113 protein-coding genes, 6 tRNA genes and 1 pseudogene (2 of these 120 cut by a window edge) are annotated in these 111,670 nt (G+C 64.7%); 67 read left to right on the plus strand and 53 right to left on the minus strand.

All coding sequences use genetic code 11. The features are described from left to right. From ABT375_RS02595 to ABT375_RS02610, 4 genes are all read left to right on the plus strand, one after another. Positions 1-203, plus strand: partial view of a sensor histidine kinase gene (locus tag ABT375_RS02595; protein WP_416464037.1) — the end only. 1,522 nt of this gene lie to the left of the window's left edge; only the last 203 of its 1,725 coding nucleotides appear in the window; the start codon falls outside the window, past its left edge; the stop codon is at positions 201-203. A 61-nt stretch (positions 204-264) separates the two neighbouring features. Next, the gene (locus ABT375_RS02600; protein ID WP_416464038.1) at positions 265-1,302 is read left to right on the plus strand and encodes a polysaccharide deacetylase family protein; all 1,038 of its coding nucleotides are present in this window, start codon (positions 265-267) and stop codon (positions 1,300-1,302) included. Positions 1,303-1,327: 25 nt separating this feature from the next. Beyond that, positions 1,328-1,403, plus strand: a tRNA-Ile gene (locus ABT375_RS02605). Between the two features lie 158 nt (positions 1,404-1,561). Then, on the plus strand, positions 1,562-1,765 hold the full coding sequence (locus ABT375_RS02610) for a hypothetical protein (protein ID WP_416464039.1): 204 nt from the start codon (positions 1,562-1,564) through the stop codon (positions 1,763-1,765). Positions 1,766-1,772: 7 nt separating this feature from the next. Here ABT375_RS02610 and ABT375_RS02615 read toward each other — a convergent pair whose 3' ends face one another. The 4 genes from ABT375_RS02615 to ABT375_RS02630 form a co-directional block, all read right to left on the minus strand. After that, positions 1,773-2,426, minus strand: a complete 654-nt coding sequence (locus ABT375_RS02615; RefSeq protein WP_416464040.1) for a YjbE family putative metal transport protein — start codon at positions 2,424-2,426, stop codon at positions 1,773-1,775. A gap of 530 nt (positions 2,427-2,956) precedes the next feature. Further along, positions 2,957-3,031: transfer RNA gene (locus ABT375_RS02620), tRNA-Glu, on the minus strand. 334 nt (positions 3,032-3,365) lie between these two features. Continuing rightward, positions 3,366-4,169, minus strand: a complete 804-nt coding sequence (locus ABT375_RS02625; RefSeq protein ID WP_261934826.1) for a SapC family protein — start codon at positions 4,167-4,169, stop codon at positions 3,366-3,368. A 134-nt stretch (positions 4,170-4,303) separates the two neighbouring features. Further along, entirely contained in the window at positions 4,304-5,743 is a 1,440-nt protein-coding gene (locus ABT375_RS02630) for an FAD-binding oxidoreductase (protein WP_416464041.1), read from the minus strand. A 79-nt stretch (positions 5,744-5,822) separates the two neighbouring features. Here ABT375_RS02630 and ABT375_RS02635 point away from each other — a divergent pair, with 79 nt between their 5' ends. Both ABT375_RS02635 and ABT375_RS02640 read left to right on the plus strand, forming a co-directional pair. Further along, the gene (locus tag ABT375_RS02635) at positions 5,823-6,257 is read left to right on the plus strand and encodes a hypothetical protein (RefSeq protein WP_224549770.1); all 435 of its coding nucleotides are present in this window, start codon (positions 5,823-5,825) and stop codon (positions 6,255-6,257) included. Between the two features lie 125 nt (positions 6,258-6,382). Next, positions 6,383-7,825, plus strand: coding sequence for a DEAD/DEAH box helicase (locus ABT375_RS02640; RefSeq protein ID WP_224549772.1), 1,443 nt, complete (start codon positions 6,383-6,385; stop codon positions 7,823-7,825). 211 nt (positions 7,826-8,036) lie between these two features. On the opposite strand, the gene radC is transcribed toward ABT375_RS02640, so the two are convergent. Beyond that, positions 8,037-8,732 carry a RadC family protein gene (radC, locus tag ABT375_RS02645; protein WP_416464042.1) on the minus strand — a complete coding sequence of 232 codons (696 nt, stop codon included), beginning with the start codon at positions 8,730-8,732 and terminating at the stop codon, positions 8,037-8,039. Between the two features lie 134 nt (positions 8,733-8,866). Here radC and ABT375_RS02650 point away from each other — a divergent pair, with 134 nt between their 5' ends. From ABT375_RS02650 to ABT375_RS02660, 3 genes are read left to right on the plus strand one after another with little or no spacing between them, the layout of a single operon-like run. Continuing rightward, the gene (locus ABT375_RS02650; RefSeq protein WP_416464043.1) at positions 8,867-12,097 is read left to right on the plus strand and encodes an intermembrane phospholipid transport protein YdbH family protein; all 3,231 of its coding nucleotides are present in this window, start codon (positions 8,867-8,869) and stop codon (positions 12,095-12,097) included. Next, positions 12,094-12,282: a YnbE family lipoprotein gene (locus ABT375_RS02655; protein WP_066601632.1), complete on the plus strand. Its 189-nt coding sequence runs from the start codon at positions 12,094-12,096 to the stop codon at positions 12,280-12,282. The genes ABT375_RS02650 and ABT375_RS02655 overlap by 4 nt, the downstream gene beginning before the upstream one ends. After that, positions 12,279-12,680 (plus strand): YdbL family protein, encoded by a 402-nt coding sequence (locus tag ABT375_RS02660; protein ID WP_416464044.1) that lies wholly within the window; start codon positions 12,279-12,281, stop codon positions 12,678-12,680. The genes ABT375_RS02655 and ABT375_RS02660 overlap by 4 nt, the downstream gene beginning before the upstream one ends. Positions 12,681-12,758: 78 nt before the next feature. On the opposite strand, the gene ABT375_RS02665 is transcribed toward ABT375_RS02660, so the two are convergent. Continuing rightward, positions 12,759-13,064, minus strand: a complete 306-nt coding sequence (locus tag ABT375_RS02665; RefSeq protein ID WP_416464045.1) for a metalloregulator ArsR/SmtB family transcription factor — start codon at positions 13,062-13,064, stop codon at positions 12,759-12,761. A 193-nt stretch (positions 13,065-13,257) separates the two neighbouring features. Here ABT375_RS02665 and ABT375_RS02670 point away from each other — a divergent pair, with 193 nt between their 5' ends. From ABT375_RS02670 to ABT375_RS02690, 5 genes are all read left to right on the plus strand, one after another. Then, a complete protein-coding gene (locus ABT375_RS02670; RefSeq protein ID WP_416464046.1) occupies positions 13,258-13,581 on the plus strand; it encodes an AtpZ/AtpI family protein in 324 nt (107 codons plus the stop codon). A 47-nt stretch (positions 13,582-13,628) separates the two neighbouring features. Further along, positions 13,629-14,414: a F0F1 ATP synthase subunit A gene (locus ABT375_RS02675; RefSeq protein WP_416464047.1), complete on the plus strand. Its 786-nt coding sequence runs from the start codon at positions 13,629-13,631 to the stop codon at positions 14,412-14,414. A 55-nt stretch (positions 14,415-14,469) separates the two neighbouring features. Further along, entirely contained in the window at positions 14,470-14,697 is a 228-nt protein-coding gene (locus ABT375_RS02680) for a F0F1 ATP synthase subunit C (RefSeq protein WP_006961951.1), read from the plus strand. Between the two features lie 89 nt (positions 14,698-14,786). Further along, positions 14,787-15,281, plus strand: a complete 495-nt coding sequence (locus ABT375_RS02685; RefSeq protein ID WP_224549788.1) for an ATPase — start codon at positions 14,787-14,789, stop codon at positions 15,279-15,281. After that, complete coding sequence (locus ABT375_RS02690) at positions 15,274-15,885, plus strand: F0F1 ATP synthase subunit B (RefSeq protein WP_416464048.1); 612 nt, start codon at positions 15,274-15,276, stop codon at positions 15,883-15,885. Before ABT375_RS02685 ends, ABT375_RS02690 begins: the two co-directional genes overlap by 8 nt. Before the next feature lie 200 nt (positions 15,886-16,085). On the opposite strand, the gene ABT375_RS02695 is transcribed toward ABT375_RS02690, so the two are convergent. Beyond that, positions 16,086-17,138 carry an NAD(P)-dependent alcohol dehydrogenase gene (locus ABT375_RS02695; RefSeq protein ID WP_416464049.1) on the minus strand — a complete coding sequence of 351 codons (1,053 nt, stop codon included), beginning with the start codon at positions 17,136-17,138 and terminating at the stop codon, positions 16,086-16,088. Positions 17,139-17,278: 140 nt separating this feature from the next. Between ABT375_RS02695 and uvrC the strand changes: the two genes are divergently transcribed. From uvrC to ABT375_RS02745, 10 genes are all read left to right on the plus strand, one after another. Beyond that, a complete protein-coding gene (uvrC, locus tag ABT375_RS02700) occupies positions 17,279-19,192 on the plus strand; it encodes an excinuclease ABC subunit UvrC (RefSeq protein WP_416464050.1) in 1,914 nt (637 codons plus the stop codon). A gap of 573 nt (positions 19,193-19,765) precedes the next feature. Beyond that, entirely contained in the window at positions 19,766-21,130 is a 1,365-nt protein-coding gene (locus ABT375_RS02705) for an NAD-dependent succinate-semialdehyde dehydrogenase (protein ID WP_416464831.1), read from the plus strand. 49 nt (positions 21,131-21,179) lie between these two features. Further along, positions 21,180-21,914 carry a DNA repair protein RecO gene (gene recO, locus ABT375_RS02710; RefSeq protein ID WP_416464051.1) on the plus strand — a complete coding sequence of 245 codons (735 nt, stop codon included), beginning with the start codon at positions 21,180-21,182 and terminating at the stop codon, positions 21,912-21,914. 49 nt (positions 21,915-21,963) lie between these two features. Continuing rightward, a complete protein-coding gene (gene leuB / locus ABT375_RS02715; RefSeq protein ID WP_416464052.1) occupies positions 21,964-23,007 on the plus strand; it encodes a 3-isopropylmalate dehydrogenase in 1,044 nt (347 codons plus the stop codon). An 82-nt stretch (positions 23,008-23,089) separates the two neighbouring features. After that, positions 23,090-23,509 (plus strand): hypothetical protein, encoded by a 420-nt coding sequence (locus ABT375_RS02720; protein WP_416464053.1) that lies wholly within the window; start codon positions 23,090-23,092, stop codon positions 23,507-23,509. Between the two features lie 87 nt (positions 23,510-23,596). Then, positions 23,597-24,595 (plus strand): threonine dehydratase, encoded by a 999-nt coding sequence (locus ABT375_RS02725; protein WP_416464054.1) that lies wholly within the window; start codon positions 23,597-23,599, stop codon positions 24,593-24,595. Continuing rightward, the gene (locus ABT375_RS02730; RefSeq protein ID WP_224549803.1) at positions 24,592-25,800 is read left to right on the plus strand and encodes a trans-sulfuration enzyme family protein; all 1,209 of its coding nucleotides are present in this window, start codon (positions 24,592-24,594) and stop codon (positions 25,798-25,800) included. Before ABT375_RS02725 ends, ABT375_RS02730 begins: the two co-directional genes overlap by 4 nt. 32 nt (positions 25,801-25,832) lie before the next feature. Next, positions 25,833-26,231 carry a Co2+/Mg2+ efflux protein ApaG gene (gene apaG / locus ABT375_RS02735; RefSeq protein WP_416464055.1) on the plus strand — a complete coding sequence of 133 codons (399 nt, stop codon included), beginning with the start codon at positions 25,833-25,835 and terminating at the stop codon, positions 26,229-26,231. Continuing rightward, the gene (locus ABT375_RS02740; RefSeq protein WP_416464056.1) at positions 26,228-27,019 is read left to right on the plus strand and encodes a LysR family transcriptional regulator; all 792 of its coding nucleotides are present in this window, start codon (positions 26,228-26,230) and stop codon (positions 27,017-27,019) included. The genes apaG and ABT375_RS02740 overlap by 4 nt, the downstream gene beginning before the upstream one ends. Before the next feature lie 104 nt (positions 27,020-27,123). Then, positions 27,124-27,534: a hypothetical protein gene (locus ABT375_RS02745; RefSeq protein WP_261934806.1), complete on the plus strand. Its 411-nt coding sequence runs from the start codon at positions 27,124-27,126 to the stop codon at positions 27,532-27,534. Here ABT375_RS02745 and ABT375_RS02750 read toward each other — a convergent pair. Both ABT375_RS02750 and parE read right to left on the minus strand, forming a co-directional pair. Continuing rightward, a complete protein-coding gene (locus tag ABT375_RS02750; RefSeq protein WP_416464057.1) occupies positions 27,515-28,759 on the minus strand; it encodes a serine hydrolase in 1,245 nt (414 codons plus the stop codon). The two genes, ABT375_RS02745 and ABT375_RS02750, sit on opposite strands and share 20 nt — an antisense overlap. 71 nt (positions 28,760-28,830) lie before the next feature. Continuing rightward, on the minus strand, positions 28,831-30,807 hold the full coding sequence (gene parE, locus ABT375_RS02755) for a DNA topoisomerase IV subunit B (RefSeq protein ID WP_416464058.1): 1,977 nt from the start codon (positions 30,805-30,807) through the stop codon (positions 28,831-28,833). Between the two features lie 157 nt (positions 30,808-30,964). Here parE and ABT375_RS02760 point away from each other — a divergent pair, with 157 nt between their 5' ends. Continuing rightward, positions 30,965-31,804 (plus strand): outer membrane protein, encoded by an 840-nt coding sequence (locus ABT375_RS02760; RefSeq protein ID WP_416464059.1) that lies wholly within the window; start codon positions 30,965-30,967, stop codon positions 31,802-31,804. Between the two features lie 69 nt (positions 31,805-31,873). On the opposite strand, the gene ABT375_RS02765 is transcribed toward ABT375_RS02760, so the two are convergent. Continuing rightward, on the minus strand, positions 31,874-32,569 hold the full coding sequence (locus tag ABT375_RS02765; protein WP_416464060.1) for a GcrA family cell cycle regulator: 696 nt from the start codon (positions 32,567-32,569) through the stop codon (positions 31,874-31,876). Positions 32,570-32,686: 117 nt separating this feature from the next. Here ABT375_RS02765 and ABT375_RS02770 point away from each other — a divergent pair, with 117 nt between their 5' ends. Beyond that, positions 32,687-33,547 (plus strand): ABC transporter permease, encoded by an 861-nt coding sequence (locus ABT375_RS02770; RefSeq protein WP_224549816.1) that lies wholly within the window; start codon positions 32,687-32,689, stop codon positions 33,545-33,547. Between the two features lie 15 nt (positions 33,548-33,562). Here the strand turns inward: ABT375_RS02770 and ABT375_RS02775 are convergent, their stop codons facing one another. Next, complete coding sequence (locus ABT375_RS02775) at positions 33,563-33,703, minus strand: hypothetical protein (RefSeq protein WP_224549817.1); 141 nt, start codon at positions 33,701-33,703, stop codon at positions 33,563-33,565. After that, complete coding sequence (locus ABT375_RS02780; protein ID WP_224549818.1) at positions 33,696-35,000, minus strand: UDP-glucose dehydrogenase family protein; 1,305 nt, start codon at positions 34,998-35,000, stop codon at positions 33,696-33,698. The genes ABT375_RS02775 and ABT375_RS02780 overlap by 8 nt, the downstream gene beginning before the upstream one ends. A gap of 163 nt (positions 35,001-35,163) precedes the next feature. Here ABT375_RS02780 and wecB point away from each other — a divergent pair, with 163 nt between their 5' ends. The 5 genes from wecB (at position 35,164) to ABT375_RS02805 (ending at position 41,031) form a co-directional block, all read left to right on the plus strand. After that, the gene (gene wecB, locus ABT375_RS02785) at positions 35,164-36,291 is read left to right on the plus strand and encodes a non-hydrolyzing UDP-N-acetylglucosamine 2-epimerase (RefSeq protein WP_416464061.1); all 1,128 of its coding nucleotides are present in this window, start codon (positions 35,164-35,166) and stop codon (positions 36,289-36,291) included. 175 nt (positions 36,292-36,466) lie between these two features. After that, positions 36,467-36,703 (plus strand): hypothetical protein, encoded by a 237-nt coding sequence (locus tag ABT375_RS02790; RefSeq protein ID WP_129926133.1) that lies wholly within the window; start codon positions 36,467-36,469, stop codon positions 36,701-36,703. 105 nt (positions 36,704-36,808) lie between these two features. Beyond that, positions 36,809-38,104, plus strand: a complete 1,296-nt coding sequence (wecC, locus tag ABT375_RS02795) for a UDP-N-acetyl-D-mannosamine dehydrogenase (protein ID WP_261934800.1) — start codon at positions 36,809-36,811, stop codon at positions 38,102-38,104. Positions 38,105-38,206: 102 nt separating this feature from the next. Continuing rightward, complete coding sequence (locus ABT375_RS02800; protein ID WP_416464062.1) at positions 38,207-38,914, plus strand: polysaccharide biosynthesis/export family protein; 708 nt, start codon at positions 38,207-38,209, stop codon at positions 38,912-38,914. Then, positions 38,914-41,031 (plus strand): GumC family protein, encoded by a 2,118-nt coding sequence (locus ABT375_RS02805; RefSeq protein WP_416464063.1) that lies wholly within the window; start codon positions 38,914-38,916, stop codon positions 41,029-41,031. The genes ABT375_RS02800 and ABT375_RS02805 overlap by 1 nt, the downstream gene beginning before the upstream one ends. Positions 41,032-41,136: 105 nt before the next feature. On the opposite strand, the gene purQ is transcribed toward ABT375_RS02805, so the two are convergent. Further along, the gene (gene purQ / locus ABT375_RS02810; RefSeq protein WP_416464064.1) at positions 41,137-41,811 is read right to left on the minus strand and encodes a phosphoribosylformylglycinamidine synthase subunit PurQ; all 675 of its coding nucleotides are present in this window, start codon (positions 41,809-41,811) and stop codon (positions 41,137-41,139) included. A gap of 3 nt (positions 41,812-41,814) precedes the next feature. After that, positions 41,815-42,048 (minus strand): phosphoribosylformylglycinamidine synthase subunit PurS, encoded by a 234-nt coding sequence (gene purS, locus ABT375_RS02815; protein ID WP_088182756.1) that lies wholly within the window; start codon positions 42,046-42,048, stop codon positions 41,815-41,817. A 161-nt stretch (positions 42,049-42,209) separates the two neighbouring features. Between purS and ABT375_RS02820 the strand changes: the two genes are divergently transcribed. Continuing rightward, on the plus strand, positions 42,210-42,359 hold the full coding sequence (locus ABT375_RS02820; RefSeq protein ID WP_224549824.1) for a hypothetical protein: 150 nt from the start codon (positions 42,210-42,212) through the stop codon (positions 42,357-42,359). 358 nt (positions 42,360-42,717) lie between these two features. Here the strand turns inward: ABT375_RS02820 and ABT375_RS02825 are convergent. After that, positions 42,718-42,801 (minus strand) — tRNA-Pro (locus ABT375_RS02825). A gap of 120 nt (positions 42,802-42,921) precedes the next feature. On the opposite strand from ABT375_RS02825, the gene ABT375_RS02830 reads away from it, so the two are divergent. Then, positions 42,922-43,671: a sulfite exporter TauE/SafE family protein gene (locus ABT375_RS02830; protein ID WP_416464065.1), complete on the plus strand. Its 750-nt coding sequence runs from the start codon at positions 42,922-42,924 to the stop codon at positions 43,669-43,671. A 72-nt stretch (positions 43,672-43,743) separates the two neighbouring features. On the opposite strand, the gene purC is transcribed toward ABT375_RS02830, so the two are convergent. The 7 genes from purC to ABT375_RS02865 all read right to left on the minus strand — a co-directional run bounded on the left by purC (position 43,744) and on the right by ABT375_RS02865 (position 49,602). Further along, positions 43,744-44,526, minus strand: coding sequence for a phosphoribosylaminoimidazolesuccinocarboxamide synthase (gene purC, locus ABT375_RS02835; RefSeq protein ID WP_416464066.1), 783 nt, complete (start codon positions 44,524-44,526; stop codon positions 43,744-43,746). A gap of 231 nt (positions 44,527-44,757) precedes the next feature. Then, positions 44,758-44,892: a hypothetical protein gene (locus ABT375_RS02840; RefSeq protein WP_261934795.1), complete on the minus strand. Its 135-nt coding sequence runs from the start codon at positions 44,890-44,892 to the stop codon at positions 44,758-44,760. A gap of 32 nt (positions 44,893-44,924) precedes the next feature. Further along, the gene (locus ABT375_RS02845) at positions 44,925-45,332 is read right to left on the minus strand and encodes an SRPBCC family protein (RefSeq protein WP_416464067.1); all 408 of its coding nucleotides are present in this window, start codon (positions 45,330-45,332) and stop codon (positions 44,925-44,927) included. Continuing rightward, the gene (otsA, locus tag ABT375_RS02850; protein ID WP_416464068.1) at positions 45,329-46,735 is read right to left on the minus strand and encodes an alpha,alpha-trehalose-phosphate synthase (UDP-forming); all 1,407 of its coding nucleotides are present in this window, start codon (positions 46,733-46,735) and stop codon (positions 45,329-45,331) included. Before otsA ends, ABT375_RS02845 begins: the two co-directional genes overlap by 4 nt. Then, positions 46,732-48,501, minus strand: a complete 1,770-nt coding sequence (locus ABT375_RS02855) for a glycoside hydrolase family 15 protein (RefSeq protein WP_416464832.1) — start codon at positions 48,499-48,501, stop codon at positions 46,732-46,734. The genes otsA and ABT375_RS02855 overlap by 4 nt, the downstream gene beginning before the upstream one ends. A 104-nt stretch (positions 48,502-48,605) precedes the next feature. After that, positions 48,606-49,364, minus strand: a complete 759-nt coding sequence (otsB, locus tag ABT375_RS02860) for a trehalose-phosphatase (RefSeq protein ID WP_224549835.1) — start codon at positions 49,362-49,364, stop codon at positions 48,606-48,608. Positions 49,365-49,440: 76 nt separating this feature from the next. Further along, positions 49,441-49,602 (minus strand): hypothetical protein, encoded by a 162-nt coding sequence (locus tag ABT375_RS02865; RefSeq protein WP_416464069.1) that lies wholly within the window; start codon positions 49,600-49,602, stop codon positions 49,441-49,443. A 130-nt stretch (positions 49,603-49,732) separates the two neighbouring features. Between ABT375_RS02865 and ABT375_RS02870 the strand changes: the two genes are divergently transcribed. The 5 genes from ABT375_RS02870 to ABT375_RS02890 all read left to right on the plus strand — a co-directional run bounded on the left by ABT375_RS02870 (position 49,733) and on the right by ABT375_RS02890 (position 55,415). Continuing rightward, positions 49,733-50,653 carry a LysR substrate-binding domain-containing protein gene (locus tag ABT375_RS02870; protein ID WP_416464070.1) on the plus strand — a complete coding sequence of 307 codons (921 nt, stop codon included), beginning with the start codon at positions 49,733-49,735 and terminating at the stop codon, positions 50,651-50,653. Beyond that, entirely contained in the window at positions 50,604-50,942 is a 339-nt protein-coding gene (locus ABT375_RS02875; RefSeq protein WP_416464071.1) for a type II toxin-antitoxin system CcdA family antitoxin, read from the plus strand. Before ABT375_RS02870 ends, ABT375_RS02875 begins: the two co-directional genes overlap by 50 nt. Then, positions 50,942-51,238, plus strand: coding sequence for a CcdB family protein (locus ABT375_RS02880; RefSeq protein WP_224549843.1), 297 nt, complete (start codon positions 50,942-50,944; stop codon positions 51,236-51,238). The genes ABT375_RS02875 and ABT375_RS02880 overlap by 1 nt, the downstream gene beginning before the upstream one ends. A gap of 45 nt (positions 51,239-51,283) precedes the next feature. Further along, positions 51,284-53,572 (plus strand): DNA topoisomerase IV subunit A, encoded by a 2,289-nt coding sequence (gene parC, locus ABT375_RS02885; RefSeq protein WP_416464072.1) that lies wholly within the window; start codon positions 51,284-51,286, stop codon positions 53,570-53,572. An 88-nt stretch (positions 53,573-53,660) separates the two neighbouring features. Next, positions 53,661-55,415 (plus strand): putative bifunctional diguanylate cyclase/phosphodiesterase, encoded by a 1,755-nt coding sequence (locus ABT375_RS02890; RefSeq protein WP_224549847.1) that lies wholly within the window; start codon positions 53,661-53,663, stop codon positions 55,413-55,415. Here the strand turns inward: ABT375_RS02890 and ABT375_RS02895 are convergent. Genes ABT375_RS02895 through ABT375_RS02910 form a run of 4 tightly spaced genes read right to left on the minus strand, consistent with a single transcriptional unit; the run spans position 55,379 to position 58,321 of the window. After that, positions 55,379-56,590: a CCA tRNA nucleotidyltransferase gene (locus tag ABT375_RS02895; protein ID WP_416464073.1), complete on the minus strand. Its 1,212-nt coding sequence runs from the start codon at positions 56,588-56,590 to the stop codon at positions 55,379-55,381. The genes ABT375_RS02890 and ABT375_RS02895 overlap by 37 nt on opposite strands. Further along, positions 56,571-57,179, minus strand: coding sequence for a CoA pyrophosphatase (locus ABT375_RS02900; RefSeq protein ID WP_416464074.1), 609 nt, complete (start codon positions 57,177-57,179; stop codon positions 56,571-56,573). The genes ABT375_RS02895 and ABT375_RS02900 overlap by 20 nt, the downstream gene beginning before the upstream one ends. Then, the gene (locus ABT375_RS02905) at positions 57,176-57,742 is read right to left on the minus strand and encodes a DUF1285 domain-containing protein (protein WP_416464075.1); all 567 of its coding nucleotides are present in this window, start codon (positions 57,740-57,742) and stop codon (positions 57,176-57,178) included. The genes ABT375_RS02900 and ABT375_RS02905 overlap by 4 nt, the downstream gene beginning before the upstream one ends. Positions 57,743-57,784: 42 nt before the next feature. Beyond that, complete coding sequence (locus ABT375_RS02910) at positions 57,785-58,321, minus strand: GNAT family N-acetyltransferase (protein ID WP_416464076.1); 537 nt, start codon at positions 58,319-58,321, stop codon at positions 57,785-57,787. Positions 58,322-58,431: 110 nt separating this feature from the next. On the opposite strand from ABT375_RS02910, the gene ABT375_RS02915 reads away from it, so the two are divergent. Then, positions 58,432-58,815, plus strand: a complete 384-nt coding sequence (locus ABT375_RS02915; RefSeq protein WP_224549856.1) for a dihydroneopterin aldolase — start codon at positions 58,432-58,434, stop codon at positions 58,813-58,815. Between the two features lie 87 nt (positions 58,816-58,902). Here the strand turns inward: ABT375_RS02915 and ABT375_RS02920 are convergent, their stop codons facing one another. Next, on the minus strand, positions 58,903-59,850 hold the full coding sequence (locus ABT375_RS02920) for an isopenicillin N synthase family dioxygenase (RefSeq protein ID WP_416464077.1): 948 nt from the start codon (positions 59,848-59,850) through the stop codon (positions 58,903-58,905). 105 nt (positions 59,851-59,955) lie between these two features. Here ABT375_RS02920 and ABT375_RS02925 point away from each other — a divergent pair, with 105 nt between their 5' ends. Further along, positions 59,956-60,363 (plus strand): EVE domain-containing protein, encoded by a 408-nt coding sequence (locus tag ABT375_RS02925; RefSeq protein ID WP_261934783.1) that lies wholly within the window; start codon positions 59,956-59,958, stop codon positions 60,361-60,363. 153 nt (positions 60,364-60,516) lie between these two features. After that, positions 60,517-60,798, plus strand: a complete 282-nt coding sequence (locus ABT375_RS02930) for a hypothetical protein (RefSeq protein ID WP_224549930.1) — start codon at positions 60,517-60,519, stop codon at positions 60,796-60,798. 112 nt (positions 60,799-60,910) lie between these two features. Here the strand turns inward: ABT375_RS02930 and ABT375_RS02935 are convergent, their stop codons facing one another. Beyond that, the gene (locus tag ABT375_RS02935; protein WP_224549862.1) at positions 60,911-61,213 is read right to left on the minus strand and encodes a glycine zipper 2TM domain-containing protein; all 303 of its coding nucleotides are present in this window, start codon (positions 61,211-61,213) and stop codon (positions 60,911-60,913) included. A gap of 121 nt (positions 61,214-61,334) precedes the next feature. On the opposite strand from ABT375_RS02935, the gene ABT375_RS02940 reads away from it, so the two are divergent. Further along, positions 61,335-61,775 carry a cupin domain-containing protein gene (locus tag ABT375_RS02940; RefSeq protein ID WP_224549863.1) on the plus strand — a complete coding sequence of 147 codons (441 nt, stop codon included), beginning with the start codon at positions 61,335-61,337 and terminating at the stop codon, positions 61,773-61,775. 497 nt (positions 61,776-62,272) lie between these two features. Here the strand turns inward: ABT375_RS02940 and ABT375_RS02945 are convergent. From ABT375_RS02945 to ABT375_RS02960, 4 genes are all read right to left on the minus strand, one after another. Then, positions 62,273-62,348: transfer RNA gene (locus tag ABT375_RS02945), tRNA-Thr, on the minus strand. A 27-nt stretch (positions 62,349-62,375) separates the two neighbouring features. Then, positions 62,376-63,230, minus strand: coding sequence for a hypothetical protein (locus ABT375_RS02950; protein WP_416464078.1), 855 nt, complete (start codon positions 63,228-63,230; stop codon positions 62,376-62,378). Then, positions 63,227-64,543 (minus strand): replication-associated recombination protein A, encoded by a 1,317-nt coding sequence (locus tag ABT375_RS02955; RefSeq protein ID WP_416464079.1) that lies wholly within the window; start codon positions 64,541-64,543, stop codon positions 63,227-63,229. Before ABT375_RS02955 ends, ABT375_RS02950 begins: the two co-directional genes overlap by 4 nt. 28 nt (positions 64,544-64,571) lie before the next feature. Then, on the minus strand, positions 64,572-65,750 hold the full coding sequence (locus ABT375_RS02960; protein ID WP_224549866.1) for a glycosyltransferase family 4 protein: 1,179 nt from the start codon (positions 65,748-65,750) through the stop codon (positions 64,572-64,574). 123 nt (positions 65,751-65,873) lie between these two features. Between ABT375_RS02960 and ABT375_RS02965 the strand changes: the two genes are divergently transcribed. The 3 genes from ABT375_RS02965 to rnr all read left to right on the plus strand — a co-directional run bounded on the left by ABT375_RS02965 (position 65,874) and on the right by rnr (position 69,663). Beyond that, on the plus strand, positions 65,874-66,092 hold the full coding sequence (locus tag ABT375_RS02965; RefSeq protein WP_224549867.1) for a DUF2945 domain-containing protein: 219 nt from the start codon (positions 65,874-65,876) through the stop codon (positions 66,090-66,092). Positions 66,093-66,150: 58 nt separating this feature from the next. Next, positions 66,151-66,804, plus strand: a complete 654-nt coding sequence (locus tag ABT375_RS02970; RefSeq protein WP_416464080.1) for an MOSC domain-containing protein — start codon at positions 66,151-66,153, stop codon at positions 66,802-66,804. A gap of 513 nt (positions 66,805-67,317) precedes the next feature. Next, positions 67,318-69,663, plus strand: coding sequence for a ribonuclease R (rnr, locus tag ABT375_RS02975; RefSeq protein WP_416464833.1), 2,346 nt, complete (start codon positions 67,318-67,320; stop codon positions 69,661-69,663). A gap of 9 nt (positions 69,664-69,672) precedes the next feature. Here the strand turns inward: rnr and ABT375_RS02980 are convergent, their stop codons facing one another. After that, positions 69,673-70,128: a universal stress protein gene (locus ABT375_RS02980; protein ID WP_224549869.1), complete on the minus strand. Its 456-nt coding sequence runs from the start codon at positions 70,126-70,128 to the stop codon at positions 69,673-69,675. A gap of 183 nt (positions 70,129-70,311) precedes the next feature. On the opposite strand from ABT375_RS02980, the gene ABT375_RS02985 reads away from it, so the two are divergent. The 4 genes and pseudogenes from ABT375_RS02985 to ABT375_RS03000 all read left to right on the plus strand — a co-directional run. Then, complete coding sequence (locus ABT375_RS02985; protein WP_416464081.1) at positions 70,312-71,616, plus strand: pyruvate dehydrogenase complex dihydrolipoamide acetyltransferase; 1,305 nt, start codon at positions 70,312-70,314, stop codon at positions 71,614-71,616. Next, positions 71,616-72,017 carry an acyl-CoA thioesterase gene (locus ABT375_RS02990; protein WP_224549871.1) on the plus strand — a complete coding sequence of 134 codons (402 nt, stop codon included), beginning with the start codon at positions 71,616-71,618 and terminating at the stop codon, positions 72,015-72,017. Before ABT375_RS02985 ends, ABT375_RS02990 begins: the two co-directional genes overlap by 1 nt. Before the next feature lie 29 nt (positions 72,018-72,046). Next, positions 72,047-73,441, plus strand: coding sequence for a dihydrolipoyl dehydrogenase (gene lpdA / locus ABT375_RS02995; RefSeq protein WP_416464082.1), 1,395 nt, complete (start codon positions 72,047-72,049; stop codon positions 73,439-73,441). A gap of 289 nt (positions 73,442-73,730) precedes the next feature. Continuing rightward, positions 73,731-73,985, plus strand: a pseudogene (locus tag ABT375_RS03000) (phosphatase PAP2 family protein); the annotation flags it as partial. A gap of 48 nt (positions 73,986-74,033) precedes the next feature. Here the strand turns inward: ABT375_RS03000 and ABT375_RS03005 are convergent. The 11 genes from ABT375_RS03005 to ABT375_RS03055 all read right to left on the minus strand — a co-directional run bounded on the left by ABT375_RS03005 (position 74,034) and on the right by ABT375_RS03055 (position 83,311). Beyond that, positions 74,034-75,521 carry a DUF2142 domain-containing protein gene (locus ABT375_RS03005; protein WP_416464083.1) on the minus strand — a complete coding sequence of 496 codons (1,488 nt, stop codon included), beginning with the start codon at positions 75,519-75,521 and terminating at the stop codon, positions 74,034-74,036. Positions 75,522-75,604: 83 nt separating this feature from the next. Further along, on the minus strand, positions 75,605-76,546 hold the full coding sequence (locus ABT375_RS03010; protein ID WP_224549876.1) for a hemolysin family protein: 942 nt from the start codon (positions 76,544-76,546) through the stop codon (positions 75,605-75,607). An 8-nt stretch (positions 76,547-76,554) separates the two neighbouring features. Further along, positions 76,555-77,067, minus strand: coding sequence for an rRNA maturation RNase YbeY (ybeY, locus tag ABT375_RS03015; RefSeq protein WP_416464084.1), 513 nt, complete (start codon positions 77,065-77,067; stop codon positions 76,555-76,557). Between the two features lie 88 nt (positions 77,068-77,155). Further along, positions 77,156-78,160: a PhoH family protein gene (locus ABT375_RS03020; protein WP_224549932.1), complete on the minus strand. Its 1,005-nt coding sequence runs from the start codon at positions 78,158-78,160 to the stop codon at positions 77,156-77,158. A 121-nt stretch (positions 78,161-78,281) separates the two neighbouring features. Next, complete coding sequence (gene miaB, locus ABT375_RS03025; RefSeq protein WP_416464085.1) at positions 78,282-79,646, minus strand: tRNA (N6-isopentenyl adenosine(37)-C2)-methylthiotransferase MiaB; 1,365 nt, start codon at positions 79,644-79,646, stop codon at positions 78,282-78,284. An 8-nt stretch (positions 79,647-79,654) separates the two neighbouring features. Beyond that, complete coding sequence (locus ABT375_RS03030) at positions 79,655-80,425, minus strand: lysophospholipid acyltransferase family protein (protein WP_224549881.1); 771 nt, start codon at positions 80,423-80,425, stop codon at positions 79,655-79,657. Between the two features lie 4 nt (positions 80,426-80,429). After that, positions 80,430-80,852 carry a Fur family transcriptional regulator gene (locus ABT375_RS03035; RefSeq protein ID WP_169572327.1) on the minus strand — a complete coding sequence of 141 codons (423 nt, stop codon included), beginning with the start codon at positions 80,850-80,852 and terminating at the stop codon, positions 80,430-80,432. Between the two features lie 137 nt (positions 80,853-80,989). After that, positions 80,990-81,421, minus strand: coding sequence for a MucR family transcriptional regulator (locus tag ABT375_RS03040; RefSeq protein ID WP_224549882.1), 432 nt, complete (start codon positions 81,419-81,421; stop codon positions 80,990-80,992). Positions 81,422-81,533: 112 nt separating this feature from the next. Continuing rightward, positions 81,534-82,013, minus strand: a complete 480-nt coding sequence (gene rimI / locus ABT375_RS03045) for a ribosomal protein S18-alanine N-acetyltransferase (RefSeq protein WP_416464086.1) — start codon at positions 82,011-82,013, stop codon at positions 81,534-81,536. Next, positions 82,010-82,636, minus strand: a complete 627-nt coding sequence (tsaB, locus tag ABT375_RS03050; RefSeq protein WP_224549884.1) for a tRNA (adenosine(37)-N6)-threonylcarbamoyltransferase complex dimerization subunit type 1 TsaB — start codon at positions 82,634-82,636, stop codon at positions 82,010-82,012. The genes rimI and tsaB overlap by 4 nt, the downstream gene beginning before the upstream one ends. A 99-nt stretch (positions 82,637-82,735) precedes the next feature. Next, positions 82,736-83,311 carry a NifU family protein gene (locus ABT375_RS03055; protein WP_416464834.1) on the minus strand — a complete coding sequence of 192 codons (576 nt, stop codon included), beginning with the start codon at positions 83,309-83,311 and terminating at the stop codon, positions 82,736-82,738. Positions 83,312-83,410: 99 nt separating this feature from the next. On the opposite strand from ABT375_RS03055, the gene ABT375_RS03060 reads away from it, so the two are divergent. The 3 genes from ABT375_RS03060 (at position 83,411) to ABT375_RS03070 (ending at position 88,616) form a co-directional block, all read left to right on the plus strand. Next, positions 83,411-83,881, plus strand: coding sequence for a pyridoxamine 5'-phosphate oxidase family protein (locus ABT375_RS03060; protein WP_416464087.1), 471 nt, complete (start codon positions 83,411-83,413; stop codon positions 83,879-83,881). Between the two features lie 311 nt (positions 83,882-84,192). Then, a complete protein-coding gene (locus ABT375_RS03065; protein WP_261934773.1) occupies positions 84,193-85,578 on the plus strand; it encodes a DEAD/DEAH box helicase in 1,386 nt (461 codons plus the stop codon). Between the two features lie 146 nt (positions 85,579-85,724). Further along, entirely contained in the window at positions 85,725-88,616 is a 2,892-nt protein-coding gene (locus ABT375_RS03070) for a M16 family metallopeptidase (protein WP_416464835.1), read from the plus strand. A 28-nt stretch (positions 88,617-88,644) separates the two neighbouring features. On the opposite strand, the gene ABT375_RS03075 is transcribed toward ABT375_RS03070, so the two are convergent. Then, positions 88,645-88,803, minus strand: a complete 159-nt coding sequence (locus ABT375_RS03075; protein ID WP_416464088.1) for a hypothetical protein — start codon at positions 88,801-88,803, stop codon at positions 88,645-88,647. A 147-nt stretch (positions 88,804-88,950) separates the two neighbouring features. Next, positions 88,951-89,538, minus strand: coding sequence for a TetR/AcrR family transcriptional regulator (locus tag ABT375_RS03080; RefSeq protein WP_416464089.1), 588 nt, complete (start codon positions 89,536-89,538; stop codon positions 88,951-88,953). Between the two features lie 123 nt (positions 89,539-89,661). Here ABT375_RS03080 and ABT375_RS03085 point away from each other — a divergent pair, with 123 nt between their 5' ends. The 4 genes from ABT375_RS03085 (at position 89,662) to ABT375_RS03100 (ending at position 96,023) form a co-directional block, all read left to right on the plus strand. Next, entirely contained in the window at positions 89,662-90,855 is a 1,194-nt protein-coding gene (locus tag ABT375_RS03085; RefSeq protein WP_416464090.1) for an efflux RND transporter periplasmic adaptor subunit, read from the plus strand. A 3-nt stretch (positions 90,856-90,858) separates the two neighbouring features. Then, positions 90,859-94,032, plus strand: coding sequence for an efflux RND transporter permease subunit (locus ABT375_RS03090; RefSeq protein WP_416464091.1), 3,174 nt, complete (start codon positions 90,859-90,861; stop codon positions 94,030-94,032). Between the two features lie 5 nt (positions 94,033-94,037). Continuing rightward, complete coding sequence (locus tag ABT375_RS03095; RefSeq protein ID WP_416464092.1) at positions 94,038-95,450, plus strand: efflux transporter outer membrane subunit; 1,413 nt, start codon at positions 94,038-94,040, stop codon at positions 95,448-95,450. A gap of 75 nt (positions 95,451-95,525) precedes the next feature. Then, a complete protein-coding gene (locus ABT375_RS03100; RefSeq protein WP_416464093.1) occupies positions 95,526-96,023 on the plus strand; it encodes a methylated-DNA--[protein]-cysteine S-methyltransferase in 498 nt (165 codons plus the stop codon). Here the strand turns inward: ABT375_RS03100 and ABT375_RS03105 are convergent. The 4 genes from ABT375_RS03105 to dapB all read right to left on the minus strand — a co-directional run bounded on the left by ABT375_RS03105 (position 96,024) and on the right by dapB (position 98,093). Beyond that, a tRNA-Arg gene (locus tag ABT375_RS03105) sits at positions 96,024-96,100 on the minus strand. A 73-nt stretch (positions 96,101-96,173) separates the two neighbouring features. Continuing rightward, positions 96,174-96,560, minus strand: coding sequence for a hypothetical protein (locus ABT375_RS03110; protein ID WP_261934765.1), 387 nt, complete (start codon positions 96,558-96,560; stop codon positions 96,174-96,176). A gap of 101 nt (positions 96,561-96,661) precedes the next feature. Further along, the gene (gene nth / locus ABT375_RS03115) at positions 96,662-97,324 is read right to left on the minus strand and encodes an endonuclease III (protein ID WP_416464094.1); all 663 of its coding nucleotides are present in this window, start codon (positions 97,322-97,324) and stop codon (positions 96,662-96,664) included. Between the two features lie 4 nt (positions 97,325-97,328). Next, complete coding sequence (dapB, locus tag ABT375_RS03120) at positions 97,329-98,093, minus strand: 4-hydroxy-tetrahydrodipicolinate reductase (RefSeq protein WP_416464095.1); 765 nt, start codon at positions 98,091-98,093, stop codon at positions 97,329-97,331. A gap of 106 nt (positions 98,094-98,199) precedes the next feature. Between dapB and ABT375_RS03125 the strand changes: the two genes are divergently transcribed. The 6 genes from ABT375_RS03125 to ABT375_RS03150 all read left to right on the plus strand — a co-directional run bounded on the left by ABT375_RS03125 (position 98,200) and on the right by ABT375_RS03150 (position 104,684). Next, complete coding sequence (locus ABT375_RS03125) at positions 98,200-98,901, plus strand: NAD-dependent deacylase (protein ID WP_416464096.1); 702 nt, start codon at positions 98,200-98,202, stop codon at positions 98,899-98,901. Positions 98,902-98,985: 84 nt separating this feature from the next. Then, positions 98,986-99,738 (plus strand): class I SAM-dependent methyltransferase, encoded by a 753-nt coding sequence (locus ABT375_RS03130; RefSeq protein WP_416464097.1) that lies wholly within the window; start codon positions 98,986-98,988, stop codon positions 99,736-99,738. Beyond that, positions 99,735-101,036 (plus strand): hypothetical protein, encoded by a 1,302-nt coding sequence (locus ABT375_RS03135; protein WP_416464098.1) that lies wholly within the window; start codon positions 99,735-99,737, stop codon positions 101,034-101,036. The genes ABT375_RS03130 and ABT375_RS03135 overlap by 4 nt, the downstream gene beginning before the upstream one ends. Continuing rightward, positions 101,033-102,196 carry a glycosyltransferase family 4 protein gene (locus ABT375_RS03140; RefSeq protein WP_416464099.1) on the plus strand — a complete coding sequence of 388 codons (1,164 nt, stop codon included), beginning with the start codon at positions 101,033-101,035 and terminating at the stop codon, positions 102,194-102,196. The genes ABT375_RS03135 and ABT375_RS03140 overlap by 4 nt, the downstream gene beginning before the upstream one ends. Next, on the plus strand, positions 102,193-102,939 hold the full coding sequence (locus tag ABT375_RS03145) for an FkbM family methyltransferase (protein WP_261934760.1): 747 nt from the start codon (positions 102,193-102,195) through the stop codon (positions 102,937-102,939). The genes ABT375_RS03140 and ABT375_RS03145 overlap by 4 nt, the downstream gene beginning before the upstream one ends. A gap of 2 nt (positions 102,940-102,941) precedes the next feature. Next, positions 102,942-104,684 (plus strand): MFS transporter, encoded by a 1,743-nt coding sequence (locus ABT375_RS03150; protein WP_416464100.1) that lies wholly within the window; start codon positions 102,942-102,944, stop codon positions 104,682-104,684. A 3-nt stretch (positions 104,685-104,687) separates the two neighbouring features. Here ABT375_RS03150 and ABT375_RS03155 read toward each other — a convergent pair whose 3' ends face one another. From ABT375_RS03155 to ABT375_RS03165, 3 genes are all read right to left on the minus strand, one after another. Continuing rightward, entirely contained in the window at positions 104,688-105,716 is a 1,029-nt protein-coding gene (locus ABT375_RS03155) for a FecR family protein (RefSeq protein ID WP_416464101.1), read from the minus strand. Then, positions 105,634-106,239 (minus strand): sigma-70 family RNA polymerase sigma factor, encoded by a 606-nt coding sequence (locus ABT375_RS03160; protein ID WP_224549909.1) that lies wholly within the window; start codon positions 106,237-106,239, stop codon positions 105,634-105,636. Before ABT375_RS03160 ends, ABT375_RS03155 begins: the two co-directional genes overlap by 83 nt. Positions 106,240-106,445: 206 nt before the next feature. Then, positions 106,446-106,643 carry a hypothetical protein gene (locus ABT375_RS03165; RefSeq protein WP_416464102.1) on the minus strand — a complete coding sequence of 66 codons (198 nt, stop codon included), beginning with the start codon at positions 106,641-106,643 and terminating at the stop codon, positions 106,446-106,448. Positions 106,644-106,768: 125 nt separating this feature from the next. On the opposite strand from ABT375_RS03165, the gene ABT375_RS03170 reads away from it, so the two are divergent. From ABT375_RS03170 to clpX, 5 genes are all read left to right on the plus strand, one after another. Next, positions 106,769-106,853 (plus strand) — tRNA-Leu (locus ABT375_RS03170). Between the two features lie 59 nt (positions 106,854-106,912). Next, positions 106,913-108,520 carry a trigger factor gene (gene tig, locus ABT375_RS03175; protein ID WP_416464103.1) on the plus strand — a complete coding sequence of 536 codons (1,608 nt, stop codon included), beginning with the start codon at positions 106,913-106,915 and terminating at the stop codon, positions 108,518-108,520. A 137-nt stretch (positions 108,521-108,657) separates the two neighbouring features. Then, a complete protein-coding gene (locus ABT375_RS03180) occupies positions 108,658-109,647 on the plus strand; it encodes a glycosyltransferase family 2 protein (protein WP_416464836.1) in 990 nt (329 codons plus the stop codon). Between the two features lie 77 nt (positions 109,648-109,724). Then, positions 109,725-110,360, plus strand: a complete 636-nt coding sequence (gene clpP / locus ABT375_RS03185) for an ATP-dependent Clp endopeptidase proteolytic subunit ClpP (protein ID WP_129926099.1) — start codon at positions 109,725-109,727, stop codon at positions 110,358-110,360. Positions 110,361-110,501: 141 nt separating this feature from the next. Next, positions 110,502-111,670, plus strand: partial view of an ATP-dependent Clp protease ATP-binding subunit ClpX gene (clpX, locus tag ABT375_RS03190; RefSeq protein WP_066601934.1) — the 5' portion only. 100 nt of this gene lie beyond the right edge of the window; the window shows 1,169 of its 1,269 coding nt (coding positions 1-1,169); its start codon is at positions 110,502-110,504; its stop codon lies off the right edge, out of view.

Genomic DNA, 111,670 nt, shown 5'->3' on the forward strand with positions numbered 1-111,670 from the left:
TGGACGAAGCGCAACTGCTCGACCCGGGCTACGACGCCAGTGGCGACTGGGTCGATGGACCGTTGCTGGGGTTGGGCTTTTCGTTGCGGCTGATCCGCGGGCTGGCCGGCACATGCGGTGGCGGGCTGGCGATCGAGCCGGCACGGCTGCTGCTGACGATCCCCGCCGTCGCGCTTGCCAGCGATCTGGCAGACCACGCCTGACGGGCCAAGCCCGGAGGGACAGGGAAACCCTATCGCAACCATTGGCCGATAGGGATGTGGCATGATGGCTCAACTTCATGATGGCAATCTGCTCCGGCCGCCACTGGCGCAGGACCTGATCGCGCTCGACCCCGCCTTCGGCACACGCTTCATCCTGTTCGTCGACACCGAGGAGGAGTTTGACTGGGAGGCGCCGTTCAGCCGCGCCAGCAATCGCGTCACGGCGCTGGCTGGCATGGCGCGTGGTCAGGCCTATTTTGCTGCCGCCGGGGTCAAGCCCATCTATGTCACCGATTATCCGGTGATCGACAGCGATGCAGCCGCCGCGATGATGGGGCAATGGGTGAATGATGGCGCGGCCGATATCGGCGCGCATCTCCATCCCTGGGTGAACCCGCCGCATGTCGAGGATGTGAACGCGGCCAACAGCTATGTCGGTTTTCTTCCCGAAGCGGTCGAGCGCGCCAAGCTGGAGGCGCTGTGCCAGCGTATCGAGGAGCGGTTCGGTCGACGCCCCATCGCCTATCGCGCCGGGCGCTACGGCGTCGGCCCCAACAGCGCGCGCCTGCTGGAGGAGGCGGGTTTCCGGCTCGACAGTTCGGTGCGCAGTCGGTTCGACTATAGCCATCAACATGGTCCGGACTTTCACGGCCTGCCGCAAATTCCCTATTGGGCGGGGCCGGGCCGGTCGCTGATCGAACTGCCGTTGTCCACCGCCTTTGCCGGATTGTTGCGCGGGGGCGGCGAGCGTCTGTACCGCGCCGCGCAGGCCATGGGGCCGCTCGCAGGGGCCTTGTCGCGCGCCAGGATGCTGAGCCGCATTCCGCTGACGCCCGAAGGCGTTCCTTTGCATGAGGCGATTGCGGCGATCGACGCGCTGATCGAAGAGGGCGTTCGCGTGCTGAATTTCAGCTTCCATTCGCCGACGCTGGAGCCGGGGCATACGCCTTATGTGCGCGATGAAAGCGATCGGACGGTGTTTTACGGCTGGTGGGACGGCGTACTGGCGCATCTGGCCCGCCGCGGCGTTGCCGCCGCCAGCCTGGATGAACTCATTGCCGCCGTTCCCGTGCGCGGACAGGCTTGCCAAGCGGCGTGATGCTGCCTAATCGGCAGCGGAGGTGGGGCCTGTAGCTCAATGGTTAGAGCTGGCCGCTCATAACGGCTAGGTTGCGGGTTCGAGTCCTGCCGGGCCCACCAAATTTCATAATCACGATTTTAATTTTAGCTCATTACGCACCCGGCTGCGTCCCATTACCTCACGACATATCGTTCTGGTCCACTCACTCTGGGGCGGCGGCGAGGGACCGGCATTGGCAATGGCCGCATAATGGCTATGACCGCCACTCAAGGGCAGAATGCAGCGTCGCGCGGCGGGGACTGAAAGCCTTCCGATTCTGGCGACAGATGACCTGCCGGGCGCTATCGCCGCGCCGACATTGGTGGCCGCGGGCGACCGCAACGGCATCCGCACGCAGGCCGACGCACCGGCCCTGCTGCGCCGGATCGTGAACATCGCCGATCGCGGTCGTCGGGTGGCGCTGGAGCAACCCGCGCAGTGACGCGGCCCTACAAGAGCGTCATCAATCCCGTCGCGGGATCGATGAAGCCTTCATGGATCATCTTGCCGGCTACATAGAGGATGACGAGAAGACCGACATAGGCGATGGCGCGATAGCGTTCGATGACGCGGGCCAGGAAGTTGGCGGCGATGCCCATCAGTGCGACCGACAGGACCAGTCCGATCACCAGAATGCCGGGATGCTCGCGGGCGGCGCCGGCGACGGCCAGCACATTGTCCAGGCTCATGGAGACGTCGGCGATGGCGACAGCCCAGGCGGCCTGCGCGAAGCCTTTGGGCGCGGCCTTGCTGGCGACGTCATCGCCTTCTTCTGCCGCGCCGCCCGAGCGTAGTTCGCGCCACATCTTCCACGCGACCCAGACGAGCAGCAGGCCACCCGCGAAGACGAGGCCGACCAGTTGCATCAACTGGGTGACCAGCAGGGCGAAGGCGATGCGCAGCATCAGTGCAGCGATGACGCCAATCGCGATCACTTTGCGCCGCGATGCGGGCGGAAGGCCGGCTGCCAGCGCGCCGACGACGATGGCGTTGTCGGCCGCGAGCATGATGTCGATCAGCACCACCTGACCGAAGGCGGCGAGCGCGGACGGCGATGCGATATTGGAAAAGTCGGCGACGATATGCTGCCAGATGTCGTTCATGCTGTCTCTTGCCTGTCCAGACGGGCCATTGTCCTGCGCCAGATGAGCACCGGCTTTGTCGGTGCAGTTAGGGACGCAAGCTGTCACCAACCTTTCAACGGCTATGATGGCGGAAGATCGGGAGCTGGATTTTGGCATTGCGCCGGGGCTGGCGGGAGAGGGGGACAGTGGCAAGCGCCGCCGCGCTTCGGATGTCGGCCGGAGGCGGAAAGGCGACTTGCCGCCGTCGCGGACATGATTGGAATGTTATGCCCTGGCCTTCATTCCAAGCCAGCGCTCGCCGTTGCTGATGGGGTGAGCTGGTTAGACGGCGACGCTATGCGCTTATTCGAGCCGAAAAAAGGCCGTTCGGTCAACGATAAGTGGAATGAAGTTCGTGCGATATACGGGATGTTTTATTGTGCATCCTGGACGTAAGATAGGCAGGTTCATATCGCGCGGTGCTATCGGAACGTCCCGATCAGCATGTGGAATGGCCGTGGCAGCGATTTCTGAAAATCAAAGAATATCAAAGCGACAAATCGCTTGATTGGTGACCCCTACGGGAATCGAACCCGTGTTTCAGCCGTGAGAGGGCCGCGTCCTAACCGCTAGACGAAGGGGCCATGGACCGCGTTAGGCGGTCGGCAGGGGGTGGCCTTTAGGCATGGCTGCCGGCTGCGTCAAGCGAAACTGGCGCGTCTGCGCCGGGGCCTGTAAAAACCATTTCATGCAGAACATGGGCCGGTCTCCCACATAAAAAACCACCCCATGCGATGCATGGGGTGGCCAAGGTTCAGGGAGGAGACGCCTCCAAAGGGGGAGGCGCCCATACGACACACCCGAAAGGGGGGCAGGTGCATCGCATGATTGATAGATAGGGCAGGTCGTATCGCCTTACAAGGGGGATGCGATGCCCTTTCCATCAATTTTTCAAACCCTTTCGGGTTAATTTCTCGTTCAGGCGCCGGCCACTTCCGATGCTGGTTCGGCCGCCGCGGCGGGAAGGGCTATCGGACCCTTGCCCTGGCCGACCTGCGCTTCGAAGATGTCGCGCATCAACTGCAGCGAGAAAAGATGCGCGTGGATCAAAGGCAGCATACCGTTCTGGTTGATCTTGCGCAGTTGGTCGCCGCGCAGGTCGCGCAGCTTTTCCTCGTTGATCATGCGGAAGCCGCGATAGACGAAGGGCTGTTCGGCGACCGGGGTCTGGATCGCGACTTCACCGTCCATCAGCAGGTCCATGTCCTGCAGGTCGCGGACGAACTGGCCGGTGCGCGCCGCGGCCTGCTCGAAATCCTCGCAGAACTTCATCACCCCCTGCGTCAGTTCGCTGGGCTTGCCGTCTTCGAACAGCGGCTGGCCGTCGTCGAACGCGCCGATCGCCGGGCTGGTGGGGTCGAAGCAGAGCGACAGATCCTCGCTGTCGGGGCGCAGCTTGGCCAGCATCCAGGGATAGCGGCGGACATAGGCCGGGACATAGGCCGGGCCGCGCAGCTTGCCTTCGTCATCGACGAAGGTGTTGACGCCTTCGTTGAGGCCCATCAGCAGCAGCGGCACGGGATCGCCACCGGCCGAAAAGATGATCGGGGCGAAGCGCTGGGCCGGGACGAATTCGTCGATCGTCAGCGGAATGGCGTGCTGCGTCGTCAGGAACGGCGCCGATTCGACCTGACGGGTGCGATAATCGACATGGTCCACGCTGCTCAGCGGAAGGAGATCATTGTAGAAGATCGGCAGGTTGTTGGCGGGCGCGCTGGCCATGGTCCGGGTCCATTCTGTCAATTTGCGGCCGCCTTTACCTGCGCACCGCGGGCTGAATATTGGGGCAGGGCGATAATGGCCTTGTCGGTCGGAGGCAATCGGTTTGTCGGCGGGCGGTCTTCAGCCTGAAGTCCTCAACCTTCGTCGGGCAGCGGAATGAGCTTGCCCGGATTGAAAAGCCCGCGGGGATCGAACGCCGCCTTGATCGCGCGCAACGCGCCGATCCGCGCCGGGCTGGCGAGGCGCCCCAGTTCAGCGCGCTTCATCTGGCCGATGCCATGTTCGGCGGAGATGGAGCCGCCCGCGGCGACCACCGCATCATGGACGAAGGCGTTGATCGCCTGGCCCTGCGCGGCAATCCAGGCCGGCCCGTCGCTGGTCCCCTTGGGCGCGCGCACATGGAAATGGACGTTGCCGTCGCCCAGATGACCGAAGGAAGAGGCCGTGGTGCCGGGGAAGCGCGCTTCGGCCGCCGCCGCCGCGTCGATCATGAAGGCGGGCATCTTCGCCACCGGCACGCTGATGTCATATTGCAGCGCCGGACCCTGCGCCTTTTCCGATTCCGACAGCGACTCGCGGATGCGCCAGAAGGCGTCGGCCTGTGCTTCGTTGGTGGCGAGCGCCGCGTCGATCGCAATGCCCCGCTCGAACGCCTCGGCCAGCGCAGCCTCAAGCCGCTCGGACGGTCCCGGTTCGGACAGGTCGGCATGGTCGACCTCGATCAGCACATGCCAGGGCGTGCGCGTCTCGATCGGCGATCGGGTGCCGGGGATATGCCCCAGCACGAAGCCCAGCGTCTCGTCGGCGATCACCTCGAACCCCTCCACGCTGTCGCCCAGCATGGTTTCGGCCAGCCGCAGCAGCGCCAGCGCGTCCGCGGGCGTCTGCACCCCGACCCAGCCCACCGCCCGCGCGGCAATGGCGGGCGCCAGCCGCAGCGCTGCGGCGGTGACGACGCCCAGCGTCCCCTCCGCGCCGATCAGCAACTGTTTGATGTCGTAGCCGCGATTGTCCTTCTTGAGCGCGTCGAGTCCGTCGAATATGCTGCCGTCGGGCAGCACCGCCTCGATCCCTTCGACCAGCGCGCGCATCGTCCCATGGCGCAAGACCTGCGTGCCGCCGGCATTGGTGGACACCAGCCCGCCGATTGTGGCCGACCCCTTCGCGCCCAAACTCAGCGGAAAACGCCTGCCCTGTTCCTCGGCCGCGTCGTGCAACACGCTCAAGATTACGCCCGCCTCGCATACCGCCAGATTGTCGTCCGGCGCCAGGATGCGAATGTGGTTCATCCGCCGCAGCGACAGGATCAGCGCCGACCCGTCCGCCGGTGGCGTCGCACCGCCCACCATCGACGTATTGCCGCCCTGCGGCACCAGCGCGACGTCCAGTTCCGCCGCCAGCGCCACGGTCGCGGCGACCTCCTGCGTCGATGCGGGCGATAGAATGGCGGCCGCCATGCCATGATAGCGCCCGCGCCAGTCGTTCACCCAGGGGGCGATGTCGTCGGGATCGGTGACGACCCCCTTGGGGCCGAGCAGGGCGATGAAGCGGTCGATGCTATCTTGTCCAATCATGGGACGGGCTTATGCCCCGGAATTCATCGACGGTTCAACCATCGCTCGATAGCATCCGCATCCCATAAAGGGGTCCGTCTTGGTTCATTCCATTTTGCTGCTGCTTTCCGCATCGACCGGCGATCCGGTCCAATGGGCGCAATTGTCTATCCAGCAGCGCGTCATCATTCGCGTGCCGATGGTGCGCAAGGGGCGCGCGCCCGCCCGGATCGCGCCCGATGGGCGCGATGCCTGGCAGGAAAAGAAGGGGCCGCGCTGTGTCGCCTTGCGTTCGATACGGGGCGCCAACATCGTTGTGGACAATGGCGTGGACCTGATTCTCGCCGACAATCATCGCTATCGGGCGCGGCTGGAAAAGGGCTGCGACTCAATCGGCTTCTATTCCGGCTTCTATGTCGAACCGGACGAGGATGGATCGCTGTGTTCGGGCCGCGACGAATTGCAGGCGCGCAGCGGCCTGAGCTGCGCAATCGACAGTTTTCGTCGCCTGATCCCGGTCGAAGAGGAAGATTGATCGGTCGCCACAGCCCGGCAACCGCGCGATTTTCTTGACAAGAGGCCGATATTTCCGCAATGCGCGGCCGATTTCCGTCTCGCATCCGCGCAGGACGGATAAGCCTCCTGTTCCCGGACCATTGAATGACTTTTGCCGATCTCGGCCTTTCCGACGAATTGCTCAGGGCCGTAACCGAATCCGGTTACGACACGCCTACCCCCATTCAGGCGCAGGCGATTCCCTCCGTCCTGATGATGCGCGACATTATCGGCATCGCCCAGACGGGGACGGGAAAGACCGCCAGCTTCGTGCTGCCGATGATCGACATCCTCGCCCATGGTCGCAGCCGCGCGCGGATGCCGCGTTCGCTGATCCTGGAGCCGACGCGCGAACTTGCCGCGCAGGTCGCGGAAAATTTCGAGAAATACGGCAAATATCACAAGCTTTCGATGGCGCTGCTGATCGGCGGCGTGTCGATGGGGGACCAGTTGGCTGCGCTCGAAAAGGGCGTCGACGTGCTGATCGCGACGCCGGGCCGCCTGATGGACCTGTTCGGTCGCGGCAAGATCATGCTCAACGGCTGTTCGCTGCTGGTGATCGATGAGGCCGACCGGATGCTCGACATGGGCTTCATCCCGGATATCGAGGAAATCTGCACCAAGCTGCCCGCGCAGCGCCAGACTTTGCTCTTTTCCGCAACCATGCCGCCGGTCATCAAGAAGCTGGCCGACAAATTCCTGTCCAATCCCAAGTCGATCGAAGTGGCGCGCCCAGCCACCGCATCGACCAACATCACCCAGCGGCTGGTGAAGGTCGATTCGCGCAAGAAGCGCGATGCGCTGCGCGACATGCTGGAAGCCGAGGACGTGACCAGCGCGGTCATCTTCTGCAATCGCAAGACGACCGTGCGCGACCTGAACAAGAGCCTGCAGCGCGCGGGCTTCAAGTCGGGCGAGATTCATGGCGATATCGACCAGGGTTCGCGCATCGCTGAACTGGAGCGGTTCCGCGACGGCACCGTGAACATCCTCGTCGCGTCGGATGTCGCCGCGCGCGGACTGGACATCAAGGGCGTCAGTCACGTCTTCAACTATGACGCCCCCTGGCACCCGGACGATTATGTGCATCGCATCGGCCGCACCGGCCGTGCGGGCGCGACCGGCACCGCCTATACCTTCGTCACGGCGGAGGATGCCGAGGCGATCGACAATATCCAGAAGCTGATCGGCACGAAGATCGAATATATCAACGCGCCGACCGTCGAAGAGCGCCCCGAACCTGCGCGCGAAGAGAAGCGCAGCGAAGGCCGCGGCGCCCGTTCGGAGCGCAAACCGCGCGAAGACAGGCAGCGCGAAGATAGGCCAAACGAAAAAAGGCCCCTGCAGGATCGCGCCGGCGAAGAGCGCCCCCGCGACGAAGCGCCGCGGGAGGAAAGGCCTCGTGATGATCGTTCGCGCGGTGCGCGGCCCGATCGCACCGCATCCGCCCCGCCGCCGCGCCGCCGCAACGAACAGGCCGATGACGGCCCGGACGACGGCTGGAACGGCCCGGTCCCGGAATTCCTCAATTTTGGCTTCGACGGCTGAGGTCGTCTGGAATGGGACGGACATCAAAGTCTGTCCTATTCTCCCGCGTCATGGCATGATGTGCCTGTCATTCTCTGGGCGCATGGCTTTCCGATAGGATCGCGATCGCGCAACGAAATGACAAGATGAGCGGGAAATGTGCGAAGTTAAGCAGCGGAAATCCTATTTCCGCTGCCGCCTGCTTGGTCGCGCCGCGTGGCTATTACGCGCTCTATAACAAGCCTTGCGCCCGTAGACTGGCGTGACCGCTCGCCGCCATGATGATATGGTCGTGCACGCTGATGCCCAGCCGCTTGCCCGCCTCCACGATCTGCCGCGTGATGTCGATATCCTGCCGACTGGGCGACGGATCGCCCGACGGGTGGTTATGCACCAGGATCAGCGCTGCCGATCCCAGTTCCATCGCCCGCTTGATGACCTCGCGCACATAAATGGCCGCCTGGTCGATCGATCCGTCGCCCATATGATCGTCGCGGATCAGCATGTTGCGGCTGTTGAGGTGCAATACCCGTACCCGCTCGACACGCAGATGCGCCATGTCGGCGCGCAGATAGTCGAGCAGCGCCTGCCAGCTTGCCAGCACCGGCCGCGCCGCCACGTCGTTGCGCAGCATTCGCAGCGCGCTCGCCTGCACGATCTTGATTGCGGCGACGCTGGTGTCGCCCATGCCGGGCACGCGGGCGATCGCCTGCCAATCGGCGCTCATGAGCCCGCCGATGCCGCCAAATTCGCGCAACAGCGCCTTGGCCAACGGTTTGGTGTCGCGCCGGGGAATCGCCAGCGCGAGGAGATATTCGATCAGTTCATGGTCGTGTAGCGCCTCGCCGCCGCTCTCCGCCAGCTTCTGCCGCAACCGGGCGCGATGGCCGGCGCCGTCATGCGGGGCTTTTTCGTCCTGTTCCGACAAACATTCGTCCCCTTCACCGGCTTTGCGACGCTATGCGTTGCGGAATCGTGGAGCAAGGATATTTAAGAGGCTGAAGACGTTATGGTCCCGTTACGGACCATCAGTGTCGCAGCAAGCCGGGGTTGGCCATAAGCATGGAAGAACAGAACGGCGAAGAGACGGTTCGCCGGGCATGGCTGCGCTGGCTCGGCGTCGGCACCGGGTCGCTGGCGCTGGTGCTGGTGGCGCTGTGGACGCAGCGCGCGCCGATTGCGGAGAATTTCGTCAGTCGCGAACTCAACCGGCGCGGGGTGCAGGCCAATTATGATCTGGTCGACGTGGGCCTGCGCACCCAGCGGATCGAGAATATCGTGCTGGGCAATCCGGCCAGGCCGGATCTGACGGCACGCTGGGTGGAGGTCGACATCGCCTTTGTCGGCCTGACGCCGCAGGTCGCGGCGGTGCGGGCAGGGGGCGTGCGGATGCGCGGCTCCCTGCATGACGGTGTCCTGCGTCTGGGCGAACTCGACAAGTTCCGCGACCCCGATTCGACTGCGCCCTTCAGTCTGCCCGACATCATCGTGGCGCTCGCCGACGCGCGCCTGACACTGGATACCGACGCTGGGCGCGTGGGTATGCAGATTGACGGCAACGGCAATCTCCAGTCGGGTTTCCGCGGCAAGCTGGCCGCGGCGATGCCCCGCGCGTCGCTGGCGGGCTGCGGCCTGACGCAGGCGACGGCCATGCTCGATGTCGCGATGCGGCAGGGGCAGCCCCGTCTGTCCGGTCCGCTGCGCGCCGACGCCGTTGCGTGTCGAGGCGCGGGGGCGGCGATCGCCCGGCCCGTCGCGGCCATCGACCTCAGCCTTGGGCAGGCGCTCGACCGCTGGAGCGGTCATGTCGACCTTTCGGGCGAAGCGTTCAAGGGCAATGGCCTCGTCCTGGCGTCGCCCGATGGCCGCATCGATTTCAACGGCACCGCCGCACGCACGGGCGGCAAGGTTCGTCTGGGCGCGAAGGCGGTCACGGGACGCGGGACATTGCTGCGCGACGCGTTGTTGACCGGCGATTGGGTCGTCGGCGCGGAAGGGACGAGCCTGAAGGGCGCGCTGTCGGGGCAGGATATCCATCTCGCCGGGCGCGATCCCCTGGCGGGTTTACGCGCCGCTGCCGTCGGAACGCCTTTGGGTCCGCTCGCTGCGCGTCTGGCTGACGCGGTCGAACAGGCCGGCGTCGCCAATCGCCTCCACACCCGTTTTGCGCTGGTGCAGAAACAGGGCAGGGGCAGCGTCGTCATTACCGATGCCGGTTTCGACGCGCGTAACGGCGCGCGCGTCGGCCTCGCATCGGGGGCACTCGCCACTTTGGCCTGGCCGGGCAAGATGGGCGGGCTCGACTGGTCGCTGGACGGCGCGCTGACCACGGACGGCGGCGGCTTGCCCAGAGGCGCGCTGCGCCTGGCGCGGCGACCGGGCGGCGGTTTCGGCGGCGAATTATTCGTCGATCCCTATGCCGCCGGCGACGCCCGCCTGGCGCTCGACCGGGTGCGCTTCACCGCAGACGCCAGTGGCGCGACCCGCTTTTCCACCGCAATCCGGCTCGACGGTCCCTTGCCCGATGGACGCCTGCGCGGCCTCAGCCTGCCGGTCGAAGGGCGCATGGCCGCTAATGGCGCGCTGACCGTCAACTCCGCGTGCGTCCCCGTTTCGCTGGTCGAGGCGCGTTACGGCAACTTCGCGCTGGGCCAGACCCGCCAGACCCTCTGTCCGGTCGGCGGCGGCGCGATGTTCGCGACTGGGTCGGGCGGCGCCAGTGGCGGCGCGGAAATCCGCAACCTCGACTTGAACGGCCGCAGCGGGGACAGCCCGATGCGCCTGACCGCCGATCAGGCGCGGGTCGTGCTGGGCCGCACCGGATTCGCGCTCGCCAATCCGGCCCTCACGATCGGACCGCAGGACGCGCCGGTGCGCCTGTCCGCCGCGGCTCTGGACGGCGCACTGACCAAAGACGGTTTCGGCGGCAAGGTGACGGGTGCAGGCGGCCAGATCGGCAGCGTGCCGTTGATCCTCGAACAGGGTGCGGGCGACTGGAGTTTTGCCAAGGGCGTGCTGGCTTTCAGCGCCGCCATGACCGTGCGCGATTCGCAGGCGCCTGCGCGCTTCACCCCGCTCTCGGTCCCCGACTTCAGGCTCAGCCTCAAGGACGGCCGCATCGCCGCCAACGGCACGCTCCATGCGCCGCGCAATGACGCGACAGTCGCCCGCGCCGATATCGCGCACGACCTGTCGAGCGGGCAGGGCCATGCCGACCTGATCGTCTCCAACCTTGTCTTCGGTCCCGGCTTACAGCCGGAGGATGTGACCCCACTCGCGCTCGGCGTCGTCGCCAATGTGAACGCGACCGTGGCGGGGCAGGGGCGTATCGACTGGACCGGGTCGGCCGTGACATCGACCGGCACCTTCCGCACCGACAATGCCAATCTCGCCGCCGCCTTCGGCCCGGTGGAGGGGTTGTCGGGCGAAATCCATTTCACCGACCTGATCGGCCTGGTCACTGCGCCGGGGCAGGAAGTGCGGATCAAGTCGGTCAATCCGGGCGTCGAAGTGCGCGACGGCGTCGTGCGCTATCGGCTGGAGGCCGGGCAGAAGGTGCGGATAGAGGGCGGCGGCTGGCCCTTCTCCGGCGGCGAACTCACGCTGCTGCCCACCACCATGGATTTTAGCGCCAATGTCGACCGCTACCTGACTTTCCGGGTGGTCGGGCTGGACGCGGGCGCCTTCATCCAGGCGATGGAACTGGACAATATCTCCGCCACCGGCACGTTCGACGGCATCATGCCGCTGATCTTCAACGCGCAGGGCGGGCGCGTGGCCGGCGGCGTGCTGGTCGCCCGGCAACAGGGTATGCCGCCGCTCATCATGCCCGAAGGCGTGCTGCCGACCATCCCCTGCGACCCCACGCGCCAGTCCGGCGTGCTGTCCTATGTCGGCCCGGTGTCCAACGAACAGCTTGGCGTCATGGGCAAGATGGCGTTCGACGCGCTCAAGGATCTCCAGTATAAATGCCTGACGATCCTGATGGACGGCGCATTGGACGGCGAAATGGTCACCAACGTCGTATTCAACGGCGTCAATCGCGGCAAGTTGGGCGATGCGCCGTCGGGCATCAGCCGCAGCTTCATCGGCCTGCCCTTCATCTTCAACGTTCGCGTGTCGGCGCCCTTCCGCGGCTTGCTCGGCACCGCCCAATCCTTCATCGACCCGTCGCAGCTCATTCAGAACAGCATCGGCGACAAGGTGCAGCAGGAGATGAAGGCGAACAGCAACAACGGCCTTGCGGTTCAGCCTGCGGAAAGCGAAACTGTGCCAAACGGGGAGCAGAAATGAAGATACAGGCAATCATGACAGCGGCTTTGACCGCTTCCGCGCTGGGGGGCTGCATTCAGGTGAAGGCGCCCGACAAGCCGATCGAAATCAACCTGAACGTCAAGGTGCAGCAGGAGGTCGTCGTCAAGCTGCAACGCGACGCGCAGGATCTTATCCAGAATAACCCGGAGTTGTTCCCGCAATGACACGCAAGATATTTATGTTCGCCGCCGGCGCTGTGGTTGCGCTGGCCAGCGGCTTCGTCCTGACCGCGCCCGCGCGCGCCCAGTCCGGCCCCGTCGCCGCCGCCATGGCGGCCGGCACGGTGGGCGAGCAGGCGGACGGCTATCTCGGCATCGCCGGGACGGTCGGCGCGGATGTTCGCTCCGAAGTCGAATCGATCAACATCAAGCGCCGCGCCGCCTACACCCAGTTGGCGGGCCAGCGCGGCGTCACGGTGCAGGACGTCGCGGCCGCCACCGGTTGCCAGACGCTCAGCAGCCGGGTGAAGCAGGGCCAGGCCTATCGCATCGGCGCTGGCGCCTGGCAGACCAAGGGCGCAGGCGCGATCGCACTGCCCGGCTATTGCGCGACGGCTGGTTGATTGCAGCGGGTTGGAATGAAGGAAAGGCGCGGTGGCGATGGTCACCGCGCCGTTTCTATTTTGGCCCGCTGCGACCTCTCAATCCCGCCCACGCCGCCGCGGCCTCGCCTTCACGATCCCGCGCGCCTGCTCGCAAAAGGGCGCCAAAAAATCATATAACTGCCCGGTCAGCCGATCCGTCACCAGTGTATAGAGCACATATTGCCCGCGCTTCTGTTCGCGCACCACGCCAGCCTCTTTCAGCACCGCCAGATGCCGCGAAATGGACGGCATCGCCATCTCGAAATTGTCGGCGATCTCGCCCACGGTCATCGGCTCGACCGCCAGATATTCCAGGATGCGGCGGCGCGGTTCGGACGCCAGGGCCTTGAAGATCTTGTCCATTCTTATTTAGCTAAATAGGAAAATGACTAAATGCAAGGCTGTCGCCCGTCATAGTCCGAAAGGCTGATTTCCCGGCTTTTGCGCGGGGTTGACACTCCTGCCAACCCTTTCTAGAGGGGCCTCGCCTTGACGGGTGCAGCCGCAAGCGCCATGCCGAACGCCACGGGCTGACAATGCCTGATGGAGACGATGCATGGCTGCGGAAACACCCGGACAGGACCCGGCGGGCGAGGACTCGCGGATCGCTTTCCTTGAGGAGCGGATCGCGCAGGCCGAGCAGGTCGAAAAGGTCAGGCAAGGAGCCACGGTGCAGGCGGCGGACGATGGTTCGCGGCTGGGCAACAGGGTTCTGGCGGAACTGATCGGCGGTCTTGTCGGTGGTGCGTTGATCGGCTGGGTTCTCGACCGGCTGCTTGGCACGACACCCTGGCTTCTGCTCGTCTTCCTCGGTCTCGGGATCGTGGCGGCGTTCAGGAACATCATCAGATTGACGACGACGAAGCCGCCCAAAGAATAAGGCAGTTTCGTCCTGGTCCGAAGACATTAGGCGTTACAGGGGTCAACGTGGCAGAATCCGGCAAGATCGATCCGATGCACCAATTCGCTATCGAACCCCTGTTCGGTACGGATCATTGGTCGCTGGGCGGCTTCAACATCGCCTTCACCAACAGCGCGCTCTATATGGTGCTCGCCGCTGTGGTGCTGTGGATCTTCGTGATCGGCGGGATGAAGCGTGAACTGGTCCCCGGTCGCTGGCAGATGGCGGTCGAATATATGACCGGCTTCATCAAGAACCTGCTGATCTCCAACGTGGGTGAAGGCGGCAAGAAGTATATCCCTTACGTCTTCTCGCTGTTCATGTTCATCCTGCTGGCGAACCTGCTGGGCCTGCTGCCGCTGGGCCTGATCGGGATGCATCCCTTCACCTTCACCAGCCACTTCACAGCGACCGGCGTGCTCGCGATCATGAGCTTCTCGATCGTGCTGATCGTCGGCTTCTGGAAGCATGGCTTCCACTTCTTCTCGCTGTTCGTGCCGCACGGCACGCCGATCGCGATGGTGGTGCCGCTCTTCTTCATCGAACTCGTCTCCTTCATGGTGCGTCCCTTCAGCCTGGGCCTGCGACTGTTCGTCGCGATGACCGCTGGCCACGTGCTGCTGAAGGTGCTGGCGGGTTTCGTCATCAACAGCGCCAACGCCTCGCCAGCTTTGGGTCTGACCGTCGGTACCGCCAGCTTCATCCTGATGATCGGCATCAGCGCGCTGGAAATGCTCGTCGCGGTCATCCAGGCCTATGTGTTCGCGCTGCTGACCTCGGTCTATCTCAATGACGCCGAGAATCTGCACTAAGTTTCACCTGGAATTTTCCTCAACTTTTTAGTGATTTAACAAGGGAGTTTACGACATGGACGCAGAAGCCGCAAAGCTGCTCGGTGCTGGCCTGGCCGCAATCGGTGCGGGCATCGCCGCCCTCGGTGTGGGCAACGTGTTCAGCGCATTCCTCGAAGGCGCGCTGCGCAATCCGGGCGCTGCTGATGGCCAGCAGGGCCGCCTGTTCATCGGTTTCGCCGCGGCGGAACTTCTGGGTCTGCTGGCGTTCGTTATCGCCATGATCCTGGTGTTCGTGGCCTAACACACGAAATTAGGAGCGGGAAGGGCGGCTTCGTGCCATATCCTGCCCGCTTCCCTTATTGACCGCCCTCTGATCGGACGGACCGTAAAATGCCTCAAATCGCGCAAATTGCCGATACCTACTCCAGCCAGATTTTCTGGTTGCTGCTGACCTTCGGCCTCGTCTTCTTCGTCATTGGCCTCGGCATGGTGCCCAAGGTGCAGGGCACGGCGGACGCGCGCGACGCGAAGATCAGTGGCGACCTGGATGCCGCCAAGGCCGCCTTCGCGCGCGCCGACGAAGCGGAAGCGGACTATCGCGTTCGTGACGCCGGCAACCGCACCGCGGCCCAGGCGACTCTGGCGAAGGCCAAGAGCGAAGCTGCCAAGGCTTCGGAAGTCCGTCTCGCCGCCGCCGATGCGGACGTCGCGACGAAGATCGCCGCCGCCGAAGCCCGGATCAAGGGCGCCAGCGAAGCCGCGATGGCAGAAATAGAAACCGTCGCGGCCGATGCGGCGCGCGACATGGTGGCGCGTATTTCCGGCGTGGAAGCGTCGGACGAAGCGGCCCGCAACGCAGTAAAGGCGGCACTGGCCCATGGCTGAGGCAGCATCCCATAGCGCATCGGAGGTTCCGCACTTGAACCAGGCGATCCACAGCGAAGGCATGGAACCGGTCGGCACCGTCGCCCATGAAGGCGTCGCGCCCCATACCGATCCCAAGGCGGTCGGCATGGATGCCACGGCCTGGGTCAGCCTGGCGATGGCGGCCTTCATCGTCATCCTGCTGGTCAAGAAGGTGCCCGCCCTGATCGGCGGCGCGCTGGACGGTCGGATCGCCCAGATCAAGGAACAACTGGCGGAAGCCTCGCGCCTGCGCGCTGAAGCCGAAGCGCTCAAGGGCGAATATGAAGCCAGGCTGGCCGCCGCGGCTGGCGAAGCCGACGCCATGCGCAAGGCGGCCGAGCATGAGGCCGAAGGGCTGATCGCCGACGCGAAGGTCAGCGCGGAGGATCTGGTCGCCCGTCGTCAGAAGATGGCGGAAGACAAGATCGGCGCAGCCGAACGCGCCGCGATCACCGCCATCCGCGCCAAGGCCGTGAACGCGGCAACCGCCGCCGCCGCGGTGCTGATCGCCCAGGGCCATGACGCCAAGGCGGACAAGGCGCTGGTGGATAGCGCCATCGGCGGGCTCGGCACGATCAACTGATCGGTTCGAACGGACTGAACGAAAAGGGCCGGTGCGGTAACGCGCCGGCCCTTTTCGTTTCCAACTATCCCGTCTTGCGATGTGAATCGCCGACTGGGTGGATTGTTGGGACATGGCGACCGTACCTCGGATGTTGCCAAAGTCCGTCTAAGGTTACCAGGCCTTGAGCAGGCGGCTCAATCGGAACCGCCTGCTGCCCTTCACCTCGCCAGCGTGGCGTTGTCGATCACGAAGCGATATTTGACGTCGCTCTTCTGCATCCGCGCATAAGCCGCTTCGATATCCTGGATCGCGATCATCTCGATCTCGGACGTGATGCCCTTCTCCGCGCAGAAGTCGAGCATCTCCTGCGTTTCGGCGATGCCGCCGATCAGCGATCCCGCGATCGCCCGTCGCCTGAAGATCAGCGCCGCGACATTGGGCGAGGGGTGGGCATGTTCGGGGACGCCGACCAGCGTCAGCGTGCCGTCCCGCTTCAACAGCGCGGTGAAGGCATCCAGATCGTGGCTGGCCGCCACCGTATTCAGGATGAAGTCGAAGCTGCCCGCATGCGCTGCCATCTCGTCCGCGTTGCGCGAGACGATCACTTCGTCCGCGCCCAGCGCAAGCGCGTCCTGCCGCTTGCTCTCTGATGTCGTGAAGGCGAAGACATGCGCGCCCAGCGCATGGGCCAGCTTCACGCCCATATGGCCCAGGCCGCCTATCCCGACGATACCTACCTTCATGCCCGGCCCGACCTTCCAGTGGCGCAGCGGCGACCAGGTGGTGATGCCCGCGCACAGCAGCGGCGCGACCGCCGCCAGTTGCTCCGGCGCATGGCTGATCTTCAGGACGAAATCGTCTTTTACCGTGATGCTCTGCGAATAGCCGCCCAGCGTATGGCCGGGGGCATCGGCGGTCGGGCCGTTATAGGTGCCGGTGAAGCCGGTCTCGCAATATTGCTCCAGCCCTTCGTCGCAGGCGGCGCAACTCTGGCAACTGTCGACCATGCAGCCGACGCCGACCGCGTCGCCGACCTTGAACTTGGCGACATGGTCGCCGACCGCGGTTACATGGCCGACGATTTCATGGCCGGGAACGCAGGGGTACAGCGTGCCGTCCCATTCGGACCGGACCTGATGCAGGTCGGAATGGCACACGCCGCAATAGGCGATGGTGATCTGCACGTCATGCGCGCCGACCGGGCGGCGCTCGATATCGATGGCTTCCAACGGCTTGTCGGCCGCATAAGCGCCATAGGCTTTTACGCTCATTGGGTGGTCCCTCTGATGCTGGTGGTTGTTGATCTGTGGAAAGGCCGCAGTCTTTTGTACGGTGCGGTATAGATAGAATGGTTCGGCCTCCTATCAACCCCGCCATTGCGAAAGACGCGGGGGGCGCTATCTCTGCCCGCATGTCCGGCCCACAATCTCCCGACCGTTTCAACGAAGACAAGGCAAGCTTCACCGTCACCGGCAGCCAGCCGGACATCGACACGGGGGTGGAGGCGATCCGCACCACGCTCAAGACGCTGCCGATCCGGCCAGGCGTCTACCGGATGCATGATGCGCGCGGCGACGTCCTCTATGTGGGCAAGGCCCGCGCGCTCAAGAACCGCGTCGCCAATTACACCCAGGTCGATCGCCTGCCGCGCCGGCTCCAGCGCATGGTCGCTCAGACGCGCAGCATGACCATCGTCACCACCAACAGCGAAGCCGAAGCGCTGCTGCTGGAAGCGCAACTCATCAAGCGCTACCGCCCGCCCTACAACGTCCTGCTGCGCGACGACAAAAGCTTCCCTTTCATCCTGCTGCGCGAGGACCACGCCTTCCCCCGCGTCCAGAAGCATCGCGGCGCACGCAAATATAAGGGTCGCTATTATGGCCCCTTCGCCAGCGCCGGGTCGGTCACGCGCACCATCAACGCGCTGCAAAAGCTGTTCCTGCTCCGATCCTGCACCGACAGCTTCTTCGCCAACCGCTCGCGCCCCTGCCTCCTCTATCAAATCAAGCGCTGCTCGGCCCCCTGCGTCGACCGGATCGATGCCGATGGCTATGCCGAACTGGTCAATGATGCACAGGATTTCCTCGGCGGCAAATCGACCGCGGTGCAAAAGAAGCTCGGCGTCGCGATGGAGCAGGCGGCGGAATCGCTGGATTTCGAGCAGGCGGCGGTCATCCGTGACCGGCTGAAGGCGCTGACCTTCATTCAAGGGTCGCAGGCGATCAATGCCGAAGGGCTGGGCGATGCCGACATCTTCGCGCTGGCGGCAAAGGGCGGGGCGATGTGCATCCAAGCTTTCTTCATCCGAGGCGGCCAGAATTGGGGCCATCGCAGCTTCTTCCCCGTCCACACCGCGGACGTGGCGGAGGATGAGGTGCTGGAAAGCTTCATGGCGCAATTTTACGAGGAAGTACCGCCACCGCGCCTGATACTGGCCGATCGTCAGCCCGCCGAATGCGAACTGATGGCGCTGGCGCTCAGCGAACGAGCCGGGGGCAAGGTTCGCATCGAAGTGCCACAGCGCGGCGACCGCACCCGCCTCATCAAACAGGCGCAGCGCAACGCCGTGGAGGCGCTCGACCGCCGCCTTGCCGAAACGACCAGCCAGGGCAAGATCCTGGACGAACTGGTCGAGGCGTTCGGGCTGGAGGGCGTGCCCGACCGCATCGAAATCTACGATAACAGCCATATTCAGGGCGCGCACGCGCTTGGCGCGATGGTCGTCGCGGGGCCAGAGGGGTTCCGCAAGAACGCCTATCGCAAGTTCAACATGAAGAATCCGGAGACCAGCAACGATGATTTCGCGATGATGCGCGAGATGTTCGAGCGGCGCTTTGGGCGCGCGCAAAAGGAAGACCCGGATCGCGACAGCGGCGAATGGCCCGATCTGGTGCTGATCGACGGCGGCAAGGGCCAGCTATCGGCGGCCCGCACGATGCTGGAGGAAATGGGCATCGAGGATGTCTGCATGATCGGCGTCGCCAAGGGGCCGCATCATGGCCGCGACGGGCGCGAAATCTTCCACATGCTCGACGGCCGGGAAATCAATTTCCCCGTCAACCACCCCGTCCTCTTCTACCTGCAAAGGCTCCGCGACGAAGCGCATCGCTTCGCCATCGGCGCGCACCGGGCCAAGCGCAGCAAAGCGATCACCGTGTCGTCGCTGGACGAAGTGCCCGGCATCGGTCCCGCGCGCAAGAAGGCCCTGCTGATGCATTTCGGCACCGCCCGCGCCGTCCGCGACGCCGCGCTGAACGACCTCGCCAAGGCGCCCGGCGTATCGAAGGCGGTGGCGCAGCAGGTCTATGATTATTTTCATGGATGATGGCGCGGGCGGAGTGGTTAAGGCGGCTTTGGGGGCGGCGAGATTTCCACGGCGTCATGCTGAACTTGTTTCAGCATCCATCAGGCCGAATAAACCATTGCTCCATCCGGAGGAATGGACCCTGAAACAAGTTCAGGGTGACGATGCTTATATATTTGCCTCTGGTCGGTGAAGTCACGCCCTTCCCGTCATGCCGGCCTTGACCCGGCATCCCGTTACATTCCCCCCGCAGACAACCGGCTACACGGGCTAACAATGTAGGATTTTCTCTGATCTAACCTGTCGGATGATCCGCACGCGCCCCTTGGCCCCACTCGCCTACACCGAAAAATTTGTGACCCAATTGACGCGGCACAATCACCCACCCGGCGCGTCATGGGCGCGTACCTATGACCTGACCGGCGCGTAGGCGGCGCGCGCCAGTCGCGCGGCGATCGCGTCGCCGTTACAATTCGCCCCATTTTCTCGCGTTTTCCATATCCAGAACGGTGTGAACTTCGGCACCATGAGCGCGTTGTGACCCTGCAAAGGCGGCCCGCATCGCCTTCCCCCACCCGAATCACCCCGGAGCCGATCATGAAAAGCATCAACCCCGCCACCGGAGAAGAGATCGCCACTCACGAACAATTCACCGAAGCGCAGATCGACGCCGCGCTCGACCAAGCGACCGCGACCTTCGCGACATGGCGGACCACCCCCATCGCCGACCGCGTCGCGCTTCTCACCGCATTGGCCGACGCCTATCACGATAACCGTGATCGCCTCGCCCGCATGGCGACGCTGGAAATGGGCAAGACACTGAAATCCGCGCTGGCGGAGGTCGACAAATGCGTCGCCGCCTTCCGCCATTATGCGAAAGCCGGCCCGGCCATGCTGGATGGCGGCAGCATCCCGCTGGCCGCTGGCGGCAAGGCCGATTATGTCTGGCTGCCGATCGGCCCCGTGCTGGCGGTGATGCCGTGGAACTTCCCCTATTGGCAGGTCGTCCGCTTCCTCGCGCCCTGCATTCTTGCGGGCAATGTCGGCCTGCTCAAGCACGCCAGCAACGTGCAGGGCGTGGCCGCGCTGATGCAGGAGATGATGGGCGTGGCTGGCGCGCCGGAAGGCCTGTTCCAGAACCTGCCGATCCGATCGGACGCGGTGGCGGCGATCATCGCCGACGATCGCGTCGCCGCCGTCACCCTGACCGGCAGCGAAGGCGCGGGCCGCGCCGTGGCGGAACAGGCGGGCAGGGCGCTCAAGAAGGTGGTGCTGGAACTGGGCGGCGCGGACCCGTTCATCGTCATGCCCTCGGCCGATCTCGACGCGGCGGTCAAACAGGCGGTAATGGCGCGGGTTCAGAATAGCGGCCAGTCCTGCATCTGCGGCAAGCGGATGATCGTCCATACCGATATCTATGACGCATTTCTGGACCGCTTCTCGGCCGCGATGGCGGCGGTGAAGGCCGGCGATCCTTTCGACCCGGACAGCGACATGGGTCCACTGTCCAGCGAAGAACAGCGCCGCACCGTGCAGGAGCAGGTCTGGAAGATGCAGGCCGCCGGCGCGACCCTGATCGGTGGCGAAACGCTGCCTGGTCCCGGCGCCTACATGACCGCCGGCATATTGACCGACATGCCCACCGACCCCGCCTTGATGGGGGAAGAGATTTTCGGCCCCATCGCCATGCTCTTCAGGGCAGCCGACATCGACGACGCGATCGCCATCGCCAATGGCATTCCTTTCGGCCTCGGTTCGTCGGTCTGGACCACGGACGCGACGGAAGAGGCGCGCTTAATCCGCGACATCCAGGCCGGCATGACGGCGGTGAACCAGATGCTTGCCTCCGCCCCCGAAGCCCCTTTCGGCGGCGTCAAACGTTCGGGCCATGGCCGCGAACTCGGCCCGTTCGGGCTGCACGAATTCATGAATTTGAAGAGCGTCTATCGGAGCGGATGATCGGCGAACCGCTTTCCTATCGGGATGCTAGAACGTACAGACAGGCGCCATGCCCAGCCTCAGCACCACCGCGATCATTTGCGCCGTGCGCCATCATGGCGAACATGGTGCGATCGTGCGGTTGCTGACGCCCGATCATGGCCTGTTGCCGGGCTATGTCCGTGGCGGTCGGTCGCGGGCTTTGCGCCCGGTGCTGCTGCCCGGCAATATCGTGAAGGCCGATTTCCGCGCCCGCACCGAGGATCAACTGGCTGGCCTGACTGTCGAACTGGCGCAGAGCCGCGCGCGGCTGCTGGCTGAACCGCTGCCGGCCGTGGCGATCGACTGGAGCTGCGCCCTGACTGCCGCGGCGCTGCCGGAAGGTACGCCCTATCCGGCGTTGCATCAGGCGCTCGACGGCGTGCTGGGCGCGGTGGAGGCGGCCCCGGCGGCGCGCGGCTGGGCGGTGGCGCTGGTGCGCTACGAATTGCTGCTGCTGGCCGAACTGGGCTTCGGACTCGACCTGGCGCGCTGCGCTGTCGGGGGCGACGTGCATGACCTGGCCTATGTCAGCCCGCGCAGCGCCGCAGCGGTCAGCCGCGCGGCGGCGGTCGGCTATGAAGCCCGGTTGCTGCCGTTGCCGCCCTTCCTGATCGAAGGCGGCATGGGCGACTGGACGCAGATATTGGACGGGCTGCGCCTCACCGGCTTCTTCCTCGAACGCTCCATCCTGATCGATCGGCGCGCCGACATCCTCGCTGCGCGCGAAAGACTGGTCGACCGGCTGAAAAGGGCGGTTGCGTGAAACCTGCTGTCTCCATAAGGGGCAGCCACGCAATATAAGGAGTCTCGCCATGTTGATCGCCCTGTTCCCCGGAGACGGCATCGGTCCCGAAATCGTCGCACAGGCGACCCGCGTGCTCGATGCGCTGGCGATCGATGGCCTGACCTATGAGGACGGACTGGTCGGTGGCGCGGCCTATAAGGCGGTCGGCCATCCGCTACCCCCCGAAACGCTGGAGATCGCCAGGCGCGCAGACGCCATATTGTTCGGCGCGGTCGGCGATCCCGACTGCGATTCGCTGGAGCGCCACCTGCGCCCCGAACAGGCGATATTGGGCCTGCGCAAGGAATTGGGCCTCTTCTCCAACCTGCGCCCGGCCAAGGTCTTCCCCGAACTGGCCGACGAATCCGCGCTACGCCCCGAAGTCGCCAGCGCCATCGACCTGCTGATCGTCCGCGAAACCAATGGCGACGTCTATTTCGGCGAAAAGGGCTTCCGCACCACCGCCGATGGCCTGCGCGAGGGCTATGACGTCATGTCGTACAATGAAGCCGAAGTGCGCCGTATCGCCATTGCTGGCTTCGAAGCGGCCCGTGCCCGTCGCGGCAAGCTCTGCTCGGTAGACAAGGCCAATGTGCTGGAAACCAGCCAGCTCTGGCGCGACGTGGTGATCGCCGTGTCGGCCGACTATCCCGACGTGGCGCTCAGCCACATGTATGTAGATAATGCGGCGATGCAGCTGGTCCGCAACCCCGGCCAGTTCGACGTCATCGTCACCGGCAATCTGTTCGGCGACATTCTTTCCGATCAGGCGAGCATGTGCGTCGGCTCCATCGGGATGCTGGCCTCGGCGACGCTGAACGGCAGCGGCCAGGGCCTTTACGAGCCGATCCACGGCTCCGCCCCCGACATTGCCGGCACGGGCAAAGCCAATCCGCTCGCGACGATCCTGTCGGCGGCGATGATGCTGCGCTATTCGTTGAACCTGCCCGAACAGGCCGACCGGATCGAAGCCGCTGTGGCCAAGGCGCTGGCCGACGGCGCGCGCTCGCCCGATCTGGGCGGGACCATGTCGACCGTGGAGATGGGCGACGCGGTTCTGGCTGTGCTCTGACCGCTCGGTTCGTCGCATAAGTCTCGGATGTACTTAATCTTTGCGTCCCCGGTCCGATCTAATCGGAAAATGGGGACGCATAATGCCGACGGAATTGAGACAGGATCATGATGCCTTGCGGGGCATGATGCGGGAATTTGCGCATGTCATGCGCACGCAGGGGCCCGAGGCGCTGCCGGACATCACCCGCAGACGCATCGCCTTTTCCCAGCTGTTCCGCGATCATATGGGCCGCGAGGACGCCTTGGTCGTCGCCTTGCGCACCGGGCGGACGGCGGTGCAGTCCGATCCGGTCGCGCGCGACCATAGCCGCGCCATGGTCGCGCTGTTCCTGCGCTACAGCGACCATATCAAGAGCTGGACACCCGCCCGGATCGAACGGGACTGGTCGGGCTATCGTGACTCCGTGCTGGAATTGCAGCAGGGCCTGCTCGACCGCATGGCGTGGGAAGAGCGGCATCTGCACCCGCTGATGACCGAGGCGCCGCGCCGGGCCGCTTAACAGGACTGGTCGGGAAGGGCCAGTTACAGGGCCAATTGCGCAACATCGGTCCTGTCGCTGCGCCTGCGTGGTCGATAGGGCGTGGCGATGAGCGATTTTTCCCTGTCCAGCCTCCGCGCCGCCGCCCAGATGGTACATGCGCAAGTGCCGCCCACCCCGCAATATGCCTGGCCGCTGCTGGGCCAGCGGTCCGGATGCGACCTTTGGGTCAAGCATGAGAATCACACTCCTACCGGCGCGTTCAAGGCGCGGGGTGCGATCACCTATATCGACTGGCTGCGGCGTACCCATCCGGAGGTGAAGGGCATCATCACCGCGACCCGCGGCAATCACGGACAGGCGCAGGTGCGCGCCGCCACCGCCGCCGGTATCTCCGCCACCATCGTCGTGCCGCACGGCAATGCGCTGGAAAAGAACGCGGCGATGCGCGCATTCGGCGCGACATTGATCGAACATGGCCATGATTTCGACAGCGCCAAAGCCGAAGCGATCCGTCTGTCGGCGCAGCAGGGCCTGTTCATGGTCCCGGCCTATCATGACGAACTGGTGCGCGGCGTCGCCAGCTATGGGCTGGAACTGTTCGACGCGGTGCCTGACCTCGACACCGTCTATGTCCCAGTCGGTTGCGGATCGGGCCTGTGCGGCACGATCGCTGCGCGCGACGCATTGGGCCTCAAGACTAGGGTCGTCGGCGTGGTGTCCGCCCATGTCGATGCGGCAAAGCGTAGCTTCGAAGCCGGACGGCTGATCTCCAGCCCAACCGCCTATACCTTTGCCGACGGCGTCGCGGTCTGCACCCCCGTCCAGGCGGCGCTTGACTATTTCGGGTCGCGCGCCGACCGTTTCGTGGGCGTCACCGACGATGAGGTGGCGCAGGCGATCCGTATCTACTGGCAGGATACGCATAACCTCGCCGAAGGGGCGGGCGCCGTCGCTCTGGCCGCGCTCTTGCAGGAAAAGGACCGAATGCGCGGCAAGAAGGTTGCGGTTATCCTCTCGGGCGGTAATGGCGACATGAGCCAGATGGCCGAGATATTGGGCGGCGCCACGCCGCAAGTGAATCAGGACATGCGAAAAGCGATATGAAGCGCAAGAGCGGACAAAATCCCGACATCACCAGGAACTGGAAGCCCGCGACGCTGGCGATCCGCGGCGGCACGGCGCGCAGCGAATATGGCGAAACGTCCGAAGCCCTGTTCCTGACCAGCGGCTACAGCTACGACCGGGCGGAAGACGCCGCCGCGCGGTTCGCCGGCGAACAGGTCGGCATGACCTATAGCCGCCTCCAGAACCCGACCGTGGAGATGCTGGAACAGCGTATCGCCCTGCTCGAAGGGGCAGAAGCCTGCCGCGCCACCGCCACCGGCATGGCAGCGATGACCGCGGCTTTGCTGTGCCAATTGTCCGCGGGCGACCATGTCGTCGGCGCCAAGGCCGCTTTCGGCTCGTGTCGCTGGCTGACCGATACGCTGCTGCCCAAGTTCGGGATTGAAACGACGACGATCGATGGCAGCGACACCGCGGCCTGGGAAGCGGCGATCCGACCCAATACCAAGGTCTTCTTCTTCGAAACCCCGGCCAATCCGACGATGGACGTGGTCGATCTGGCGGCGGTCTGCGCCATCGCCAAGGCGCATGGCATCACCAGTGTTGTGGACAATGCCTTCGCCACGCCCGCGTTGCAGCGGCCGATGGAATTCGGCGCTGACGTCGTCGCCTATAGCGCGACCAAGATGATGGACGGTCAGGGCCGCGTCCTCGCCGGCGCCATTTGCGGCACGCGGGACTGGATCGACAATGTGCTGTTGCCCTTCCACCGCAACACGGGCCCCACGCTGGCCGCGTTCAACGCCTGGGTGGTGCTCAAGGGGTTGGAAACGCTCGACCTGCGCATCCGTCGCCAGAGCGAAAACGCGCTCAAGGTCGCCGCCTTCCTGGAAGGGCGCGTCGCCAAGGTTCTATATCCCGGCCTGCAAAGCCATCCCCAGCACGCGCTCGCGATGAGTCAGATGGCCATGGCCGGCCCGATCTTCTCGCTTTATGTCGGCGGTGGCCGGGCGGAGGCGCATGGCCTGCTCAATGGCCTGGAACTGGTCGATATCAGCAACAATATCGGCGATTCGCGTTCGCTGATGACTCATCCGGCATCGACCACCCATTTCGGCATGGCCGAAGCGGCGCGGCTGGAAGTCGGCATCACCGAAGACATGCTGCGTCTTAATGTCGGGCTGGAGGATGCAGACGACGTCATCGCCGACCTTGATCAGGCGCTGCGGTCGATAGGGCGTTGACGAATGAGGGGGTTAGGGCGCATTTCTGAGACGTGAACGCGCTCTTCCCCTTCCACGCCACCACGCGGGACATCATCGTCCATGTCGCGGTCACCTTCCTGCCCGAACAGTCGGAGCCGGACCGGGGCCGCTGGTTCTGGGCCTATCATATCCGTATCGAAAATCAGGGTGACCAGCCGGTACAGCTCCTGACCCGGCACTGGATCATCACCGACGGGCGCGGCGCGCAGCATATGGTCGATGGCGATGGCGTGGTGGGTGAACAGCCGGTGGTGCAGCCGGGGAAAAGCTATGACTATGTATCGGGTTGTCCTCTGGGCACGCCGACCGGGTCGATGAAGGGCAGCTATCGCATGATAGGCGTCGGCGGCGAGACGTTCGACGTGGCGATCCCCCATTTCGCGCTCATCGCGCCGGCGGTGGCCGAATGAAGCGCACCCATTTGCCGCTCAACGGCCTGCGCGTGCTGGATGCCGCCGCGCGGCACCTGTCCTTCACCCGCGCCGCGGACGAACTGGCGGTAACGCCGGCAGCGGTGGGGCAGCAGATTCGCGCGCTGGAGGACATGCTGGGCGTCGTTCTGTTCCGGCGCACACCTAAGGGACTGGAACTGACGCCGGAGACGGAAGCGGGCCTCGACGCGCTGCGCGCGGGCTTTCTGGAGTTTGAGGAAGCGGTGCGGGCGATGCAGGCGGGCCAGTCCAGCCATGCGCTGACCATCGCCGCGCCGCGCGACATCACCGGAAAATGGCTCCAGCCGCGGCTGGCCGCCTATGCCGCAGGCCAGTCCGACCTGACTTTCCAATTGATCGCGGCGGACGAGGCTCTCGATTTTACCGAGGCCAATCTGGACATCGCGATACGGCTGGCCGACGGTGCAGGCGAGCATGAAGGCGTCAAGATCGGCGAAGCTGCCTATGTCACGGTCGAGGCGGCGGCCGGTGGCCCCGACCATCGTATCGACTGGCCCGGTTGCCCGGCGGGCGACAAGCCCGCGATCATCCGCGTCGCCGATGGCGGGTTGGCGATCGAGGCGGCGGCCAGCGGCTTCGGCCGGGCGCGGGTGCCGATGCTGCTGGCGCAGGCGGACCTGGCGGCCGGCCGGGTGCGGCAGGTCGGCGATACGACGCCGACCTTGCTCGCTTACTGGCTGATCGCGCCGCTGCCGCAGTGGCGGCAGAAGAAGGTGAAGGCGCTGGTCGAGGCGCTGACGAGCTAAGTCGCTCCATTGGGCGATGATGATTGGCAATGTCCGTGAAAAGCGGCCATGGACCAATATGTTACGGCTTTTAAGGTCGTGCCTGGCCACAGACCGAGGCGCCGATGTTTCATGTAGAATATGACCCCCGCGCCAATTGCCTGATGATGAAGGTCGAAGGCTTCTGGAATGCGGACAATGTGGTGGCCCTCGCCAAGGAAGTGGGAGCGAAGGCCAATCAGGCCAAGGCGATCCGTGACGATTTCAACGTCATCGTCGAATCCTTCGAATTCCCGGTGCAGGCGAACGACGTCGCCGATCTGCTCGCCGGCATCATGCGCGGGGGCATGACGCTTACCAGCGGACGCACGGCGGTGGTCGTCGGCAGCCAGTTGAACAGAGCGCAAGCGGAACGCACCCTGGTCCATCCCAGGGTGCGTGTCTTCCTGACCATGGAGGAGGCGCAGGCCTGGGTGGCGGAAGAAGCCGATCTCGCGTCGGCGGAGCAGGTAGGCCCTATTCCGCCAGCAGGTTAAGCGCCCTCGTCATCAGCGCTACCAGCTTTGGTTCGTCCAGCCGCGCGGCGGGGTTGTTCCAACTGGCGCTGGCCGCATACCAGCGGCCGTTGCGCGCCTGCGCCAGCATGTTCATCGCCATCACGCCGGGTTCGCTGCCGCCCTTATAGCCCAGATAGCGCCAGCGTTTCGCATCGGCGGGCGCGATGCCGGGGTTGACGGCCAGGACCGACAGCGCGTCGCCGCCATGCAGGCGCAGCCAGTCGAGCAGGCCGATCATGTCCCTTGATGATGCGAACCATTCGATGCTGTCGATCGCTGCGGGAATTTCAGCCACGCTGCCTACGTCCACCTTGTCGGCAGTCAGACGGGGAGCCGCATCGTGCAGCAGCCCGCGACGGTCAGCGAGCGATCCCGCTTCGTAGCGGCGGCGCAGATCGGCATTGGCCGGCATTTTGAGCGCGAAGGCTTCGGCGGTGCTCAGGATCGGCAGCACCTTGGCCGCATCGGCATGGCCGGTCGTGGCCAGCATGGCGTCTACCCGATCCCGCCCCAGCGCGCGCAGCAGCGTATCGCTCGCGCTATTGTCGCTTTCGGCGATCATCGCTGTGGCGAGGCTGTGCAGCGTCATCGGCGCGCGGTCGGGCCAGTTCATCAGCCGCCCGGAGAAGCTTTTCGGGCCGAGCGGAATGACGTCGCTCCAGCGCCGCTCGCCCGCCGCCGCGCGCGCCAGTTCGGCGAGAATATAGAGTTTGAAGCTGGAGCCTGTCGCCATCTGCGCGTCGGCGCGATGGGTGCGCAGCGACTGCGGACCCATATCGGTCAGTTGCGCGATCGCGAAGGCGGTGGTGCCGGGCAGGGCGGCGATCTCCGCCATCACCTTGTCCAGGCTGTCATTGGGGGTACGGGCACCGACGATATGCAGGCCGACGACCAGATTGGGCGCTTGCGGCGCGACGACCAGGGTGAAGCCCACGGTCGCGCGCTCATAGCGAATTTCGACCTGACCCGCGGTGGCGCTGTCGGTCCGCACCGCGCCCAGCGCCAGCGGTTTGCCATGCTGGGCGCGCAGGTCGGCGGCGATGGCGCGCCAGCGGTCGACCGGCACGGCTTCCAGAAAGAGCGTGGAGAAATAGGCCTCCTCGCCGCCCGGAGCGCCGAGGATGGCGAGCAACTGTTCCGCGCGAGCCTGATAGGCCGGGGAGGGGGCTGCCTGTGCAGGGGACACGAACATGGCGATCAGCATCCATAAGCCAGCGATAAGGCGAGGCAGCATGGCCAGGCGCACCGACTTCAGGGCAGAGGTGCGCCCGTCCTTCAAGCGTCGATCGCTTCCTCGTCCACCGCGGCGGCATTTTCCTGGATGAAGGCGAAGCGATGCGCGGGGTTGGTGCCCATCAGCCGGTCGACCAGATCGCGCACCTGCTGCCGATCCTCGATATCGTCGGGCAGGGTGATGCGGATCAGCATTCGGGTCTTGGGGTCCATGGTGGTTTCGCGCAACTGCATCGGGTTCATTTCGCCCAGCCCCTTGAAGCGGCTGACCTCCACCTTCTTGCCCTTGAACTCCTTGGCCATGAGCAGTTCGCGATGGGCGTCGTCCTTGGCGTAGAGGCTCTTGCCGCCCGCCACCAGCCGATAGAGCGGCGGCTGGGCGAGATAGAGATGGCCGCGCCGTACCAGTTCAGGCATTTCCTGGAAGAAGAAGGTCATCAGGAGCGTCGCGATATGCGCGCCGTCCACGTCAGCGTCGGTCATGATGACGATGCGCTCGTAGCGCAGATTGTCCGGGTTGCAGTCCTTGCGCGTGCCGCAGCCCAGCGCCAGGATCATGTCGGCGATTTCCTGATTGGCCAGGATCTTGGCGTTATTGGCGGACGCGACGTTCAATATCTTGCCACGCAGGGGCAGGATCGCCTGGGTCTTGCGATCGCGCGCCTGCTTGGCGGAACCGCCGGCGCTATCGCCTTCGACCAGAAAGATTTCAGCGCCTTCCGGGTCGTCGTTCGAACAATCCGTCAGCTTGCCGGGCAGGCGGAGCTTGCGGCTGTTGGTCGCGGTCTTGCGCTTGACCTCCTTCTCCTGCTTGCGCTTGAGGCGCTCGTCCATGCGGTCGAGCACATAGGCGAGCAGCGCCTTGCCCCGATCCATATGGTCGGTCAGATAATGGTCGAAATGGTCGCGCACCGCATTTTCTACCAGTCGCGCGGCGTCGGGGCTTGTCAGCCGATCCTTGGTCTGGCTCTGAAATTGCGGATCGCGGATGAAGACGGACAGCATGATTTCCGATGACGTCATGATGTCGTCAGCGGTGATGTCCTTGCCCTTCTTCTGCCCGATCAGTTCGGCAAAGGCGCGGATGCCCTTAACCAGCGCGGCGCGCAGTCCCGCTTCGTGGGTGCCGCCGTCGGGTGTCGGAATGGTGTTGCAATACCAGCTATAGCTGCCGTCCGACCAGAGCGGCCAGGCGACCGCCCATTCGACCCGGCCCGCGGTGCCGGGGAAATCCTGATTGCCCGAAAAGAAGACACTGGTCGCGCAATCGCGGTCGCCCACCTGTTCCTTCAGATGATCGGCCAGGCCGCCGGGAAACTGGAACACCGCTTCGGCCGGCGTATCGTCGCTGATCAGCGACGGATCGCATTTCCAGCGGATTTCGACGCCCGCGAACAGATAGGCCTTGGACCGGGCAAGCCGATGCAGCCGGGCCGGCTTGAACTTCTGTTCGCCGAAAATCTCGGTGTCCGGCACGAAACTGACCAGCGTGCCGCGCCGGTTGGGCGCCGCGCCGACCTTTTCCAGCGTTGTGACGGGCAAGCCTCGCGCAAATTTCTGGCGGAACAATTCCTTGTTGCGCGCCACTTCGACTACCGTATCGGTCGACAGCGCATTGACCACGGAAATGCCCACGCCATGCAGGCCGCCTGAGGTGGCATAGGCCTTGCCCTCGAATTTGCCGCCCGAATGGAGCGTGGTCAGGATCACCTCCAGCGCCGATTTGCCGGGAAATTTGGGATGCGCGTCCACCGGGATGCCGCGGCCATTGTCGGTGATGGTCAGCTTGTTGCCGGCCTCCAGCGTCACCTCGATCCGCGTGGCGTGACCGGCCACCGCTTCGTCCATGCTGTTGTCCAGCACTTCGGACGCCAGATGGTGCAGCGCACGCTCGTCGGTGCCGCCGATATACATGCCGGGGCGGCGACGCACCGGCTCCAGTCCCTCCAGCACCTCGATGGTGGAAGCGTCATATTGCGGCGTGGCGGGAGTGTTGGCGGCGAACAGGTCTTCTGACATGCGACAAGCTATAAGCGGGCGCGCGGCGGGCGCAAGCGTCGAGCCATGCCGGGCAGAAACGATATGTCACAAAGGGAATTGAAACAAAAGGGATGGCGGGTTCGTTAGCGGGGGGAAGACGGGCAGAAAACGGCCGGTCCGGCGAGGAGACTAATATATGAAGATCAACTTTATTGCGCCGCTTGGCGCCACCCTGGCGCTCGTCCTAGCGATGCCTGCGGTTGCCCAAAACAGCGCACCGGTGGACTGGACGGGGCCGTATGTCGGTGGCTCTTTCGGTTATAACTGGCAGAAGAAGGATGGCGCCGAACATCTGCGCTTCGATTCCGATGCTGACGGCGATTATGACGACGTCATCAGAACCGGCACGGGCGCCAACGCCTTCTCGCCCGGCACATGCGGCGGCGCGGCGCGGGGGTCGACTCCGGCCAGCGGTTGCTCCAGCGACAAGGACGCAATCGGCTGGATGGGCCATGTCGGTTATGACCGACAGTTCGGCAGCATCGTTGCGGGCGTCGTTGCCGAAGCCGGCAAGGCTTATATCAGCGACAGCGTGACCGAATATTCGACCACGCCGGCCTTCTACACCATGACCCGCCGGATCGACTATAACGCCAATCTGCGCGCCCGTCTGGGTTACACGACTCCCGGCGGCATCATGCCCTATATCACCGGCGGTCTTGCCTATGCGAAGGTGAAGAACAGCTTCAGCACCAGCAACGGCGCCAACAGCTTCACTGAAGTCGATCGCAAGGAAGATGGCTGGGGCTACACCATGGGTGGTGGTATCGAGGCCAAGGTGTCGAACAACTTCTCCATCGGCGCGCGTTATCTGTGGACCCGCTACAATGTCGGCGACTATCGCGTAGATGTCGGCGCGGGCACGGCCCCAGCTACCAATCCGTTCCGCATCACCCCGTCGGGCGGCGCCAGCATCAATCGTGGCGACAAGTTCGACACGCAGAGCGTGATGGTGACCACCAGCTTCCGCTTCTGAACATAGTCAATAAAGAAAGGCCCGGTTTCCAGATGGAAGCCGGGCCTTTCTTGTGTCTGGCGTGAAAGATCAGCGCACCCGCGGACCGCCGAAGGGCAGGGGTGGAGGCGGGCGGCGCGTGCCGCGCGGCAGTTGCGCCTGATAGGCGCGGCCGCAATGTTCGACGCAATAGGGAAATCCGGGATTCACCTGCTCGCCGCAGAAATGGAAATCGGGTTCACCCGGATGCCCCATCGGCCATTTGCAGATCCGTTCGGTCAGGTCGAGCAGCGTCGTCTTGTCCGCAATCTCGGCGCTCGGCTTGGCCGGCACCAGCCGGCGCGGCGGCGCGGGCGGAATCGGCGCCTGCTGGTCGCCCGGACCCTGGCGCAGGAAGCCGCCGGGCCCGACCGAAATGATGCGGGGCTGCGGCGGCGGGGGCGGCGCGTCCGTGGCGGCCGCCGCCGCGGGGGCCGGTGTCACAGGCGCTGGCGGCGGGGCGACTGGCGCACGCACGGGAGCCGGGGGCGAGGTGACCGGCGCCGCGGCGCGGGGCGCTTCCACGTCCGGGGCGGCGGCGGGCTTGCGCTGGGCAGGGGCGGCCGCTTTCTTGGGCGTCTCGTTCGCCTTCACCGGCGAAGGACGGGATTGCAGGCCCAGGCGATGCGCCTTGCCGATCACCGCATTGCGGCTGACCCCGCCGAGTTCATCGGCGATCTGGCTGGCGGTCAGGCCGCGCTCCCACATCCCCTTGAGCTGGTCGATACGCTCGTCGGTCCAGGACAATGAAAAAACTCCTCACAAATCTTCTATGGCACCCTATATGGGAAGCCACGCCGCAGGTTCAAATCCTTGGACCTTCCCCCTTGCGGCATAACGGACCAGCCGATAGTCGATCCCACCATGAACGACCAGCCCAAAATTCACGCCGCGCCTGCGGCCCAGCCGCCTTTCCCCGAGCCTGGCGTCCCGCAGATCCGCAACATCAACTGGGCGGGCACCTGGGCGCTCTACGCCAAGGAAGTGCGCCGCTTCCTGAAGGTGCAACTCCAGACCGTCTGGGCGCCGGCGATCACGACGCTGATGTTCCTGGTGATCTTCATCGTGGCTTTGGGCGGCAGCGGGCGAACCGTTCTGCTGCGCGGCGAAGCGGTGCCCTTCGCCGATTTCATCGCGCCGGGCCTCATCATCATGGGTATGATCAACGCCTGTTTCGCCAATGCCAGCTTCGCGCTGATGGTGGGCAAGGTGCAGGGCACGCTGGTCGATTATCTGATGCCGCCGATCGCGGTGGGTGAATTGCTGTTCGCGCTGGTCGCATCCTCGGTGACGCGCGCGATGTTCGTCGGCTTCGCCCTGTGGCTGGCCATGGCATTGTGGCCCGGCGTCCATGTCACGCCCGCGCATCTGTGGGCGGTCGCCTGGTTTGGCCTGCTCGGCACCAGCTTCATTGCCTTTCTGGGCGTACTGACATCGATCTGGGCGGAAAAATTCGATCATGGCGCGGCGATCACCAATTTCGTGATCGGCCCGCTCGCCCTGTTGTCGGGCACCTTCTATTCAATCGACCGGTTGCCGCCGGTCTTCCAGGCGATCAGCCACGCCAATCCCTTCTTCTATATCATTTCCGGCTTCCGCTACGGCTTCGTAGCGGCGGCGGACACCAATGTCGTGGTCGGCAGCAGCGTGTTGCTGGCGCTCAATCTGGTGCTGGGCGGACTATGCTACGCGCTGCTCAAGCGCGGCTGGAAGATCAAGGCCTGACCCACCAGCGCCGCTTCAGATGAAGGCGGCGAAGAGTGGTACGGCGATGCCCATCGCGAACAGCATCGCCGTCGCGATCAGCCAGTGATGCAGGCGGGGCCATGGGTGCAGAGAAGGCGGGGCGTCACCGGGACGCCCCGCCTTCTGCTTATCCACCGACGCGGGAGAGCGCGAGTCCCGCAGCAGCGATCTCATTGGCGGGATAGATGTTGCGCAGGTCGATGAGCGCCTTGCCGGTCATGGTGTCGGCGAGGCGCTTCAAATCGAGTGCGCGGAAAATGTCCCATTCGGTGACGAGCACGACGGCGTCGGCGCCATCGGCTGCTTCATAGGCGTCCTTGGCCATGGTCACGGTGGGCATCATCGGCGCGGCGACATCCATGCCTTCGGGATCATAGGCGACGATCTTCGCACCGGCATCCTCCAGAGCCTGGACGATGGCGAGGCTGGGCGCGTCGCGCATGTCGTCGGTATTGGGCTTGAAGGTCAGGCCCAGCAGCGCGACCGTCTTGCCGCGGGCGTCGCCGCCCATCGCCTTGACGATCTTGCGGCCCATCGCCCGCTTGCGCAGGTCGTTGACCTGCACCACCGTTTCGACGATGCGGATCGGGGCGTCATGATCCTGCCCCGTCTTGACCAGCGCCAGCGTGTCCTTGGGGAAGCAGGAGCCGCCATAGCCCGGCCCGGCGTGCAGGAATTTGGAGCCGATACGGTTGTCCAGCCCGATGCCGCGCGACACGTCCTGCACCTCGGCGCCGACCGCTTCGCACAGGTCCGCCATCTCGTTGATGAAGGTGATCTTGGTCGCCAGGAAGGCGTTGGCGGCATATTTGATGAGTTCGGCGGTGCGGCGACCGGTGAACATCAACGGCGCCTGGTTGAGGTTGAGCGGGCGATAGACCTGGCTCATCACCGCGATTGCGCGCTCCGAGCCGGTGGTGCCCACGACGACGCGGTCGGGCCGCTTGAAGTCGCCGATGGCCGCGCCTTCGCGCAGGAATTCGGGGTTGGACACGACCTGAATATCAAGGTCGGGCTTGAGTTCGCGGGCGATCCGCTCGACTTCATCGCCGGTGCCGACCGGTACGGTTGACTTGGTCACGATCACCGCGGGCGCATCGAGCGCCGCCACGATTTCCCGCGCCGCAGCATAGACATAGCTGAGATCCGCATGGCCATCGCCCCGGCGCGACGGCGTGCCCACCGCGATGAAGATCGCGTCCGCGCCCTTGACGCCGGCGGCCAGGTCGGTGGTGAAGGTCAGCCGGCCCGATGCGGCGTTGTCGCCCACGAGCTTGTCCAGCCCCGGTTCGAAAATCGGCATCCGGCCGGACTCGATCGCCGCGATCTTTCCCGCGTCCTTGTCCACGCACACCACGTCATGACCGAAATCCGCAAAACAGGCTCCTGACACAAGTCCAACATAACCCGTGCCGATCATCGTGATTTTCATGGACTATTCAGCTCCGTATGACGTGGTGACTGGGCGCGGCTCTATCATAGTCCGCGTATATTTCAATTCGCTGCGTTGCAGCGGTGAATTTGGCGATGGCGTTCAGCCGCTGGTTACCAATTTCTGCGACAGGCTGAACGGAGCGGCAGGCAAAGGAGTTGATGTGAAGGTAGCGCTGGTGTTCGGGACGCGACCCGAAGCGATCAAGATGTTCCCGGTGATCCATGCGCTGCGCGCGCAGCCGGGCGTGACGACACGCGTTATCGTGACCGCGCAGCATCGCGGCCTGCTGGACCAGGTGCTGGAGATTGCCGGGATCGTACCCGATATCGATCTGGACGTCATGGTGCCAAACCAGACGCTGGACGGCCTGACCGCAAAGCTGATCGTCGAACTGGGCAGGGCCTTCGATGCGGAAAAGCCCGACCGCGTCGTCGTCCATGGCGACACGCTCACTACGATGGTCGCAAGTCTGGCCGCCTATTATCGCAAGATTCCGGTCGCCCATGTGGAGGCCGGGCTGCGCAGTGGCGACATCCACCATCCTTGGCCGGAAGAAGTGAATCGCCGGGTCGTGGCCTGTATCGCCGACATGAATTTCGCGCCGACCCAAGCGGCGGCCGATGCGCTGCTGCGTGAAAGCCGCGACGCTGCCAGCATCCACATTACCGGCAACACCGTGATCGACGCGCTGCTCGCGACCCGCGATCGCCTCTTGGAGGAGCCGGCGCTGGCCAGTGGCCTGGATGGTCTGGCGGCACGCTTCGCGGGCAAGCGGATCGTCGCCGTCACCAGCCATCGGCGCGAGAATTTCGGCGGCGGCATGGAAGCGATCGCTCGCTCGATCGCGGACATCGCTGCGCGACCCGATGTGGCGGTGATCTTTCCTGTCCACCCCAATCCCAATGTCCGGCCGGTGATGGATGCGGTGCTGGGTGGCCTGCCCAATGTCGCGATGATCGAGCCGCTCGACTATCCGCATTTCGTGCGATTGCTCGACCTGTGCCATCTCGTGCTGACGGACAGCGGCGGCGTGCAGGAGGAGGCGCCGTCGCTCGGCAAGCCGGTGCTGGTGATGCGCGAGACGACCGAGCGGCCCGAAGGCGTCGATGCAGGGACGGCCAGGCTGGTCGGCGCGGATCGCGACCGCATCGTGCGCGAGGTGCTGGCGCTGCTGGATGATGAGGACGCCTATCAGGCGATGGCGCGGGCGCACAATCCCTTCGGCGACGGTCGGGCGGCGGCGCGAATCGCCGCGCTGATCGGCGCGGATGCCGCAGCGCCGGAATAAAAGCGGCGACGCTGCGGGCGCTATCTGCTACCGGACGGCATCGCCGCGAAACCTGCCCGCAAGCATTCGCCACGACCGAGAGACAGATCGCGCTCCCGCTTGCCACGCAAGGAGCCTGCCTCATGACCTTATCGATTCATCTCAACCCGACCGTCGGTACGATGGATATGTCCGCATGAGCCGCGCCATCAATCTCAACGCGCCGCTGGACGATGTCACGGCGCTGTGCGCTCGCCATGCCATCGCCATCTCGACCATCGAGCCGCTGACGTCGGGCGGCACGCGCGTGGTCCTGCTCAATCCCGACGGCGCGGATCGTATCCGCACGCTGATGAAGACCAAGATCATCACCACGCCGGTCGTTCGCTCGCCCATGCATATGGCGCGCCAGCCTCTGCCGCGTTATCGCTGAAAGCTGACCAGTACGTTAGCTTGCGAATCGCCAGCGTTACCGAAATCTTCAGCATTTTCGGGCAGAAAAGCGGGCAAATTCACCGTTTGAAGGATTGTCCGCCTCATGCCCGTCGACGCAAAACAGAAGGTTTCCGTCATTGGCCTTGGCTATATCGGCCTGCCGACCGCCGCGTTGATCGCGCGTGGCGGCGCGCAGGTGGTGGGTGTCGACGTCAGCGCCCACGTGGTCGAAACGGTCAATAGCGGCCGCGTCCATATCGAAGAAGTCGACCTGGACGGCCTGGTGCAGGGGGTCGTCGCACGCGGCAAGCTCCGTGCGAGCCTGGAGGTGGAAGAAAGCGACGTCTTCATCATCGCCGTGCCGACCCCGGTGTCGGAAGATCGGGCGCCGGACATCTCCTATGTCCTGAACGCCGCGCGCACGATCGCTCCGGTACTCAAGGCCGGCGACACCGTGATCCTCGAATCCACATCTCCCGTCGGCACGACCGAATCGATGCGCGACGTGATCGGCACCATCCGTCCCGACCTCAAGATGCCCGGCACCGGCGTGGCCGGCGACATCGCCATCGCCTATTGCCCGGAACGCGTGCTGCCTGGCCGCATTCTGGTCGAACTGATCGACAACGACCGCTGCATCGGCGGCATCACGCCGCGTTGCGCGCGCAAGGCGCTGGGCTTCTATCGCCAGTTCGTCCGCGGCGCCTGCATCACCACCACCGCGCGCGCAGCCGAAATGGTCAAACTGGTCGAAAACAGCTTCCGCGACGTCAATATCGCCTTCGCCAATGAATTGTCGGTGATCGCGGAAAATATGGACATCGACGTGTGGGAAGTGATTCGCCTCGCCAACCGCCATCCGCGCGTCAATATCCTCTCGCCCGGTCCTGGCGTCGGCGGTCATTGCATCGCCGTCGATCCCTGGTTCATCGTCCATGGCGACCCGGAAAATGCCCGCATCATCCGTACTGCGCGCGAAGTGAATGACGGCAAGACCGACTATGTCGTGGCGAAGGCGTCCGACATGATCGACGTCTTCGCCGGCGAAGACGTCGCCTGCCTCGGCCTCGCCTTCAAGGCGAATATCGACGATTTCCGCGAAAGCCCTGCGGTGAAGGTCGCGGCGCGGCTGGCGCGTCGCTATGGTCGCCGCGTCAAGCTGGTAGAACCATATGCGCAGGCGCTGCCGATGGAATTTGCCGGGACGGGGGCCGAACTGATCGATCTCGATACGGCACTGGAACAATGTGGCGTTTTCGTCATTCTTGTCGATCATGACATGTTCAAATCTGTCCCCGTCGATGAACGCGCCGGCAAGGCTGTTTATGACACCAGAGGAATCTGGCCCGATCAGCCGCGCCGCCTGGCGGAACCGGCGCCCGACCGTCTCGCCGTCTGACGGTCATCGGGTTCGTTCGACCCGTCCCGTCCGTGGTTGCCATCGCGGTGCCGCGCCGTTAACCCCCGGCCTCATCTGGGTTAAGACGGGGCGGGAGCGCGGATGAAGCGCGGAAACAGCATCAACCGATCGATTGCAGCGCTGATCGCGTGCGGGTTGCTGGGTGCGTGCGCGACCGTAGAGGATGCGCCGCGCGGGGAGGCCGCCTATGCCGTAATTCCGCCGCCGCCGGCGATCGGCATGGATTATCGCATTGCGCCGGACGATGTGCTGCGCATTCAGGTCTATCACGAGCCGGGTCTGTCATTGGAAGACGCGCAGGTTACGGCGGGGGGCATGATCCGCATGCCGCTGATCGGCGACGTGTCGGTCGCAGGACTGACCGCCGGCGAAGCGGGCGACGTCATCGCCGGGCGGCTGGGCGAACGCTATCTGGTCTCGCCGCAGGTCACTTTGTTCGTGAAGAAGGCCGTGGGTCGCCGCATCACGCTGGATGGCGAGGTGCGCGAACCCGGCCTCTATCCGGTCGAAGGGCGGCTGACCCTGTTGCAGGCCGTCGCCCTGGCGAAGGGGCCGACCCGGCTGGCGGGGCTCAACCAGGTCGTCGTCGTGCGCCAGCTGGACGACCAGCGGCAGGCCGCTCTGTTCGATCTGGCCGCCATTCGCAAAGGGCGTGCGCCCGATCCTGAAATCCTGCCGGGCGACATGGTCATCGTCGGCCTGTCGCGCGCCAAGGCGATAGTGGGCGGCGCACTGCTGGCCGTGCCCGCGCTCGCCACCGGCTTCATCGCGCTGGACGGAAATCGCTGATGGGTCTTCCTGCTTTCCCGACGCGTGACGATGCGGATGGCCGCGGCGAGGGTTTCAATGCCCGCCTGTCGGTCGCCGCCGCGCGCTGCTGGCTGGTCTTGCGCCGGCACCGCATCATCCTGTTCGTCACCATGGCGCTCTGCCTGCTGGCCGGCGCGATCTTCATCCTGACATCGACGCCCGACTATCGCGCGACCGCCTCGGTCGAGGTGGAGGATGTGCCGGCCGGCGCGGCCGGTTCCGCCGCCGCCCAGCGCGCCGGCACGGCCAACGACACCGAAACGCTGATGCAGACCGAATTGGAAGTCTTGCGCAGCCGGGCGCTGGCTGAGGAGGTGGCGCGCGATCTGGCGCTGGTCGGCACGCCGACCTTCTTCAAGGGCATGGACGAGGTCCGGCCGGCCGAGGGCGTCGGGACGTTGTCGCAGCGCCAGGTGGAGCAGGACATGGTCGTACGGCTGCTGCTCGACAATCTGGAGGTCGAACTGCCCGGCAAGTCGCGGGTGCTGCGGATCAGCTTCGTCAGCGCCGATCCGGTGCTGTCGGCGCGCGTGGCCAACAGCTATGCCGACAGCCTGATCCGCGCCGACCTGAAGCGCGGCTTCGAATCCGGCGTGCAGGCGCGCCGCTTCCTGCTGGGAGAACTGGACGGTGCGCGCAACGATCTGGCGCGGGCGGAGCGCGACATGGCTGTCTATGCCGCGCGCACGGGCACGCCGGCCCAGCCGGGCGAAGAGAGCAAGCCGGTCAAACCTGCCGCGCCCGACGGATCGGTCGCGACGCGCCTGGCCCAACTTAACGCCTTTCGTGCTCAGGCCGCGGCCGATCGCATCGCGGCGCAGAAACGCTGGGAAAGCGCGCGGCGCGCCAGCGCCGATACGCTGCCTGAAGTGTTGGGCAACGGGGCGATGCAGCAGATCATGGCCGATCGCGCCCAGGCCCGCGCGGCGGTCGCCGAAGAACGGCAGTTCCGCAAGGACGCGCACCCCGAAATGCGGGAAGCGCGGGCGAAGCTGGCGGCGCTGGACGAGCAGGCCGATTCCATGGCCAACACCATCCGCGCGTCGCTGCGCGAACAATATGACGTGGCGGTGCGCGGCGAGGATCAGATCGCCAGGGAAATCGCGCAGCTCGAACAACAGGCGCAGGTTGAGCAGGGCCGCGATGTCCAGATGGGCATCATGGAACGCTCGGTCGATACCTATCGTATGCTGCACGACAGCCTGCTCCAGCGCTATCGCGACATGGCGTCGCAGGCGGGCTTCCAGGCCGGTCGCATCCGGCCGCTCGATCGCGCGGCGGTGCCGGCGCGGCCCTTTTCGCCGCGCATTGGCGTGATCCTTCTGTTGGCATCGCTCGGCGGGCTGGCGCTCGGGCTGCTACTGGTGGCGGCGCGCCACATGTTCGACGACGCCGTGACCTCCGCCGACACGCTGGCGGAACGGGTCGGCCTGCCCTTGCTGGGCGCGGTGCCGGTGACCGGCGACAATCCCCAGCCGGCGGAGATATTCACCCCGATCGCGGCGTCTTTGCTGCTCGCGTCGGCCGATGGCCTGCCGCGATCGATCCTCGTCACCAGCGCACAGGAAGGGGAGGGCAAGTCGCTCACCCTGCACGCGCTGGCGCTGGCGCTGGCAGCCCTCGGCAAGTCGGTGCTGGTAATCGATGGCGACATGCGCCGTCCGGTGCAGCATCGCCTGTTCCGCCTGTCGCCCACGCGCGGCATCAGCGAAGTGCTGACCGGTCAGGCCATGGCGCAGGATGTGATCGTGGACACCGGCGTCGCGGGCGTGGCGCTGCTGCCTTGCGGCACCCTGCCGCCCAATCCGTCGGAACTGCTGTCGACCCCGGCGCTGGACGGCCTGCTCACGGCGGTGCGCGACCGTTATGATACGGTGCTGATCGATGCCCCGCCGATCCTCGGTATCGGCGATGCTCCCTTGCTGGCGGCCAAGGCGCAAGCCAGCCTGCTGGTGGTCGAATGGGGCCGCAACCATCATGGCGGCCTGCGCGCGGCGGTGGAGCGTTTGCGGCGCAGCGGCGGCGCGATCGTCGGCGCCATCCTGACCAAGCAGCAGGGCCGCGCCATGGATTACGACTATCACCGCGGGGGGTGACGGCCATTCTCACCATCCGTTCGGCCTGATCCTGTCGAAGGCTCTTAAAAACAGCGCCATCCCCGAGGAAGGCGCTGTTTCATATCGTCAACAGGGAGGAAGCGCTCAGGCCCGCGCCATCAGCCCTTCGACCAGCCCCTGGAACAGGCGCTTGCCGTCGGTCGCGCCATGCGCCGGCTCGATCACCCGCTCGGGATGCGGCATCATGCCCAGCACATTGCCGGCGTCGTTCAGGATACCGGCAATGTTGCGGGCCGATCCGTTCACGCTCTCCGCATAGCGCAGCGCTACGCGGCCTTCGCCTTCCAGCCGGTCGAGCGTCGCATCGTCGGCGAAATAATTGCCGTCATGATGCGCCACCGGATAGTGGATCGCTTCGCCCGCCGCATAGTGGCTGGTGAAGGCGCTCTGCGCGCTCTCGACCGTCAGGGCGACGTCGCGGCACACGAAATGGCCACCGGCATTGCGCAGCAGCGCACCGGGGAGCAGGCCGCTTTCGGTCAGCACCTGAAAACCGTTGCAGATGCCCAGCACGAAAGCGCCCCGCTCGGCCGCTCTCGCCACCGCCCGCATCACCGGCGAACGCGCGGCCATCGCGCCGGACCGCAGATAATCGCCGTAGGAAAAACCGCCCGGTACGCCGATCAGGTCGATGTCGTCCGGCAGATCGGTGTCGCGATGCCACACCATGGCGGACTTGCTGCCGGTCGCAGCCTCGAACGCCACCGCCAGGTCGCGGTCGCAATTGCTGCCCGGAAAGACGATGACGGCGCTCTTCATGCCTCAGGCCACCTTTTCGATGCGGTAGTTTTCGATCACCGTATTGGCCAGCAGCTTGCGGCACATGGCGTCGATATCCTCGTCGCTGGTGTCGTCGGCCAGGTCCAGTTCGATCAGCTTGCCGGCGCGCACATCGTTGACGCCGCCAAAGCCCAGCCCGTCGAGCGCATGATGGATGGCCCGCCCCTGGGGATCGAGGACGCCGCCCTTGAGAGTGACGAAGATGCGGGCTTTCATGGGACGCGGACTCCTTGGAATCGACTGACGCCGCGCGATTCCGCACGGCCGAACTTTGCCGCACCCCCTAGGCGCGGCGGCGCGCGGAGGCAAGCCATTATGACTTTGTTAGCGACCATTGCGCTAGTGTGACTATGGGATTTTGGGGGACGTGCGGGGCGATGTCCGGACTGGCGCTGGCGATGTTTGTCGGGTTGTTCGCATGGGGACAGCAGATCGTGGGATATGACGATCCGCACGGCAAGGTCCAACTCGCCCTGCTGGCGACCTTCAGCTTCGGCCTGCTGATCGGCTATCGCGCCAATCGGTGAGGCGCGAGGGCTGCTATTGGCCATGGTCGCGGTCATGCCGACGCGACGGCCCGAAGTTCACACCCCCGAAGTTCACACCATCGTCCGCCTTTTTCGAGCATTGCGCCTCCAAAGCGCTCGCGACGCGCCCGCGACGCGTCACGCATGCGCCACCCGCCTGACCGGGGCGCGTCATCATGGTCACGCCTGCGCGCCGCCAGCGCGTCAGGGACATCGGCTTATCTGTTGGGAGTGAGCGGTTGGCCGAGCGGGTTGTCGGAAAACATGTCATCCATAAGGATAAATCAGAGAAAATCCAACATTGGAAGGATCAAATATCGTTGGTGACGATGGTCTGGAAGCGACCATTTGTAGACATAGCCAGAGGTAGGATTCGAACCTACAACCCCGCGTAACGAGCGCCACCCGAAGGCAACGGGATTCTCCATTCTCCCACGCTGACACACCGACATAGCACGATCTAACGGCCAGTCGACATGTGCATTTCTTTGGAAAGCTGCCCGTCCACTTCCCACCCATACAAGCCATTCCCACCCGTCCATCTATCCCCTAAGCGACGGGCATGAACCCCGATACGCTCTATTATATATGCGCCATCATCGCCGTCAGCCTTGCCGGCCTCGCCAAGGGCGGCTTTGCCGGGATCGGCGCACTGGCCATGCCGGTGATGGCGCTGGCCGTCGATCCGGTGCGCGGCGCGGCGATCCTGTTGCCGATCCTGATCCTGCAGGACGTCGTCAGCGTCTGGGTCTATCGCCATAGTTGGGACGGGTCGATCCTCAAGGTCATGCTGCCGGGCGCTGCGGTCGGCATCGGACTTGGCTATCTGTTTGCGGCGCAGGTGTCGGAAACCGCGGTGCTGGGCGTGCTCGGCGCCATTTCGGTACTGTTCGGGCTGCAACGTTTGTGGATCGAACGCGGCAAGGCCGTGGTTCTGCCGTCGGATTCGCCCGGCTGGGTCGGCTTCCTGTTCGGCATCGGCAGCGGCTTCACCAGCCATATCGCCCATGCCGGGTCGCCCCCCTTCCAGATGTGGGTGCTGCCCAAAAAACTGCCGCGTGACATGCTGGTGGGGACCACCGCGCTCGCCTTCGCCGCGATGAACTGGATGAAGCTGCCCGCCTATGCCGCGCTGGGGCAGTTCACCCACGCCAATCTGATGGCGACGGCGATGCTGGCGCCGGTGGCGATCCTATCGACTTTCGCCGGCGTGGCGTTGGTGCGACGGGTCGATCCGGCGCGTTTCTACACGCTCATCTACGCGCTGATGGTGCTGCTGGGCATCAAGCTGATGGCCGACGCGCTGATCTGACTCGGCGCGCACGAAAAAGCCAGCGAAAACAGTATTTTTCCGCCGGCTTTTACAATGTCATGCGATGGACTGTCAGTCCTTTTCGCGCTTCTTGCGATGGGTGTCGAGGTCGAGGACGGTGGTGTCCAGTCCTTCGGGCAGCAGGCCAAGGCGGCGCGCAACCTCCTGATAGGCTTCGACTTCGCCGCCCAGATCGCGGCGGAAGCGATCCTTGTCCAGCTTTTCGTTGGTCACCATGTCCCACAGGCGGCAACCATCCGGGCTGATCTCGTCGGCCAGGATGATGCGGCTATATTCGCCGTCGTAAAGCCGGCCGAATTCCAGCTTGAAATCGACCAGGCGGATGCCAATGCCCGCGAACAGACCGCACATGAAGTCATTGATGCGGATCGCCATGTCGGCGATGTCGTGCATCTCGTCCTGCGTCGCCCAGCCGAAGCAGGCGATATGCTCTTCGGAGATCAGCGGGTCGCCCAGCGCATCGTCCTTGTAGCAATATTCGATCAGCGTGCGGGGGAGTTGCGTGCCTTCCTCGATGCCCAGCTTCTTGCTGAGCGACCCGGCGGCGACGTTGCGCACCACGACCTCGATCGGCACGATCTCGACCTGACGGACCAGTTGTTCGCGCATGTTGAGGCGGCGGATGAAGTGGGTCGGCACGCCGATCTGGCCGAGCAGGGTGAAGATATGCTCGGAAATCCGGTTGTTCAGCACGCCCTTGCCCGAAATCGTGCCCTTTTTCTGGGCATTGAAGGCAGTGGCGTCATCCTTGAAATATTGGATGATCGTGCCGGGCTCGGGGCCTTCGTAAAGGATCTTTGCCTTGCCTTCGTAAATCTGGCGGCGACGGGCCATGCGCGTTCCTGACTTATCTTAGAGCGATTTCTAATCAGATGGACTCATCTGATGGCTCGGAAATCGCGTAAAACCAACACCCCAGATCGGCCGATCCGATGCCATCGGATCGAAAACCGATCTAGAAAAGATTGCGCCCCGGCAAACGCGAATCGGAAAGGATCAGCGGGTGCCGGGGCTGCTAGGCCGGCCCATAGAGCAAAGTGGATGGGCGTGCAATTGGTGCGCCCCTTACAGCACATCCCCGAACATGAACCAGATCATCGCGCACCAGCCGACCAGGCCGATCACGCCCAGGATCAGGCCGGATCGGGCTCGAATGGCGGGCCAGAAGCCGCGGGGTTCGTCTTCATCGTCGCTGTGCATGACACGGGCCTTAGCGAGGGAAGCCGCTCCGCTCAACCGGCAGGCGCCGCTTCCAGCAAGGCTTTGAGCGTGCGCAGGTCCGCCGTCACCGCCTGCGCATCGGCCTCGAACGTCGCATCGTCCATGTCCGGCTGGCGCAGCAAAGTGAAGATTACCTCGGTGCCGGCGCCATGTTCGATCATCCGCAGCGGGATATAGATGTCCGGCCTGCCCGCCAGCCGCACGCGATGGTCGAGGATGCCGAAATCATTGGCCGGTGTGAACAGCACCAGCGCTTCGCCCGCGGGCGTATCCGCGACCCAGCCATCGTCGCTCTCATGCAGGGTCGCGGACAGGCCGGCGGCCCAGCGCGGAAAATTTTCCGGTCGCCGTGCGAAGGCATAGGCCCGCGCCAGAGGCACGGCGATGCCGATGCTGAGGTGGCGGACCTGTGCCGTCATCCCGCCATGTCTTCCGTCAGCGGCGGCGCTTCGGCGCGTTCAACCGCCATCAGCCGGCCGGTGAAACATTGCCGCCACCAGCTGATATCCTGTTGCTCCACGCTGTCCATCATCGCGCGCCAGCGCCGCTTGCGCTCGTCCAGCGGCATGGCCAGCGCCCGCAGGATCGCGTCGGACATCTCTTCCGGGCTGTAGGGATTTATCAACAATGCATCCTTGAGCTGCATCGCCGCCCCGGCGAAGCGGGACAGGATCAGCACGCCCGGATCTTCGGGGTCCTGGGCCGCGACATATTCCTTCGCGACCAGGTTCATGCCGTCGCGCAGCGGTGTCACCAGCCCGATCTTTGCGGCGCGATAGATGCCGGCCAGCTTGTCGCGCGGATAACCCTGGTTGACGTAGCGGATCGGGGTCCAGTCGACGTCGCTATATTCGCCGTTGATCCGTCCTGCGAGGGAATCGAGCGTCGCACGGATCTGCTGGTAGCTTTCCACTTCCCCGCGCGAGGGCGGGGCGATCTGGGTCAGCAGCAGCTTGCGGTGGTGTTCGGGATGATCCTTCAGGAAACGGGCATAGCCGTTGAACCGCTCCTCCAGCCCCTTGCTGTAATCCAGCCGATCGACCCCGACGATCATCGACCGGTCCTGCAACGACGCGCGAACCAGGCTCAACATATCCTGCGCCTCGTCGCTCTCGGCGGCCTCGGCAAATTCCTTCGCGTTGATGCCGATCGGACAGGCGACCGCTTGGATTGTGCGATCGCCGACGGTGACGAAGTCGCCATTGACGCTGCCGCCCATCTCGCGCTCGACATAATGGCGGAAGGATTCGAGCCATTCCTCGGTATGGAAGCCGATGACGTCATAGGCGAACAGCGTGCTGACCAGCTTGCTGTGATGGGGCAGCGACACCAGCAGCCGGGTCGGGGGCCAGGGAATGTGGAGGAAGAAGCCCATGCGGTTCTTCAGCCCCTTGTCGCGCAGCATCTGGCCCAGCGGGATCATATGATAGTCATGGACCCAGATGACGTCTTCGGGTTCGATCAGCGGGCTGGCTGTCTCCGCGAAGCGTTTGTTGACGCGATTATAGCCACCCTCGAAATCGCGGGCATATTCGGCCAGGTCGATGCGGAAATGGAACAGCGGCCACAGCGTCTTGTTGGCGTAGCCATTATAATATTCGTCAACATCCTGTTCTTCCAGGTCGATCGTCGCGGTCTTGACCCCCTCATCCTCTGCAAAGCCGATATGGCCGGTGAAATTGTCGGTGACCTCGCCCGACCAGCCGACCCAGATGCCCCGGCTTTCCCTCAAGGCCTGCGACAATGCGACGGCCAGTCCGCCCTGGTTGCCTGACTTGCTGGGGCGACTGACCCGGTTCGATATAACGATAAGGCGGCTCATCGCATCGCGCTCCACGGTTTGCTCAGCAAGACGGCGCAATTGATGATGCCGACCAATGAGTAGGTCTGGGGATAATTGCCCCATAATTCCCCGGTTGCGGGGTCGATATCTTCGGACAGCAGCCCTGCGGCGGTGCGGCGGGACAGCATCTCTTCGAACAGGGCGCGGGCCTCGTCGGTCCGGCCGGTGCGATGCAGCGCCTCGATCAGCCAGAATGTGCAGACGTTGAACGCCGTCACCGGTTCGCCGAAATCGTCAGGCGCGCTGTAACGCAGCATGTCGTTGCCGCGCCGCAGGTCGGTTTCCAGCGCCGCCAGCGTGCCGATGAACATCGGATCGTCGGCAGTCAGGAAGCGCAGGTCGAGCAGTTGCAGCAGCGACGCATCGCGCGAATCATCCTCGAAATTGGCGGAGATCGCCTTGCTGTCGGTGCGCCAGGCGGCCTCCAGGATACGCGCCTTCATCGTGTCGGCGCGGTTCTGCCAATGACCGGCGCGCACCGGCAGGTCGAGCGCGGTGGCGGCATGGGCCAGCCGATCGCACGCCGCCCAGCACATGACCGCGCTATAGCTGTGGACATGGGCGCGGGTGCGGAGTTCCCACAGGCCGGCGTCGGGCTGGTCGTACACCGCCCAGGCCCGTTCGCCCACCGCCTCCAGTGCTTCGAAATCGGCATGGCCGGCCATGCGCAGCAGCCGCTGGTCGATGAAGCCCTGCACCGACGACAGCACGATCTGGCCATAGGCGTCGTGCTGGACCTGTTCATAGGCGGCATTCCCCACACGCACCGGCCCCATGCCGCGATAGCCGGGCAGTTGCTCGGCTTCCCATTCCGTCAGCGTGGCGTTGCCGCGCACATCGTAGAGCGGCTGAATATGTCCGCCCTTGGCGCCATCGACGATGTTGCGCAGATAGACGAGATAGCTTTCCAGCACGTCGAGCGCGCCCAGCCGGTTCAACGCCTCGACCGTATAATAGGCGTCGCGCACCCAGCAGTAGCGATAGTCCCAGTTACGCCCGCTGTTCGCATGTTCGGGAATGGAGGTGGTGAGCGCGGCTACGATCGCGCCGGTTTCCTCATGCTGGCAGAGCTTGAGCGTAATGGCGGAGCGGATCACCGCCTCCTGCCATTCGGCCGGGATGGCGAGGCCGCGGACCCAGAGCTGCCATTCATGGATGGTGTCGTCCAGCATCCGTTCGATCGCCGGGCGCAGCGCGTCGGAAAAGCCCTCGTCCGGCCCCATGAAGAAATGCGCGTCCTGCTCCAGCCGGAACCAGCTTTCCTGTGCGATCAGGCCGATAGGCGCATTGGTCGATATCCGCATCGCCATGTAGGACAGGACCATGCGGATATGGTTGGATCCATAGCTGACCGGCACCTTTTCCGCGTTCCAGGCGGTAGTGGGGCGCAGCTTGACGCATATGCGGGGGGAACCGGCGACCGGCCGCACGATCCGGATGAAGGCGACCGGGCGGTAGATACGGCCCTTATGCTTGTGCCGCGGGCAGAAATCGATGATTTCGATCGCATTGCCCTGCGCGTCGCTCTGGCGGGTCACCAATATCGGGGTGTTGCGGATATAATGCTGCTCGACCGCGACGCAATTTTCCAGTTCGATCGCCCAAAAGCCGTGCGCCTGCGGATCATCCCATGCCTCATCGTCCAGCAGGGCGGAAAAAACCGGGTCGCCATCGACGCGCGGCACACAGGCCCAAACCATGCGGCCCATGCGGTCGATCAGCGCGGAGGCCTGGCAATTGCCGATGGGCCAGAGGTCGAGCGTTCGCTCGCTGCCAGCCAGGATGGAGTCATTCGGTGCTTGGATCGGTCTGCCCCTTTCGTTGCTCACGACAAGGGACGCCGAAAATATTATCCGGCGACCCCCTCGGCCAGATAATGCCTGACGGCGGCAACCTGTTCCAAAGAGAATGCGGCCAATGTCGCGCGCGGCGCCCCGACCAATATTCCTGCGCCGCCCAATTCGGCGGCGGCGGCGAAGCCTTCTTCATCGGTGACGTCGTCGCCGATGAAGACCGGTACGCCGCCCGCCATCGGCGCGCTCTGCATCAGGGCCAGGAGGGCGCTGCCCTTGTCCGCGCCGCCGGGACGCAATTCATACAGCATCTTGCCATGTTGCAGCGCCAGGCCATGCGCGTCCGCCAGGGCCGTCGCCAGCCGGCCCGCTTCCTCGCCCCATATCGGCGCGCCGCGGAAATGCAGCCCGACGCTGATCGACTTGCGTTCGACCAGCAGGCCGGGCTTGCCCTCGACAAAGGCGTTGAAGGCGGCCTCCACCGCATCGATGGCGGGCAGGCGGGGCGGGGCGTCCACCGCCGCGCCGGGCCGGGCGAACTCCAGCCCATGGGTGCCCGACAGCAGGAAATCGCCAAAGCCCAGTGCGCGCAGGGTCGCGATCGATCGACCGCTGACGATCGCCAGCCGCCCGTCCAGTTGGTCGCGCAACCGGGCCAGCAGCGACAGCAGGTCGTCGCCGACATCCACCGCGTCGGGCGTGTCGGCCAGCGGCGCCAGCGTTCCGTCGAAATCGAGGAACAGCGCCGCGCCGTTCAGCAACGCGGTCGGGGGAGGGGGAAGGGCGGAAAGGGCGGGGGGAGCGGATTCGGACACGGCCGCAAAGTGGCGCTCCTGCCCGAAACCGCAACCCCCGATCTGGTGGCGATGGTCGATTTTGCCGCCGTCCGGCTCAGTTCCGGCATTGGCGTTCAGCGGCCGCCCAGGGCGAGGACCAATGGATCATATGCAGGACACGAAACGCCTGCATGATCCTGGCCAGCAGCCGGTCAATTCCGTTGTTGATCTGTTCGCGGCCGTCATACCGCAGCCGGTCGTCATATTCGTCACGCATGATGCCGTCCTTTCCAAGTGGCGGGGGCGGATCGGAAAGATCGTCCGCGCCTGCGCTTCTGCCCGATCGCCGTGACGGTCGCCAACAAAAGGCTGGACGTTTTAGATAAGCTCAGCTTATTGATGATGGCATGTCGACGCTGCCGCCCCTCTCCGCAATCCGCGTGTTCGAAGCAGCCGCCCGCCTCGAAAATTTCACCGCTGCCGCCTTGGAACTGGGGATGACCCAGGCCGCGGTCAGCTATCAGGTGAAGTTGTTGGAGGAACGGCTGGGGCTGAGCCTGTTCCAGCGCATCGGGCGCAAGGTCGCGTTGACCGACAAGGGGCGGGACATCGCGCCCGTCCTGACCCGCGCCTTCGACCAGATGCGCCAGGGCTTTGCCGCGCTGACGCAGGATCATTCGGCCGTGCTGACGATCAGTTGCACCAACAGCTTCGCCCATCTCTGGCTCGCGCCCAAAATCGGGGCCTTTCAGATGCGTCATCCGCACCTCGCCGTGCGCATCCAGGCGGAGGACAGCGTCGTCGATCTCGCCCGCGACGGCGTGGATCTGGCGATCCGGGGCGGGAAGGGGCAATGGCCGGGGCTGGAGGCGACATTGCTGACCCACAACCGGCTGGTGCCGATGTGCAGCCCGGCCTGGCTGGACCGGCACGGCCCGATCGCCGACGCGCAGGCGCTCCATGCCCTGCCGCGCCTGTCGCCTGATGACATGTGGTGGCATGAATGGTTCGCGGCGATGGCGGTGGAGGCCGATCCCGCCGCCGGCCCGCCCGGCATCGCCCTCGACAGTCAGGTGATGGAGGGGCGCGCCGCGATCGGCGGGCAGGGCGTCGCCATCCTCAACCATTTTCTGTGGAAGATGGAGATCGAGTCGGGCCTGCTGGTCGAAGCCGTGCCCTCCTATGTCCGGGAAATCGCCAGCTATTGGGTGGTCTATCCGCCTCACGCCCGCAACACGCCCAAGGTGAAGGCCTTCCGCGACTGGATCGTGGCGGAATTTGCGGCCGAGATCGCCGCCGATCCCGAAGGGCGATACTTGCCGCATTGACGCGTCATGCGTATATTCATGCGCATATCAGATACAGGAGTCGGTCGTAACCAAACATGAGCGGATCGCCACGCGAAAGGCGACGAACCTGTCACTGGACGTTGATCTGGTAGCCGATGCGAAAGCACTGGGCATCAACCTGTCCCGCACGTGCGAAGATGCTTTGCGCAGCGAGATTGCGGCGGCGCGCGGACGGCGCTGGAAAGAAGACAACGCGGCCGGCATTGCCGCCTCCAACGCCTATGTCGAACAACATGGATTGCCGCTCGAAAAATATCGGCGGTTCTAATGGCGCGTTTTTGTGTCCATCGCCTGCCTGATGGTGCCTATGTTCTGGACTGCCAAACCGACCTGCTGGACCATCTGACGACCCGCTTCGTAGTGCCGCTGGTCCCGCTCGAGGATGTGGGAACGCCGATGGCGCGCCTCAATCCGCAATTTGATGTCGATGGGCATCGATTGGTTATGATGACGCAATTTTCCGGCGCGGTGCCTGCGCGGTCGCTGGGCAACGTTGTGCTGTCGCTCCGGAATCAGGATTATGACATCTCCAAAGCTCTCGATATGCTGATCGCCGGCTTCTGACCAAATCCGTTTCCGTTTCGTGCCCGTCCTGCTATCCGACCTGCGATGACTGATTTTCGCGACCCGTTCGACGCCATCAAGGATCACCCGTTCGACGATGCGCTTTCGCAGCGCTATCTCGTCTATGCGTTGTCGACCATCACCGCCCGGTCGTTGCCGGACCTGCGCGATGGCCTGAAACCGGTGCATCGCCGCCTGCTCTGGGCGATGCGCCTGCTCAAGATGGAGCCGGGCGGCGCGTCCCCGGACGTGCTGGTCGCCAACCCGGCGCGGAACACCACAAGTTACAAGAAATGCGCCCGCGTCGTCGGCGACGTCATCGGCAAATATCACCCCCATGGCGACCAGTCGGTCTATGACGCCATGGTACGGCTGGCGCAGGAATTCTCGCTGCGCACGCCGCTGGTCGACGGGCAGGGCAATTTCGGCAACATCGACGGCGATAACGCTGCGGCGATGCGCTACACCGAAGCGCGCCTGACCCAGGCCGCCGCCGATCTGATGGCGGGACTGGACGAAGGCACGGTCGATTATCGACCCACCTATAATGGCGAGGATGAGGAGCCGGAGGTCTTTCCCGGCCTGTTCCCCAATCTGCTCGCCAATGGCGCGACCGGCATCGCGGTCGGCATGGCGACCAGCATCCCGCCGCATAATGTCACCGAACTGATCGACGCGGCTGGCCTGCTGATCGACGATCCCGACACCGATCATGCCGCCTTGATGGCGGTGGTGAAGGGGCCGGATTTTCCGACCGGCGGTGTCCTGGTGGACAGCCCGTCGATCATCTCCGAAGCCTATGTCACCGGGCGCGGCGCTTTCCGCACGCGGGCGCGCTGGCATAAGGAAGAGGGGGGACGCGGCACGTGGATCGCGGTTGTCACCGAAATTCCCTATCAGGTGCAGAAATCCAAGCTGATCGAACAGATTGCGGCGCTCATCAACGATCGCAAGCTGCCGATCCTGGCGGACGTTCGGGACGAGAGCGACGCGGAAATCCGCATCGTCATCGAACCGCGCGCGCGCACCGTCGATCCGCAGATGCTGATGGACAGCCTGTTCCGGCTGACCGATCTGGAAAATCGTTTCCCGCTGAACCTCAACGTCCTCGACGCCACCCGGACGCCGCGCGTGCTGGGCCTGCGCCCGCTGCTGATAGAATGGCTCAAGCACCAGATCGACGTACTGGTCCGCCGCGCCCAGCATCGGCTGGAAAAGATCGCCGGCAGGCTGGAACTGCTCGACGGCTATATCATCGCCTATCTCAACCTCGACCGGGTGATCGAGATCATCCGCACCGAGGATGAGCCGAAGGCGGTGATGATGGACGAATTCGCCCTCAACGACCGCCAGGTGGAAGCCATCCTCAACATGCGGCTGCGCTCGCTGCGCAAGCTGGAAGAGATGGAGTTGCGGCGCGAACATGCGGAACTGGTCAAGGAGAAGGAGGAGCTGGAGAAGCTGGTCGAAAGCCCGGCCCGGCAGCGCACCCGCCTGAAGCGCGATCTGGCCGCACTGCGCAAGCGCTACGGCCCCGAAACCGATCTCGGCCGCCGCCGCACCCTGGTCGAGGAAGCCGCCCCGGCGCGCGAAATTCCGCTGGAGGCGATGATCGAGCGCGAACCCATCACCGTGATCCTGTCCGAACGCGGCTGGATCAGGGCGATGAGCGGCCATCGTGACCTTGCCGCCGCCGACACGCTCAAATTCAAGGAAGGCGACGGCCCGCATTATGCGTTCCACGCCTACACCACCGACAAGCTGCTGCTGGCGACCTCGACCGGCCGCATCTACACGCTGGCGTCGGACAAGCTGCCGGGTGGTCGCGGCTTTGGCGACCCGGTGCGTTCTCTGGTCGACATGGACAATGAAGGCGCGATCGTCGCCTTCATGCCGGCGCGCAGCGGGACCGAATTGCTGCTCGCTTCGTCGGATGGCCGTGGTTTCGTGGCGGCAACGGCGGACCTGATGGCGGAAACGCGCAAGGGCAAGCAGGTGGTCAACGTCCGGGCCGGCGCGAAGCTCAGCGTCATCCGACCGATTCCGGCCGAGGCGGACAGCATCGCCGTGATCGGCGAAAACCGTAAGCTGCTGGTGTTCCCGATCACCGAAATGCCGAAAATGACGCGTGGGCAGGGCGTGCAGATGCAACGCTATCGCGACGGCGGCCTGTCCGACGCAATCGCTTTCCGCCTGTCCGATGGCCTGAGCTGGACGATGGGCGGCGAGTTGGGGCGTACCCGGACGGAAAGCGACATGATGCCGTGGAAGGTCGCGCGCGGCGCCGCCGGGCGTATGCCGCCGACGGGGTTCCCGCGCGACAATCGCTTCTGATTTCAAGCATTTCGCCTTTGGTCTAAGTTCCTCCCATTCGGCGGTTAGCGTTTCCCGAAAATTTACTCCTTCTCGATACAGCGGGCGTATGGAATCGACGTCGGTGCGCAATTTGCCGGTCAAACAGGCCAGCGGCACCCCCTTGCCGGGGGGCGATGACGCGCATCCTGTGCCGGGCATCAGCGTGCCTGACTGGCTATCGGCCCTGCCACAGCTTGCGGCCATATTTTCCTGCGAAAACAACGAAATAACGTTGGTTCACGGCAATGCGCGCTTCGCCGCCGCCTTTCAGGCGCAGTCCGAACGGGCCGACGCCGCGGCGAAGATGGCGGCGGCATGGCGTGACCGGGTCATGGGCTTCATCCGATCCGGACGCGATTCGGACAGTTTCGAATTGCGCCGCGACGGCAAGCTGGGGCCGGAATATTTCATGTGCACCATCGGCCGCCTGCCCGCAGCCCAAGGACGCCCGGAGCAATATCTCTTCACCGCCACCGACCGCACCGGCGAGCGTACGATCGAAAAGAATCTCCGCCGGGAATTGCTGTCGGACGGCCTGACCGCGCTGCCCAATCGCACGGGATTCGGCGAAGAGATTGACGACCGTCTCGCCAATTCGGCCTGGCCCGACAAGGCCCAGTTCGGCATCATCGCGATCGACCTCAGCCGCTTCAGCCGGGTCAATGAATCGCTCGGTCCCATGGCGGGCGACGAACTGCTCATCACCGTCGCCAAACGCCTGAAGTCCAGTCTGCGCCAGGGCGATGTGCTGGCCCGCATCGGCGGCAATGATTTTGCTATTTTTGCACGTTTGAACAACGGCTTGTCAGACGCTCTTCATATCGTGCAGCGGATCAAGGAGGCGCTCAGTTCGCCGATCCGCTTGAGCGACCTGCAAATCCGCGTCGACTGCGCCATCGGCTGCGCGCTTTCGCTCAACCTGGACGATGATCCCGACGATGTCGTGCGCAAGGCGCAGGCCGCGGTGAAGATCGCCAAGCGCAGCGGCAAGGTCGAAATCTATCGCAATGGCGTGCTCAAGGAAGCGCAGCGGCGCTTCTCGATCGAAAGCCGCCTGCGCGACGCGCTGGCCCAGGGCGGCCTGACGCTCGCTTACCAGCCGCTGATCCATCTCCAGACCGGTGAGATCACCGGGTTCGAGGCCTTGGCTCGCTGGAATGACGAGGAACTGGGCCATGTGCCCCCTGTCGAGTTCATCGCCGTCGCCGAAGAAAGTGGCCTCATCACGCCGCTGGGTCGGTGGGCCGCCTATGAGGCCGCGCAGGCGCTGTCGCGCTGGGATGCGAAATTCGGCCAGCCTCTGCCCGTGGGCGTCAACGTCAACCTCTCGCCGATCCAGATGGCGCGCGACGATGTCGCCTCGATGTTCGAGGAAGCCTTGCGCTATTCGGGCATTGGCGGGCATCGGCTGACGGCGGAATTGACGGAAAGCGCGATCATCGCCGATCCCGACAAGGCGCGGAAACTGCTCGTCGCGCTCAAGGGGTTGCAGATGCCGATCGCGATGGACGATTTCGGCACCGGCTTCTCCAACCTCGCCAGCCTGCACAGCCTGCCGATCGACATATTGAAGATCGATCGCAGCTTCGTGTCCACGATGCTGGAGGATCATGACAAGGCGGTCATCGTCCGCACCATCCTGTCACTCGCCGAATCGCTGAACTTGCGGGTCACCGCCGAAGGGATCGAGACGCAGGCGCTGGCCCTCGCGCTCCAGCAGATGGGCTGCTGGCAGGGGCAGGGCTATCATTTCGCCAAGCCGATGCCCGAAGCGGAAGCGTTCGACTATTGGCGCGCGCGCTGGAATTTCGAGACGATCTGATCCGCGATTACCGCGACGCGTGTCGCGTCGGGGAAATCTTCCGCCACCCATTCATCCTGCACCGCACGCAACGCCTTGGCTACATCCGGGCCGGGCGTCAAACCGCGGGCGATCAACGCCCCGCCGCCGATCGGCAGGGCAGGCGGGGTCCAGTCCCGCAACGGGGTCAACACCGCCAGCGGCCTGTCCAAATCGAGCAGCAGCCTGTCGATCGCGCCTTCCAGCCCGACCCGATAGGCCAGCGCGCGCGGACTTTCCACCGCCGCCGCCGGCTCCAACGCGACGACCAGCCGCTTGCGCGCCTTGTTCGACAGCTTCAGCCGCGCGCCAACCCCATCCGCCAATGTCGCATCGGGCGGCAGCAGGGCAGCCAGCCGCCGCAGCGCCGATGATGCGATCCCGGCCTCCGCCTCGCGCGCGATCAACTGATGGACCCGCCCGATCCCGGCCGCATCCACTTCCGGCAGCACCGGCCGCAATATGCCGCCCTCGACCATCAACTGCAGCGCATGGACCGGCGCCGCAACGCCCAGCAATTTCAGCAGTTCGTCGGCGATCCGCTCGCGCGACAGCGCCATAAGGCTGTTGGCCGCGGCGACGCACGCATCATAGGTGATACTGTCCAACTCATTGTCGCCATAGCGCGCCAGGAAACGGAAATAGCGCAGGATGCGCAGATGATCCTCGGCGATCCGCGCCGACGCATCGCCGATGAAGCGCAGCCGACGCGCCTCAAGATCCGCGATCCCGCCGAAATAATCGCTGATCGCGCCGGTCAGCGGATCGGCATAAAGGGCGTTGATCGTGAAGTCCCGCCGCGCCGCATCCTCGCGCCAGTCGTCCGTATAGGCGATGGTGGCGCGCCGCCCATCCGTGCTGACGTCGCGGCGCAGCGTGGTGATTTCGACCGGCCCGTCTGGCAGGACGGCGGTGATGGTGCCATGGTCGATCCCGGTCGGCACCGCCTTGATCCCCGCGCGCTTCAGCCGATCGACCACGTCCTGCGGGCCCAGCGTCGTGGCGATGTCCAGATCATTGACCGGCAGGCCCAGCAGCCCGTCGCGCACGGCGCCGCCGACGAAACGCGCCTTGCCCTCCGCCGCCTCCAGCGCGGCGAACAGGCCGTCCAGGCCGGAGCGATGGCGCCATTCGGCATCAGGCAGGTATATGGTCATGGCCCAGCCTGCGCGAGAGGTTGGCGAGAATGGCGGCGGTAATCCCCCAGATGCGGCGGCCTTCCCAATATATCTCGTAATAATGACGCTGCCTGCCCTCATATTCCACCGCATGGCGCACCCTGCGCGCGGGATCGAGCGCGTAAGCGAGCGGCAGTTCGAACCAGTCGGCGACCTCGCTTTCCTGCGCGCGCAGCGGCAGGTCGGGCGGAATGACGCCCAGCACCGGGATAATGTCGAAGCCGGTAAAGGTGTGGTAGCGATCGGCCGTCCCGATCACCTGCACCCGGTCGGGCGGCAACGCGATTTCCTCCTGCGCCTCGCGCAGGGCCCCGGCGATCTCGTCGGCGTCGCCCGCATCCACCCGGCCGCCCGGAAAGGCGATCTGGCCCGCATGTTTGCGCAGGCGCGACGATCGCTCCGTCAGGATCAGGCCGGGTTCCGCTCGGTCGGTGATCGCCACCAGCACGGCCGCGGGCGCCAGCGCAATCTCTCCGTCGATCCGCGGATCGCGCATATCGTCGGGCGCCAGATCTTCGCGCCTGTGCCCTTCTTCCAGCGCGGCGCGCAACCGCTGCGCCAGCGTCATGCCGCCCCGTCCAGCGGGAAGAAGGCGCCGTCGCTCCACAGGCCGATGCGCTCGGCGTCTTCTTCCAGCGCCAGGTTCATCAACTCATAATAGACGCTGCGCGCCACCAGCGCCTCCATTCCGCCGCGCACATGCAGATAGGGATGCGGCCCATCCGGCGTCTCGCGCAGGCACAGCTTGTGGTCCGGCCCAGCGGTCACGATGTCGCCATTCTTGATCTGGAAGGCGAGGGTGCGGCCCCGGCCTTCACCTTCGCTCTTCAGTTCGACGGCGACGAAGGGCGCATCCTCCACCGCGATGTCAAGCTTCTCGACCGGCGTCACCAGCACATGGCTGCCGTCCGGCTCGCGCCGCAATATGGAGGAGAAGAGCCGCACCATCGTTTCCCGGCCGATCGGCGATCCCTGGTGAAACCAGGTGCCGTCGCGCGCGATCCGCATCTCGCTGTCGCCGCAATGATCGGGATTCCACTTCTCGACCGGCGGCAGGCGCTTTTCGGCGGCAAGCCGCGCGATATCGGCGAGCGAGAGGGTGGACAGGTCGGGCAGGGGCTCCATCGGCATGGGGCGGAGATAGGAGCCTCTCGCCCGAAGGCAAAGGGTAAATCAGGCCGCGACGGCGATTCTGGGACCGAGCATCCCGCTTCCGCCGACGGCACGACCATCGACCGACAGTGCCAGCAACCGGCGCGGCTCGAACGGGCCGGGCGCGTCCCAGCCTGCCGTGCCGTCCGCGACAAAGCCCCAGAAACGGCCATAATATTCGGGATCGCCGATCATCATCAGCGGCTCGCTGCCCTGCGCGCACGCGGCGGCGACCACCGCGTCCATCATCGCCCGGCCATGGCCGCCAAACTGATGCGCCGGATCGACTGCCACCGGCCCCACCATGATCAGCGGGATTTGCGCGCCATCCTCATCCGTCAGCGCCACGGGCCAGCTTTGCAGCGACCCGATCAGCGCGCCTTGGGCATCGACGGTGGCGAAGGAGAGGGCGGGCAACCAGGGCATCCCGTCACGGATGCGATAGGCCGTGCGTCCGTGCCGGTCGGCGCCGAACGCCGCATCGAGCAGTTGCTCGATTGCCGCTTCGGGCTGGCTGTCCAGGGGAACAATGTGAGACACGTCTTGCCGATCCGCCATCAATGGCGCATGGGGCAGCGCCGGAAGCGGGGCTTTAGCGCCCGCTTTGCAAAATGAAAGATTAAATTGGCCCGCCCGCACGGCACGGCATGGGTCTGAGTTGGCGAGTTATGCAGACTGGATTTGACGATTTTCTGACGCTGGAGGTCAACAACCTCCATGTCGACGTGCTGACCGGCATTTATTCGGAGGAGACGCATCTCCCCCAGCCGCTGCGCATCTCCATCCGCGCCCGCCTGCGAATCGCCGATCATTACGAGCCGGACACGGCGCTTGGCCAATCCAAAAACTATATGGACCTCAAGCACGCCGCCTCGACCGCGCTGCCCCAAGGCGTGCACTTCACCCTGATCGAAGCGGTGGCCGACCATATCATCGACACCATCTTTCTGCAGGACGACAAGGTCAGCCATGTCGAGGTGAAGATCGTGAAGCTCGCTTTGTCCGAACGCGGCGAGGAAATCGGCATCACCCTGGGCCGCGGCCGGAAGTAACGCACCAACCTTCGTTCGTTTCGAGCCTGTCGAGAAACGGGAAGCGCTCCGTTACCTGCTTCTCGACTGGGTTCGAAGCGAACGACGTCAGCCTTTCTTGATCAGCCCGATCTCGATCAGCCGCTCGGTCAGATAATCATGCGCGCTGATCGGCGGATCGCGGCGTGGATTCTCCTCGTTCACGCATTGCGGCAGCGCGTCGATCATGAAATCGGGGCGCAGGTGCAGGAAGAAGGGCATGGAATAGCGCGAATGGCCGCGCCGCTCCGGCGGCGGGTTGACCACGCGGTGGCTGGTCGACGGCAGCAGATGGTTGGTCAGCCGTTGCAGCATGTCGCCGACATTGATCGCCAGCGCGCCGGGCGGCGGCACCACCGGCAGCCAGTTGCCGCCGCGATCCTTTAGCTCCAGCCCGCCTTCTTCCGCGCCCAGCAGCAGGGTGATGAGGTTGATGTCTTCATGCGCGCCCGCGCGAATGCCCGGCGCCTGCGGCGACACTGGCGGATAATGGAGCAGCCGCAGGATCGAATTGCCATTGTCGATCGGTCCGTCGAACCAGCGTTCGGGCAGGCTGAGATAGAGCGCGATCGCCGACAGCAATTCCGCGCCGACCCGATCGAACTCGCGATAGAGCCTGGCGAAGACCGGCTCGAACTCCGGCATTTCCTCCGGCCATATATTGGGCGGCATCGTAGCGGCCAGCGGATCGCCTTCGGGCAGGTCGCGGCCGACATGCCAGAATTCCTTCAGGTCGTTCTCGCTCGCGCCCTTGGCGATCTCGGTGCCGAACGCGGTATAGCCCCGCTGTCCGCCATTGACCCTGGCGTTGTAGCGCTGCTTCACATCCTCCGGCAGCGCGAAGAAGCGCCGGGCCAGCGCCCAGCCGTCATCGACCAGCGCCTGGTCCATGCCATGGTCCTTCACCATGGCGAAGCCGAACTGCTGGAAGGATCGGCCGAACGCCGCGGCGAAATCCGCCTTGCTCATTTCCGCCATGGACAGGACAGGCACCTGATCCAGTACCGCTTGCGACACGTCTTATCTCCAAATATCATTTGTCGGGGTCATGCCCTGCATATGGGGCGGCCCGTGCATGACGCCATCCTTGATCGCGCCGGGACGCTGTTGCAAGGAGGCAAAATGAACTACTGGCTGATGAAATCGGAACCCGATGTCTTTTCCTATGACGATCTCGTCAGGAAAGGGAAGGCCGAATGGGACGGGGTGCGCAACCATGCCGCGCAGGGTCATATGAAGGCGATGCGCAAGGGCGATCTGGCCTTCTTCTACCATAGCAATATCGGACTTGAGGCGGTCGGTATCATGACGATCGTCGAAGAAGCCGCGCCCGACAGCACCGACGACAGCGGGAAGTGGATCGCCGTCCATGTCGCGCCGCATGAAAAACTCGCGCGGCCAGTGTCGCTCAAGGCGATGAAGGCGGATTCAGCCCTGTCCGACATGGTGATGCTGCGCCAATCGCGCCTTTCCGTCGCCCCTCTGACCAAAGAGCAATTCGACCATATCGTCGCAATGTCAAAGGCTTGATCCACGGCGTGTCGCGCGGTTGCACAGGATGCAACTGGCGCGCCGTTTTTTGCGATTGTGGCTCTGCCGCGCTGCAACATAGAAGCGCCCGCAACAGAATAAGAAAAAACAAGAGGTGTTTGATCGGCATTCACAAGGAGTTTACCCATGCGAATGCTGTCCAAGTTCATTGTCACCGGCGCCCTGAGCGCCATCGTCGCCATTGCCTCTCCCGCCCAGGCTGAAGAAGCCGGCAAGCAGCGTTTTACTCACGAAGGCTATACCTACGTGTATCAGGTGAAGGACACCAAGACCGGCAAGGTCATTTCCGGCCGTCGCTTCCCCGATGCCGTCGCGTTCAACCTGGCCGTCAAGAATGGCAAGGTTTCGGGCGTATCGGGTGGTCAGCCGGTCGCCTTCAAGGTTGAAGACGCGCGCGGCGCCGCCGCGGAATAAGCCTTCAGGCTGGCAAAAAGTTAGGGACGGCATCCGACGGGATGCCGTCCCTTTTTTGTCGCGCTACAAAGCTGTTGGAAAGAGACGGCTGTTTCCAGCCGGCTCCGACACCTCAGCGACAGGTGCGCTTGCTGTCGATCGACTTGCCGAGCAGGGCGCCACCAGCAGCGCCGAGAATCGTGCCGGTCGCACGGTCGCCGCGGGTATCGATCGCCCGGCCGACCAGCGCGCCACCCACGCCGCCGACGATCAGGCCGGTGGTGCCGTTCGACTTGCGGCAATAGGTCCGGCCGTCGCGGCCACGCCATTCCTTATAGCGATAATGTTTGCGCGCCTGCGCGCCGTCGGTCGGCACCGCCATGGACATGGGAATGGCCAGCGAAACGGCGGCCAGGGCGAGTAGAGCTTTACGCATGAGTATCTCCTCCGATAGCGTGATTTGTCGCTTCAACCCGCTTACCTTGATCGAGGTTGCATGAACGTCAGGCAACAATCTAAGTAACTGTTTCCAATGGAATAAATTTTGAGGTGAATGGATGCGGGCGGACGACGAACGGGATGGGCGGGCGCTGATCGACCGGCTCGGCCTCGCCCCGCATCCCGAAGGCGGCTGGTATTTGGAGACGTGGCGTGCGGCGGAATCGCCCGGCGAGCGTGCCGCCGGCACGGCGATCCTGTTCCTACTGGAGGCGCATCAGCGTTCCCACTGGCATCGTGTCGATGCCGACGAACATTGGTTCTGGCACGCTGGCGCGCCGCTGGTCCTGTCGATCGCGCCGCCGGGCGCGCCGGCCCGCGATCTACTGCTGGGGCCGGACATTCTGGGCGGTCAGAGGCCGCAAGGCTGGGTGCCGGCGCATCATTGGCAGGCATCGACACCGCAAGGAGGATGGGTGTTGGTCAGTTGCACCGTCACGCCGGGCTTTGATTTTGCTGGCTTTTCCCTGGCGCCGCCGGACTGGTCGCCGCCCGGCTGAAACTTATCCACAGTTATCCACAGCTTTGCGAACCGGTCCGTCACAAATTCGTCCGATTTCGCTTGGAGCGACTCGCCGATGGTGAGACCATCCAGTTATCGAGACAGCGGAAACGGAGTGATCCAGATCCAAAATCCCCGAGAAATCTGGGATTATGCTGTGGAGATAGTTCGCTAGCAGGCAATGTCCGCAAGGACGGCGCCGGGCAGACGGACGGGATGTTTGGGACCATTGCCGGGTACGCGCGAAAGTGAACGTCGGGCATCGGAAGCAAGCAGCCAGCATCGGAAAGGCGGCCCTTGGCCTAGAATCCGAAGCACAGCCTGTATGGCCATCTTCGCCCGAAGATGACGTTCAGGATACGCCGGGCCGATGATCGCATCCTGCGAGGGACGCGGATCGCATGACCCGACGGAAGTGGGGACCGGCAGCAATGCCGGCCCCCATTTTGCGTTTGGGCGGCGGCAGCGGCTTGATGGTCCGCAACGATTTTAAAATGGTGCCGGCTACAGGATTCGAACCCGTGGCCCCCTGATTACAAATCAGGTGCTCTACCAACTGAGCTAAGCCGGCGTGCCTTTCGGACGCACGCCCTTACTATCAGATGACGCCGAACGTCCAGCCCTCAGTGCGCGCAATCTGCGCCGTCAGCATCGCGGGCTTCCACATGGCCGGTTCAGCCGCGGCCCGGCGCATCCAGGCGGCGGTGACGATCGCGTCCGCGCCATGGTCGTCGGGCATCGGGCCGTCATGCGCGGCCGATCCCAACGCCGCCAGGGCCTCGTTCAGCGCGGCCGCATCGCGCATCTTGCTGCGCCCCTTGGGCCGCCCCGCCGCGCGCGCGGCGATGCTGGTATAGATTTCCACCACCACCGACCCGGTATCGGGCAATGGATCGAAGGGCCAAACCGGCAGCCTGCCGCGCACGTGATGCAGCATCCGCATCCCGGCAAAGCTGGCCTTGGCCACCTGCGCCGCGCCGATCGCGTCATAGACGGTCGATGGCTTGCCCCCGCCGCCCGCCTTATACCGCGCCTCGCAGACACGATTATGCATGAAAGCGGCCTTCACCCCGTCCGCCTTGCCGAAATAGAAATGGCGGCGATGCGCGACTTCCAGCAGGCTCGCCGCGCCCAGGTCCGCATCCTCGCAGATCGCATCGACATAGGCCCAGAAACCGGGGCCGTCTTCCGGCACCCGATCGCCCGGCAGATAGCCGCCACGCGCGACAAAGGGCGGCGCGAAGCTGAAATCGAAGCCGAACAGGGTAGGGGCCTGCCGCCCGGCCCCGACCAGCCAGTCGGCCACCGCCTGCCGCGACCAGATACCACCCGGCGCCGCCACCAGCCGCGGCACGGCATCGCCCGCCTCGCACAGCGCCACTGCAATCCCCTTGTGCCGCGCGCCCTTGGCGCCCGACCAGTCGATCGCGGCGAACCGCCCGAACCGCGTCACCCGCCCCCGCGTTCCGCCCGCAACCGGTCCCAATGGGCGATGCGCTCGGCGATCCGTGCCTCGAACCCGCGATCGGTCGGCGCATAGAAAATCTGCGGCGTCATCTCGTCCGGCCAGTAATTGGCCCCGGAAAAGCCCTCCGCCGCGTCATGGTCATATTGATAGCCCTTGCCGTAACCGACCTGCTTCATCAGCTTGGTGGGGGCGTTGACGATGTTCATCGGCGGCATCAGCGACCCGGTGTCGCGCGCCGATTTGAAAGACGCCTTCATCGCCGCATAGGCCGCGTTCGACTTGGGCGCGGTCGCGCAATAGAGGCACGCCTGGACGATCGCCAGCTCGCCCTCGGGCGATCCCAGGAAATCATAGGCGTCCTTGGCGGCCAGGCACTGCACCACCGCCTGCGGATCGGCGAGGCCGATATCCTCCGTCGCGAAGCGCACCAGCCGGCGCAGCACATAAAGCGGCTCTTCCCCCGCCGTCAGCATCCGCGCCAGATAATAGAGCGCCGCCTGCGGGTCCGACCCGCGCAGCGACTTATGCAGCGCGGAGATGAGGTTATAATGCCCCTCCCGGTCCTTGTCATACACCGCGACCCGGCGGTGGAGCAGGGCGGACAGGCCGGCCGGACCGAGCGGCTGCGGCAAATCGATCGCATAGAGCGTCTCGACCTGGTTGAGCAGGAAGCGCCCGTCGCCATCCGCGCTCGCCACCAGCGCCTCGCGCGCGGCGGCGTCGATCGGCACCGGCCGCCCCGTCAGCGCCTCGGCCCGGTCGAGCAACTGCTCCAGCGCGGCCGCGTCCAGCCGCCGCAGGATCAGCACCTGCGCCCGCGACAGCAGGGCCGCGTTCAGCTCGAAACTCGGATTTTCGGTCGTCGCCCCGACCAAAGTCACCGTACCGTCCTCGACGAAGGGCAGGAAACCGTCCTGTTGCGCCCGGTTGAAGCGGTGGATCTCGTCCACGAACAATAATGTCTTCTCGCCGCGCCGGGCATGGTCCCTGGCGCTCGCGAACAGCTTCTTGAGGTCGGCCACGCCCGAAAATACCGCCGATATCGGGGCAAAGCGCATCCCCACCGCATCGGCCAGCAGCCGCGCCGTCGTCGTCTTGCCGGTGCCGGGCGGCCCCCATAATATGATCGACGACAGCCGCCCGGCCGCCACCATCCGGCCGATCGCGCCATCCGGCCCGGTCAGATGTTCCTGTCCCACCACATCGGCCAGCGTGCGCGGGCGCAGCCGGTCGGCGAGGGGCGCGGTGTCCGCCGGTCCGTCGGCAGGAAGATCATCGGAAGCGAAAAGGTCGGCCATCGCTACCGTGTATAGGGTGCGTCGCGCATTATGGAACCGGGCTGGATCGCGGCGCCAGCCCCTGGGCGCGCTGGCGGATGACGCGCAGATAGGTGTCGACCAGCGCCTGGTTGACCTGGTCCCATCCATTGCGCTCCGCCCGTTGCTGCGCCGCCGCGCCCGCCACCTGCCGCGCGCCGTCATCGATGCAATAGGCCTGCAATGCGTCGGCGAAGGCGCCGATCGCGCCGGGGCGGATCAGCCGCCCGGTGACGCCGTCCGTGACCAGGCTCTCGCTGCCGGTGGCCCGCGCCGCGACGGTGGGGAGGCCGCACGCCATCGCCTCCAGCGTGACATTGCCGAACGTCTCGGTCACCGACGGGTTGAACAGCACGTCCATGCTGGCGACTGCACGGCCCAGCTCCGCCCCCTTCTGGAAGCCGGTAAAAACCGCATCTGGCAGCCGGTTCTGGAACCATTCGCGCGCCGGGCCTTCTCCCACCACCAGCACCTTGTGCTGCACCTGCCGGGCGGCGAGCTGGTCGATTGCGTCGGAAAAGACGTCCAGCCCCTTTTCCATCACCAGCCGGCCGATGAAGCCGATGGCGGGCGCGTCGTCGGCGATGCCCAGCGACCGCCGCCAGTCCAGGTCGCGGCGGCCGGGATGGAAAATCTCCCGGTCGATGCCGCGTGTCCAGATGCCGACATCATAGTTCATCCGCTGATCGCGCAGCAGTTGCGCCATCGATTCGGATGGCGCGACGATCGCGTCGCAGCGGCGATAGAAGCGGCGCAGGATGGATTCGATCAGCGGCTCCAGAAAGGCCAGCCCATAATAGCGCGGATAGGTTTCGAACCGCGTATGCACCGACGCCACGGTCGGCAGCCCGCGTGTGCGCGCCCAGCTCAATGCCCGATGCCCCAGCGGATCGGGGCTCGACAGATGCACGACATTGGGCGCGAACGCCTTGAGATCGCGGCGAACCTGCGCCGACATGCGATAGGGGACTCGATATTCCTTGCGCCCCGGCACCGGGAAGGACGGCGTGCTGACCAGATCCCCGGCCGGATCGAAGGCCGGGGTGGGGGTGGTGGGCGAATAGACGCGCACGGCCGCCCCCTGCCGCAGCAAATAGGTCACGAAGCGGTTGAGCGCCTGGTTCGCGCCATCGCGCACATAATTATAATTGCCGCTGAACAGGGCGACGCGCAGGCCGGTAGCATCCATCGCCGCCCCTTAACGCAACCGGCGAAAAAACCCAAGGGAACCAGTCAGCGCGTCGGGAATTTTGCTTTTCGCAGGGGCTTGGAACGGCCGGCGCAGCTTGCGCCCGAATTGGAGAGAATGCCCATGACCGAGACTTTCCGTAAAGGAACGCGGGTCAAATGGAATTGGGGGCAGGGCGTCGGCCGAGGACGTATCGCGGAACGGTTCGATCGCCATGTCGAGCGCACCATCGAAGGATCGCTGATCCGCCGCAACGGCTCGCCGCGCGACCCCGCCTATCTCATTCAGGCAGATAGCGGCGGTGAGGTGCTCAAGCTGCGGTCCGAACTCAGCAGCGGCTGAAGCCTCTGTTCGTCAACCGGCCATCGCGCCGCGCGTGCGATCATGGCATATCGTTCCGATGACGACGCCCTTCATGACCATCGACGCGCTGCTGGTCGGCACGCCCGCCCCCTTTCGCGACGGCGATTATAGCGCCATCGCCAAGCGACCCGTTGATGGCGTCGTGCGCATCACATGGGACGGGTTCGAACAAGATGCGGTAGCCGACCCCATCCATCATGGTGGCTGGGACAAGGCGATCCATCTCTACCCGCAGGATCATTATGGCTGGTGGCGGGGCCGCAAGCCCGACCAGCCCTTGCTCGACGCGCCCGGCGCCTTTGGCGAGAATATCGCCTCGCGCGGGATGACGGAGGCGGACATCTGCCTGGGCGATCGCTTCTCGCTTGGCAGCGCGGTGGTGGAGGTCAGCCACGGCCGCCAGCCCTGCTGGAAGCTCGACCATCGCTTCGGCGCACGCGACGTCATGACGACGATCATCAAGACCGCGCGTAGCGGCCTCTATTTCCGCGTCATCCGGCAGGGCGAGGCGGAATCCGGCACGCGCATGGACCTGCTGGACCGTCCCTTGCCCGACTGGAGCATCGCGCGAATATTCCAGTTGCTGATCGCCGGTGGCCACAAACGCGATCCCGACGCCGTTTGCGCGCTGGCGGACATGCCGCTCCTGGCCGAAGCCTGGCGGGAGAGGGCGCGCAAACTGGCGGCATAGGTCGGCGGGAGATGGGAGCGGATCGCGTTTCCGCGGCAGGGTGAGTGCAATGTCCGAAAGTAGCTATATTTGGTCTCTCATCTTCGTCATCCCAGCCTAGGCTGGAATCTCCCTTCTTCTAACGAAACGCTTGAGAGAAAAGAGAGATGCTTCCGAGAGCCACGCGCCTTTCGATGGCATGACGGTGGAGAAAGCCGACCGTCTGCTTCCCGCCTATCCCGGCCCTCCATCCCGGCGACCCAATTCCCCACAGGCACAAAGCCGTCCTCGCTGTCCTACATCGCCGGATTCCGCTATATCCGCGTCCGGTTCCTTCGCATCGTCAGCCCCGCTTATCCGCCAGTCTCCGGAGGGTGCGGCGCAGTTTGGGATAAAAAATTCACCATGCGGCACATGCATGAAGTTCGGGAAGTTTCGGCCCGTCATCCGCCCGTCGATCCTGCGGCGTTCCCGGGCGCCGAAGTCGCCGCCATATCGCTGGCATCGGACGGGGCGCCTGCCTATAGCTGGTCCATGGCATCGACCCCCAAGAACAAAGCATCCGCCCCCGCGCGCACCAAAGTCCGGCCCGCCGGCTTTCCGACCCGCGACGCGGTGATGGACTTCATCACCAGTTCCGACCAGCCCGCCGGCAAGCGCGAGATCGCCAAGGCGTTCGGCCTCAAGGGGCAGGAAAAGATCGCGCTCAAGGCGTTGCTCAAGGATATGGCGGACGAGGGGCTGATCGATCTCGGCCCCGCCAGCGCCTTCCACAAGATGGGTGGCGTGCCCAAGGTCACGGTGCTGCGCATCGTCGATGTCGACGACACGACCCTGATCGCCACCCCCGAACGGTGGGAAGCCGAAGGCCAGCCTGCGCCCCGCCTGCGCGTGCTGGAACGCGGCAAACGCGGCGCCTTGACCATCGGCGACCGCATCCTCGCCCGCACCGAGGAAGCCGGGCGCGGCTATGTCGCGCACGTCATGAAGAAGCTCGCCAAGGCCAGCGAGGAATTGCTGGGCGTGGTGGAGGTGATGGCCGACGGCAAGCTATGGCTGCGCCCGGTCGACAAGCGCATCCGCAAGGATACGCCGATCAGCGACGTCGGCAACGCCAAGCCCGGTGACCTGGTGCTGGCCGAACCCCATGGCCGCCCGCCGCGCATTGCCGCCCGCGTCACCGACATTCTCGGCGACCCCTTCGCCCCGCGCAGCTTCAGCCTGATCGCGATCCACAAGCATGGCATCCCCCATGTCTTCCCGGAGCGGGTGGAGGAGGAGGCGATCACCGCCTCCGCCCTGCCATTGCATGCGGACAAGCGCGAAGATCTGCGCCACCTGCCGATCGTCGCGATCGATCCGTCCGACGCCCGCGACCATGACGATGCCGTCTGGGCGACCCCGGACGAGGATGAGGGCAATGCCGGCGGCTATAAGGCTATCGTCGCCATCGCCGACGTCAGCTACTATGTCCGGCCCGGCAGCGCGCTGGACAAGGAAGCGCGCAAGCGGGGCAACAGCGTCTATTTCCCCGACCAGGTCGTGCCGATGCTGCCCCATGACCTCTCGTCCGACATGTGTTCGCTCCGCGCCGGGCAGGACCGGGCGGCGATGGCCTGCCACCTCACCATCAACGCCCAGGGCAAGGTGACGGGCTGGCGCTTCACCCGCGCCGTGATCCGCGTCGCGGCGGTCCTGGCCTATGAAGATGCGCAGGCCGCGATCGACGGCGCGGAGGCCGACGCTGCGCCGACAGCGTCGCGCAAGCAGGCAGACGAATTGCTCGACGTCGCCCTCAAGCCCCTCTGGGCCTGCTGGGCGCTGCTGCGCAAGGCGCGGGACGCGCGCGATCCGCTGGCGCTCGACCTGCCAGAACGCCGCGTGGTGCTGGACGAGCATGGCAAGATCGTCAGCGTCGCGGTGCGCGAACGGCTCGACGCCCATATGCTGATCGAGGATTATATGATCGCGGCGAACGTCGCGGCGGCCAAGGCGCTGGAGGCGAAGAAGGCCCCCGTCATGTACCGCGTGCATGAAGCGCCGGGCCGCGAAAAACTGGTCGCGCTCAAGGACTATCTCGCCACCTTCGACATGGATTTCGCGCTCGGCCAGGTGATCCGCCCATCGACCTTCAACGCGCTGATCCGCAAAATCGCGGAGTCGGAGGAGAAGGAGCAGATCATGGTCCAGATCCTGCGCAGCCAGACCCAGGCCTATTACAGCCCGCAAAATATGGGCCATTTCGGCCTCGCGCTGGGCAGCTACGCCCATTTTACCTCGCCCATCCGCCGCTATGCGGACCTGCTGGTGCATCGCGCGCTGGTCGGCGCCTACAGCCTGGAACTGCCCGCGCCCAAGGGCGACGCGATCCCGAGCCGCTCGTCGCTCAGCCAGGACGATTATGAGAATATGGGGCGGGTCGGCGAACTCATCTCCGGCCATGAACGCCGCGCGATGGAGGCGGAGCGCGAGACCGTCGATCGCTATGTCGCGGCCTTCCTGTCCGCCCATGTCGGCGAAATCGTCAAGGCGCGCATCACCGGGGTCCAGAATTTCGGCTTCTTCGCCACGGTCGACGGGCTGGGCGGCGACGGACTGGTGCCGGTGTCCACCATGGGCGCCGAACATTTTTTTTATGACGAAGCGGGCAAGGCCTTGCAGGGCGTCGAAAGCGGCGATCGCTACACGGTCGGCCAGCGGCTGGAACTGCGATTGGCGGAAGCCGATCCGATCAACGGCTCGCTACGCTTTGAACTGCCCGACAATCCCGCGCCCCGCGGCGGCCTGTTGAAGCGCGATCGCACCCGTCCCGGCATCAAGCGCGGCCGACCGACCAATATCCGGCATACGGGGGCGAAGCGCGGCAAGCATAAGCGGTAAAGTCGCAGATCAACTCAGCCGGTCGATCGCCTCGCTATCCAGCCCGCCCGGAATGATCATGAGCGGGCAGGGCAGCTTGCCCGCGTCAGCGCCTGCGAAATGCGTAACGAGCTTGCCCGGATTGCCGCTTGCCGCAGCGCCCAGAACGAGCGCCGCGACATCGTCCATTTCCTCCAGTGTGCCGCGCACGACAGCGACCGCCTCACCCTGTCTCACGGTAATGCTGGGACGGATGCCCGATTCATCGGTCAGCGTCCCCGCTGCGCTGGTCACCAGCGCCTCTGCGCGTTGCAGCGCTTCGTCCTCCATGGTGGCCTGGACGCCGCCCCATTGTACGAACTCGGCCGGCGGGATCAGCGCCAGGATGCGGACCGCGCCCCCGGTTTTGGCTGCGCGCCGCGCGGCGAAGCGTAAAGCGGTTTCCGCTTCCGGCGATTCGTCCACGACAACCAGATATGTCCGCACTTCTTATCGCCCCCGCGTTCAATTAATGGCGTCGGACGTTGGCAAAACGCCTCAACGAACCATAGAGGTGAAATGTGCGGCATAAAAGCGCGTCTGGCAAGCCGTCCCTTGACCGATCCGGCGAATGGGTGAAAACGGGCAGCCAACGGTCAAAGCCGTAAAGCCAAGAAGAGGCCCGAAAGCATGAGCAAGACGATCCAGATGCCCGCTTTGTCCCCGACGATGGAGGAAGGGACGCTGGCCAAATGGCTGGTCAAGGAGGGCGACACGGTATCGTCCGGCGATCTGCTGGCAGAGATCGAGACCGACAAGGCGACGATGGAATTCGAAGCGGTCGATGAAGGCGTGATCGCCAAGATACTGATCGCCGAAGGCGCGGAGGGCGTGAAGGTCGGCACCGTCATCGCCATCATCGCCGAAGAGGGGGAAGATGCCGCGACCGTCGCCGCTGGCGGTGCCAAAGCGGACGCCGCTCCCGCGCCAAAGGCCGATCCCGTCCCCGCCAAGGCCGAAACACCCGCCCCGAAAGCGGACGCCGCGCCCAAGGCTGAGGCCGCTGCGGCCAAGCCTGCGGTGGCTTCGGACGACCGTGTGAAGGCCAGCCCGCTGGCGCGCCGCCTGGCGGAGGCCAAGGGGGTCGATCTGGCCAGCATCACCGGCACCGGCACCAACGGCCGCATCGTCAAGGCTGATATCGAAGGCGCACAGCCCGGCGCCGCCGCGCCGACCGCTGCCCCCGCCAGTGCGCCGGTCGCTGCGACGCCCGCGCCGGTCGCTGCCGCCGCGCAGGATTTCGGCATACCGCACGACGTCGTCAAGCTCAGCGGTATGCGCAAGACGATCGCGCGCCGCCTGACCGAATCCAAACAGCAAGTGCCGCACATCTACCTGACCGTCGACATTCAGCTCGACAAGCTGCTCAAGCTGCGCGGCGAACTCAATGCCGGTCTCGCCAGCCGCAAGGTCAAGCTGTCGGTCAACGACCTGCTCATCAAGGCGCTGGGCGTTGCGCTGATCCAGGTGCCCGAATGCAACGTGCAGTTTGCCGGCGACCAGATGCTGCAGTTCAAGCGCGCCGACATCAGCGTCGCCGTGTCGATCCCCGGCGGTCTCATCACGCCGATCGTCAGCGATGCGGGCAGCAAGGGCGTCGCCGCCATTTCCGAAGCGATGAAGGATCTGGCTGCCCGTGCCAAGGACGGCAAGCTCAAGCCCGAGGAATATCAGGGCGGCACCGCCTCGCTGTCCAACATGGGCATGTTCGGCATCAAGCAGTTCGAAGCGGTCATCAACCCGCCCCAGGCCATGATCATGGCGATCGGCGCGGGCGAGAAGCGGCCCTATATCGTCGATGACTCGGTCCAGATCGCGACCGTCATGTCGGCGACCGGCAGCTTCGACCATCGCGCCATCGATGGAGCCGATGGCGCCCGCCTGATGAAGGCGTTCAAGGAACTGGTCGAAAACCCGATCGGTATGCTGGCCTGATGGCCTATGTAGACGAAACCCCGCCGGATATCAGTCCGGCGGTGCGTGTCATCGCCATGCCGACCGATACCAATCCCTATGGGGATATCTTCGGCGGCTGGTTGATGAGTCTGATGGATTCGGCGGCGGGTTCCGTCGCCGCCCGGCACAGCCATGGTCGCGCCGTGACGATCGCGGTGGAAGGGATGACCTTCCTGCGCCCCGTCGTGGTCGGGGATGAGGTGTCGGTATTCGCCACGCTCAAATCCGTCGGGCGTACGTCGATGAAAATCTATGTCGAAGCCTGGCGGCGCGCCCGGCATGACGACCGGTCCTACCGCGTGACCCACGCGACCTTCAGCTTCGTGGCGATCGGTGAGGATCGCCAGCCCCGTTCCGTGCCGCCCCTGCCGGGCGAGTGAAATGATCAAGACAATAAGCGAGACTGACCATGGCTGAGAATTACGATGTCATCGTTCTGGGCTCCGGCCCCGGCGGCTATGTCGCCGCGATCCGTTCCGCCCAGCTGGGCCTCAAGACCGCGATCGTCGAGCGCGAAAATCTGGGCGGCATCTGTCTCAATTGGGGCTGTATCCCGACCAAGGCGCTGCTGCGCTCTGCCGAAATTTTCCATTATATGCAGCATGCCAAGGATTATGGCCTGGCTGCAGAGAAGATCAGCGCGGACATCGAAGCCATCGTAAAGCGGTCGCGCGGCGTCGCCAAGCAGCTTAATCAGGGCGTCACGCACCTGATGAAGAAGAACAAGATCACCGTCCATATGGGCGACGGCAAGCTGACCGGAAAAGGCAAGCTCAGCGTCACCAAGGACGGGAAGACCGAAGAGCTGACGGCCAGGAACATCATCGTCGCGACCGGTGCGCGCGCCCGCGACCTGCCCTTCGCCAAGGCGGACGGCAAGCGCGTGTGGACCTATCGCCACGCCATGACGCCTTCGGAAATGCCGACCAAGCTGCTAGTCATCGGATCGGGCGCGATCGGCATCGAGTTCGCCAGCTTCTATAACGATATGGGCGCGGACGTGACCGTGGTCGAAATGATGGACCGCGTCGTCCCGGTCGAGGATGCCGATGTGTCCGCCTTCCTCGAAAAGGCGCTCAAGAAGCAGGGCATGACGATCATGACCGGCGCGGGCGTCGAAAAGCTGGAAGTCGGCGCGAACGGGGTGAAGGCCGCGATCAAGGGCAAGGACGGCAAGGTGGTGAATGGCGACTTCAGCCATGTCATCGTCGCTGTCGGCATCGTCCCCAACACCGAAAATATCGGTCTGGAAGAACTCGGCATCAAGTCCGAACGCGGCCATATCGTCACCGACCCGACCTGCAAGACCAATGTCGATGGCATCTGGGCGATCGGTGACGTCACCGCGCCGCCATGGCTGGCGCACAAGGCGAGCCATGAAGGCGTGATCGTGGCCGAAGCGATTGCGGGGAAGCATCCCCACGCCATGGACGTCCGCAACATTCCGGGCTGTACCTACTGCCACCCGCAGATCGCCAGCGTCGGCCTGACCGAAGCCAAGGCGAAGGAAGCCGGTTACGAGGTGAAGGTCGGCATGTTCCCCTTCATCGGCAATGGCAAGGCGATCGCGCTGGGCGAGGCGGAAGGTTTCACCAAGACGGTGTTCGACGCCAAGACCGGCGAACTGCTGGGCGCGCACATGATCGGCGCGGAAGTCACGGAAATGATCCAGGGCTATACCATCGGCAAAACGCTGGAAACGACCGAGGCGGAACTGATGCACACCGTCTTCCCGCATCCGACGATTTCGGAATCGATGCATGAAAGCGTACTCGCGGCATATGGCCGTGCGCTCCATATCTGATTGGCGCATATCGCCGGTGAAAGGCGCGGGAGCTTTGGCTCTCGCGCTTTTTTGCGTATTGGCGATCGCATTGATGCAACGGGCCGGGTGGCTCGACGGCCTGAATGTCCGGCTGATGGAAGGGGCAGGACAGGCACGCGACAGCGCCATCGGCCGCGATGTGACGCTGTTGATGCGATCGGCTTCCGCGGTCGGCGGTACCGCGGGGCGGTTGCTCCTGCTCGCCATGGCTTTCGGCTGGCTGCTCCTGCGCGGACGGCGGCAGGGCGCCTTGTGGCTGGCGCTGACGATGGCGGGCGGCACCTTGCTCAACCTTGGCTTGAAACAGGTTTTTGCCGCGCCGCGCCCGGATCTGCTGCCCCATCTCGACATCGTCCACAGTTACAGCTTCCCCAGCGGCCATGCGGCGGGGAACATGATCTTCTTCGGCGCGCTGGCGCTGCTCGCCGGTCGGCGCGGCGGCTATCATGCGGCGGCGGTTATGATCGCCTTGATCGGCGTCAGCCGGGTCTGGCTCGGCGTCCATTGGCCCAGCGATGTTACCGCGGGCTGGATCGAAGGGCTGGGCTGGCTCGCTTTATGCCGCGTCTGGCTACCAGCGCGGAGAGGGGAGCAGCAGGGCGCGGCCCATGCTGCTGTGCGGCGGCATCCCGTCGCTGGTGATGAAGCCATGCACCCAGAAACTGTCGAAGACCGTTGCCGCGGCGATCAGCAATAGCATGATCGCCGTGACGGCGAATATCCGTTGCGCACCGCGCACGGCGCTATCGGGCGACAGGGCGATCAGCGCCAGCGGCAGCAGCGGCAGGAAATAGCGCCCCTGCGTCCCCTGGATATAATCGGCGCCCAGCGGCGTCCCGGTCAGATACATGGCCGTTTCGATCAGCAGCGCGACGCCCGCGGCCACCGCCAGCCACCAGAGCCGCTGGCCGATGCCGAAGCGCGCGCCGTTGCCGTTGGCCACGCCCGCCCCCAGCATCAGCAGCGCCAGTGGATAGGCGACCAGCGGCAACAGGATCGCGTTCCAGCCGAAACGCCCGACGATCTGCAACGCATAGACCGGCGCACGTTCGACTACGCTGCCGACGAGAATGCGGACATAACCCATTGGATCATGCAGCAGGATGGCAAGCTGGTCGCGCAGCGGCGCGGTCATCATCGTCTCGCCCGTCTTGCGCGACTGGATATGATAGAGCGCCTGACTTCCGCCCGAATAGTGCATCCAGCCGATGAAGGCGATTGCGCCCAGCGCCATCGCCCCCAGGATCAGTCCTGTCCGCAGGTTGCGGCGATCCCGCGGCCAGCGCAGTCCCGCGGCCATGATCGGCAGATAGACGCCCTTGCATAGCGCCAGCAGCGGCCCCGTCACCAGCAAGGCCATCGATCGTGCCGGCGTCACCCCCATGAACCCGGTGCGCAACGCCAGCGCCAGGCCCAGAAAGCCAAGCCCATTGATGACGGCATCGGGCGACAGCGATCCGGTCTGATAGGCTAAGGTCGGCAGCAGGGCGGTCGCCAGCAGCGCATTGCGGCCGAAGGGCAACAGGCGCAGCGCCGCGATCAGCAGCGCCAGTCCGATCAGCGCGTTGACGAGCCGCCCGACATAGAAGGCGTCGATCCACGGCAGGCCCAGCATCCGCCCCAAGGTCAGCCCCACCGCGCCCGGCGCATAAAGGCTGGGCGCATAGCTGGCGACATTGGGAAAATCGGCAAAGGCCATGCCCGGACGGCCCGCGTCGACGGCCGCGCTGCGGGCGATCTGCGCGCGATCGAAACGGCGCAATATGGGCGGCACATCGGTCGGGAAATCCACGCCATGGATAGCCAGCGCCGCTCGCGGCAGTTCCACGCCGATCGCTTCGCCACGCTGTTCCGTCAGCACATGCCCCTGCGCCAGCGCCAGCGCCTTCATATAATGCTGGTTTTCGTCCGGCGCCTGAAAGGGCGGGGTGACGATGGCGAAGAAGAGCGTGGCGACACAGACGGCCGCGAGCAGCAGCCTCTCGATTGGGGTCCATGGCGCAGCAAACAGCATGTCGCCATTGGTCGCGCCGGTAAATCTGCTCCGCTCGTTCCGCATGGCCGCACCCTATCCGGCGCGGCTTAACATTTCGCGACCGTAATCCTTTATTACTGGCAAGATGGCGTTGGAGCGAAAGGCTTTTACGCCTCCGCTTCTTCCCGCTCGACCGGCGGATGCAGTCGCAGGCGGGTCACGCGACGACCGTCGCTCGCGACGATCTCCAGCTTCCAGCCGCTGGGGCCGTGATCCAGTATCTCACCCGGTTCCGGCACGCGTCCGGCAAGGACGAAGGCCAGGCCGCCCAGCGTGTCGACATCTTCCTCGACCTCGCCCAGCTTCTCGTCGATTTCCTCGGCGACATCGTCCAGTTCGGCGCGCGCATCGGCTTCCCACAGGCCGCCGTCGAGCGGGACCAGCATCGCCTCGGGCGCATCGTCATGCTCGTCCTCGACATCGCCGACGATTTCCTCGACCAGATCCTCGAAGGTCAGCAGCCCTTCGGTCCCAGAATATTCGTCCAGCACGATGGCCAGATGGGTCCGCTTGGCCCGCATTTCGGCGAGCAGGTCGAGCGCGCCCATGCTTTCGGGCACATAGAGCGGCTGTCGGATCAGCGGCTCCAGCGTCTCGGGCACAGGCGACTTGCCGGCCAGGATCGCGAAAGCGTCGCGGATATGGATCATGCCGACGATCGTATCGAGCGTGCCGCGATAGACCGGCACACGACTATGCCCCGCCTCGGCGAACAGCGCGGCGAGGTCGGCAAAGCTGGCTTTCTCCTCGATCGCGATGATGTCCGCGCGCGGCACGGCGACATCGTCCACGGTATGTTCGGAAAAATGGAGCAGGTTGCGCACCATCTGGCGTTCGATCGCCGACAGGTCGCCCTTGGCCGGCGGCCCGCCATTCTCGTCCTGCTCGTCCTCGTCATATTCGTCGAGCGCTTCTTCCAGCTCCTTGCGCAGGCTGGTTTCTTCCCCCTCGCCGAACAGGAGCGACTTGATGCCGCTCCATAATCCGCCCTCGTTGCTACTGTCCCCTTCTTTCGAAGCGGTGCCGTCCTTCGGACTGCCGTCAGCCATGATCGTTCTTATTCCCCAGTTGCGCGATCCCCATAGGGATCGGAAAGACCCATGCTCAGCAGCGCTGCAATCTCCAGCGCTTCCATCGCTTCGGCCTCATTGTCGTCCATATGGTCATATCCAAGCAAATGAAAAGTCCCGTGGACGATCAGATGCGTGGCATGATCGGCCACCGATATGCCTTTTTCCGCCGCTTCGGCGACGCAGACGCCTTCCGCCAGCACGATATCGCCCAGCAGCACTTCGCCATCGTCGGTATTGGCGGTCACTTCCAGCAGGTCGTCCTGCACCATCGGAAAGGACAGGACGTTGGTCGGCTTGTCCTTGTCGCGATAGGCGCGGTTGAGCTGATGCACCTCCGCGTCGCTGGTCAGCTTGACCGCGATTTCATACAGCGCCTCGTCGGTCGCGAAGGCGGCATAGGGACTGTGCGCGATGGCGGAGGCCACGGCGCGCTGGGCCAGCAATTCCCAGTCGACACCGGGCCAGCCCTCTTCATGCAGGACGGCGACTTCGATCATTCAACATTCTTTCCGTTCGGTTCGCGCTGGTCGAGAACCGGTTGCACGCGACGCTTCGCCACAAACGCGAAGCGAACGGACGTGGCCGTCAGGCATCCGGCCCCTCATAGGCCTCCACGATCCGGCCGACCACGGGATGCCGGACGACGTCGGCGATGCCGAACGGCACCATCGCGATGCCTTCCACGCCCTGCAATCGCGCGACCGCATCGGCCAGCCCGGATATGCCCGGCTGCGGCAGATCGACCTGCTTGGGGTCGCCACAGATGACCATACGACTGCCCTCGCCAAAGCGGGTCAGAAACATCTTCATCTGCGCGATGGTCGTGTTCTGCGCCTCGTCCAGCACGATAAAGGCGTTGGCCAGCGTACGCCCGCGCATGAAGGCCAGCGGCGCGATCTCGATCTCGCCGCTGGCAATCCGCCGTTCGACCTGTTCGGCCGGCAGCGTATCGTGCAGCGCGTCGTAGATGGGGCGGAGATAGGGATCGACCTTCTCCTTCATATCGCCGGGCAGGAAGCCAAGCTTCTCGCCCGCTTCCACTGCGGGGCGGGACAGGATCAGCCGATCGACGCTGCCGGTGATAAGCTGGCTGACCGCCTGCGCCACCGCCAGATAGGTCTTGCCGGTGCCTGCCGGGCCAAGCGCAAAGATGATGTCGTTACGGTTCAGCGCCTCCATATAGGTAACCTGCGTCGCGGAGCGCGGCACGATCGTCTTCTTGCGCGTGCGGATCATCACCTTGGGCGGTTCGGCGACATCGTGGCGGATGATGCCGTCCAGCATCGGTTCGGACGACATGGCGATCACCGCCTCGACCGCGCCGGCGTCGATCTCCTGTCCCGCGACGATACGGTTGTAGAGGCCGGTCATCACGTCGCGCGCACGGGCGGCGGCCTGCGCCTCGCCCTCGATCTGCAACTTGTTGCCGCGGGCGGCGATATAGACGCCCAGCCGATTTTCGATCGCCACCAGATTGCGGTCATATTGACCGAACAAGGTGCCGAGCAGATGCGGCTTTTCGAAGGTGACTTCCAGTCGCGCCTTTTCGGCGACGGGCTCGCGATGATGTTGGTTCGGTTTCTTGCCCATGCTCAGCCCCTTTTCCCATCCGTCATGCTCGCAAAGGCGAGTATCCATCTTCCGCCGTTCGATCCTGGTGGACACGGTCGGAGAGGGGTTCCTGCATATGCCGGAACGACGGTTTTTTGGTTCAAGCGGCCTGCCTCCTGCTGGGTTCGCCGGCCAGACTATTCGGGCCGGCGCTGATGATATCGACTTCGACCATGTCGCCGATGGAAAGGTCGGGCACGGTGACATGGACGGACTGGAGCCAGGGCGTCTTCCCGATCAACTGGCCGGGATAGCGCCCCTTGCGCTCCAGAAGAATGTCGGTGCTGCGCCCGATCGTGGCGGCGTTGAAATCCACCTGATGCCGGTTGATCGCCGCCTGCAACCGCGCAAGCCGCTCGTCCATGACCGCCGCGGAGATCTGATGATCCATGTCGGCGGCGGGGGTGCCGGGGCGCGGGCTATATTTAAAGCTGTAGCATTGGGCGTAGCGCACCTGCTCCACGATCCTGAGCGTATCTTCGAACTCGGCGTCGGTTTCGCCGGGGAAGCCGACGATGAAGTCGCCCGACACCGCGATATCGGGGCGCACCGCGCGCACGCGATCGATGATGCGCAGATAGCTGTCGACGCTATGGCTGCGGTTCATGACCTTGAGGATGCGGTCATTGCCCGACTGCACCGGCAGATGGAGGAAAGGCATAAGCTTCTCCACCTCGCCATGCGCGGCGATCAGGCCGTCGCTCATGTCGTTGGGATGGCTGGTGGTATAGCGGATGCGCTTGAGGTCGCCAATCTTCGCCAGAGCGCGGACCAGCCCGTCCATGCCCTGCGTTGCGCCCTTGTCGTCCTCGCCGGTCCAGGCGTTCACATTCTGGCCCAGCAGCGTGATCTCGCGCACGCCGCCATCGACCAGCGCCTTCGCCTCGTCCAGGATCGCGCCCCATGACCGGCTGATTTCCGCGCCGCGCGTATAGGGCACCACGCAATAGGTGCAGAATTTGTCGCACCCTTCCATGATCGTCAGGAAGGCGGTCGGCCGCGCCTGCTTGGTGCGGGCGGGCAGGGCGCCGAATTTGGACGCCAGCGGCATGTCTGTGTCGACAGCCTCCTCGCCGCGACCGACCTTGTCGATCAGGTCGGGCAGGCGGTGATAGGCCTGCGGGCCGACGACGATATCGACATTGCGCGCGCGGCGCTGGATTTCGCTCCCTTCCGCCTGCGCGACGCAGCCGGCGACCGCGATCATAGGGCGGCTGCCATCCTCGCGCACCATCCGGCCGATATCGGAATAGACTTTGTCCACCGCCTTTTCGCGAATATGGCAGGTGTTGAGGATGACGAGGTCGGCGTCGGCCCCCTCCGCCGCGGCGGTCATGCCGCGCGTGCCCAGCATTTCTGCCATGCGCTCGCCATCATAGACGTTCATCTGGCAGCCGAAGGATTTGACGTGGAAAGTCGCTGGGGCAGTCTTGGCGAGGGTTTTGGGGGCGTCGTTACGATTCATCGCACCAGCTATACAGGCGGCAGGGGCGAAGCGGAAGGGCGCTGATGCGCCTTGGAACGTTGCTCTATACTAAGTGCGATACGCTCGCGCGCCTTGGCGGCGATGACCTTGCGATCGGCGCATTGCGCCGGGTCGAACGGCTCTAGGAAGCGCAGCGTGACCGGCAGCGTTCCCTTGCGTCCCAATATGCGCATGGCGTTGGTTCCTGCCGGCTCCTCGCCGTGCCAGGCGATCTCCGCCGTCGCCGGCCCATAATCGATATGCACCGGCTGGATCATCACCGCGCGCGGCGGGGGCAGTAACACTGCCAGCAAGGACGGTTTGAACGGCAGCAGCCCGCTGCCGTCGCTCGTCGTGCCTTCGGGAAAGAGCGCCACCGGCTGATGCCCCATCAGCGCCGCGCGCAGGGCGTCGATCTGGCCCGACAGCGCGCCGCGCCGCTCGCGCGCGACGAACAGCGTGTTGTTCTGCGCCGCCAGCCAGCCGATCACCGGCCAGCGGGCGATACCGTCATGCGCGACGAAGGCTGCGCCGGTCGCGCCGGCCAGCGCCAATATGTCGAGCCAGCTAACATGATTGGCGAGCAGGAAGATGTCGCCGTCATGGGGGTGCCCGTCCTTCCGCACGCGCGCGCCGACCGATCGCGCGGCCATCGCCAGGAAGCGTCGCGGCCACGGTGAAGGGCGGCGCGCCATGCGCCAGAGCAGATGCGGGATCAGGCAGACGAGCAGGCTGGCGATCAATGCCGCGATGCGGATCGTCCGGCGCAGCGCGCTCAACCGGTCAGTTCTTCCGTTCCAGCGCGACGCCGTATAATTCCATGCGATGATCTACCAGCCGGAAGCCCAGCTTCTCGGCGATCAGCTTCTGCAACTGTTCCAGTTCCGGGTCGACGAACTCGATGACATTGCCGGTTTCGACGTCGATCAGATGGTCGTGATGCGATTCCGGCGCGGCTTCGTACCGGGCGCGGCCATCGCCGAAATCATGCCGGTCCAATATGCCCGCTTCCTCGAACAGGCGCACCGTGCGGTACACCGTGGCGATGGAAATGCCCGGATCGATCGCCGCGGACCGGCGATGCAGTTCCTCGACATCGGGATGATCGGTGGCATCGCTCAATACCTGGGCGATCACCCGGCGCTGTTCGGTGATCCGCAGTCCCTTCTCGTGGCATAGGGCTTCGACGTCGATTTTGCGGTTCATGCAGGCTCGCTTAATGGCTTGGTGCGACAGGTTGGATCGAACCTAGCGACTTTTCTGAATGCAGGAAAGGGGCGCATCGGCGATGCGCCCCTTTCTTTGACAGCGTCTCGATCGATCTGGCAGATCGATCGCGCGAATTATTTGCCGCGTGTGGCGGGGGTCCGGCGGCGCTTGGTGCCCAGGCCGATCTTCTTCGCCAGGTTACGGCGCTGTTCGGCATAATTGGGGGCGACCATCGGATAATCGGCAGGCAGGCCCCACTTGGCGCGATAATCGTCCGGCGTCATCTGATAATGGGTCATCAGGTGGCGCTTGAGCATCTTCAGCTTCTTGCCGTCTTCCAGGCAGATAATATAGTCGGGCTTGATCGACGAACGGACCGAAACGGCCGGCTCAGGCTTGACTTCAGGCACCGGCGCAGGCTGGCTCAGGCCCGACAGCGCAGCGTGAACATTCTGAATCAGCGTAGATACGTCGGAGACGGCGACACTGTTGTTCGAGACATGGGCAGCCACGATGTCCGACGTCAAAGTAATGAGCAGTTCGCTCTGGGCCGATTCGGTTTCCATTTTCCTGTTTCCTACAAGGCTATATTGTTGTGCGACCCGCCCAAGGAATGCATTTCAGGAGCGGTATATGGTCGCTAGACCTTGGCGGACGATTTCGCAAGACCCTATTGGGTCATGCCAGCATGTCGATGCGAAAGCTCAGTGCATCGTGAAGTTGACCATCATTGCCGCGATAGTAACCGGGGCGACGATGTACATATTCGAAGCCGCTTTTCTCGTATAGTTTGACGGCCTTATTTGTCGAACGCACTTCCAGGTTCATGGACGTGATGCCGCGCTGGCGCGCGGTGCGGAGGCTGTGGCGCAGCAATGTCTCGCCGATGCCGCGTCCGCGCCAGATCGGATCGACCGCCAGCAGCAGCAATTCGCATTCGTCCAGCACCGACCGCACCAGCGCAAAGCCCAGCGGCGCGGCGTCCACGCGCGCTACGGTCAGCCAGGTGCCCGGCATCATCAGCACGCCCGCCAGTTGCGGCATCGTCCAGGCCTCGCCGAACACGGGGTCGAAGGCGCGCGCCATGACCTCCATCGCGTCCGCCAGCGCATTGCGCTCGCCCTCGTCATAAACGCTCAGATGAAGGTCGGGGATCATGATGCGGCGCGCTCCGCCATGGTCATCGCATCCGCGCCACGGCCATAGATCGGACTAGGGGGTAGCGGCGCAAGCCCGGCGATCAGCGGATAGTCGGTCGCATCGGGATAGAGGGTGGCCGCTGCGCCATCACCGCGCGCCGTCACCAGCGCTTCGGCGCCCGTGCCATAGAGGATCGGCGCGTCGAGCAGTCCCGCCAGTTGCGCGATCGGCGTGGAGGCGATCGCGCTCGTCGCGCGCATGCCGTCGGCGGTAAAGCATTGCCAGAACAGCTCGCCATGGCCGCCGGTGATGGTGACGGCGATCGGGCCGCCGGCATGATCCTGCGCCGCCTTCGCCGCGATCAGCGACGGCGCGCTATAGCCATGCAGCGGGATATTCCAGGCCAGGGCCAGTGCGCGGGCGGCGGCAATGCCGATCCGAACGCCGGTGAAGCTGCCCGGTCCCACATCCACCACGATCGCGTCGGCGCGCCCGCCATCGGGCAAGGCGGCGATGGCGGGCAACAGCGCCTCGGCATGGCCGCGCCCGACGACTTCGTGGAAACGGCCGATCGGCGTCCCGTCCTCCAGAAGTGCGACGGACAGGGCCTGGGTGGCGGTGTCGATCACCAGAAGACGCAAGCAAACCCCCTCAAGCATCCGCCCCAAGCATTGATGCTTTGCGGATTCGTCTTGCGGTTAGTCGATCCTTCGGGATTTGCCAAATGTCGCGAACAGGCCTCAGACCGCGCGGACCTCGGTGACTTCGGGCACATAATGTTTCAGCAACTGCTCGATGCCGTTCTTGAGCGTGGCGGTGGAGGACGGGCAACCCGAACAGGCGCCCTGCATCTTCAAATAGACGGTGCCCTTGTCGAAGCCGCGATAGATGATGTCGCCGCCATCATTGGCCACCGCCGGGCGCACCCGCGTATCGATCAGGTCGCGGATCTGCTCGACGATCTCGGCGTCTTCCGGGGCGTCGGCAAAGCTCTCCTCGTCGGCCGGCACGCTGATCCCCGCAGCGGAGCCGGGCGTGAAGAGCGGCATGTTCGCTGAGAAATGCTCCAGCAGCGTTGCCAGAACATCCGGCTTCACGTCGGACCATTCCGATCCCGGCGCAATCGTGACCGAGATGAAATGCCCGCCGAAAAACACGCCGGTCACATCGCCCAGGCGGAACAGCGCATCGGCAAGCGGCGACGCTTCCGCTTCCTCCGGCGTCGCGAAATCGCGCGTGCCGGCGCCCATGACTTCGCGTCCGGGCAGGAATTTGATGGTCGCCGGGTTGGGCGTCAGTTCGGTCTCGATCAGCATGATGCTCATGTGGCGATTGCCGCGGTCAAGATCAAGCGTTTCGGGAACTTCGCTGCATCCCGGCCATTGAAGGAGGCGACGCAACAAGGAGACAGGATCATGGGCGACACCACCGATATTCGAGATCGTTTCTGGACGGAACTGTCGAGCAGCCCCTTTCTGATGCTGGGCTTGCAAAACAGCACGGAGCATAGCGCGCCGATGACCGCGCAACTCGATCCGAACGCCAATCACTGCTTCTGGTTCTACACATCGCGCGACAATCGGCTTGCGCCGGGCGGCCCGGCGATGGCGCAATATGCGGCCAAGGACCATAATCTCTTCGCTTGTATCGAAGGAACGCTGACGCCCGAAACCGATGCGGCGATCATCGATCGCTGTTGGTCGAAAGAGGTCGAGGCCTGGTATCCGGGCGGTCGCAACGATCCCAATCTACTGATGCTGCGCTTCGATCTGGGGAACGCGGAAATCTGGCGGTCGGACATGTCGATCAAGGGCGTCTTCAAGATGCTGTTCGGCGGCGACGTGCGCGACGAAATGAAGGGCAAGCACGCCGAAGTGGCGCTCTGACGTCCTTTCCTTCACCTGAAAATCGGTGGCCGCGGTGCAAATCCGCGGCCGCTTGCTATTTGCCTGCAACTTCGCCATATGCGTTGCAGCGCAGCAGACGGGCCGTTTCCGGTCCCCTAGCGATTGGCAGCGTGATCGTCCGCAATCCCAATTGACCTCCAGGGGTCAGGTGAGGACCACGGACCGGCCAATGAGAGTCTGCGCCAAGCTTGAGGCTTCCCTTTTCACGCGGGTCGTTTCGTAACCCGCCTCGCGCCCTTCCTGCGTCCGCAGAGCAAGTTGGCGTCCTGGCCACTTGTGAGTTTTCTTTAATGCAATTCAACGACCTTGGTCTCGCCGAGCCCATCATGAAGGCGCTCGCCTCCAAAAACTACGTCACCCCGACCCCGATCCAGCAAAAGGCGATTCCCGTCCTGCTGGAAGGCAAGGATTTGTGCGGCATCGCCCAGACCGGCACCGGCAAGACCGCGGCCTTCGCGCTGCCCAGCCTCGATTATTTCGCCCGCAACCCCAGGCCGACGCCGGTCAAGGGCTGCCGGATGCTCGTCCTGGCGCCGACCCGCGAACTCGCGGCGCAGATCGCGCAGAGCTTCCGCGACTATGGCCGCTTCCTCAAGCTGTCGGTCGAAACCGTCTTTGGCGGCGTGCCGATCGGCAAGCAGATCCGTGCGCTCAGCGTCGGCGTGGATGTCGTCGTCGCGACCCCCGGCCGCCTGCTCGACCTGATCGACCAGCGTGCCTTCACCATCAAGGACACGGAAATCTTCGTTCTCGACGAAGCCGACCAGATGATGGACATGGGCTTCATCCACCCCTTGAAGCGCGTCGCCAAGATGCTGCCCGCCGACCGTCAGAATCTTTTCTTCTCGGCCACCATGCCCAAGGAAATCGAGGCGCTCGCCGCGCAGTTCCTCAACAATCCGGTCAAGGTCAGCGTCGCCCCGCAATCGACCACGGCCGAACGCGTCCGCCAGCAGATGTATTTCGTGAACCAGGGTGAGAAGCAGGCGCTCCTCCATCTGGTGCTCAAGAGCGAAGAGATTGACCGCGCGCTGATCTTCACCCGCACCAAACATGGCGCCGATCGCGTCGTGCGCTTCCTGGAAGGCGCGGGCATCGACGCCTTCGCCATCCATGGCAACAAGAGCCAGGGCCAGCGCACCACCGCGCTGCAGGCGTTCCGTCAGGGCAAGGTGAAGCTGCTGGTCGCGACCGACATCGCCGCGCGCGGCATCGACGTGTCGGGCGTCAGCCACGTCATCAACTTCGAAATCCCCAATGTGGCCGAACAATATGTCCACCGCATCGGACGGACGGCGCGCGCGGGAGCCGACGGCATCGCGATCAGCTTCGTGGCGGATGACGAGCGCCCCTATCTGAAGGCGATCGAGAAGGCGACCCGCGTGAAGCTGGAAGTCGTCGCGCTGCCGGAGAATTTCATGGACGCGGTGCGGGCTTTGCCCAAGCCGGCGGCGCCCAAGAAGGGGCCGAGCCAGACCCCGCAGCAGCAGGCGCGCCGCGCCGACGGCCAGCGGAAATATCAGGATGGTCAGCGTCAGCAGCGCGGCGCCCCCGATCGCGCGCATCGCACCGATGCCGAGGGCGGCGAGAAGAAGCCCTTCCGTGGTCGCGGCCGCGGTCGCGGCGGCGTCGGCACGCACAAGGGCGCCGTCCAGCGCACCGGCGCACCGCGCTAAATCCATAGACGCCATTCGTTTCGGGCGAGGTCGGGAAACGCTTCTCCACCCGCTCGAAGCGAACGGTGCGCATATCGGGCTTAAGCCCCATGCACGACCGCTTTGTCAGTGGTCATTCAGGAAAATGGCGCTAGGCTCCCATGCCTATGCGCTTTTCCCCCCGCCGTTCGGCCGCTTCGCTCTCCGTCCTCGCCCTGCTTCTGTCGGGATCGCCCCTGGCGGCCCGAACCGACGCCGTTCCTGCATCCGGCGGGCAGGGGCCGATCAGCGGGCAGGCGCAGGTGCGGCCATGGCTCTATGAAAACAGCGATGTGCCGATCGATCCGGCCTGGCGCTTCGGCACGCTGTCCAACGGCCTGCGCTATGCCATCCGGCGCAATGGCGTTCCGCCGGGGCAGGTGTCCGTCCGCCTGCGGATCGATGCCGGCTCGCTGATGGAGCGGCCCGAGGAACTGGGGTACGCCCATTTCATCGAACATCTCTCGATGCGAGGCTCGCGCCATGTTCCCGATGGTGAATCCAAGCGCATCTGGCAGCGTCTGGGCGTCACTTTCGGCAGCGACAGCAACGCGCAAACGACGCCGACCGGCACCACCTATGCGCTCGACCTGCCGCAGGCGACCCCGGCCAGCCTGACCGAGAGCATGAAGATTCTCGCCGGGATGATGACCGATCCCAATATCGTGGACAGCGCGGTCGACGCCGAACGCGCCGTGGTGCTCGCCGAACGGCGCGAGAGCGACGGACCGCAGATGCGCATGTCCGACGCCAGCCGGCTGCATTTCTTCGCCGGCCAGCCGCTTGCCGACCATGCGCCGATCGGCACCGTGGCGACGCTGACCGCCGCGACCGCGGCCAAGGTGGAGGCCTTCCACCAGCGCTGGTATCGCCCCGAAAACGCCGTCATCGCGATCGCAGGCGATATCGATCCGGCGCAGGCCGAACAACTCATCAAGGATAATTTCGCCAGTTGGACGGTGCCCGGCAAGGGCGCACCCTTGCCCGATTTCGGCGCGCCGGACGCCAAGCGGCCCGCGACCCGAGTGGTGGTGGAGCCGGGCGTGCCGCTCGGCCTGACTTTGGCCTGGCTGCGTCCCTGGACACCCCATGCCGACACCATCGTCTACAACCAGGACAAGCTGACCGACATGCTCGCGCTGCAGATAATCAGCCGCCGGCTGGAGCAGGCGGCGCGCGCTGGCGGCAGCTTCCTGCAAGCGGGCGTGGAGCAACAGGATGTCAGCCGCTCGGTCGACGGCACCTTCATGACCATCATTCCGACGGGCGAGAATTGGGAGAAGGCGCTGGCCGACGTGCGCGCCGTGGTGGAGGATGCGAAGGCCGCGCCACCCAGCCAGGCCGAGATCGAGCGCGAATATGCGCAGATGGATACCGCGCTCAACATCCAGGTCGAGAATGCGGATACGGAACCGGGCGCCAAGCAGGCCAGCGATCTCGTCAGCGCCGTCGACATCCGGGAGACCACCGTCAGTCCGCAGGCCGCTGTCGACATCTTTCGCGCCGGCAAGTCCGCAATGACGCCGGAAAAAATCCTCGATTCCACGCGGCGCCTCTTCTCCGCCGGCGTGTTCCGCGCGCTGATGATGACGGGTAAGGTGCAACCCGGCCTTGACGCGAAACTCGCCGCTGCGCTCGCCGCGCCAGTGAAGGCGGCGACCAACGCCCGCCTCGCCGACAAGGCGGTGACCATGGACGACCTGCCCAAGCTCGGGCCGCCCGGAACGGTGGTGTCGCGCACCCCGGTCGGCCTCCAGGGCATGGAAAGCATCGCTTTCTCCAACGGCGTCAAGCTGACCCTTTTCGCCAATGACGCGGAAACCGAAAAGGTGCGGATCAACGTCCGCTTCGGCCATGGCCAGCAGGCCTTTTCGCCGACCAGGCCGGTCGCAAGCTGGGCCGCCGACTATGCGCTGGTGGCGAGCGGTATTGGCAAGCTCGGCCAGCGCGAACTGGACGACCTGACCAACGGCCGCCGCATGGGCATGGATTTCTCGACCGACGATGATGCTTTCGAAATGCAGGTCGTGACCCGTCCCGCCGATTATCGGGACCAGTTGCGCCTGTTCGCGACCAAGCTGGCGCAACCCGGCTGGGATCCCGCGCCGATCGCGCGGGTGAAGACAGGCGCGATCGTCGCCTATGACGCCATGTCGCGTGCGCCGGACTCGGTGCTGGGCCGCGATCTCAACTGGCTATTGCATGACAAGGACGTCCGCTTCCGCACCCCGTCCCGTGCCGAGATCGAGGCGCTGACGCCGCAGGCATTCCGCGCCACCTGGGAGCCGATCCTCGCCTCCGGCCCGATCGAGGTGCAGATTTTCGGTCAGGTCAAGGCGGATGAGGCGATCCAGGCGGTCGCCGCGACCTTCGGCGCACTGCCGGCCCGCCCGGATGTGCCGGTGCCCGCGATCAACCGGGCGATGCGCTTCCCGGCCCATGTCGATACGCCGGTCATCTTGCGACACAAGGGCGACAAGGAACAGGCGGCGGCGGTCATGGCCTGGCCGACCGCCGGCGGCTTCGAGCTGCAGAAGGAGGCGCGCCAGCTGGAGATATTGACCCAGATCTTCAACGACCGCCTGTTCGACAAGCTGCGCTCGACGGAGGGCGCTGCCTATTCGCCCAGCGTCCAGAATAACTGGCCCTTCTCCTACGAAAGCGGCGGCTATATCCTGGTCACCAGCCAGGTCCGGCCCGACAAGATCGCCTATTTCTACAGCGTGGTGAAGGACACGGCCGCAGACCTCGCCAAGACCCCCGTCAGCGATGACGAGTTGCAGCGCGCGGTTGCGCCGATGCGGCAGTTGCTGATGCGGGCCAGCACCGGCAATGCTTTCTGGATGAACCAGATGGAGGGTGCGACCCATGACGCCCGCTATGTCGAGGCGATGAAGAATATGTCGCAGGACATGCTCTCGGTCACACCGGCGCAGTTGCAGGCGCTTGCGGCCAAATATCTGGTGCCGGGGAAGAGCTGGTCGACGGTCGTCCTGCCCGAAGGGGTGGCGGCGCGCTGATCGCGCCGCCCGGCATCCGGCGCCTGCGTCACGCCGGCTGGGGCTGCTCCATCAATTGTTCGTAGAGGCGGACATATTCCAGATGCAGTTCGCGAATGACCGGATTATGCGACTGGGCCGCCAGTTGGCGGTTCCTTTCCAGTCGCGCGGTAAAATAGGCGCGGTCGAAAGTGGACGTCATATGCATGGAATGCCTCCCGAAAAGTTCGAAAGGTAAAGTCGTGGGGTATCAGTAAGTTGCTGCACCGCGACACGCGCGATGCGCCAATGCGGCAAAACGTGGAGCAGATGCGGCGACCGGCTCTCCCGATTATCGGGCGCGTCGGTCGCGAAATTAACGAACGCCGCCCAGCGCGGTGACGATCATCTCCGCAGTGAGGCGGGCGGCGCTGCTTGCCGACAGGCGGGGGCGTGAGAGGCTACGATGCCCCAGGCCAAACAGGCAGGCCAGGATCATTTCCTCCGCCGCGTCCAGCGCTTCGCCCGACTGCTTGTCATTGGCTGCGCAGGCAAAATAGCGGATATAGGTACGGAACCGCTGGCACATGGTGCCGATCGTGTCGGCGACTGCGGCGTTACGGAAGCTTTCGGCCAATATGTCGAACGAAAGAGCCTCGTCCTTCTCGTCGATCGTATGCAGCAGCAATTGCTCGAATGTTTCGACTATCGTCAGTTCGCCTGCATCCATCCGCATCTGGATTTCTGCCATTTCGCCGCACCATTGATCGGCGTCGTCATGGACCAGCGCCTCAATAATATCTTCCTTGCTCTTGAAAAGGCGATATATCTGTCCGACCGAGACTTGGGCGGCGACCGCCAGTTCGGCCATCGCGGTCTGATGAAATCCATGGCTGTCGAACAATGTCCGTGCTGCCGCCAAAATGCGAACCCGACCATTTTTTTCTTGCTGCACTGCAACCATGTCCACCCCTTAGGCCTTTTTTGCCTCTTGAAATCGCACTGCCATGATCGTACCTGCTCGGCAAGCGGAATGAACGTTCATTCCATCTCTTCGATCCCTATTTCAAAGACGGATATTCAAACGATGCAAAAGGGGACAATCATCGGGCTGCTGGCGTGTGCGTCGGCACTGGCGTTAAGTGGATGCGGCGAAAGCCCCCCGCCTGCGTCGCCGCCGCCCGCCGTCGGCGTAATCACGCTCAAGCGCGAATCGGCGACGCTGGTGAACGAGCTGCCCGGCCGGATCGTGGCCTTTGAAACCGCGGAAGTGCGTCCCCAGATCAGCGGCGTGATCCGCCGCCGCCTGTTCCAGGAGGGTGGCAATGTCCGCGCCGGCCAGCTTCTCTACGAAATTGATGACGCGCCGTATCGCGCCGCCCTGGCGCAGGCGCAGGGTTCGCTTGCCCGCGCCAATGCCGCGATCCGCTCGACCGGGCTGCAGGCCCAGCGCTACAAGGATCTAGTCGGCATCAATGCTGTCAGCCGCCAGGAATATGACGATGCCGACGCCGCCGCGCAGCAGGCGCGTGCCGATGTTGCGGCGCAGCGTGGCGCCATGCAGGCGGCGCAGGTGAATCAGAATTTCACGCGCATCCGCGCGCCCATCTCCGGCCGGATCAGCCGCTCGCTCTTCACCCCCGGCGCACTGGTGCAGGCGGGGCAGGCGGACGCGCTCACCACGATCCAGCGTACCGATACTGTCTATGTCGATGTCTCGCAGTCGGCGGCGCAGATCATCGATCTCAAACAGGCGATGAAGAGCGGGGGTGTCAGCGAAGCCGATGGCGCGCGCATCCAGTTGCTTCTGCCCAATGGCAGCGTCTATCCGATCGAGGGGCGCCTGCAATTTTCCGAAGTCACGGTCGATCCTACATCGGGTGCCGTGACCTTGCGCGCCACCTTCCCCAATCCCGACGGCCTGTTGCTGCCCGGCATGTATGTCCGTGCCAAGCTGGTCGAAGGACAGCGCGCCCAGGCGATCCTGGCGCCGCAGCAAGGCATCAGCCGCGATCCGCGTGGTCGTGCGACCGCCATGGTGGTGGGCAAGGACAACAAGGTCGAGGTGCGCCAGGTCACGGTCGACCGCGCCGTCGGCGACAAGTGGATCGTCACCGATGGGCTCAAGCCCGGCGACAGGCTGATCGTCGAAGGGCTGGTGAATCTGCGCCCCGGCACGGTCGTCAAGCCCGGTGCGCCGCAGCAGGTGACCGCTGCTCAGCCTGGCCCGAAAAATGGCCCGCAAAATGCTGCGTCATCGGTTCAGGGCGGGGCGCACTAAATCATGGCCCGCTATTTTATCGACCGGCCCATCTTCGCATGGGTCATCGCCATCGTCATCATGCTGGCCGGCCTGCTGGCGATCCGTTCTCTGCCGGTCGCGCAGTTTCCTGAGATCGCGCCGCCTGCGGTGACGATCCAGACCAGCTATCCTGGCGCCAATGCCCAGACGCTGGAAAGCACGACCACGCAGATCATCGAACAACAGCTCAAGGGCATCGACAATCTGCGCTATTTCTCCTCGACCAGCGACGGGTCGGGCAATCTCAATATCACCCTGACCTTCGAACAGGGCACCGATCCCGACATCGCGCAGGTCCAGGTGCAGAACAAGCTGTCGCAGGCAACGCCGCTGCTGCCGCAGGAAGTGCAGCAGCAGGGCTTGCGCGTTGGCAAGTCGACCTCCAGCTTCCTGCTCATCATGGCCGCCTATTCGGACGACGGCATTCATGACCAGGAGGATGCCGCCGACTTTATCGCGTCGAGCTTGCAGGATCCGATCAGCCGCGTGACCGGCGTGGGCGATACGCAGTTGTTCGGTTCGCAATATGCGATGCGGATCTGGCTCGATCCCTACAAGATGGCCAATCTCGGCGTCACCACCGGGGACGTCAAATCGGCGATCGTCGCGCAGAACGCGCAGGTGTCCGCCGGGCAGATCGGCGGATCGCCGTCGCCCAAGGGGCAGGCGCTCAACGCGACGGTCACGGCCCAGTCGCGCCTGCGCACCCCCGAAGAGTTCGGCAATATCCGCCTGCGCAGCAACGGCGACGGTTCGGTCGTGCTGATGTCGGATGTCGCCCGGATCGAACTGGGTGCGGAAACCTATGGGTTCGGCGTCAAGTTCAACGGCTATCCGGCCTCGGGCTTCGGCGTCAAGCTGGCGCCGGGCGCGAACGCGCTCGACACGGTGGAGGCGGTCAAGAGCCGCGTCGACCAATTGTCGAAGAACTTCCCAAGCTGGGTGAAATATGACTTCCCGGTCGATAACTCGACCTTCGTCAAGCTGTCGGTCGAACAGGTCATCCATACCCTGTTCGAAGCGGTCCTGCTGGTCTTCGTCGTCATGTTCCTGTTCCTGCAGAACTGGCGCGCGACCCTGATTCCGACCATTGCGGTGCCAGTGGTGCTGCTGGGCGCGTTGGCGATCCTCAGCGCGGCCGGTTTCACCATCAACACGCTGACCCTGTTCGGCATGGTGCTGGCGATCGGCCTGCTGGTCGACGATGCGATCGTCGTGGTCGAAAATGTCGAGCGCCTGATTCAGGATGAGGGCCTCAGTCCCAAGGAAGCGGCCAAGAAGTCGATGGACGAAATCAGCGGCGCGCTGATCGGCATCGGCCTGGTCCTGTCGGCGGTGTTCCTGCCCATGGCTTTCTTCGGCGGGTCCACGGGCGTCATCTTCCGGCAATTCTCCATCACGATCGTCTCTTCGATGATCCTGTCGGTCATGGTCGCTTTGATCCTGACGCCGGCGCTGTGCGCCACCATCCTGAAACCCGCTTCGCATGGTCATAGCTGGAACGGGCCGATCGGCTCGATCTTCGGCCGCTTCTTCGACTGGTTCAATCGCACCTTCGACAAGGGCGTGGCCCGCTATGGCCGGGGCGTGGAGAAGGTGGAGCGTCGTTGGGTTCGCACGATGCTGGTCTATGGCCTCATCGTGATCGGCATGGCCTTCATCTTCCTGCGCCTGCCGAGCGGCTTCCTGCCCGAAGAAGACCAGGGCATCATCATCAACCAGGTTTCGCTTCCCGCCGGCACCACGCTGGAGGAGACCGAACGGGCTCTGACCCGGATGCGCAACCATTATCTGGTGGACGAAAAGAAGAATGTCTCCGCCGTCTTCACCATCGGCGGCTTCGGCTTCGTGGGACAGGGGCAGAATGTGGGCATCGTGTTTGCACGTATGAAGGACTGGAAGGAGCGGAAGGGCGCCGACAATCAGGTGCCTGCCATCGCATTGCGTGCCAACAAGGCGTTCCGTAAGATTTCGGCGGGGATGGCCTTCGCCTTCGTCCCGCCGGCGGTGCAGGAACTGGGCAATGCGTCCGGCTTCGACTTCCAATTGCTCGATCAGGGCAATCTGGGCCATGAAAAGCTGCTCGCCGCGCGCAACCAGTTGCTCGGCATGGCGATGGGCGACAAGCGCCTGGCGCAGGTTCGTCCCAACGGTCTGGAAGATACGCCACAGCTCAAGCTGAACGTCGATCAGGCGGCCGCGGGCGCGTTGGGGGTGGCCCAGGCTGACGTCAATGACACGATCAGCACCAATCTGGGCGGCTCCTACGTCAACGACTTCATCGACCGCGACCGCGTGAAGCGCGTCTTTGTCCAGGCCGACGCGCCCTTCCGCACGTCGCCCGATGCCATCAACGCCTTCCACGTTCGCGGCAGCAGCGGCACGATGGCCCCACTGTCGGCCTTCGCCACGACCGAGTGGGTGCAGGGTCCGGCCCGTCTGGAACGGTTCAACGGCGTCCCGTCGATGAACATCCAGGGCGCGCCGGCCCCGGGCGTGTCGAGCGGCACGGCAATGCAGGCGATGGAGGAATTCGCCGCCAAGCTGCCGGCGGGCGTCGGCTATAGCTGGAACGGCATTTCCTATGAGGAGCGGACCTCCGGTGGCCAGGCGCCCTATGTCTATGCGCTCTCGATGCTGATCGTCTTCCTCTGCCTTGCGGCGCTGTATGAAAGCTGGTCGGTCCCGATCGCGGTGATGCTGGTGGTGCCGCTGGGCGTGCTGGGCGCGGTGATCGGCGCCACCCTGGCGGGGCTCAACAACGACATCTATCTTCAGGTCGGCCTCATCACCACCATCGGCGTGTCGGCGAAGAACGCGATCCTGATCGTGGAGTTCGCCGAAGAGAAGATGCGCGAAGGGTTGTCGCCGGCCAAGGCGGCGCTGGAAGCCGGCAAGCTGCGCCTGCGGCCGATCCTGATGACCAGCTTCGCCTTCATCTTCGGCGTGTTGCCTCTTGCGCTGTCCAAGGGCGCGGGGGCGGGCGGTCAGAATGCGATCGGCTGGGCCGTGGTTGGCGGCATGTTGTCGGCCACCGTGCTGGCGATCTTCTTCGTCCCGGTCTTCTTCACTGTCGTGAAGCGGCTGTTCCGCGAACATCATAATCACGAGGCGGACGGCGACCGGGCGACCCCCGATGCCCCGCAGGAGGCTTGAAGACCATGCGCAACATGAAAGCGCTGGGCGCCGTCACTCTCTCGCTGGCGCTGGCCGCCTGCGACATGGCGCCCAAATATGTGCGGCCGGAACTGCCGGTGCCCGCCACGAGTCCGCAAGGGCCGGCCTATGCCGTCGATAGCGGGCAGGGCATGGCGGTAACCGCGGACACCGGCTGGCGCGATTTCTTCACCGATGCTCGTCTGGCGCGCGTGATCGAAACCGCGCTCGCCAATAACCGCGACTTGCGGCTGGCCGTGGCCAATGTCGAACAGGCGCGCGCGCAATATAGGGTGCAGCGGGCGGACCTGCTGCCGACCGTGGCGGGGACGGGGACGGCCACCTTCTCGTCACAGCCGCTCGTCCAGTTCGGCCAAAGCGATCGGTTGCGGCAGGACGTCTATCAGGCGCAGGTCGGCATTTCGGCCTGGGAAATCGACCTGTTCGGACGGGTGCGCAATCTGACCAAATCGGCGCAGGAACAATATTTCGCCAGCGTCGAAAATCGCAACGCCGCGCAGGTCACGCTGATCGCTGAAACCGCCAACGCCTGGCTGACGATGGCGGCGGATCAGGAACGGCTGCGCATCGCCCGCGATCTGGAAAGCGCGTTCGGCAAGACGCTTGCGTTGAACAGGGCCCGCTTCGCCAAGGGCGTCGCGTCGGAACTGGAAGTGCGCCAGGCGCAGACCAGCTATGACAGCGCGCGGTCGGACATCGCCCAGGCGACGACGCTGGTGGCGCAGGACCAGAATGCGCTGAACCTGCTGGCCGGCACCACCGTCCCGGCGACGGACCTGCCCGACGCCCTGCCGCAATCCGACGCGACATTGGACAATTTGCCGTCCGGCGTGGGATCGGACATTCTGCTGCGCCGTCCCGACATCGCGTCGGCGGAACATCAATTGCGCAGCGCCAATGCGGATATCGGCGCGGCGCGGGCGGCCTTCTTCCCCCGCATTTCCTTGACCGCCGCGCTTGGCACCGTCAGCACCGGCCTGTCGGGTCTGTTCGCCGCAGGCAGCGAAACCTGGTCGGTGGCGCCGACAGCCAGCCTGCCGATTTTCGACTTCGGCAAGAACAAGGCCAATCTGCGCTATGCCCGGGCGACCTATGACGCGATGCTCGCCACTTATGAAAAGAGCGTGCAGACCGGCTTCCGCGAAGTCGCCGACGCGCTCGCCCGGCGCGGCACGATGAGCCAGCAACTCGAGGCGCAAATGTCGCTGCGCGATTCAGCCAAGATTGCCTACACCCTGTCGGACGCGCGCTTCCGGGCCGGGGTAGACAGTTTCCTCACCACACTGGATTCGCAACGCTCGCTTTACAATGCGGAACAGAGCCTGCTCGCCACCCGCCTGACCCGCGCCAGCAACATGGTCGAACTCTATCGTTCCATGGGCGGCGGCCTCAAATAGGCTTTGGCAGCAAGCGGCGGGAAGCATCGCCGATCGATCTCCGCTATCTACTTGGCTGCATAGCGGAGACGATCGATGACCCTGGCCCACATAATTTTTCCCTCGCCGGTCGGCGAACTGACACTGGTGGCGAGCGACGCCGGCCTGGTCGCGATATTGTGGGAGGATGATGATCCTGCCCGCGTCCGGTTGGGCGCGCGCACGGCCCGCAGCGATCATCCGATACTGGCAGCGGCGAGGGCGCAGCTGACGGACTATTTCGCTGGCCGGTTGCAGACGTTCACGGTGCCGCTGGACTTTCGCGGCACGGCCTTTCAGCGGACGATCTGGGCGGCGCTGCTTGCGATCCCCTTCGGCGAGACGCGCAGCTATGGCGACATCGCCCGCGCCGTCGGCCGCCCCACCGCATCGCGTGCCGTGGGCGCCGCCAACGGCCGCAATCCCATCTCGATCATTGCCCCCTGCCACCGGGTGGTCGGCGCGAACGGCGCACTGACCGGCTTTGCCGGCGGCGTCGAAACCAAGCGCTGGCTGCTCGATTTCGAGCGCAAGGCTTTAGAAAATCCGGAATAATGGTGCACCCAACTGGATTCGAACCAGTGGCCTTTGCCTTCGGAGGGCAACGCTCTATCCAGCTGAGCTATGGGTGCATGACGCTGGTCAGGAGGGGCGGGTAGCAAAGTCCACCGCGCTGCGCCAGCGTCAAAATCGCCTCAACCGATCTTATTTCGGCGCCTTCTCCATCGGCTGGAACTTGCCCAGCCCGCAACTTGGCCCCTGCTGCAATCCGGGGCCGGCATTGTAGAGCACGGTGATGATGTCGACCGAGCAAAGCTGCGACAGGCTCGTCTTGTAGAGGAAGCGCTTTTCGAAGCCCAGGCTGGGGCAGCTATTGGGCAGACTGTTACGATACACCTTGTTGCCGTTCATGATGAAGTCGATCGTGCTGTCATCGCGCACATCGGTCGACCGGATCGACTGGATCTGGACGCAATCGATCGGCTCGCCCTTGGCCACATAAGGGTCGGGCTTGTCCTTGGCGATGGCGGGCAGGGCGGCGCAGGCGAGCGCCAGGCCCAGCGCGAGCCGGGCAGGGGCAACAATGGACATCGCTTCTCTCCTCATATCATGCCGAATCGACGGCGCGGCGCGCGCATTTCCGTCATGATCCTAGCGCGCCATGGCTGAACAGGAGGAGAATGGATGCGCGCTCAGGCCGCCTTTGCCGCCGCTGTCTTGGGTGCGGGCGTCTTGGGCTTGAACCGGCACAGGTCGGCGACGATGCAGCGCCAGCATTCGGGCTTGCGCGCCTTGCAGACATAGCGGCCATGCAGGATCAGCCAGTGGTGCGCATCCCGGCGAAACGGGCCGGGGACTTTCTTGTCCAGTTGCTGCTCGACCGCCAGCACGGTCTTCCCCGGCGCCAGCCCCGTGCGATTGCCGACGCGGAAAATATGGGTGTCGACTGCGAATGTCTCCTGCCCGAAGGCGGTGTTGACCACGACATTGGCGGTCTTGCGCCCGACGCCGGGCAGGGTGGTCAGCGTGTCGCGATCCTCCGGCACCTCGCCGCCGAAATCGCGCACCAGTATCTCCGACAGGCCGATGACATTTTTCGCCTTGGTATTGAACAGGCCGATGGTCTTGATATGCGCCTTCAATCCCTCCTCGCCCAGCTCGACCATCTGCTGGGGCGTCTGGACCGCGCGAAACAGCGCGCGGGTCGCCTTGTTGACGCCAACATCGGTCGCCTGCGCCGACAGCGTCACCGCCACCAGCAGCTGATAGGGATTGCCATATTCCAGCTCCGTCACCGGCGCGGGATTGGCCTCTGCCAGCCGGCTGAAGAAATCGAAGATCTGCGCCTTGTTCACGACCTCAGAGTCCCAATACGCCCTTCATATCATAACGCCCCGCCGGCTGCCCCACCAGCCAGCGCGCCGCCTTCACTGCACCGCGTGCGAAGATGGTGCGGTTCTCCGCGCGATGACCGATCTCGATCCGCTCGCCCTCGGCTGCGAAGATCACCTGATGATCGCCCGCGACCGACCCGCCACGCAGCGCGGCAAAGCCGATCGCGCCCTGCGCTCGGGCGCCGGTAATCCCGTCGCGCCCGCGCTCGCTATGCTCGGCCAGTGCGATCCCGCGCCCGCGCGCCGCCGCCTCGCCCAGCAGCAGCGCCGTGCCGGATGGCGCGTCGACCTTGTGCCGATGATGCATCTCGACGATCTCGATATCCCAATCGTCGCCCAGCCCCGCCGCCGCCTGCTCGACCAGCGCGGCGATCAGGTTGACGCCCAGCGACGTATTGCCCGTCTGCAGCACCGCGATATGCGCCGAGGCTTCATCGATCAGGGCGTGATGCACCGCCTCCAGTCCAGTGGTGCCGATCAGCAGCGGCTTGCGCGCCGCAATGCAGGCGTCCAGATGCGCGCTGAGGGCACCCGGCACCGAAAAATCGATCAGCACCTCGCTCGCCTCCGCCAGCGCCAGCGGGTCGCCGGTCATGGCGATGCCCGGCGCGATTTCGCCGGCCGGTTCGCGATCGGTGCCGCCGGCAATACCCAGGCCTGCATCGGCCGCCGCCTGCGCAATCGCCCGGCCCATGCGTCCCGCCGCCCCGAAAATCCCGATCGTCGTCATGATGGTCCGTTCCATTATCAATAGTCGGCCCGCCGATGCCAGAGCAGCGCGACTTTGTCATCCCTCGGCCTTGGCGCGGATGGGTCATATCACTAGAAGTCGGGCCATGAACGCCGACATCCACAACATCGTCATCCTCACCGGCGCGGGCATTTCCGCCGAGAGCGGCCTCGCCACCTTCCGCGGCCCGGACGGCCTGTGGGAAGGTCATCGCGTAGAGGACGTCTGCACCCCCGAAGCGCTGGCCCGTGACGAAGCGCTCGTGCACCGCTTTTATGACGAACGCCGCGCCAAACTGGCCGAGGTGCACCCCAATGCCGCGCATCAGGCGCTGGCCGCGCTGGACGCGGAGTGGCCGGGCGACCTGCTGATCGTCACCCAGAATGTCGATGACCTGCACGAACGGGCAGGGGCCAGGCGCCTCATCCACATGCATGGCGAACTGCGATCGGCGCTCTGTGCCGCCTGCGGCAAGGCGGTCCGCTGGTCCGATCCGCTGCCACCGGGCACGGCCTGTGACGGTTGCCGCAAGCCAGCCCTGCGCCCCGACATCGTCTTCTTCGGCGAAATGCCCTACGATATGGACCGCATCGACGCCGCCGTGCGCGATGCGGACCTGTTCGTGTCGATCGGCACATCGGGCGCGGTCTATCCAGCGGCGGGTTTCGTCCAGACCGCCCGCCATGTCGGCGCGCGCACGCTGGAGCTCAATCTCGATCCGTCGGCCGGCAGCGTCTATTTCCACGAAACCCGGCTGGGGCCGGCCAGCATGTTGGTGCCCGATCTGGTGCGCGAACTGCTGGCCTGATCGGGCCGGAACCCGAAACCCCCTCGCATTGCCCGGCGCTTATAGTATAGCGCGGCCTTTCCCCATGACGGCGCGGAGCGATCGGTGATTACTGTCCAGCGGGTGGCCAAAGCCGCCGGCAAGCATCTGACGAAAACGGCGCTGCAACTGCGCAAGGCGCTGGGGGCGCGCGCGACGCGCAGTTGCCCGGCCTGCGGCGCGGCCGTGGTCGGCTTCTTCCGGTATGGCGACAATGGGCAATGGGGGTGCCCGGAATGCGGCGCATCCCCCCGCGAGCGGCTGATGAACTGGCTGATCCAGCAAGGCGCGCTCAAGGTGCCGACGGACGGCGCGATCCTGCACATGGCGCCCAATGAAGCCAGTCTGGTGCGGCGCTTCTCGGCTGCTGCCGATTACACCCCCGCCGATCTCGACCCGTCGCGCTATGGCGTCGCCAACATGACCCGCGTCGACCTGATGAATCTTGCCGACAGCGATCGCTACGATCTGTTCTACGCCAGCCATGTGATGGAGCATGTGCCTGATGACATGGCTGTGCTGCGTAACATCCACCGGGCGTTGAAGCCCGGCGGCGAAGCCTGGCTGATCGTGCCATTATGGGACAAGCCGACCGAGGACGGCAGCTTCGACATCCCGCCGCGCGAACGCGAACGGCGCTTTGGCCAATGGGATCATGTCCGCCAGTACGGCCCCGATTTCGCCGACCGCATCCGCGCCGCCGGTTTCGATCTGGAAGAAATCGACGCCGCGACGATCGACGTCGCCACGCGCCATTTCCACGGCCTGGACGACCGTCTGTTCCGCGCGCGCAAGCCGGGCGGAGAGTCCGCACGGTGAGCCGCCTCGCGCGGCTGGAAGGGTCAGCCCGCTTCCTGGCGCTGGTGAAGCTCGCCAATGTCGGGCTGGTGCTGATCTGGGGCTTCGCCGTCACCTTCGTCTTCGTGCGCGTCCTGCCGATCGCGGAGTTCCAGGCGTTCCTGCTGCTCGTCGCCTTCGGCAATTTCACCATCTCGGCCGAATTCGGCCTCACCAGCATCATCTATGCGCGTCTCCGCCGCCATTGGCTCGGCGGCGGCGTGGGCGGCGACGATGGCGGCTTCCGGCTGGAGGAGATGGGCGTTCTTTTCCTCTTCCTCGGCCTGCTGGTCGCGGGCGCCAGCCTGATCCTGCTTGCGGCGTTGGCGGGGGGATGGCTGGCGACGGGCCTGCCGCTGCTTTTCTTCCTCTTCTTCCTCTCGGCCTGCCTTAACCTGCCGGCCCTGCTCGCCAAGCGGGCGCTGGCGGCGGTGGACGGCAATTTCCTGTGGGAAGGGCTGGATTGCGCACGGCGCATGGTGACGATCGGGCTGTTGCTGGCGATGCTGGCGGGCATGGACCCGCGCCTGTCAGTAGCGCTGCAACTGGTCGTCAGCATCCTCGTGATCGCCTACGCCATCGGCCATGTCCATCGACGCCTGGACATGAACCGCCGGCACTGGCTCGCCTTCCGCGTCGGCGGCGGCCATGTCCGTGCCCATTATCTGCGTGACATCGGCGCATCGGCCGCCTTTACCGTGTCCGACATCGTCGCCTACAACGCGCCCTATTTCACCATCGCGCTGGCGACCAGCGACCCCCGGCCGATGCTCGTCTTCGACTTCTTCTTCAAGATGTCGCGGTCGCTGTCCATGCTGGTCCGCGCGACGGTGGAGGCCGCGCTGCCGCGCATCACCCGCGCCTATCACGCGGGAGATCTTATCCGGCTGCGCCAGTTGCTGGGTCGCGCAACAGCCGCGGCGATGCTCTTTGCGATCGGCCTCTCTGCGGTGCTGCTGCTCGCGGGCGATCGTCTGTTCGCGATCCTGTTCGACGGCCGCGCAACGATCGACCGGGCGGACATCACCCTCATCATCCTCGCGTTGTTCGCGCTGACCCTGCTCTGCGTCTCGGTCTATGTGCAGGCGGCGCTCGGGCGGTTCGGCGCCTTGCTCGCCCGCTCGCTCCCGTTTCTTGCCGGATCGCTGGCCAGCGCGCCGCTGGCGCTGCTGCTCTGGCCGGACCGCTTCGATCTCGCCTTCCTCGGCCTCTATGCGCTCACCCTGCTGACTGTGGCCGGGCTGCACCTCGTCTCGCTGCGCAGGCTGGTGCGCGCATGAAGATCGCGATGCTCGATCCCTCGCTCTTCACCGGGCGCTATGACGACAGCCTGTGTGCGGCGCTGGCGGGGGATGGCGCCGACGTCACCCTGCTCGGCCGCCCGATGCGTCCCACCGACGCGATCATGCCGCAGGGCTATGTGTACAAGCCGCATTTCTTCCCCCGCAGCGAAGCCTTGCGCGCGCGGCAGGGTGAAGGCCGCGCCTTCCGCATCGCCAAGGCTGCCGAATATGGCCTCGCCTGCGCGCTGGGCTACATCGGCCCACTGACCCAGGCCGCCATCGTCCATGTCCAGTGGCTCCCGCTCGCCCCCGCCGACGCGCTGCTGCTCAACCGCCTCAAGGGCCGCACGGCACTGGTTCATACCGTCCACAACGCCGATGCCTATCATGCCGATGCCGGCGTGCAGGGACGCGGCTATCGCACGCTGCTCGACCGGTTCGACGCGCTCATCGTGCATGGCGACACCACCCGCGCCGCGCTGTTGGGGCAGGGCATCGATCCCGCCCGCATCCATGTCACCCCACACCCGCCGATGCGCCTCGCTCCCGCCACCTCCGCCGACCTCGCCGCCATCCCCGCGCCCTCGGTCCCGCGCCTGCTCTTCTTCGGCACGATCCGTCCCTATAAGGGCGTCGATATCCTCGTCGACGCCTGTCTCCAGCTCTGGCGCGCCGGCCATGTCTTCGAACTGGCGCTGGCGGGCAAGCCCTTCATGGACGTCGCCCCCTTGCTCGATGCGGTGACACAGGCGGGATTCGCCGACCGCCTCGTCACCGATTTCGGCTTCCTCACCGAATCCCGGCTCGACGCCCATATGGTCCGCGCCGACATGATCGCCTTCCCCTACCGTCATATCGATTCGAGCGGCGCCTTCCTCTCCGCGCTCCACCATGGCAAGGCGATGGTGACGTCGGACGCCGGCATGTTCGGCCAGTTGCCCGAAGGCGTCGCCGTCCGATCCGAAGCGGGAAATGCGCCGGCGCTGGCCCAAGCCCTCTTGCCGCTGATCGAAAGCGCGGCCATCAGGCAAAGCCATGGCGCATGGGCGCGCGACTACGGGAATGAGATGGGAAGCTGGAAAGACATGGCCGTTGCGACGATCGGCATCTATCGCACCATTTTGGCTGCGCGCTCAGGGCTGGCCGCGCGCGCATGAACCGCTATCTGCGCGAACTGGGCGATCGCGCCCTGGCCCTGCGCCTCGCCGCGGCCGGGCGGGTCCATCAATATCCCGAAATCCAGGCCTTGAAGCGCTTCCTGTCGGCCTTCGCGGTCGACTGCCTGTTCGACGTCGGCGCCAATCGCGGCCAATATGCAACCATGGCGCGCAAGGATGCGAGCTATAAGGGCCTGATCCTGTCGTTCGAACCGAACCCGGACGTCTTCGCCGAACTGCAAAAACAGGCTGCGTCCGACCGTAACTGGCATGTCTTCAATATGGCGCTGTCCGATTTCGACGGCACGGCCAGCTTCAACATCATGGCCGCCGACCAGTTCAGCTCGCTCAAAAAACCCTCGGACGGGCAGGACGCGATCTTCGCCGAACGCAACAGGGTGACCAAGACGGTGGAGATGCAGTGCCGCCGCCTCGACACGCTGCTACCCGAACTGATCGCGCAGCACGGCTTTGCGCGCCCCTTCCTGAAAATGGATACGCAGGGCCACGACCTCTCTGTCTGCGAAGGCGCGGGCGATGCCCTGACCACCATGCTGGGCGTTCAGACCGAACTGGGCGTGCGGCCCATCTATGAAGGCGGCGCCGGCTATCGCGCGATGATCGACTGGCTGGAGGCGCGCGGCTTCGTCCCTTCCGCCTTCTTCGCCAATAATAAGGGCCATTTCCCACGGCTGGTCGAAATGGACGGCATTTTCGTCAACCGGACCCTGGTTCAGGCCTGACCATGGGGCAGGGGAGCCGCATCGTCAGCGCGCGCCGCCTGTTTCTGGCGGGCGCGATCGGGCTGGCGCTCTGGCTGGGCGCGACCTTCCTGTGGCACGTCACCTATCGGCAGGGAATCAGCCTGGCCGTCATCCTGCTGCTGGATCAGGATTTTCCCGCGCTGCTCGGATCGCTGCTGTTGCTGGCTCTGGCCGCGCCCTGGGCGGAGGGGAAGGGGATCGCGCTCCCCCGGCCCACCGCCCGGATCGTCGTGCCGCTGATCGTGCTGCTCGGCATGGCGGCGTGGGGCGGCCATTATGCGCTGTTTCAGGATTATGCGATCAGCCGGGATGAGGAAGTCGCCCGCTTCGCCGCCGCCTATATGCGCGAAGGACTGTTCGCCCGGCCGATCCCGGTCGAATGGGAACCCTATCGCCGGGCGATCATGCCCGAATTCTTCTCCCCCTTCGGCGCGGCGGATTATTGGACGGCGGCCTATCTGCCGGTGAACAGCGCGATCCAGGCGCTGTTCTGGCAGTTGGGCGATCCCAACCTGGCCGGTCCGGCGCTGCTGATGGCGGGCCTGTTCGCGCTGTGGCGGGTGGCGCTGCACCTGATGCCCGATCGCCCGGACGCGGTCTGGGTCACGGTACTGCTCGGTTTCTCGTCCAGCCAGCTCTGGGTCACGGCGATGACCCCCTATGCCATGACCGGGCATTTCGCGCTCAACATGGTCTGGCTGGCGCTTGTGCTGCGCGGCGGCGTGGTCGGCCACATCACCGCGGGCCTCGTCGCGCTGATCGCGGCCGGGCTGCACCAATGGCATTTCCCGCCGATCTTCATCGCGCCCTTCATCCTGTGGATGCTGCTCGCCCGCCGCTGGAGCGTCGCAGCCTTCCACGCGCTGACCTTGGTGGCGATCGTCGTCATCTGGGCGAAACTCTGGCCCGGCTTCCTGATGCACGCTTTGGGCGCCCCCGCCGACGTCCGCCCCTCCGCCGGGGTCGCGGACAAGGTCGGCAGCCTGTTCCAGCGGCTGGGCGATCGCTGGCAACCGCTGGTGAACCTGACCCGCTATGTCGCCTGGAACAACATCCTCATGGTCCCGCTCGCGATGCTCGGCATCGCCGCCATGCGCTGGCGCACGATGATCCGCGGGCAGGAAATCGCGCTGCCGCTGGCGCTGGGCTGCCTCGCCGGCAGCCTGCTGGCGCTGGCGCAGGGCTATGGGTGGGGCTTTCGCTATGCCCATGGCTTCATCGGCCCCTTCTGCCTGCTCGCCGGTCTCGGCTGGGCGCGCTTCCGGCCGCAGGGGGCGTTACGGCCGCTGCTGATCGGTCTCGTCATCACCGGCCTTGCCAGCAGTTTTCTGGTGTGGCGCACCCATGTCTTCGTCGAACCCTATGCGGCCAGCCACCGGCTGATCGATTCGAGCGAGGCCGATGTCGTTCTGGTCGATCCCCGCGGCGGTCTTTACGTCACGGATCTGGTGCGGGGGCGCAACGGCGTGCCGGGCAAGCCGATGGTGATGAACCTGGGCATGCTCACGCTGGAGCAGGTGGACATGTTGTGCCAATCCTATGTCGTCGAACTGTTCGACCGCGCCGAATTTCGCCCCCTGGGCGTTCCGCTCGCCCGCTGGAATCTCGGCCGGATGGATGCGCTGCGCGCGCATATGAAGGAGGAAGGCTGCGATCGCCCGGTCCAGCCGCCGCTCCCCGAAACATTCGAAGACGCCCTGAACGCCGCCGACAACGCGATGTAAGGCCTACAGCGCCGCGCTATTGTCCGCCGGCGCCGGGTCTTCATCGCGATAGAGCAGCATCACCGATCCGTCCTCGCCATGGACGGCGCGTATCGGCAGGCTCAGTTGCAGCGCCGACAGGAACTCCCGGCTGTCGCTGGTGCGGAACCGTCCGCCGATCCGCAGCGATGACACGCGCGTATCGCCGATCAATATGGGTGCGGCGCGATAGCGGTTGAACTCGCCCGTCGCCTGCTCGATCGTCTCGCCGTCCAGTTCGACCATCTGTTCGCGCCAGGCGGTGCGCTGATCGATCAGCTTGGGGCCGAGATGCGTCAGCGCGATCGTGCGCGGCTGGATCACCGCGCCGCTCCCGGCCGGCACCTTCTGCGCCGTGCCGCCGCCCGAATGCACCGTCACCGTACCCTGCGTCACCGTCAGTTCGACGATGGACGGACGCATCCGCACGTTGAAGGCGGTGCCGACCGCGCGAATCACCGCGGACCGGGCTTCGACATCGAACGGGCGTTTGCGGTCATGGGCGACGTCGAACGACGCCTCGCCCTTGACGATACGCACCTTGCGTCCGTTCGATGTGAAGCGGACCTCGGCTTCGCTGTCGCTGTTGAGGTGAAGGGTGGACCCATCGTCCAGCGCAATGTCGCGATATTCGCCGATGCCGGTCTGATAGCGATCCATGCCGCTGAAGGTCCGGACCGTGACGATGGCGGCGACCAGGAAGAACAGGACCGCGACGGCGGCGGCGATCATGATGTTGCGCGACAGGCGGCGCTGCTGTTCCTCGCTGACGATCGCGGCGAGCGGGGGCAGGGTGATGTCGGCAGCGGCGCTCTTCAGCCGCTCGGCGGCCTCCCATGCCGCTTCGGCGCGGGCGAAGGCAACGGCGTGGCGCGGATCGCTTTCGATCCAGGCGCAAATCTCGGCTTCGTCCTCCGATGTGGGGGCGTTATTAAGCCTGGCCAGCAGGCGCGCGGCTTGCGCCTCCATCGCGTCCCTGCCGCCGTTGCTCGAACCTGGTTCCGACGCCTGCACGCTCGAAGTCCGTTTCCTCACGTTCCGCCCAGGCCCGCATAACTATCGCGATGGCTTTGGCCAGATGTTTTTCAACAGTAGAAACGGACAGGGACATCTCCTCCGCTATTTCCAGCATCGATTTTTCGTGGATGCGGCGAAGAATGAAGACGCGGCGGCATTGGGTAGGCAGCGACTCGACGATCGCCTCGACCTGGCGCAGCGCTTCGCGGGCGTGGAGCTGCGCTTCGATATTATTCTCGCCGCCCAGCAGTTCGAGGTCGGCGATGGTCTCGAAGCTGACGACCTTGTTGCGCCGGGCGGTGTCGATGACGAGATTGCGGGCGATGGTGAACAGATACGCCCGCCCTGTCGTCACATTCTCCCAATTTTCCGTGGCATAGGCGCGGGTCATGACCTCGGCGACCATGTCTTCCAGTTCATGGGTGGAGGGCAGGATCCTGCGGAGGCGGCCACGAAGGGCGGCTTCCTGAGGCAGGATCACCGTCTTGAACCATTCCAGTTTAGCGCGAACCCGTTGCACGACGACCCCCTGTTTTTTCAGCCGGGCCTCTCCGCTTTTCTTTTCTATGTCATATTTCAATCATGGATGCAGGGGACTGTCCAGACGCCGGATCGTCATAATCCGGACGATCGACCAAAAAAGTTCCGGCCATGGCAAATTAATTGTGGATATGTGGCCGCGAGCGCACACTTATGTCCCGCGGCGCCTTGCCGCAACGCCGCCGCTCAATCGGGCGGTGGCGGCAGCTCCGTCGGCGCGCTGTCCGGCTGGTCATAGTCGGGGCCGACCGGGGTGATCTCATCCGGCTCGGTCATCGGCGTTTCCTGCGGCGTGACGGGGGCCGGCATCTCGTCGGGGGACTGAGGGTCGATGCGGTCGGGTGGCGGAACGCCATCGGGTCCGGTGTCAGGGCGGGTGGCCATCGCTGTCTCTCCTGTGTAACGCATGACCCCTACGTTCCGGCAGCATCGGCGGTTCCGCGCAGGCGTTCCACTATAGCTTGCCTCTTATCGCGCTTTTCTCTATGCCGCGCCGACCGGCGACCGATGCGGGCGTGGCGAAACTGGTAGACGCGCCAGATTTAGGTTCTGGTATCGCAAGATGTGGGGGTTCGAGTCCCTTCGCCCGCACCAGGATGCCGACCGCGGCAGCGCCACCGAAATTCAGCTGAAGAAAGCGTTTGAGAGAAGAGATGCAGACTGTCGAGACGTTGAACGAGGGCCTTAAGCGCGCCTACACCGTAACCATCACGTCGAAGGATATCGACGCCCGTGTCGACAAGGAAGTGAAGGCGATCGCACCACAGGTGCGGATGCCCGGCTTCCGCGCCGGCAAGGTGCCTGCGAACCTCGTCAAGAAGATGCATGGTGAATCGCTGCAGCGTGACGCCCTCAACAATTCGATCCAGGAAAGCATCCAGAAGCTGATCGCCGATCAGAAGCTGCGTCCTGCCATGCAGCCGTCGGTCGAACTCGACGAAGGCTTCGAATTCGGCAAGGATGCCGAGATCAAGGTCGCGCTGGAAGTGCTGCCCGATATCGCGGCGCCCAGCGTCGAAGGTCTGAAGCTGGAGCGCCTGACCGTCGAAGTCGCCGATGCGCAGATCGATGAGGCCGCCGGCCGCATCGCGACCCAGCAGGGTGCGCTCGAAGAACATGCCGCCAGCCACAAGGCGAAGGACGGCGACACGCTCAAGATCGATTTCGTCGGCAAGGTCGACGGCGAAGCGTTCGAAGGCGGTTCGGCCGAGGGCGTCAATCTCAAGATCGGCGCGGGCCAGTTCATCCCCGGCTTCGAAGAGCAGCTCACCGGCCTCAAGAAGGGCGAAGAAAAGACCATCGAGGTCACCTTCCCGGAAGATTATGGCGCAGAGCATCTGGCCGGCAAGGCCGCGACCTTCGACATCACCGTCCAGGCGATCCTGAACGGCGACAAGCCCAAGCTGGACGACGAGTTCGCCAAGTCGCTGGGCCTGGAAGGCCTCGACAAGCTCAAGGAACTGCTCAAGGGGCAGATCGAGCAGGAACATAACGGCCTAACCCGCACCCATATGAAGCGCAAGCTGCTCGACCAGCTCGCCGCTGCCCATGATTTCGACGTGCCGCCCAGCATGGTGGAAGCCGAATTCAACCAGATCTGGCAGCAGCTTCAGCATGAAGCCACCCATGAGGAAGATCCGGCCGCCGCGATCGCCGAAATGGAAGCAGAAAAGGAAGACTATCGCGCGATCGCCGTGCGCCGCGTCCGCCTGGGCCTGCTCCTCTCGGAAATCGGCCAGGCCAATGGCGTCATCGTCAACGACCAGGAAATGAACCGCCTCATCATGCAGGCCGCGCAACAGTACGGCCCGCAGGACCGGGAGCGTTTCGTGCAATATGTCCGTCAGGATCCGATGGCCGCCGCCCAGCTTCGCGCGCCGCTCTATGAGGACAAGGTCGTCGACTTCCTGTTCGACAAGGCCGAAGTGACCGACCGCGCCGTCAGCCGCGAGGAACTGGAAGCCGCGATCGAAGCCGAGGATGGCGACGTCAAGCCGCACGTCCACGGCCCGAACTGCGGCCACGACCATCACGACGAAAAGCCGAAGGCCAAGAAGGCTGCGACCAAGAAGGCCGCTGAACCGGCCGCCGACGCCGAAGCGGTAGCCGAAGAAGCCCCCGCCAAGCCGAAGAAGGCTGCCGCCAAGAAGGCCGCTCCTGCCGAAGCAGAGGCCGAAGCGCCCGTCGCTGAGGAAGCGGCCACCGAGGAAAAGCCCAAGAAAAAGGCCGCTCCCAAGAAGGCTGCCGCCAAGGCTGAATAAGCCTGTCGACCCGATAGAATGCGCGCCCGCCTTCCCTGGGAAGTGCGGGCGCTTTTCATTTCCGGGCCGGCATGGCAGACGAAATATTAAGGATGATGTCCGATGCAGGCGACATGGGACATGGGCAGATGGCGACGATGAAGGAATATCCCCCAGTGGATGGCGCGGTGAACGGCGACACGGCCATGGCGACCCCGCGCGTCGCCGTGATCCTGCCCTGCTATAATGAAGCCGGCGCGATCGTGCAGACGGTAGAGGACTTCCGCCGCGCACTGCCCGCCGCCGACATCTATGTCTTCGACAATAACAGCCGCGATGGCAGCCGCGAACTGGCGGCCGGGGCGGGGGCTATCGTCCGCCGCGTCGGCCAGCAGGGCAAGGGCCATGTCGTGCGCCGCATGTTCGCCGACGTGGACGCCGACATCTATATCATGGCCGATGGCGATGCGACCTATGAGGCCGCCGCCGCTCCGGCGATGATCGCCGCCATGCTGGCGGACAATCTCGACATGGTGGTCGGCTGTCGCCGCGAAGAGGCCGACGCCGCCTATCGCCGCGGCCACCGTTTCGGCAACTGGGCGCTGACCAGCCTGCTCAAGCAGCTTTTCGGTCGCAGTTTCACCGACATTCTGTCGGGCTATCGCGTCTTTTCCCGTCGCTTCGTCAAGAGCTTCCCCGTCCTGTCGGCAGGGTTCGAGATCGAGACGGAAATCAGCGTCCATGCGCTCGAACTCGCCATGCCGGTCGCCGAAGTGATGACCGCCTATGGCGCCCGTCCCGAAGGATCGGTCAGCAAGCTCAGCACTTATCGCGACGGCTTCCGCATCCTGCGCACCATCATCACCCTCTACCGGATCGAGCGGCCGGTCCTCTTTTTCGGCATCATCGCGGCCTTCCTGGCGGCGCTGGGCCTGGGTCTCGCCGCCCCGCTGATCCTCACCTATCTCCATACCGGCCTCGTCCCCCGTTTCCCGACCGCGATCCTGGTGACCGGCCTCATGATTCTGGCGACCCTGTCGGCCATGTGCGGCCTCATCCTCGACACGGTCGTACGTGGCCGCCGGGAAGTGCGGCGGCTGGCCTATCTCGCCTTCCGCGCGCCGTCCGACTTCGCCCGGCGCGACTGACGCCAAGACCCCCTTGAACCATTCGCCTTTTGTGCCGATGTAGGGGCTGGGCAAAAGCACCTGACTGAAAGAGTATAATGACCAACATCATGCATGATCCCATGGCCGCGCTGGTCCCCATCGTCATCGAACAGTCGAACCGCGGCGAGCGCAGCTTCGACATCTATTCGCGGCTTCTGCGTGAGCGGATCATCTTCGTGACCGGCCAGGTCGAGGATCATATGGCCTCGCTGATCGTCGCCCAGCTCCTGTTCCTCGAATCGGAAAATCCGAAAAAGGACATCTGGATGTACATCAACTCGCCCGGCGGCGTGGTGACGGCCGGCATGGCGATCCACGACACGATGAAATATATCCGTCCCCAGGTCGGCACCGTCTGCATCGGTCAGGCCGCTTCGATGGGCAGCTTCCTGCTCGCCGCGGGCGAACCGGGCAAGCGCATCGCGCTGGGCAATGCGCGCATCATGGTGCATCAGCCGTCCGGCGGCGCGCAGGGCATGGCGTCGGATATCGAGATCCAGGCCAAGGAAATCCTGCGGATTCGCCGTCGCCTGAACGACCTCTATGTCAAATATACCGGCCAGACGCTGGAAGCGGTGGAAAAGGCCATGGATCGCGACACTTTCCTCGAAGCGGACGAGGCGAAGGCCTTCGGTCTGGTCGACGAGGTGTTCGACCGCCGCCCTGCCGCGCCGGAATCTGCCGACGCTTAAAGACTATCTTTACCGGGTCGCGCCACTTTCTTCCCTTGTGGAACGCGCGCGGCCCGGTCTAATATGGCCTTTGGACCAGAAAATCCCTCACCGAATGCGGTTCTGGTGACTGTAGACCGGGGGGGGAAGAGAGAATGGCGAATGACTAAGCTTACCGGTTCGGATTCGAAAAGCACGCTTTACTGCTCCTTCTGCGGCAAGTCGCAGCATGAGGTGCGTAAGCTGATCGCGGGACCGACCGTGTTCATCTGCGACGAATGCGTGGAACTGTGCAACGATATCATCCGCGAGGAGACCAAGGGCGGTCTCGTCGGGCGGAAGGATGGCGGCGTACCGACCCCGCAGGAAATCTGCGATGTGCTCGACGATTATGTGATCGGCCAGAAGCGCGCCAAGCGCGTCCTCTCGGTCGCTGTCCACAATCATTACAAGCGCCTGAACCACGGATCGAAGCCGGGCGAGGTCGAACTGGCCAAGTCGAACATCCTGCTCGTCGGTCCGACCGGCTGCGGCAAGACGCTGCTCGCGCAGACGCTGGCCAAGACGTTCGACGTGCCCTTCACCATGGCCGACGCGACCACGCTGACCGAAGCCGGCTATGTCGGCGAGGATGTGGAGAACATCATCCTAAAGCTGCTCCAGGCGTCGGATTACAACGTCGAAAAGGCGCAGCGCGGCATCGTCTATATCGACGAGATCGACAAGATCAGCCGCAAGGCGGAGAATCCCTCCATCACCCGCGACGTGTCGGGCGAAGGTGTGCAGCAGGCGCTGCTCAAGCTGATGGAAGGCACCACCGCCTCCGTCCCGCCGCAGGGCGGCCGCAAGCATCCCCAGCAGGAGTTCCTGCAGGTCGACACGACCAACATCCTGTTCATCTGTGGCGGCGCCTTTGCGGGCCTGGAAAAGATCATCGGCGACCGTCTGGAAGCCAAGTCGATCGGCTTCGGCGCCTATGTCGCCGCGCCCGAAGAGCGCAAGACCGGCGAACTGCTCAAGTCGAGCGAACCGGAAGATCTGCTCAAATTCGGCCTGATCCCCGAATTTGTCGGTCGTCTGCCCGTCATCGCGACGCTGGAGGATCTCGACGTCTCGGCGCTGGTGAAAATCCTGGGCGAACCGAAGAACGCGCTGGTCAAGCAATATGGCAAGCTGTTCGACATGGAGAATGTCGAGCTGAGCTTCACCGATGACGCATTGGTGGCGATCGCGAAGAAGGCGATCGAGCGCAAGACCGGCGCGCGCGGCCTGCGTTCGATCCTCGAAGCGATCCTGCTCGACACCATGTTCGACCTGCCCTCGATGGAGGG

The organism is Sphingomonas sp. VDB2, assembly GCF_047946695.1.
GTDB classification, from domain to species: domain Bacteria; phylum Pseudomonadota; class Alphaproteobacteria; order Sphingomonadales; family Sphingomonadaceae; genus Sphingobium; species Sphingobium bisphenolicum.

Excerpts from the sequence above, each read along its gene's own strand:
- ABT375_RS02600 (WP_416464038.1), top strand. The coding sequence starts at position 265 with ATGATGGCTCAACTTCATGATGGCAATCTGCTCCGGCCGCCACTGGCG.
- ABT375_RS02610 (WP_416464039.1), top strand. The coding sequence starts at position 1,562 with ATGCAGCGTCGCGCGGCGGGGACTGAAAGCCTTCCGATTCTGGCGACA.
- ABT375_RS02615 (WP_416464040.1), bottom strand. The coding sequence starts at position 2,426 with ATGAACGACATCTGGCAGCATATCGTCGCCGACTTTTCCAATATCGCA.
- ABT375_RS02625 (WP_261934826.1), bottom strand. The coding sequence starts at position 4,169 with ATGGCCAGCGCGCCCGCCAACAACCTGCCGATCTTCTACAATGATCTC.
- ABT375_RS02630 (WP_416464041.1), bottom strand. The coding sequence starts at position 5,743 with ATGATTGGACAAGATAGCATCGACCGCTTCATCGCCCTGCTCGGCCCC.
- ABT375_RS02640 (WP_224549772.1), top strand. The coding sequence starts at position 6,383 with ATGACTTTTGCCGATCTCGGCCTTTCCGACGAATTGCTCAGGGCCGTA.
- ABT375_RS02650 (WP_416464043.1), top strand. The coding sequence starts at position 8,867 with ATGGAAGAACAGAACGGCGAAGAGACGGTTCGCCGGGCATGGCTGCGC.
- ABT375_RS02655 (WP_066601632.1), top strand. The coding sequence starts at position 12,094 with ATGAAGATACAGGCAATCATGACAGCGGCTTTGACCGCTTCCGCGCTG.
- ABT375_RS02660 (WP_416464044.1), top strand. The coding sequence starts at position 12,279 with ATGACACGCAAGATATTTATGTTCGCCGCCGGCGCTGTGGTTGCGCTG.
- ABT375_RS02665 (WP_416464045.1), bottom strand. The coding sequence starts at position 13,064 with ATGGACAAGATCTTCAAGGCCCTGGCGTCCGAACCGCGCCGCCGCATC.
- ABT375_RS02670 (WP_416464046.1), top strand. The coding sequence starts at position 13,258 with ATGGCTGCGGAAACACCCGGACAGGACCCGGCGGGCGAGGACTCGCGG.
- ABT375_RS02680 (WP_006961951.1), top strand. The coding sequence starts at position 14,470 with ATGGACGCAGAAGCCGCAAAGCTGCTCGGTGCTGGCCTGGCCGCAATC.
- ABT375_RS02685 (WP_224549788.1), top strand. The coding sequence starts at position 14,787 with ATGCCTCAAATCGCGCAAATTGCCGATACCTACTCCAGCCAGATTTTC.
- ABT375_RS02690 (WP_416464048.1), top strand. The coding sequence starts at position 15,274 with ATGGCTGAGGCAGCATCCCATAGCGCATCGGAGGTTCCGCACTTGAAC.
- ABT375_RS02695 (WP_416464049.1), bottom strand. The coding sequence starts at position 17,138 with ATGAGCGTAAAAGCCTATGGCGCTTATGCGGCCGACAAGCCGTTGGAA.
- uvrC (WP_416464050.1), top strand. The coding sequence starts at position 17,279 with ATGTCCGGCCCACAATCTCCCGACCGTTTCAACGAAGACAAGGCAAGC.
- recO (WP_416464051.1), top strand. The coding sequence starts at position 21,180 with ATGCCCAGCCTCAGCACCACCGCGATCATTTGCGCCGTGCGCCATCAT.
- leuB (WP_416464052.1), top strand. The coding sequence starts at position 21,964 with ATGTTGATCGCCCTGTTCCCCGGAGACGGCATCGGTCCCGAAATCGTC.
- ABT375_RS02720 (WP_416464053.1), top strand. The coding sequence starts at position 23,090 with ATGCCGACGGAATTGAGACAGGATCATGATGCCTTGCGGGGCATGATG.
- ABT375_RS02725 (WP_416464054.1), top strand. The coding sequence starts at position 23,597 with ATGAGCGATTTTTCCCTGTCCAGCCTCCGCGCCGCCGCCCAGATGGTA.
- ABT375_RS02730 (WP_224549803.1), top strand. The coding sequence starts at position 24,592 with ATGAAGCGCAAGAGCGGACAAAATCCCGACATCACCAGGAACTGGAAG.
- ABT375_RS02740 (WP_416464056.1), top strand. The coding sequence starts at position 26,228 with ATGAAGCGCACCCATTTGCCGCTCAACGGCCTGCGCGTGCTGGATGCC.
- ABT375_RS02745 (WP_261934806.1), top strand. The coding sequence starts at position 27,124 with ATGTTTCATGTAGAATATGACCCCCGCGCCAATTGCCTGATGATGAAG.
- ABT375_RS02750 (WP_416464057.1), bottom strand. The coding sequence starts at position 28,759 with ATGCTGATCGCCATGTTCGTGTCCCCTGCACAGGCAGCCCCCTCCCCG.
- parE (WP_416464058.1), bottom strand. The coding sequence starts at position 30,807 with ATGTCAGAAGACCTGTTCGCCGCCAACACTCCCGCCACGCCGCAATAT.
- ABT375_RS02760 (WP_416464059.1), top strand. The coding sequence starts at position 30,965 with ATGAAGATCAACTTTATTGCGCCGCTTGGCGCCACCCTGGCGCTCGTC.
- ABT375_RS02770 (WP_224549816.1), top strand. The coding sequence starts at position 32,687 with ATGAACGACCAGCCCAAAATTCACGCCGCGCCTGCGGCCCAGCCGCCT.
- ABT375_RS02780 (WP_224549818.1), bottom strand. The coding sequence starts at position 35,000 with ATGAAAATCACGATGATCGGCACGGGTTATGTTGGACTTGTGTCAGGA.
- ABT375_RS02790 (WP_129926133.1), top strand. The coding sequence starts at position 36,467 with ATGAGCCGCGCCATCAATCTCAACGCGCCGCTGGACGATGTCACGGCG.
- wecC (WP_261934800.1), top strand. The coding sequence starts at position 36,809 with ATGCCCGTCGACGCAAAACAGAAGGTTTCCGTCATTGGCCTTGGCTAT.
- ABT375_RS02800 (WP_416464062.1), top strand. The coding sequence starts at position 38,207 with ATGAAGCGCGGAAACAGCATCAACCGATCGATTGCAGCGCTGATCGCG.
- ABT375_RS02805 (WP_416464063.1), top strand. The coding sequence starts at position 38,914 with ATGGGTCTTCCTGCTTTCCCGACGCGTGACGATGCGGATGGCCGCGGC.
- purQ (WP_416464064.1), bottom strand. The coding sequence starts at position 41,811 with ATGAAGAGCGCCGTCATCGTCTTTCCGGGCAGCAATTGCGACCGCGAC.
- purS (WP_088182756.1), bottom strand. The coding sequence starts at position 42,048 with ATGAAAGCCCGCATCTTCGTCACTCTCAAGGGCGGCGTCCTCGATCCC.
- ABT375_RS02820 (WP_224549824.1), top strand. The coding sequence starts at position 42,210 with ATGTCCGGACTGGCGCTGGCGATGTTTGTCGGGTTGTTCGCATGGGGA.
- ABT375_RS02830 (WP_416464065.1), top strand. The coding sequence starts at position 42,922 with ATGAACCCCGATACGCTCTATTATATATGCGCCATCATCGCCGTCAGC.
- purC (WP_416464066.1), bottom strand. The coding sequence starts at position 44,526 with ATGGCCCGTCGCCGCCAGATTTACGAAGGCAAGGCAAAGATCCTTTAC.
- ABT375_RS02840 (WP_261934795.1), bottom strand. The coding sequence starts at position 44,892 with ATGCACAGCGACGATGAAGACGAACCCCGCGGCTTCTGGCCCGCCATT.
- ABT375_RS02845 (WP_416464067.1), bottom strand. The coding sequence starts at position 45,332 with ATGACGGCACAGGTCCGCCACCTCAGCATCGGCATCGCCGTGCCTCTG.
- otsA (WP_416464068.1), bottom strand. The coding sequence starts at position 46,735 with ATGAGCCGCCTTATCGTTATATCGAACCGGGTCAGTCGCCCCAGCAAG.
- ABT375_RS02865 (WP_416464069.1), bottom strand. The coding sequence starts at position 49,602 with ATGCGTGACGAATATGACGACCGGCTGCGGTATGACGGCCGCGAACAG.
- ABT375_RS02870 (WP_416464070.1), top strand. The coding sequence starts at position 49,733 with ATGTCGACGCTGCCGCCCCTCTCCGCAATCCGCGTGTTCGAAGCAGCC.
- ABT375_RS02880 (WP_224549843.1), top strand. The coding sequence starts at position 50,942 with ATGGCGCGTTTTTGTGTCCATCGCCTGCCTGATGGTGCCTATGTTCTG.
- parC (WP_416464072.1), top strand. The coding sequence starts at position 51,284 with ATGACTGATTTTCGCGACCCGTTCGACGCCATCAAGGATCACCCGTTC.
- ABT375_RS02890 (WP_224549847.1), top strand. The coding sequence starts at position 53,661 with ATGGAATCGACGTCGGTGCGCAATTTGCCGGTCAAACAGGCCAGCGGC.
- ABT375_RS02895 (WP_416464073.1), bottom strand. The coding sequence starts at position 56,590 with ATGACCATATACCTGCCTGATGCCGAATGGCGCCATCGCTCCGGCCTG.
- ABT375_RS02900 (WP_416464074.1), bottom strand. The coding sequence starts at position 57,179 with ATGACGCTGGCGCAGCGGTTGCGCGCCGCGCTGGAAGAAGGGCACAGG.
- ABT375_RS02905 (WP_416464075.1), bottom strand. The coding sequence starts at position 57,742 with ATGCCGATGGAGCCCCTGCCCGACCTGTCCACCCTCTCGCTCGCCGAT.
- ABT375_RS02910 (WP_416464076.1), bottom strand. The coding sequence starts at position 58,321 with ATGGCGGATCGGCAAGACGTGTCTCACATTGTTCCCCTGGACAGCCAG.
- ABT375_RS02915 (WP_224549856.1), top strand. The coding sequence starts at position 58,432 with ATGCAGACTGGATTTGACGATTTTCTGACGCTGGAGGTCAACAACCTC.
- ABT375_RS02925 (WP_261934783.1), top strand. The coding sequence starts at position 59,956 with ATGAACTACTGGCTGATGAAATCGGAACCCGATGTCTTTTCCTATGAC.
- ABT375_RS02930 (WP_224549930.1), top strand. The coding sequence starts at position 60,517 with ATGCTGTCCAAGTTCATTGTCACCGGCGCCCTGAGCGCCATCGTCGCC.
- ABT375_RS02935 (WP_224549862.1), bottom strand. The coding sequence starts at position 61,213 with ATGCGTAAAGCTCTACTCGCCCTGGCCGCCGTTTCGCTGGCCATTCCC.
- ABT375_RS02940 (WP_224549863.1), top strand. The coding sequence starts at position 61,335 with ATGCGGGCGGACGACGAACGGGATGGGCGGGCGCTGATCGACCGGCTC.
- ABT375_RS02955 (WP_416464079.1), bottom strand. The coding sequence starts at position 64,543 with ATGGCCGACCTTTTCGCTTCCGATGATCTTCCTGCCGACGGACCGGCG.
- ABT375_RS02960 (WP_224549866.1), bottom strand. The coding sequence starts at position 65,750 with ATGGATGCTACCGGCCTGCGCGTCGCCCTGTTCAGCGGCAATTATAAT.
- ABT375_RS02965 (WP_224549867.1), top strand. The coding sequence starts at position 65,874 with ATGACCGAGACTTTCCGTAAAGGAACGCGGGTCAAATGGAATTGGGGG.
- ABT375_RS02970 (WP_416464080.1), top strand. The coding sequence starts at position 66,151 with ATGACGACGCCCTTCATGACCATCGACGCGCTGCTGGTCGGCACGCCC.
- rnr (WP_416464833.1), top strand. The coding sequence starts at position 67,318 with ATGGCATCGACCCCCAAGAACAAAGCATCCGCCCCCGCGCGCACCAAA.
- ABT375_RS02985 (WP_416464081.1), top strand. The coding sequence starts at position 70,312 with ATGAGCAAGACGATCCAGATGCCCGCTTTGTCCCCGACGATGGAGGAA.
- ABT375_RS02990 (WP_224549871.1), top strand. The coding sequence starts at position 71,616 with ATGGCCTATGTAGACGAAACCCCGCCGGATATCAGTCCGGCGGTGCGT.
- lpdA (WP_416464082.1), top strand. The coding sequence starts at position 72,047 with ATGGCTGAGAATTACGATGTCATCGTTCTGGGCTCCGGCCCCGGCGGC.
- ABT375_RS03005 (WP_416464083.1), bottom strand. The coding sequence starts at position 75,521 with ATGCGGAACGAGCGGAGCAGATTTACCGGCGCGACCAATGGCGACATG.
- ABT375_RS03010 (WP_224549876.1), bottom strand. The coding sequence starts at position 76,546 with ATGGCTGACGGCAGTCCGAAGGACGGCACCGCTTCGAAAGAAGGGGAC.
- ybeY (WP_416464084.1), bottom strand. The coding sequence starts at position 77,067 with ATGATCGAAGTCGCCGTCCTGCATGAAGAGGGCTGGCCCGGTGTCGAC.
- ABT375_RS03020 (WP_224549932.1), bottom strand. The coding sequence starts at position 78,160 with ATGGGCAAGAAACCGAACCAACATCATCGCGAGCCCGTCGCCGAAAAG.
- miaB (WP_416464085.1), bottom strand. The coding sequence starts at position 79,646 with ATGAATCGTAACGACGCCCCCAAAACCCTCGCCAAGACTGCCCCAGCG.
- ABT375_RS03035 (WP_169572327.1), bottom strand. The coding sequence starts at position 80,852 with ATGAACCGCAAAATCGACGTCGAAGCCCTATGCCACGAGAAGGGACTG.
- ABT375_RS03040 (WP_224549882.1), bottom strand. The coding sequence starts at position 81,421 with ATGGAAACCGAATCGGCCCAGAGCGAACTGCTCATTACTTTGACGTCG.
- rimI (WP_416464086.1), bottom strand. The coding sequence starts at position 82,013 with ATGATCCCCGACCTTCATCTGAGCGTTTATGACGAGGGCGAGCGCAAT.
- ABT375_RS03055 (WP_416464834.1), bottom strand. The coding sequence starts at position 83,311 with ATGCTGATCGAGACCGAACTGACGCCCAACCCGGCGACCATCAAATTC.
- ABT375_RS03060 (WP_416464087.1), top strand. The coding sequence starts at position 83,411 with ATGGGCGACACCACCGATATTCGAGATCGTTTCTGGACGGAACTGTCG.
- ABT375_RS03065 (WP_261934773.1), top strand. The coding sequence starts at position 84,193 with ATGCAATTCAACGACCTTGGTCTCGCCGAGCCCATCATGAAGGCGCTC.
- ABT375_RS03070 (WP_416464835.1), top strand. The coding sequence starts at position 85,725 with ATGCGCTTTTCCCCCCGCCGTTCGGCCGCTTCGCTCTCCGTCCTCGCC.
- ABT375_RS03075 (WP_416464088.1), bottom strand. The coding sequence starts at position 88,803 with ATGCATATGACGTCCACTTTCGACCGCGCCTATTTTACCGCGCGACTG.
- ABT375_RS03080 (WP_416464089.1), bottom strand. The coding sequence starts at position 89,538 with ATGGTTGCAGTGCAGCAAGAAAAAAATGGTCGGGTTCGCATTTTGGCG.
- ABT375_RS03085 (WP_416464090.1), top strand. The coding sequence starts at position 89,662 with ATGCAAAAGGGGACAATCATCGGGCTGCTGGCGTGTGCGTCGGCACTG.
- ABT375_RS03090 (WP_416464091.1), top strand. The coding sequence starts at position 90,859 with ATGGCCCGCTATTTTATCGACCGGCCCATCTTCGCATGGGTCATCGCC.
- ABT375_RS03095 (WP_416464092.1), top strand. The coding sequence starts at position 94,038 with ATGCGCAACATGAAAGCGCTGGGCGCCGTCACTCTCTCGCTGGCGCTG.
- ABT375_RS03100 (WP_416464093.1), top strand. The coding sequence starts at position 95,526 with ATGACCCTGGCCCACATAATTTTTCCCTCGCCGGTCGGCGAACTGACA.
- ABT375_RS03110 (WP_261934765.1), bottom strand. The coding sequence starts at position 96,560 with ATGTCCATTGTTGCCCCTGCCCGGCTCGCGCTGGGCCTGGCGCTCGCC.
- dapB (WP_416464095.1), bottom strand. The coding sequence starts at position 98,093 with ATGACGACGATCGGGATTTTCGGGGCGGCGGGACGCATGGGCCGGGCG.
- ABT375_RS03125 (WP_416464096.1), top strand. The coding sequence starts at position 98,200 with ATGAACGCCGACATCCACAACATCGTCATCCTCACCGGCGCGGGCATT.
- ABT375_RS03140 (WP_416464099.1), top strand. The coding sequence starts at position 101,033 with ATGAAGATCGCGATGCTCGATCCCTCGCTCTTCACCGGGCGCTATGAC.
- ABT375_RS03145 (WP_261934760.1), top strand. The coding sequence starts at position 102,193 with ATGAACCGCTATCTGCGCGAACTGGGCGATCGCGCCCTGGCCCTGCGC.
- ABT375_RS03150 (WP_416464100.1), top strand. The coding sequence starts at position 102,942 with ATGGGGCAGGGGAGCCGCATCGTCAGCGCGCGCCGCCTGTTTCTGGCG.
- ABT375_RS03165 (WP_416464102.1), bottom strand. The coding sequence starts at position 106,643 with ATGGCCACCCGCCCTGACACCGGACCCGATGGCGTTCCGCCACCCGAC.
- tig (WP_416464103.1), top strand. The coding sequence starts at position 106,913 with ATGCAGACTGTCGAGACGTTGAACGAGGGCCTTAAGCGCGCCTACACC.
- ABT375_RS03180 (WP_416464836.1), top strand. The coding sequence starts at position 108,658 with ATGAAGGAATATCCCCCAGTGGATGGCGCGGTGAACGGCGACACGGCC.
- clpP (WP_129926099.1), top strand. The coding sequence starts at position 109,725 with ATGACCAACATCATGCATGATCCCATGGCCGCGCTGGTCCCCATCGTC.